The organism is Nocardia sichangensis (assembly GCF_047200615.1).
Classification (GTDB): domain Bacteria; phylum Actinomycetota; class Actinomycetes; order Mycobacteriales; family Mycobacteriaceae; genus Nocardia; species Nocardia sichangensis.
Genome location: NZ_JBJZOK010000015.1, coordinates 1 through 114,540, shown reverse-complemented (window position 1 = coordinate 114,540; position 114,540 = coordinate 1). Strand labels below are relative to the sequence as shown.

Genomic DNA, 114,540 nt, shown 5'->3' with positions numbered 1-114,540 from the left:
CGGTCTCACTCGCGCCGGTCGGCATGACCGAGGTCGCGCTCGGGTGCGACCCGGTCGCGCACCCGCTGCTTCAGCACCGTGATGTCGGGAAATCCGCCGTCGGCCTTGCGCTCCCAGATCTGTTCGCCGTCCACGGTGATCCGGAAGACCCCGCCCGAACCAGGCAGCAGCGCGACTTCGTCCAAGTCGGTGGCGAAGGTGCTGAGCAATTCCTGCGCCATCCAGCTCGCCCGCAGCAGCCAGCGGCATTGGGTGCAGTACTCGATCGCGACGCGTGCCATGCCCGCTGACGCTACCGCTCAGTCGTCGTGCGTGCCGTCCAGGTAGACCCAGGCGCCGCCGGATCGGGCGAACCGGCTGGTCTCGTGCAGTGCGCCGCGACCGCCCGCGTCGCGGTAGTGCGCGACGAACTCCACCGTGCCGGTGTCGTCGAACAGTCCACCTCGATCGGTCCGGGTGATTTCCAGGAACAACCAGCGCTGGGCGGGATCGAGGGTCAAGGCGGCCGGGCAAGTGCGCGGATGCCACGAACGCAGCAGATAGTCGACATCGCCCACCGCGAACGCGGTGTAGCGCGACCGCATCAGGGCTTCGGCGGTGGGAGCGGGACGCTCGCCGCTCAACACCGGACCGCAGCAGTCCTCGAATGCCTCGCCACGCCCACACGGGCAGCGCCGTGCCTTGTTCATTCCGCGCCCTTCCGACCTGTGTCAGGAATCCCGGCGCGCCCGCACCGCCGCCAGGTCCTCGGCCAAGGCTACGGTCTGCTCCCGCCAGCGCCGCAGATCGGTGACGCTCGGCGCGAGTTCGTAGTCGTGATGGTGCGCGGCGCGCGACAACGCCGCCCAGAGCACGGCCACGCGCGCCGCCACGTCCGGTCCCGCGAAGGCGCGCAGCGCGATGAGCTGTGCCCGCATCGGACAGCGGACCAGCGGGGGCGCCAGCCGCAGCCACAGTTCGTCGACGGCCTGCTCCAGAGCGATCCGCAGAATCCAGGCCGTCGCGCGGGACCACAGCCCGCCCGCGGCGGTCACCGATCCGGCGAGCAACAGATCCACGGTTTCCAGCCGCTCGGCGACCGACGGCCGATTCGCGCGCGAGCGTTGCGCGCCGTTGTTCGGCCCACGCTGCCCGTGCCTGGCCGCGCGTCCGCCGCCCGCGGGTCCACGACGTGCGCCGACCGGCCGACGCCGACCGCTCATCGGCGCCTCACCTGGCCAGCCACGCGACGAACTTCTCGGTCTCACCGATCAGCTCACGCATATCGCGCCCGATCGGCACGTGCGCGCCCGCCGTGGCGTCGCGCAATGCGTCCACCACCCACCGTCCTTCGCGGGCGATGAGGTTCTTGTTCAAGTCGTCGACCTTGCTGCCGACCCCGAAGACCGCGAGCGCCACCTTCGCCCGGGTCGAATGCGCGGCATCGATGTGGCGTTCCACTTCCGCGTGATCCATGCCCGCGGCGAGCAGGGTGCGCCGCGCCCTGGCCAGACTGGCCGCCTCCACCGCGGAACGGCAGCACGTGGCCACCAGTTCGTCGGCGATCGCCGCGGGCAACTGCGGGGTGCGCACCAATGCGCGGGCGTCGTCCAGATAGCGGCGAATCGGGTCGCTGGACACCCGCACCTCGACCACCGAGCGGTCGCGGCGCTGCACTTCCAGCACGGTCGCGTCGAGCTGCATCCGCCGCACCGCCTCGGCGAGGCGCTCGTCGTGGGTGAAGACCACCACCTGCCTGGTCCAGGCGACCGTGGCGAGTACTTGGGCCAGGCCGTCCACCTTGGCCGGGTCCATCGCCTGCACCGGGTCGTCGATCATGACGAAGCGGAACGGGCTCTGCTCCACCGTGGCGCGCGGCAGGAACAGCGAGAGACCGAGCGCGTGCAGCTCACCCTGGCTCATCACGCCAAGCGCGGCGCCGTCCACCTCGTCGACGGTCACGTCGAGCAGCACGCGGCGCGCGGTGCCCGCGTTGCCCTGCAAACGGATAGCGCCCAGTTCGACGTTGCTCTGCTGCCGCAGCGTGCGCCACACCCACCGGGCCGTCGTCTCCAGCGGCGTCATGCGCTCGCCGCGCAGACCCGCGGTGGCCGACTTCAGCCAGTCCTCGGCCTTCTTCACGGTGCGCAGTTCCGCGGCGTGCGCGGCCACCTCGCGCGCGCCCTCCAGCCAGGCCACGATCCGTGGCACCAGCGGCGTCCACACCTCGTCCAAGCGGTCGAGTTCCTTGCGGGTGCCCTTCTGCAACAGGTCGAGTTCGTCGACCAGTCGCGCGTGGGCGGCGCGCAGCCGGGCGGGCAGGTCCGGGGCGTATTCGGTGTTGGTCAGCGCGGCCCATTCGGCCCAGGCCTCGCGCACCGCCGTGGTGTCGACCGACGGCGGGTTGCGCGGATCGAAATCCAATTCGGCGGGAACGAGGTCGGGAAGCGCCCGAGCGGCCCGCACCGCGTTGCCGAGTTCGATCCGCGCGGTCGTGAGCGCGTCGACTCGGGCGGTCAGCCGCTCGATGGCAGCATCGGTCTCGCGCGCCCACGCGTCGTCGAGTGCGCCTCGGCCGCACACAGGGCACGGACACGGCCCGCTCGCGGCATGGTGTTCCCGCGCCTTGCGCAGCAGTTCCAGCAGGCGCAGATCGGCTTCGGCGTCGGCGGTGGCTCCCGCGGCCAGCGCCGCGCCCCATTCCTCGAGCCGGGTGGCCACCGCCTCTACTTCGGCGTCTTCGGGCAGCGCCAGCCGCACGATGGCGCGCAGGCCGTCCGGTCCGGTCGGGTCGTCCACCGCGCCGAGCACTTCCCGGCCCACCGCGGCGAGATCCGGTTGGGCGGGCCGCAGTAGCCCGGCGACCCGGACCGCGCGGTCGTCGGCCACCGACGCGAGCAGCTCCAGCAGTTCCAGGCGTTCCTGACGCGAATCCCGCACGGCGCGTTCCAGCTCCAGGCGGCGCATCCTGATCCGTTCCTGCGCCAGGGTGAGTTCGTCGAGACCGAGCAGCTGGTGCAGCGCGTCGAACAGGTCGCTCGGTTTCCCGTCCACCAGCGCGCCGAGTTCGCTGTAGGACAGGAAGGGGCGGTAGAGCTCGAGCTGGGCCGCCCACCGGTCGGTGTCGAATCCCGTCGGCGGCGCGGGCGGATACCGCTGGGTCCAGTGCGCGTCCGGCAGGTCCGCGTCGGCCGCCCATTCCTTGGCGATGGTGAGGCGCGGCGCGGCGCCGGCGGTGAGCAACTCCAGCTCGATGCGGGCGGCCGTGCCGTCGTGCAGGTTGCGCCAGCCCTCCCGCCACGCCGCCGAGCGACCGTCCCACCGGCGGTTCCCTCCGGTCATCGCCAACTCCGCGGCCTCGGCGAAACTGGATTTGCCGCTGCCGTTGCGGCCGACCACGAGCGTGAGGCCGGGCCCGGGCGGCAGTTGCAGCGTCGTCTCGGGGCCGATACCCCGGAAACCGCACACCCGGATGGCGCTGAGGAAGATCCCGGAGTGATCGAATGCCGTTGACGCGTCCTCTGTTTCGGCGGCGCCGATGGCGCGCAACACGGTCCGCGCTACCGACGGCGTGACCGCGGGATCCTCGGCCAGGCGTCTCGTCACCACCTCCGACAGCCGGGGCGGCGCGTCCGTGGAACCGGCGGCGTCGACAGCGTCGGGATCCAGGCGCATGCGAAAAACCCCTCCACCATCGAGCCGCAACACGTCCTCCGACCCCGTGCACGGCGCCTTGTCGAAGCTGTGCGGAACGCTACCCGATCACGCCGGAATCGCCCACCGCGCCCGAGCGAATCTGCCCGCGGGGATGGATATATGGTCATCGAAACGCCTGCGCCATGTCTCGATGTCCACCCCTCGCGCCAACCCCGGCGGGCAGCCTCGATGGTGTCTACACCCGGTCCGGGTGGCTCGGTCGAGCCGAACAGGACAGAATGCCAGAGCGCACCGATCGGCGCAAGATTCGTTCGAAAGACGAATACGGCACCGGGACAAGCGGTTCCGAGGGCAGCGCGGCGCCGGCGGCGGTACTTGTCGGTGCGCTGGGGTAGAAATCCGGTCAACCGAGCAATGAAGGAAGGCGATGAGGCAGCAGCGAGCCGGAGCGAGCCGATGACGACGCAGTGGACCGAAGCCCAGGTCACGGCGTTGGCGCCGGATGCGAATTCGCTCTCGGCGGCCCGCAAGCTGGTGGGTCGCTGGCGCGAGTGCGGGCAGCACGGCCCGGCGCTGTGGGGCCGGTGCCAGGGCAGCGGCGCCACGCCCTATCAGACGATCGTCGACCTGTCCGGTCCGGCGTACCGGTGCTCGTGCCCGAGCCGCAAGTTTCCTTGTAAACACGCGCTGTCGTTGTTGCTGCGCTGGTCCGCGGGCGAGGTCGCCGTCGCACCGGAGACCGCGGACTACGCGACGGCGTGGATCGGCGGCCGTACGGCGCGGGCCGCCGCGACCGCGGAGCGGCCCCGCACCCCGAATCCGGCCACCGCCGAACAGCGCCGGGTGCGGGTGACGGCGGGGCTGGAGGAACTCGACGTCTGGCTCGGTGATCAGGTACGCACCGGGCTCGCGCAGGCCGATCGCTCGTATCGCGCCTTCGAGGCCGTGGCCGCCAGGATGGTCGACGCGCAGGCCCCCGGCCTCGCCTCCGCTCTGCGCAGGCTCCCGGCCGCCGTGGCCACCAGAACCGACTGGCCCGACGTGGTGCTGCGCGAGTACGCGCGGATGCACCTGTTGATCGCCGCGCACCGGCAGCTCGACGCGGTATCACCCGCGCTGCGCGCCAGCATCCGCACCCATGTCGGCTACCCCAATCCGGCCGAGGCGGTGCGCGCCGAAGCTCCGGTGCGTGATCGGTGGATGGTGTTCGGCTCGCGGATCACCGAGGACGAGCGCCTCTACACCCGGCGCACCTGGCTGTACGGGCGGCAGAGCAGGCGCTGGGCGCTGGTGGTCGACCATTCCTTCGGCTCCCCCGGCTTCCCCGCCGACGTTCCCGCGCTGGGTCGACTGGCCGACGCGGAGTTGCATTTCTACCCGGGCGCCGCGCCGCTGCGCGCGCTGTGGGGCGAGCGGCACGGCACGGTCGAACCGTTCACCACGTTGCCCGCCGACGCGAACCACCCCGCCACCATCGCCGCCGCGCTCGCCGCGCACGCGTCCGCGCTCGGCGCCGATCCGTGGCTGCGCTCGTGGCCGATGCTGCTGGCCGATGTGATACCCACCCGCACCGAAGAGGGCTGGTACCTCACCGAATCCGGCGGCAGCGCGCTGCCGATCCGGCCGGGCGAACAACCGTGGACGCTGCTGGCCGTCTCGGGCGGTCATCCGGTGACGGTGGCCGGCGAGTGGAGCGCCGACGGATGGGAGCCGATTTCGGTGTTCACCGCGGGGGAGGTGATCGATCTGGCACCCACGGAGACCTTCGTGCCCGACGCGACTCCGCCCGCGGGGCCGACCGGGAGTGCCGACCTCACCTCCGTCGCGCTGCTCGGCACCGCGCGCCGCGCCCCGGATCTCGCCGCACTCGCGCCCGCGATCGCACGCGCGGCCGACCGGTTGCCCCATGATCCCGCGTTGCGACTGCTCGAAACAGCCGCGCTACAAGACCTTTTCACTCGGGGTGGGGTCGTGCCCGCCACTGCCGCGGCACCGGAACCCGCGGCGGACGATCCCCGTCCGTCGCTGCCGCGCCCTGCTGCCGTGCGCCTGGCACGCATGCTGCGGGAACGCTCGGCATTCCTGCCCGAATGGTTCGACGCGGCGCGGCCGCACGATTACCGGGCGCCGGTCGTGCTGTGCGAGCAACTGCTCGAGCACGCGAAGATCAATGCCGGTTTGCGCGAGCCGCTGCTACGCCTCGCGGGCACACGCGGCAGCTGGCTGGCGGCCCGGCATCCGGATCGGCGCGACTTGGTGCGGCTGCCCGTCGAACGGTCCACCGACACTTGGCTGTTCGGTCGACCACCCGAGCGGCGCGACTGGCTCGCCGACCTCCGGCGCGGCGACGCGGGCGCCGCCAGGGCGGAGCTCACCGCGGCGTGGCCGAAGGAATCCGGGCCGCTGAAGGCCGAACTGCTGGCCGTGCTCGCCGACGGGCTCGGCCCGGACGACGAGCCCCTGCTGGAAACGGCGCTGGACGACCGGCGCGCCGACGTGCGCCGCACCGCCGCCGGACTGCTCGCACTACTGCCGGAATCGGCGTTCTCGCAGCGGATGCGCGCCCGAGCGAGCGCGTGGATCCGCGCCGAGCACCGAATGCTGCACACGAACGTGGTTCTCACGCTGCCCGACCGGCCCGACGCCGCCGCGCAGCGCGACGGGATCACCGACCGCACCATCGAATTCGCCTACCGCTGGAACGGCGCCCCCGACGTGTCCGCGGCCCGGCTCCGGCAGGTGGTCGCCGCGACGCCGCTGGCGCACTGGACCGGTGTGCTCGGCACACCGCAACAGGCGGTGCGCGCCACGATCGAAGACCGGTTCCGGCAGCCCATCTTCGACGGCTGGGTGGACGCCGCACTGGCTCAACACGATTCGACGTGGGCGCGGGCATTGTTCGAGGCGGGCGTGCCCACCGATCTGGCGATGCTGCGCAGACGGGAGCTGTTCGCGCTGCTACCGCTGCCGGATCGGACCGCGCACCTGGTGCGGCTGGACGGCTCCTGGCTGTCGGAGATCGAGGCGCTGCTGCCCGCGATGGGCCATCCGTGGCCGGAAGCGCTGGCCCAACACGTGGTGCTGCTGCTGTTCGAGCGGGCGCGGGCGGCGGCGCGGCGCCCCGAGACGCACGGCGCGTCACCGAACGCGCACCGCTCGCTGCTCGCCGCGGCCTCGGTCCACCTCCCCGTCGCCGCCGCCGCCGCACTGTCCGCCGTGGCCCGCAAATGCGACGATCCCGCCTGGCAGCGGGCCTTCGACCAGCTCGCCCATGACCTCAACAACCGCTCGATGATGCTCGAGGAGTTGCGATGACCACCACCGACCCGACGCCGGATCTGCTGCGCCCCCATGCCGAACAGGCGTACGCCGACGAGCTGCGCGCCCTCGCCGCCGCCGACGACCGGCCCCGCCCGCCGTCGTGGCGGCTGTCGCCCTGGGCGGTGGTCACCTACCTGCTCGGCGGCACCCTGCCCGACGGCACCGTGATCACCCCGAAGTACGTCGGCCCGCGCAGGCTCATGGAGGTCGCGGTCGCGACGCTGGCCACCGACCGCGCACTGCTGCTGCTCGGGGTGCCGGGCACCGCCAAGACCTGGGTGTCCGAGCATCTCTCCGCCGCCATCAGCGGTGCGTCGACGCTGTTGGTGCAGGGCACCTCGGGCACCGCCGAGGAGGTGATCCGCTACGGCTGGAACTACGCGCGGTTGCTCGCCGAGGGACCGAGCGATGCGGCGCTGGTGCCGTCGCCGGTGCTCACGGCCATGCGGACGGGCTCCATCGCCCGCATAGAAGAGCTCACCCGCATCCCGTCGGACGTGCAGGACGCGCTGATCACCGTCTTGTCCGAGAAGACGCTGCCGGTGCCCGAACTGCGCACGGAAGTGCAGGCCGCGAAGGGCTTCAACGTGATCGCCACCGCCAACGATCGCGACCGCGGGGTGAACGAGTTGTCCTCCGCGTTGCGCCGCCGGTTCAACACAGTCGTGCTGCCGCTGCCCGCGAGCGAGGACGAGGAGGTCGCCATCGTCAGCAGGCGGGTCGAGCAGCTCGGCTCCGCGCTGGAACTGCCGACCGTGCCCGCGGCGGCCGAAGAGGTGCGGCGGGTGGTGCGGGTCTTCCGCGAGCTGCGCTCCGGCAGTACGGCCGACGGCCGGACCAAGCTCAAGTCGCCGTCCGGAACACTGTCCACGGCCGAGGCGATCTCGGTGATCACCAACGGAATCGCGCTCTCGGCGCACTTCGGCGACGGCGTGCTGCGCGCCTCCGACATCGCGGGCGCGGTGCTCGGGTCGGTGATCAAGGACCCGGTGGCCGACGCGGTGGTGTGGACGGAGTACTTGGAGGCCGTGGTCCGCGAGCGACCGGATTGGGCGGATTTCTACCGCGCCTGCCGCGAGGTCACCGGGTGACCTCCGGTGTCGAAACCGCCCCTGTGACCAGGGTATTCGGCATCCGCCACCATGGTCCCGGCTCGGCGCGCTCGCTGCGGATGGCCCTGGCGGATTTCCGGCCCGACATGATCCTCATCGAGGGGCCCGCGGACGCCGATCCGCTGGTGGGCTTCGTCGCCGCCGAAGGGATGGCCCCTCCGGTCGCGCTGCTGGCGTACGTGCCCGACGCCCCCGCCACGGCCGCGTTCTGGCCGTACGCTGTGTTCTCCCCCGAGTGGCAGGCGCTGCGGTACGCCACGGACAACGCGGTGCCCGTACGGTTTTGCGATCTGCCCGCGAGCGTCACGCTCGCGACCGAGGACGAGCCCGGCGACCGGTTCGATCCGCTCGCCGCGCTCGCCGAAGCGGGCGGCTACGACGACGCCGAACGCTGGTGGGACGCCGTCGTCGAAACCGTGCCGGACGCGGACGCGTTCGACGCGATCACCGAGGCGATGGGCGCGCTGCGGGAAGGCGCCGAGCGCGACGCCACGCATGGCGACCCGACGTCGGCCGCGCAAGACGACCCGGCGCGCCAGGGGCCTGCGGGCACCGAACCGGCTGATGACCGACCGACCGCCGAATCGGGACGCGATCGAATGGCCTCCACGTCGGAGTTGGATTCGGTCGCGGAGGCAGTAGCCGAATCGGCCCTCGTGCCGGAACCACCGCCCGAACCACTCGTGGTCGACGCCCACACCCTCCGGCGCGAGGCTTATATGCGCCAGACGATGCGCAAGGCCCTCAAAGACGGTGCGATGCGGCTGGCGGTGGTGTGCGGGGCGTGGCACGCGCCCGCGCTCGCAGGCGCGCTCGGTCCCGCCGCGCCGGACGCACGGATGCTCAAGGGCCTTCCGAAGATCAAAACCAGGCTCACCTGGGTGCCGTGGACGCATTCGCGGCTGTCCACGACCTCCGGCTACGGCGCGGGCGTCACCTCGCCGGGCTGGTACCACCACCTGTTCACCGCCACCGAGCGGCCGATCGCCCGCTGGCTGACCAAGGTCGCCGGTGTGCTGCGCGCCCACGATCTGCCCGTCTCCAGCGCCCACGTCATCGAGGCCGTCCGGCTCGCCGACACCCTCGCCGCGCTGCGCGGTCGCCCGCTCCCCGGTCTGTCGGAGGTGACCGAGGCCACCCGGTCGGTGCTGTGCGGCGGCGACGAGACGATGCTGCGGTTGGTGATCGGCGAACTCGTCGTCGGCGAGGCGCTCGGGGCCGTTCCGGAGCAGACGCCGACCGTGCCGCTGGACGCGGACCTGCGCGCCACCATCCGGTCGCTGCGGATGAAGCAGGAGCCCTCGATCCGCACCGTCGACCTGGATCTGCGTAAGGATCGCGAGGTGCGGCGGTCGCGCCTGCTACACCGGCTGCGGGTGCTCGACATCGAGTGGGGCACGCTCACCACCAGCGACGTGCGCAGCACGGGCACCTTCCGGGAAACCTGGATGCTGCGATGGCAGCCCGAGTACGCGATCTCCATCATCGAGGCCTCTCGCTGGGGCACCACCATCCGCGCCGCGGCGGAGGCGAAGATTCTCGACACCGCCAGCCGCGCCGACCGCTCGGTCGGCGAATTGACCGCCGCGCTGGAAGTCGCGCTGCTGGCCGACCTGGGCGGCGCCACCGACGGATTGATCGCCCGGCTGGAATCCACCGCGGCGCTCGACCACGACGTCACCCACCTGCTGGCCGCGCTGCCCGGCCTGATCCGCACACTGCGTTACGGCGACGTGCGCGGCACCGACACCAAAGCGCTGGCCCACGTGGCCGATGGGTTGCTGGTGCGTATCTGCGCCGGCCTGCCTGCGGCGGTCACCGGATTGGACACTGACGCCGCCACCGATCTGCGCGGTCTGCTGGACGCGGCGCACACCGCCATCCATACCAGGGACGACGGCTGGGCCACCGGTGAGTGGCTCGCCGCATTGCGCCGGGTCGCCGACCGCGACGACGTACACGGCGCGCTGGTCGGTCGTGCGGTCCGTTTGCTCGCCGACGCGGGTCGCATCGATGACGCCGAATCCGCGCGCAGACTGTCCGCCGCCCTCTCGGTGGGCGCCACCGCCGCGGCCAAGGCGGCGTGGATAGACGGATTCCTCGGCGGTCGCGGCCTGCTGCTGGTGCACGATCGGGAGTTGTTGCGGCTCATCGACGACTGGCTGCGCGGACTCGGCGACGACACGTTCGTCGAGACGCTGCCGCTGCTGCGCCGTACCTTCGGCGCGTTCGAATCGGGTGAACGCCGCGCGATCGGGCAGGCGGTCCGCGACGGCGGAGCGGTATCACCGGCGGCGGCCGTCGCGGGCATCGACGCCGATCGAGCCACGACCGCGGTGCGCACCGCGGCGGAGATCCTGGGGGTTACGGTATGAGCGGTCGGACCCGGAGACGGCAGCGGCGCGTAACCACACCGGGCCCCGCTCACGCCGCAATCGGACACCGCGAGCGGTGCGGCCGGAAACGACACGCCATGACCACGCAGCGCCCCGCTGATGCCGAAAACCGGCACAGCATGAGCGGCCGGACCCGAAAGCGGCAACGCACCACGCGCAGAACTCCACTGATGCCGAAATCGGGCACAGCACGAGGCTCCGTAGCGGAAGCACAGCGCAATCACGCAGGATCACGGCCCCTGCCGAAAACCCACACAGCATCAGCGGCCGGACCCGAAAGCAGCAACGCACCACGACCACACAGGCCCACTGACGCCGGAACCGGACGCAGTATGAGTGACAAGGCAGCGGGGCGAGGCCGCACCGGCGCTCTCGCCCGTACCGAGGAGGACAAGCCGTGACCGACGAAGCACAGTCTCGGCGTTGGCGATTGGTGCTCGGCGCGGCCGCGGAGGAAGGACTGGGCGGGCTGGGCTCCGGCGCCGACGCGGCGATGGACCGGGCGCTGTCGGCGCTGTACAACACCGATGAGGAGACCTCGCCCGGCAAGCGCACCGGTGGTTTGCAGGGCTCGGCGCCGCGCGTGGCCCGCTGGCTCGGCGATATCCGCAGCTACTTCCCGGCCTCCGTCGTCGAGGTCATGCAACGCGACGCCGTGGAGCGGCTCGATCTCACCCAATTGCTGCTGGAGCCGGAACTGCTCGATGCGGTGGAACCGGACGTGCACCTGGTCGGCACCCTGCTGAGCTTGAACCGGGTGATGCCCGAGACCACCAAGGCCACCGCGCGCATGGTGGTGGAGAAGGTGGTGCGGGAGATCGAGCAGCGCATCGCGGCGCAGACCGTCGCCGCGGTGTCCGGTGCGCTGAACCGCGCCGCCCGGGTCACCCGGCCGAAATTGCGGGATATCGACTGGGACCGCACCATTCGCAAGAACCTAGCCACCTACCTGCCCGAGCATCGCACCGTGGTGCCCGAACGCCTGGTCGGCTACGGCCGCAAGGCTCAGGCGGTCCGGCGGGACGTGGTGCTGGCCATCGACCAGTCCGGTTCGATGGCCGCCAGCGTCGTGTACGCGTCGGTGTTCGGCGCGGTGCTCGCCTCGATGCGGTCGCTGCGCACCTCGCTGGTGGTCTTCGACACCGAGATCGTCGACCTCACCGACAAACTCGACGACCCGGTAGAGGTGCTGTTCGGCACCCAACTGGGCGGCGGCACCGACATCAACCGGGCCCTCGCCTACTGCCAGTCCCTGGTCACCCGCCCGGCCGATACGTTGTTCGTCCTGATCTCCGACCTCTATGAGGGCGGCATCCGCGACGAGATGCTGCGCCGCGTCCGCTCGCTACAGGATTCCGGCGTACAGGTCGTCGTGCTGCTCGCCCTCTCCGACGACGGCGCCCCCGCCTTCGACCACGACAACGCCGCAGCCCTCGCCGCACTGGGCATCCCGGCCTTCGCCTGCACCCCCGACAAATTCCCGGAACTCTTGGCACTGGCCCTCGACCGCGGCGACGTCCAGTCCTGGGCCCACGCCAACGCCGCCCAGCACTGACGCGAGTCCCTCCGGGTCTGCCACGCGGGACTACTTGTGGTCCCCAAAGTGGTTGTCCCGCAGGGGCAAGCAGGTCAACTCAGTGGGGCCATCCATGGGACTGCGTTGTGGGCAAAGCTCTGCTTGACCGGCACCAGGTCGGAGTGATCGTCCAAGGCGGTGATCGTGACCCCCACCAAGCCTGCTTCATCACCTTTGGAGGCGACCGACGAACCACACTTCGGGCAGAATCCTCGGCAGATCTGCGGGAACGTCTCGAACCAGGTCGGTTCCCCGCCCGGTCCGGTCCACGCGAATCCCTCCTCCGGGAAAGACACCCAGGACATCACCGGGGCGCCTGAAAGCCGCTGGCAGTGCTCACATGAGCACAGGTGAGGGAAGTCCGGGTCGCCGGCCGCGGAGAACCGGATATTGCCGCAGAGACAGCCGCCGTTCACATCGCTCCTTCCTTTTGACACCATGTCGTTTCATCCGATGCCGCGCGTTGTCGGCCAACGGCGCCCGGCGCTCGGCGAGGCCTTCACCGTCGCATCGAGCGGGCACGCCCACTGTGTCACACAATCGACTGCGAGTCCGCTTGCATGGTGCGGAGAAGCTCCGTGAGGTACGGCAGGTTGAGAGGTTGGAGCATGGGGGTGGAGGCGGCCGGGTCGGCGCAACGACGCGCGGTCGAACATGTTGCGGCGTCGGCTTCGGGGCGCCCATTGGATCCGCGTTTGCGGATGACGATGAACTTCCACCCCGACCGCATGGTGGCTGGGCGTCTGATTCTGGACAAGATGGCTGACGACGGCGTCTATCTGTCGCAGTTCGCGACCGGAACCAGCAATGGAGGCCTGACCGCCCACCCCGGCGGCGACCGATGGCGCTGGGAAAGCCGTATCTTCGCCGGCGCCTACGACCACGCTCCGGCCACCGAGCGTCCGGTCTATGGTGCCTTGAACTTCCGTGACGATCCGCGCGGCGGTGCGGCGCGGTTCGGTTCGTCGTTTTTCCGGCTGACCGCCGACACGCTAGCACGGGCGACGTTCTGCTATCCCGACAGCTCCACCGAACCCACCGATTTCGCTGTCGCTGATCGGTTTTCGCTCATCGCGCTGGCCAAGACCGACGACCTCGACGCTCTCGACGGCCACATCGAGGCACACATCCATGGCCCGGTCCGGTTCGACCGGGATGTGGAGGCATTGGTGCTGGATCCCAGCTATCGCGGTACGCCGGTGCACGAGGCCGCAAACCGGCTCGGATGCCGGGTCGAGTGGCATCCCGGCTTCCTGCTCGGTGTGGACCGATTGCGCTGTCACCCCAATTTCCGCGGGGCACGGTACGTCGAGCTGGGAACCGAGATCGCGGTCGGCGGCCGGCTCGATCCCCGGATCATCGGTGACGCCGCCCGCACCGGTCGTTACGATCCGCAAGACCTCAAGAAGGTGTGGCACTATCTGGCCCGATTCGGCGCGACTGAACCAAGCCCGCCACGGTAGCCCCGAATTGGTGCCGAGAACACCACCGACCGTGGCGGACGGCCAGGCGCGATGGCTCTTGGCGGTGCCGTTTCCGCCCGAAGTCACCCAACGGATGGTCAGTGCCCCTGAGCAAAATGCCACCGCGTGGGTCGACGGTTCGCCGTCAGAGCTCGAGCCGATCGTTACGTCGCCGACCCACGTCGCCTGGCCGGGAAGCGCGAGGCCTGGGAAGGTGCGGCGCCGCGCCCCCTTCAGCGGCTCGGTCAGTTGGTCTCGGTGAGTAGACGGCGTAGCGCCGTGGGGGTGTGGCCGAGGTGTTCGCGGACGGTGCGGGTCAGGTGTGCCTGGTCGGCGAAACCGAGGTGCGCGGCGAGGTCGGCGAGGCCGGTTTCTCCGTCGGTGAGCCGGTCGATGGTCCGGCCGACCCGTACTCGGTTGCGGTAGCGGGTCAGCGACAGCCCCATGTGCCGCGAGAACACCCGGCTCAGCCGGTACGGCGAGACCTTCAGCGATGCGGCCAGAGATTGCAGGCCCACCGATTCCGGTGCGTCGTCGATGATCGCCTCGCGGGCCGCAGTAACCAGCGCCCGGTCGGTCGGCCGCGATCGAGGGATCGGCCATCCGGCGGCGAGTGCGACGAGCCGGACAAGCTCCTCGGTCAACGCGTAGTCGATGTCGCCGCCTCGGACGGCAGCGAGAACACGGTGGTGCGCGAGATCGATACGGGCATCGATGTACACCGCGCGCGGATCGACGGCCCCTTCCCAGCGGCCGGGCGCGACGGTCACCACGGTGCAGACGTCGCCGCCGACGGGATGGGCGAACCGTTCCTCTTCGCCCGGTACGCCCAGGTAGCCGACTGTCGGGTCCAGGTCGGCCCGGTCGCCGTCGGACTGTCGCTGGAACCGGCCACGGCGCACGAGCACGAGGCGATGGTCGTCGCGGACCTCCGGGGCCGAGAAGTGGGTGTGGTCGGAGCGGCAGGTCACCGTGGTCACGGTGAACTCGGGCCGGGCGGCAACGGTTGTCGTGGACAGCACCTGCGGACCGTACGCCGAGGGTACGACGAAAAACGCCGCGCAAGGATCTTCAAGACCCGCGGGTGGGCCGGCGGGAATGCTGAGACGGCAACCGAATCACCGCGGCCGACCAGGAGGACCCCATGGCATCCGTTCACAAAGAATTCGACATCCACGCCACGCCCGAGCAGGTATGGGACGCTGTCAGCGATTTCGGCGCGGTGCACGAGCGGCTCGGCCCGGGTCTCGTCACCGACGCACGGCTCGACGCGGACACCCGTACCGTCACCTTCGCCAACGGCACCGTGGTCGTGGAACGGCTCATCGACCTCGACCCGGTGAGCCGGCGTATCGCGTACTCCATCGTCGGAGGCAGTCTGCATTCCTCCCATCACCACGCCTCGATGCAGGCGCTGCCCGGCAATGACGGCGGGACCCTGGTCGTGTGGCACACCGATGTCCTGCCCGAGGCTCTCACTGTGCCGATAGCCGAGTTCGTCGAACAGGCGTCGGCTGTCATGCGCCGGACCCTGGAGGCAGGGGGATCCCAGGAGCCGGGTGGCAGCGAACTCGCACCGTAGGGCGCTCATCGGGCAGGCTGCGTGGCCGCGTGCCGCCGCGGCCGGTCGGCCAGGGTGACCCCGCCCGCCGCGGCCGTGGCGACCGCGGCGAGGGCGACCAGACCGGGCCAGCCGAACCAGCCGACGGCGGCCGCGCCGAATGCGGTTCCCAGGCTGCCCCCGACGAAGTACACAGACATGTAGGCACTGTTGAAGCGGGCAGGCGCGGACGGGTCGATGGCCAGGACCGTGCTCTGGTTGGCCACCTGGGCCGCGAACAGTCCGGCATCGAAGAGCCCGAGGCAGGCCAGGGTCACCACAGTGTTCGAGAGGGCAACGCCCAGGACAACCGTCGCGACAAGGGCGAGCGCGAGCCCCACCAGGATCACGTTTCGCGGGCCGACCCGGTCGGTCCATCCGCCGGCGATCCGGGTCGCGAGGACACCGGCGAGTCCGGCGCAGGCGTACAGGCCGATCCGTTCGGGTGAATATGAGGACGGAGGCTGCGACAGCGCCACCGCGAGACCTGCCCAGATCGCACAGAACGCGAAGAACCACAGCGCTCCCCGTGCCGCCGCCCGGCGCAGTGCGGCGAAGCGGGCGAAGAGCCCGGGAATCCCGCGCACCGTATCCAGATATCCGGCATACGTGCGACCCCACGCGGTCGGCAGGGTGGACAAGGACACCGCCGCGACCACGACACACGGCACAGCGAATACGAAAAGCATTGCTCGCCAACCGATCACGTCGGCGAGCCAGCCGCCGATGATGCGCCCGGCGAGGATTCCGGCAGATATGCCCGCGGTCACGATACCCAAGACCGTGGCCCGCCGACGACGCTGCGCGAAACGCCCCGCCACCGAACTCAGCTGGGCCCCGACCGCCGACCCCGCCCCGACCAGGCCCATGACGAATCCAAGGGCCCAAGGTGATCCCGCTACCGCACCAGCGGCGGAGGCAACCGCCAGCGCCACGAACTGGGCCGCCACCACGGCCCGTGGCGCGAACCGGTCGACCAGCGGCACGAGCAGAACCAACCCCACCAGATAGCCGACCGGCCCGCACGCCAAAGCGGTGCCGGTCGCCGCCGTAGAGGCGTGCAGTGAACCGGCAACCTCCGCGACGGCCGGTTGCAGTAGGTAGACACTCGCCGTCCCGAGCGCGGCCGCCAGCGCCATGAACCACACGACAGGCGCCCGCAACTCAGCATTCCCGGCATCCGGGATCCGTTCGCTTTCCATTGCATCGACGGTAGGAATCCCGGCATCAGGGTTCCGGCGAGAAATAGACAACACCGTCCCGTTCCCGGCCGCGCATGTATTCGCGACAGCAAGTCGGCGAGGAACGTCCCATGACGGCGCTTTCGCGTTCCGCGATCAAGACGGACGGACCGCGGTGACCTGGACCTATTCGTTCCAGCCCACCGCGGTCCCGTTGCGACCACTGGTATCGGCCCTCGTCGGCCGGACCATGCCCGCGCTCATGCGGGAGACACTCGCCGCGATGAAGAGCGGCGCGGAAGCAGCGGCAACGGATCAGCCGGGGTAACCCCCGGGGAATCCGCCCAACAGGGCGAACACCTGGATGGCAAGCGAAGACAGCAGATCCGCGATGGTCATCGGTTCCATGGCAACTCCTTGTCCGGATGGGCGAACAGGACGGCTCTGCGATCGTACGCGCGACGGAGCGCTTTTCCGGTCAGCGCCGCCGGGTGCGTGATGGACTGTCAGGAGCTGGTCAGCATGGGTTTCGACGAAACGGGACCCATCACGCCCCACGCCGTGGCCGCCGCGGGCACCACGAGGGGATGCAGTACGGCGGCCACCGCGAGCAACATGACAGCGGCAATGGTGTCCAGCCAGTAGTGATTGGCGGTACCCACCACCACGAGCGTGGTCAGCGCCGGATGGGCCAAGGCGAGCCAGCGCCACGGTGTGCGAGTCGCGGCGACGACGGCAACACCGAGCAGCAACGCCCAACCGACGTGCAGCGAGGGCATGGCCGCGAACTGATTGGACAGACCGCCGGAATCCGCCGCGCCGTAGACGGATTGGCCGTATCGCACGGCCAGATCGACGAAACCCTGGTCGGGCAGCATGCGCGGCGGCGCGAGCGGGATCAGGATGTGCACCGCGAGCGCGGCTCCCGTCAGCGCCGCCATGAGGTTCCTGGTCCAGCGATAGTGCTCCGGCCGGAACGTCCACAGCCACAGCAGGACTCCGACGGCCACGGTGAAATGCGCGCTGGCGTAGTAGAAGTTGGCCGGAACCGCGAGGAATTCGCGGTTCAGGAACAACGACTGCACCGTCTGCTCGTCCAGCAGGCCGAGCCGGTCTTCGAGTCCGAGCAAGCGGTGCGCGTTGACCAGGGCACGCCCCGTGTCGTCGGCGGTGATCAGACGGCCCGCGCGATAGCCGAGGTAGAGCACCGTGATGAGAAGAAGCTGCCCGACCGCCTCGCCCCCGCGACCGCGCACGGCCGCGCGCACCCGTTCGACGACTCCGCCCGACGCGAGCTCGAGCCCGGCGCCCGGACCCCCGAAGTCCACAGCGACCATCGCGCGGCCTCCTTCCCCGTTGAATCAGGCCGTTTACCGAGAATTAAGTGGAGTGGTAACCTCCGTTTAAACTAGCACTACCGAACGGACAACTTCAGCAAGATGTGACGGGGCATACAGCCGCCTGTCTCCAATTCGAGTTTGCTTGCAAGACAGGCGATCTCGCGTTTTTCGCTACCCATCGACCGCACCGCCGAGCACGCCAGACGCATGGCTGACGACCTGGTGCGGCCACCGGCTCCAGCCGTTCCACGCGCGATCCGCGCTTGCCTCAACCGGTGGGCGAATGTGGCCGCAGAGGGCTGAGCTTTCGCCGACATCGATCCGGCCCGATTCACGGCCTCTCACTCCGCCGGTGTGAATCCGGCACAACCCGCCCTGCGGCCACCAGCACACCCCAGGCGGCGCGTTTGCGGGCACACCCGTGTTCGCGATGCCGCTGCATGGCGACATGGGCTTCGGCGACCGTGAAGGGCTCCGGCGGTGCCGTGCATGTCCATTCCGCAGGCCACCGGAACGCCACCCGCTTCGCGGCGTCCGGGAGGCGGCGACGCCCATCGGAGCGTCCTGGCGAACCGGTCGGCCACAGACAGGCCAACGCGAGCGCGACACACGATCCGCCGCCGACAGTCGCGGCGGCACTGCACACCAGATCCCACACACTCAAGGCATCACGCCCCTTCGAGCGGCGGCACGACCTCCCGTCCTGGCGGTAGCAAGGACTGATTCAGCATGTCCAACACGTGCCGCAACGTTCGCGGCGCCACACCGACCTCGGTCGAGGCGCGAACATCGTCCATCGGAGGGAACGGGATGTTCCTCTCGGCGGCACGCTCACGCGGACTGAGCGTTTGCGGCACGATCCGGCCACGCACGACAAGCGTGTAATACGCCAGACGTTTCCATGCGCACCGGTCGATGCGGCATGCCCGATGCCGCCGCATGATCCGATGAGCGATTTCCACGTCCACGTCACCGCAGATCAGCGGTGGCTCGACAACGGTCTCGACCCCCATCACGCCCCCTCGCCGGACACGAGCCTGGACGAGCGCGTCCATGCGCCCTGCGGGCTGACGGTCTCGAGATCGAATCCCCTGTCGCAGATCAAGGCCGGTCGATCATCCACATGCCCCAGCTCGAACACGACGATCACATCGACACCGAGCCCTGCCGCGACGCCGAGCACGTACTCGATCGGACTGTCCACATCGACCGGTGGACGAACGGTGTACACGTAATGGTGCCCCAGTCCGAGAGCATGCCGCCACACCTCGGCGGCATGACGTGGGGCATGGATGCCGGACAGGTCATTCCGAATGAATCCCAATGATTTCGGCCTGCCCGCGATGGGCGGCTCGATTGCGTTCGCGTAGGTCATTGATTCCCCTCGAAGCTGGTCGGAGTACTGGAAGCACACCACCGCCTGAGCAGGCTGCCGCTGTCTAACAGAAAATTTCAGCAATTCGGCCCAAATCCCCTGGATCACCGCCAAACTGAGAGTGAAAGGCGATCGAACTGATAATGCCTACCAGGGGGTCGGAATGGGGAAGCAAGGCACAAGCGCGTCACTGCCGCGCCGGCAGATGGGTCGCTACCTGCGTGAATCGCGCGAGGAGCAGAACCTGACGCAGGGACAGGTAGCCACCATCATGGATTGGAGTGTGAGTACCCAGTCCAGGCTGGAGCGGGGAGATGTCGGCCGGCTGCGCGCACGTGACATCGAATTGCTCTGCCAGAATTTAGGTCTGGATCACGAGAAGAGCGCCGCGATGGTCGGCCTGTTCAAGCAGGGAGCCGAGAAGAGCTGGTGGCACAGCTTCGGCGATCTCATTCCTGAGACGTTCAATGTGTACATCGGTTTGGAAGCCAGCGCTCGGCAGATCGAGATCTTTCGACCCGACATCATTCCCGGGCTGTTGCAGACCAACGACTACGCGGCGACGCTCGACCGGATCTACTTTCCGAAAGACTCCGAGGAAGAACGCCGACGCCGCATCGAACTGAAGACCAAGCGTCAAGCGATCATCACGCGCAAGGCGAACCCGGCGACAATCGACGTCATTCTCGGCGAAGCCGTCCTGCACGCGGTCGTCGGCAATCCCAAGATCATGTCCGCGCAACATCGTCACCTTGCGGAGCTGAGCACGTGCCCGAACGTCACGATTCGAGTTCTTCCGTTCGGTGCGGGCTTTCCGGTCGGCGGACCCGTCGGACCATTTTCGATCCTCGACTACGGCCTCGACGCCGCAGGTGGCGTCGCGGAACCGACAGTTGTCTACGTTGAGGGCTTCACTGGTGCGATGTACTTTGAGGGAGAGTCGGATCTTCGGCGGTATCGCGAGGCCCTCACGATCATTCGACATACCGCGCTGGACGCAGTCGCGAGCAGGAGACTGCTTCGGCAAAGAATGAAGGAGTACTTGGCGTGAACATCGACCTATCCGGAGCCGAGTGGTTCAAGAGCACCCGTAGCTCGATGGGCCAAGATTGCGTTGAGGTCGCCTTCTTGGAGCAGGGCATGGTGGGGGTTCGCGACAGCAAGAACCCCAACGGTCCCGCCCTGGTGTTCGCTCCGGGCCAGTGGGATACGTTCACCAATGCCGTTCGACTCGACGGTTCCACCGGCGCAGCCTGAGCCACACCAGTTCCCGCGAGGACACGCCGCAGTCACGTGCGGCGCACAATGATTGTGCGCCGGTTGTCGCAGCACGGGATATTCGAGTCGTTCGCCGACCAGTTCGAACAGATCTGGGGCACCATCACCCCGTACTCAACGACGCAAGGATTCGCCAATGGGCTCACGGCGTGACTACTACCGAGATCCGAACGCACCACGGTCGAACTCACTGAAGCCGGGGGCTTCAGCGTTGGTGACCGACGAGAACGGGCGCGTGCTGATGCAACGCCGTGGCGACTCGGGTAACTGGTCTCTACCCGGCGGAATCATGGAAGTAGGCGAGACTCTTGAGGATTGCGCGGTTCGGGAGACCCGCGAAGAGACCGGGTTGGACATAGAGATCACTGGTTTGCTCGGTATATACACCGACCCTGAGCACGTAATCGAACACGCGGACGGAGAGGTCCGGCAAGAGTTCGCAGTGGTCTACTTCGGCAGGGTGACCGGTGGGGAAATCTCCGTATCCGATGAATCGACTTCTGTCGAGTTCCTACGACTCGAAGAACTCGAGACGCTGCCCATACACGAGACTGTCCGGCTCCGGTTGCAACACCACGCCGAACAGCGCACGAGTCCGTATCTTGGTTGAGAAAGATAGCTTTCTACGGCCGAGCGTTCGACGTCCTGGCGAAACAAGCCGCAACCCGGGATGCGGCGTGGATGATGATCCGGACGCGATCGAATCGCGGTCTAGTGCCTCGTCCAGGTAGGTTGCCTCGGTAACCGGGTGTCGGGTTGATCGTGGACCTGCTGCCGGTGGTGGCCCGGAAGCCGGAAGTGTTTGTGCGAGCGGTGACCCCAGAGGAGGGGCGGCGGTTGAACAGTTCCCGCGAGGACACGCAGCAGTCCCGTGCGGCGCACAATCATTGTGCGCCGCACGGCTTTTCAGAGATCGGCGATCGCGGCCAGTGGTGGCGTGCGCGCCGCCCGCACCGCAGGCCACAGCGCGGCCAGTACTCCGACCACCGCCGAGCTGACCAGGACCAGGACCAGCTGGCTCCAGGGGATGGCGATCTGGTCGAGACCCAAATCCCTTAGCGTGCGCAGGAATCCGACGCCGAGTCCCAGGCCGAGCACCATGCCGACGATCGCGCCGAACACCGCTATCAGCATCGACTCCAGATAGATCGTCCGGCGCACCTGGGCGCGCTGCATGCCGACCGCGCGGAGCATGCCGATCTCCCGGCGGCGCTCCACCACCGACAGCGCCAAAGTATTGACGATGCCCAGGATCGCGATCACCACCGCCAAGGCGAGCAGGCCGTAGAGAATGGCCAGCAGGGTGTTGATCTGCTTGCCCTGCGCTCCCTTGAATTCCTCCCGGTCCTGCACCTGCACCACGACGAATTGCTCGGTGGCCTTCTCCAGGTCGGCGCGCATCGCGCTGGTATTCGCGCCCGGTTGCGCCTTGATCAGCACGAGGAAGTTGGTCCGGAAGTTGAGCGGGACGACCTCGTCGTAGACCGTCTGCGACACCACCATCGGGCCGAGCAGCGGGTTCTTCTTGTACACACCGGTGACGGTGAGCGGCACCTTCTTGCCGTCGACGCTGGTCGGGGTCACCTCTTCGCCGACTTTCCAGCCGCGGTCGTTCGCTTCGTCCTCGGACACGAGCACGTCCCTGGCGCCGAGAGTGTCGCTGCCGCGCACGATCTCGTAGTTCAGCACACCGGTCAGCGGACCGTCTGGTGAGGACGCGAACACCTGATCGCCGCCGAGCTTGAACGCGGCCCCCCGCATTCCGACCACCTGCGCCACGTTCGGCACCTTCGTCCGGGCGGCGTCGGCGGCACCGAACGGCACCCCGAGCAATTGCGGGCCCGCCAGCACGTAGTCGGCCCGCACGCCCTTGTCGACCAGCACGCCGACGCTCTCCTTCGCCGAAGCGCCCAGCATGCCGATCGCCGAGACGAGCATCAGACCCAGCGTGAGCGCGAAGGCCGTCGCGGCGGTGCGGCGCGGATTGCGCGACGCGTTGTTGCGCGCCATGCGACCGATCGGCCCGAACGGGCGCACCAGCACGCCGAGCCCGCCGACCAGCGGTCGCGACAACGCGGGCGCGGCCAGCAGCACCGCGAAGATCAACCCGAGCGCGCCGACGCCGACCGTGGCGGCCGCCGTGCCACCGGTGCGCTGCGCGCCCAGCACGACGAGGACCGCGCCGAGCGCCGCGAGCACCGCGCCGAAGATCGTGCGCAGGCGCAGCGACTCCCCGATGGACGCGAATTCCTCGCGCATGGCCTGCACGGGCGGGATGCGCGAGGCGCGGCGCGCGGGCGCGTAGGCGCTGACCATCGTCACCGCGAGGCCGACCAGCAGCCCGACCACGACGGTGCGCGGCCGCACCGCCATCGATCCGGTCGGCAAGCCGAGATCGAAGGCGTTGAGCACCGCCGACAATCCGAACGCCAGGGCGACGCCGCCCACGAGGCCGACCACGCTGCCGATCAACCCGATGACGAACGCCTCCGCCACCACCGACGTGCCGACCTGCTGCCTGCTCGCGCCGACCGCGCGCAGCAGCGCGAGCTCCCGCAGGCGTTGCGCGACGATCATCGAGAACGTGTTGTAGATGATGAACGTGCCGACGATCAGCGCGATCGCGCCGAAGGCGAGCAGGAAGTAGTTGATGAAGTTGAGCGCGTTGGAGATTTCCTTCTTCAGGTCGGCACGCACCTGATCGCTGTTCTGCACTTTGTAGCCGGGCAGTGCCTTGGCGAGGTTGTCGCGCAACTCGTCGCCGGGAATGCCGGTGGCCGCCAAGTCGACGTAGGCGACGTGCAGGGCGTCGGTGAACAGCTTGCGCGCCTGCGTGTCGTCGAACAGCACGCCGATGAACCCACCCGTGTCGGAGGGAACCTCGTAGATGCCGGTCAGGGTCACGTCGATCGGATCGGCCTGGGAGGGGATGAGGATCTTGGTGCGGTCACCGATCTTCAGTCCGGCCCGGTCGGCCCCGCCGGTGTTGAGCGCGATCTCGCCGGGCCGGGCGGGCGGGACGCCTTGCAGGAACTTCTCCGGCTCCGCGACGGCCTTCTCCGGCGGCAGGTACGACTTGCCGAACGTCGGCGCCCCGCCGGTCTGCACGGCCTTCTTTCCGGTCGGATCGAGCAGCACCACCGGTCCGTTCACGCTCGGCGCGACCGTGCGGACGCCGGGGTACTTCCCCAGCTCGTCCACCACATTGTTCGGAACGCCTTGCGCCTGACGTTCTTTCGGGCTGACCCGAACGTCGACGCCCTTCGCCTCGTTGGCGAAGATTCCGTCGAATGTGCTCTGCAGGGTGTCGGTGAACACGAACGAACCCGCGATGAACGCGGTGCCGAGCACCACCGACAAGAGGGTCAGCGCGAGCCGCACCTTGTGCGCCGCTAGATTGCGCAGCGCGACCTTGCGCATCGGACTTCCAGCCATTACGCCCGCCCCCGAATCTTCCGCGAACGCCCGGTCACGCCTGCTCCAACGCTTTCATCCGGTCGAGCACGGTGTCGGCGGTCGGATCGCGCATCTCGTCGACGATGCGTCCGTCGGCGAGGAACACCACCCGGTCGGCGAACCCGGCCGCGTGCGGTTCGTGGGTGACGATGACGACCGTCTGCCCGAACTCGTCCACCGCCGCGCGCAGGATCGACAACACCTCCTCCGAGGAGCGCGAGTCCAGGTTGCCGGTCGGTTCGTCGCCGAAGATTATGTCCGGCTTACCCACGAGCGCGCGGGCGCAGGCCACCCGCTGCTGCTGTCCGCCGGACAACTCGCTGGGGCGGTGGGTCAGCCGACCGACCAACCCGAGCCGCCGCACCACCGTCTCCAGCCATTCGCGATCGGGTGTTCGCCCCGCGATGTCCAGCGGCAATGTGATGTTCTCCAGCGCCGTCAACGTCGGCACCAGGTTGAACGCCTGGAAGACGAAACCGATGCGGTCGCGGCGCAAGCGCGTCATCTGCTTGTCGGACAGCGAGGTCAGGTCGGTGTCACCGATGCGGACGGCGCCCGAGCTGGCACTGTCCAGTCCGGCCAGACAGTGCATGAGCGTCGACTTGCCCGACCCGGAGGGACCCATGATCGCGGTGAACTCGCCCTTCGCGAACTCGGCCGACACCCCGTCCAATGCCCTGACCTGGGTGTCGCCCGATCCGTAGACCTTGGTCAGTTCGATAGCGTGGGCCGCGACATCGGTCGATGCCGCCAGGTCGGCGGTGTCGGCGCCCAAGGCTTGCGAAGTCATGTCGTCCAGTCTTACCGGCATCGCCGCCGCACGCCATCAGGGAACACCCTGTGTTTCAGGCCTCACCTACGACCCACTCGAAGGCGGACGCTTTGGATCGGGCGCCTTCGAGGGTGCGGGAGCGGTTGGGTTCGCCGAGTTCGGACAGCAGGTCCTCCGACAGGTTGACCAGAGCGGCCAGGGCGGTTGGGGTGAACCAGTCCGGCCTGGTGGCGAACAGGATGTCCTCGGAGGCGGTGTTTCCGCTGGCACCCGGCGCGAAGGGGCAGCCGCCGAGGCCGCCGAGCGCGCCGTCGACCATGTCCGCGCCGGCCGCGACCGCGGCGAGGGTGTTGGCCACGCCCATGCCCCAGGTGTCGTGACCGTGGAAGACGACGCGCCGGGGAGTCGTCCGGTCCCGCACCGCCGCGACCAGCGCGGACACCTCACCGGGGTGGGCCTGTCCGAGCGTGTCGGCCAGGACGATGTCGTCCGCGCCCTCGGTGCGCGGGTCGCGGGCGATGGCCAGTACCCGTTCCGGGTCGACCGGGCCGTCGAACGGGCAGGTGAACGCCGTCGCCAGGCAGAGCTGGATCGACCCGTCCACCTCACGGGCCAGGCGCACCGCGTCCGGCATGGCGGCGACGCTGGCCTCGGTGTCGCGTCCGATGTTCGCCCGATTGTGCGCGTCGGAGACCGAGAAGCAGTACTGGAAATTCCGCACTCCCGCCGCGGCGGCCTTCTCCACATGGCGCGGCGTCGCCACCCATACCCAGCAGCGGCGCAGTTCCTCCGGCGTCAACGCGGCGACCAGCTCCATGGTGTTCGCCATCGGCGCGACCAGGTCCGGGCGCGCCATCGAGCCGATCTCCAGCGCGGGCACCCCCAGCGCGAGCAGGCGGCGCACGATGTCCACCTTGCGCTGCACCGGCAGCAGCTTGCCGGTCAGCTGCAGTCCGTCGCGCAACGTGACATCGCGCAGCACCGGCGCGGTCATCGCTGCTCCCGCGCCCGGTGGTGGCCGCACATCACGCCGCCCCATGGTTTCTCGCCCGCCCCGGTCGGATTCGGCTGCACCGTGGGCCTGCTGGTGCCCGGCGAGCGCGGTTCCCTCGCGTCGCGCCCCTTCGGACGCCTCCGGTCGTGTGGCCGCGTGCTCATCGCGCCTCCAACGCATCGATCTCGGCTTCGCTCATGCCGAGCAGGCCGGACAGCACCTCTCGGGTGTGCTCACCCAAGTCGGGTCCGACGCTGCGGATGGGCAAGGACTCTTCGCCGATCACCGGGACGATGCCGGGGAAGCCGACAGCCTTGGGCTCCGGCGCGCCGACGTCCACGGTGAACGACTGGATCATGTTGCGCGCCCGGTACTGCTCGTCGGCCACGATGTCGGCCGCGGTGTAGATCGGGCCACACGGAATAGCGGCGGCGTCCAGCAGCTTCAGCGCCTCGTCGCGGGTATGCCGAACCGTCCACTCCCCGATCGCCGCGTCCAGCCGCTCGCGATTGCGCCAACGGCCCGCGTTGTCCTGCAGGTCCGGGTCGGCGGCCAGGTCGGGCCGATCGATGACCGCCATGTAGCGCTGGAAGATGGCGTCGCCGTTGCCGCCGATGATAATGCTGGTGCCGTCCGCGCACGGGTAGGCGTTGCTCGGCGCGATGCCCTCCATCCGGCCGCCGACGCGTTCGCGCTGGATGCCGTAGGCGAGATAGTCCGGCACCAGCGATTCCATCACCGACAGGATCGCCTCGTTCAGCGCCACGTCGATCACGCGCTCCCGCAACGGGACCGGCGTGTCCGACTCGGCGCGGCGCTCGCGCTGGAACAGCGCCATCACGGTGCCGAACGCGGCGTAGATACCCGCGATGGAGTCGCCGATCGAGACGCCGGTGCGCACGGGTGGACGGTCCGGATCGCCCACCAGTTCGCGCAGTCCGCCGACCGCCTCGGCCACCGCCGCGAACCCGGGACGCTCCGACAGCGGGCCGGTCTGCCCGTAAGCGGAGATCCGGGTGATCACCAGGTCCGGATTCGCCTCGTTCAGCACCTCCGGCCCGAGACCCCACTTCTCCAGCATGCCGGGCCGGAAATTCTCCAGCAGCACGTCACAGCGCCGGATCAGGTCGAGGACGATCCCGCGCCCCGCCTCGGTGCGCAGATCCAGCGTGATCGACTTCTTGTTCCGGTTGATCGTCCGGTAGAGCATCGAGGTGTCGCCGCCGTAGAGCCGCCAGTTGCGCAGCTCGTCGCCCGCTTTCGGGCGTTCCACCTTGATCACCTCGGCACCGAAGTCGCCGAGGATGCGCCCGGCGGTCGGCGCGGCGATGTAATTGCCGAGCTCCAGGACGCGCACCCCGTCCAGCGGCCGAATACTCATGGCAACCAGTATGGGCTGTGTTGGTTTTTGCAGCGCCTGCGGCGCTGCGTGTTCACGGCCCCGAGAAGTCTCGCGACCGAGCGACCGAGACTCGCGACTGCGTCGCATGCGCTTCGGTCACTCGGCCGCGAGACGGGCCGCGAACGGCTCGTAAGACTCGCACCCGGCGGGGCTGGGTCGGTTTCGGGCGTCCCGCGATTGTCGAGGCAACCTCCGGTGCCGGGGGCAATACCCGTGATAACCCTGCGACCGCCGGGCCAGTCGACCGAATCCGCGGTTCGCGGTCAGGTCACTTACGGCATTTCGTAGTCCGACCTGCATATATGGCAGGCCGGGCTCCTCGGCGACGGCTCACAGCGACCCGAAGACACCGCATGGCCCCTCAACAGCCGGAGGCCCGGCAACCATGCGGGGTCCACGTTCAGGACGCGAGCAGCTGGGTGTCCTCGACGATCGAGTAGTGCTCGGCGTTGCCCGCGATGATGGTGCTCGTCGAGCCGTCGACGCCGACCGGAACATCGCCGGCCAGGGTGATGCGGGTCAGTTTGCGCGGCTGGTCGTCGTAGTCGTCGATGGCGTAGTGCTGGGTGGCGCGGTTGTCCCAGATGGCGACGTCGCCCGGCTCCCAGTTCCAGCGGGCGGTGTTCTCCAGGCGGGTCACCCGGTCCTGGAACAGCCGGAACAGCGCGTGGGACTCCGTGCTGGACAGCCCGACGAAATGCTTGACGAAATGGCCGAGCAGCAACGCCCGCTCCCCGGTCTCGGGGTGCACGCGCACCACCGGGTGCTCGGTCTCGTAGTAGGTGGACTCGAACTCGGCGCGGTAGGCGGCCGTGTTGGGACGCGGCGTCTCCTCGGCGCGGGCGTAGTCGTAGACGTTGGTGTGCACGGCGCGCAGGGATTCGGCGAGCCGCTTGAGCGGCTCCGGCAGCGACTCGTAGGCCGCGACGGTGGACGCCCAGGTGGTCGCCCCGCCGTAGGACGGCAGGTGCACCGCGCGCAGGATGGACGCCTTCGGGACGCGGTCGACGAAGGTGACGTCGGTGTGCCAGCTGTTGGCGCGGCCGTGCTCGGAATCGATCGCCAAGCTCTTCACACCATGCGAGGTGACCGTCGGGTGCGGGGTGGTCGGCGAGCCGAGCAGCTGGGCGAACTCGTACTGCCCGTCCTCGGTGAGGTGATCCTGACCGCGGAAGAAGATGACCTTGTGCTCCAGCAGCGCGCGACGGATCACGTCGATGGTGGCCGGATCCAGGTCTCCGCCGAGCCGGACGTTGTCGATCCGCGCGCCGATACGAGCGCCGAGCCTGGTCACCGAGGCTGTGGATGGGGTGGCGGGTGCGACCGTCATGAGATCACCTTCGCTGTCGAGATCGGTTACTGCTCCGGAGAGCAGACCACCCAAACGACCCCCCTGACCAGGGTTTTCGTCGCACTGATCGCAAACGGCGCGCAAGCACCACCACTTCGGCCCACCGAGCGCGAGCCCGAACCGGACACCGCCCAGCTCCATTCCGTTCTGCCGGGCGCTCCCCAAACATCGTCGGGACGACCGAGCTGACCCAGCCCCGCCGGGTGCGAGTCTTACGAGCGCCGCAGGCGCTGCAAATCAGACACAGTGCTCGCGCAAGTACGCCAAGTCCTCCGCGAGGCCGTCCCCTGGAGTCTCCAGCACGACCGGCGCGTCCGCCGTGCGGCACACCTCGGCGAGCAATTGCGGGTCGATGGTGCCGTCGGCGAAGTTGGCGTGCCGGTCGGCGCCGGAGTCGAATTCGTCGCGCGAGGAGTTCAAGTGGACCAGGTCGATCCGGCCGGTGATCGCCTTGATCCGATCGACGACGCCGATCAGCTCCTCGCCGCCCGCCCAGGCGTGGCAGGTGTCCAGGCAGAATCCGGCGCCGTACTCGCCGACCGCGTCCCACAGCCGGGCGATGGAATCGAAATGCCTGGCCATGGCGTGATTGCCGCCCGCGGTGTTCTCGATCAGGATCGGCACCGCGAAGCCGCCTTTGTCCTGCTGACGCTCGAACAGTTTGCGCCAATTGTCGATTCCGGTCTCCAACTCGGCGTCGGAACGCACATGCCCGCCGTGCACCACCAGACCGAACGCGCCGAGTTCGGCGGCCGCCTTCGCCTGCTGGGCCACCGCGTTGCGCGAGGGCATGCGCAGGCGGTTGTTCAGGCTGGCGACGTTGATCTGATAAGAGGAGTGGACCACGACCTCGATCGGGCTGGCGAGAATCTCCTCGGTCCGCGGATGCGGGGTGGGTTTGTCCCAGCTCTGCGGATCGACCACGAACATCTGGATGACGTCGGCGCCGAGTTTCTCCCCGAAGCCGATCGGGTCGCTGTCGAGCCGGACGTGTGCTCCAATGCGCATGCGGGTCACAGTACTGGCTGCTACCGACGACAATCGAGGTTGCGCCGCGAGGTGTTGCATCCCGATGGCTCATCGAGATACATGGGTAGTGTCCGCGCGCTCGACTCGACAAGGGGGTGTACAGGTGTTGCAGACCGGCGAGATCTTCGCGGGCTACGTCATCAAACGCGTCCTCGGCCATGGCGGCATGGGCACGGTGTACCTGGCCCAGCATCCTCGGCTGCCCCGCCTGACGGCGTTGAAGCTGCTCAAACGCGAACTGTACGCCGACACCGACATCCGCCGCCGCTTCGAACGCGAGGCCGATCTGGTGGCACGGCTCGATCACCCGAACATCGTCACGGTGTTCGATCGAGGCGCCGAGGACCGGCAGCTGTGGATCTCGATGCAGTACGTGCCCGGCGCGGACGCCTCCTGCGCGGACGTCGACGTGCTCGCTCCGTGGCGCGCGGTGCAGATCGCGGCCGACACCGCCGCGGCGCTGGATTTCGCGCACGCGAACCAGGTGCTGCACCGCGATGTGAAACCGGCCAACATCCTGCTGGCCAAGGCACCGATCGGTCAACCGGAGCGGGTGCTGCTCACCGATTTCGGGATCGCGGGCATCCGCGGCGCGGAGAGCACGATCGGCTCGTCCGGCACGATCACCGCGACACTCGCCTTCGGCGCCCCGGAACAGCTGATCGGCAGGCCGCTGGACGACCGCGCCGATCAGTATTCGCTGGCGTGCACACTGTTCTGGATGCTCACGGGGGCGCCGCCGTATCCCGGCGCCAACCCGGCGGCGGTGGTGAACAGCCATCTGTACGCACCGATCCCGGTGCTCAGCCGCGCACGTCCCGGTTTGCCGCCCGCGCTGGATCCGGTGCTGGCTCGTGCGATGGCCAAGCGGCCAGAGGATCGTTTCAACAGTTGCGCCGAGTTCGCCGCCGCCGCGAAATCCGCGCTGGCCGAACAGCGGGCCGGGCATCGGACGGCGCCGCACGGCATTCATCCCGACGGGTATCCGACCGCGCCGACGTACCACGCGGCCGCGCCGCAGCACCGACCGAGGCCGCGGGAAACCCCTCGACCGTCCCCGAGTTTCCTGCCGCCGCGCCGCCCGGCGCATCCCGGCCTGATCGAGTTGCCGAACTTGCCCATGCGCCCGGGCTCGGCGGTGCGACCGCACCAGCAACCTCCGGACGCTCGGCCTCCGCCGGGCGGTCCGACGCATGTCGATCGCCCGCGCCGCACCACGCTCGACGAGCGATAGGTGAGGCGCGATTACTGCTATGGTTTCGATGTTTTCCGTGGTCGGGCCCATCTCCGGCCACGCGTTCTTTTGCTGTACGCCTGTTCGCCGGTGGGTCCCGGCGGGCGGCGGGAAGTGGAGCAGTCATGCTGGCCAGCGGTGACGTTTTCGCCGGCTATGTCATCGAGCGGCAACTCGGCCGCGGTGGCATGGGCTCGGTATATCTGGCGAAACATCCGCGGCTGCCGCGGATGACCGCGCTGAAGCTGCTGAATCGGGAGATGTTCTTCGACAAGGAGGTGCGGGCGCGGTTCGAACGGGAGGCGGATCTGGTCGCCCAGCTCGATCACCCGAACATCGTCACGGTCTACGACCGCGGGCTCGAGGACGAGCAGCTGTGGATTTCGATGCAGTACGTCGACGGCATCGACGCCGCATCGGTGGAGCCGAAGTCGCTGCCGCCCGTACGCGCGGTGCAGATCATCAAGGAGACCGCCGACGCGCTGGACTACGCGCACGGCAACGGAGTGCTGCACCGCGACGTGAAACCAGCCAACATCCTGCTGGCCCGCTCCGGCGCCGGTCGCGGTGAGCGGGTGTATCTCACCGACTTCGGCATCGCGCGGCTGCGCGACGACACCGGCCACCTCACCCAGACCGGCACCTTCACGGCAACGCTGGCCTACGCCTCGCCCGAGCAGCTCACCGGCGCGTCGCTCGACCACCGTTCCGATCAGTATTCGCTGGCCTGCTCGCTGTTCTGGTTGTTCACCGGCACCGGCCCGTTCTCCGCGACGAACCCCGCCGCGGTCATCCAAGGGCATCTGCAGGGCACGCCGCCCGCGCTGAGCGGCGTCCGGCCGGGCCTGCCCTTCGCGCTGGACGGCGTGCTGGCCAAGGCGATGGCCAAGCGACCCGACGACAGGTACGGCAGTTGCGCGGAATTCGCCGCGGCCGCCAAGCAGGCGCTGACCGGTTCCAGCGCGCCGTCGATGCCGGTGGTGGGCGGTCCCCGCCCGGTCACCGGGCCGCAGCACCCCACCGCGGGCCCGCGCCCGGCCACCGGGCCGCAGATCCCCACCACGGGATCGCCGTATCCGGCTGCGCAAGGTCACTACGTCAGCGGCCCTGGCCACCAGGTGCACACCCCGCAAACCAGCGGGCCGAACGCGCTCGCCTCGGCGTCGCCCGCGACTCCGCCGCCCGCGCCGGTGGTGAACTCGCGGCCGCACACCGGTCCCGCGCCCCAGCCGACGGCCGCCAACCCATATCCCCAGCAGCAGGCCGGGTTTTCCACCTTCGCCCCGCCGCACGGCGCGCACGTGCACCACTCGGCCGCGCCGCCGCCCAAGAAGAACACCGGCCTGATCATCGGCCTGGCGGTGGGCGTGGTCGTGTTGATCGTGGTGGTGCTCGGCATCATCGGCGCCGTCTCCGATTCGGGCTCGAGCAACGCGGGCACGACGACCACATCGGCGGTGAAGCCGAATCTCGTCGACGCGACCCCGGAGTCGGTCAGCGCGGAGTTCCCGCGGATGGTGCCCGCCTCCAAGTCCGAGGAGGTCGGATACAACGGCGCCGAATGCTGGCTGGCCTCGCCGAGCTCGCCGCCTTCGCCGTCCAAGGGCGAACCGGACTTCGGTGACTGGGCCGCGCAGTGGCGCTGCTTCAAGGGCGGCAACAACGAGGATCCGTACTACCGGATCTACGTCTACAAGGCCCCCGCCGATGTGCAGGCGGTGCTGAAGGGCCTGCCCTCGTCGGCCGCCAAGTCCACCGACACCAACGGCGGAAAGTCCTACACCAATTACAAGTACGTCGACGACGGCGCCAAGATGGTCACCGCGTTCACCGGCGATCCCGATCGGACCCAGTACCTCATGTACACCGACGGCTTCTCCCACACCACCGTCGACGAGCTGCTGCGCTGGTGGCGCTCGGCTCCGCTGAACTGACCGATGCACCACACCGGCGAAGTCTTCGCGGGGTACACCATCGAACGCGTGCTCGGCCGCGGCGGGATGGGATCGGTGTACCTGGCCCGGCATCCGCGGCTGCCCCGGTTGACGGCGATGAAGCTGTTGAACCCGGACCTGTTCGACGACACCGAGTCCCGCACCCGCTTCGAGCGGGAGGCGGACCTCGTCGCACGGCTGGATCACCCGAACATCGTCACGGTGTTCGATCGCGGCGTCGAGGGCGACCAGCCGTGGATCTGCATGCGCTACATCGACGGCACCGACGCCGCGGCGCTGGACGCGTGGACGCTGCCGCCGCCACGGGCGGTGCAGATCATCGCCGAAACGGCCAAAGCGCTGGACTTCGCGCACAGCCGCGGCGTGCTGCACCGCGACGTGAAACCGGCGAACATTCTGCTGGAGCGCGTCGAGGGAGACCAGGAACGGGTCTTCCTCTCCGACTTCGGCATCGCCCGATTCCGGGACGACACCGGACGGCTCACCCAGACCGGCACCTTCACCGCCACCCTCGCCTACGCCGCGCCGGAGCAATTGTCCGGTGCGCCGCTGGATCACCGCGCCGACCAGTATTCGCTGGCCTGCACGCTGTTCCGGTTGCTTACCGGCACGGTGCCGTTCGACGCCACCAATCCGGTCGCGGTGATCCAGGGGCATCTCAACGCACCGCCGCCCGCGATCAGCAGGCTGCGGCCCGGATTGCCGGTGGCGCTGGACGGCGTGCTCGCCAAGGCGATGGCCAAGCACGCGGCCGATCGCTTCGACTCGTGCGGCGAATTCGCCGCCGCCGCGTGGCAAGCGCTGACCGCGCCCGCGGCGTGGCCCGCACCGAGTCATCCTCCGCTGCACGCGGAACCACCGCTCCCGAGCGCGGGCGGGGGCCTTCGTCCGCAGCGGCGTCCCGGACGGAGAGCGCGACTGGAGGCCGTGATAGGTCTGGTGCTGGCGCTGGGCCTGGCCGCTGCGCTCGCCGCGCCATCGTTCCACGACACCTCATCCGGCTCCGCCGCATCGACCACCACGGTGGCCACGCGGAACACCGACGCCACCACGCCGCCGACCGCCCAGCGCCCGACGACGAGCGTCTCGGCCACCGCGGACCGTGCCACCATCGGCGCCCGCGCGGCCGAGCTGAGCGCCGCGTTCCCGGACATGCTTCCGGAGACCTCCGCCCAGCGCCTGGTCCACTCCGGAACCGGGTACAACAAGGCGGGCTGTTTCGCCCACGCACCGGATTCCGCGACGACGCGCGACCACGAGGATCCGGATTTCGGCCCCTGGCTGGTGATGTGGAGCTGCTTCGGCGGGCCGAACAAGGCGTCTTTCGACTTCTACCTCTATGGCTCCCCGGCCGACGCGCAGGCCGCGCTAGCGGCGTTACCGGCCAACGACCGCGCGACCGCCACCAACAACGGCGGGCACAGCTACACGAATTACACCCTGCGCGACAGCCGGAACCTGCGGCCGCGAATGGTCACCGCCTTTTCCGCGGACCCGGGACGGGCCGCCATGCTGATGTACAGCGCCGGATTCATCGCCACCGAAGCCGAGTTCATGAATTGGTGGAAATCCGCGCCGCTGAATTGAGTTTCCCCCAGGGGGAGACGCGAGGGTAGGCACATGGACGACACCCGCTTCACCATCGGCGCCGTTGCCGAACGCACCGGCCTCAGCGTCAAGACGATCCGGTTCTACGCCGACAAGGGCGTCGTCCTGCCCACCGAAATCAGCCCCTCCGGCTACCGCCTCTACGACGTCCACGCGCTGGCGGAACTGGATCTGGTGCGGACGCTACGCGTTCTCGGACTCGACCTGGCCACCGTCCGGCGCGTGCTCACCCACGAGCTCGCGCTGTCCGAGGTCGCCGCGGCGCACGCCGACGCACTCGACACCCAGATCCGGATCCTGCGTCAGCGACGAGCGGTTCTGCGCGCGGTGGCCGGGCAGGGCTCGACCCCACAGGAGTTGGATCTCATGCACAAGCTCGTCACCTTGTCGGCTGCCGAACGTCATCGACTGATCGAGGATTTCGTTGAGGCGACCTTCGGCGGACTGGACGCCGACCCGGAACTCACCGAGTTGCTGCGCACCGCACTGCCGGACCTGCCCGACGATCCCGCACCCGGGCAGGTGGCCGCGTGGGTGGAACTGGCGGAACTTACCGCCGACACGGACTTTCGGGCGGCGATCCGGCGGATGGCCGAGTACCAGGCGCGCGAACGCGCCGAGGGCGATGCGACGGGTCTGCACCACGCACTCACCGAGGCCGTGCGCGACCGGGTCGAGGCGGCCATGGCGGCGGGTGTCACGCCCGGCTCTCCCGCGGCGGCCGAGGTGGTGGCCGACCTCGCCGCGCGTTACGCGGCCACGTTCGGCAGGCCCGACGATCGCGCGCTGCGCGAGTGGATGCTGGAACGCCTCGCGGTGGCCGATGACGAACGCGTGGAGCGGTACTGGCGGTTGCTCGCGGTGGTCAACGGCTGGGCCGCGCCGCCGAGCCTGACGCCGGTGTTCGCCTGGTTCACCGCCGCCCTGCGGGGCGTCCTGGCGGGCTACTCGAAGACGTAGTGCGCGAATTCGTGGGTCGGGTGGAAGCCGATCGCGCGGTAGATCCGGTTGGCCGTGGTGTTGTCGGTGTCGGCGAAGAGGCAGACCTCCAGGTTCTGGGCTCGCAGCTGCTTCGCGACGTGCGCGGTCACCGCGCTGGCGTACCCGTGTCCGCGGGCGTCCGGCGGGGTGTAGACCGGCCCGATCCGCGACCAGCCCTGGATCGGGATCTGATGCGCGGCAAGACTGACCGGTTGCCCGTCGCGTTCCCACAGCCACCACCGGCCCGCTTCGACGCGGCGCCGGATCGCGGCCTCGTCCAGTCCGGCCGCCATGCCGGACTCCGCGCGCATGGCCGCGAGCCAGTCGCCGCACAGGGCGACATCGGATTCCAGGGCGCGGCGTGGCGCTCCGGCTACGTCCGGGATCCGCAGCGCGCCGAGCCGGTGCAGCCGGGTGCGGTACGACTGCTGAAAATCTCTCCCCAGCAGTCCACACCAGTGCTGGGCGAAATCGGTCGCGTCCGCGACGACGCCCTCCACGCCCGCGCTTTCGGGGACGACCTCGGCCAGCGCGCGAGCCACCGCGGGAATGCCGTCGGGCGGTAGCGCGCCGAGGTACACGTCGCGACCGGACACGCGCATGGCGGCGCCTACCACCGCGGCATCCTCGCCGTGGACGGTAAGAAATCGCGATGGCTCAGCCGGGGCATCCATGCCCGTGACATGGTTGGCGACGCTCGTGGTGAGCACGGTGTGCCGCAGCGGATCGCGGAGCAGGAACGCCCCCGCGACCGAGCGGAACTCGGCGGCGTCGGTGGTGATCTCGATCCTCATACAGATCACGGTAGGCGCCTGAGATCTTGCGCGCCTTCGTTTCTCACGCCCGTCGCCGGGCCTGCGGGCGGCCGACCGGCCGGTTTCCGGTCAGTCCGCTTCGCCGCCACCCGCGCGGAGTTTGAGCAGAACCAGTCCCGCGGTGCAGGCGAGAATGAGTCCGGCGACGGTGATTTCGACGTGCAGTCCGGCGATGCCGAGCACCGCCCCGACGAGTCCGCCGATGAAGATCAGCCAGGCGAGCGTCCGCGACACGATCGTGGACAGCGAGCGGCCCTGCTGGTTCGACGCGGGATGCTGTGCCGTTGCCGACACGGCATCTTCTGCGGCGCGGGACGAACCACGCCGCGACGCTGTCGAGTAAGCTCCCATCATCTACTCCTCGATGACGCCGGTCAGAGAACCACAATCACGTTCTCACACAACGTGTCTCTCATCCTTAAACCGGCGTCTCACGCGTAACTTTGCTCACACACGCTACGACTCCGGGACGCCGGAAGATAGCGACACGTGCCCACGACACGCCGAAGAGACCAATTCGATATCTGAATCAGAACTGTTTTAAATGCGCCGTCCGGCGCATACCCAGCGACCACTCGCCTCGCCGGACCGACCGGCCTCGAGTAAGGTGAGTCCACTCGATACACACCGAGGAGCGTCACCGTTGGAAAGCAGCAGGGCCAAGATCGCCGGTCCGGCGATCGCCGTAGGAGCGGTTTCCATCGGGCTCGTCCTGATCGGCGCCTGTGGCGTCGGTAAGCACGACACCTACGTGCCGCCCCCGCCGCTCAAGGCAGGCGAGTACGCCGAACCCGTTGTCCACGAGAACACCACCGGCTCGACGACCCCCAAGGTCGTCATCCCGCCGTCGCCCAGCTGGCGGATCGCACCGGCCGACCAGCGGCACCCCACCCCATTTTCGGGCTTCATGAGCAGCACCACCGCTGAGCCGTCCCCGGGAAATCCGCACGACGACCCCACGCAGGCGGCGCCTCCCGAGGAGCCGAGGCCGACGGCCGCGCGAGCGCCGGCGAGCGACTCGACGGACGAAGCGCCCACCCAACTGCGGACGACGCCGCGAGACGACGAATGACGCGGTGGTGCGCGAAACGCACCACCGCGGCACTCCTTACAGTTCGGGCAACTCGTAGTCGCCGACCCGCGAGCTGAGCACCCGCAGATGCTCGAGGCCGCTACCGAGGGTGCGCTCGATCGCGGTCAGCCGGGCCACGTAATGGCTCACCGGGTACTCCGCGGTGACGCCGATGCCACCGTGCATCTGGATCGCCTCCTGCCCGATGTGACGTGCCGCGCGGCCGACCTGCAGCCGTGCGCGCGACGCGATCACCGGATCGTCGGCCCCGTCCGCCAGCGACGCCGTGGCGTACAGGCTCATGCTGCGCGCCAGTTCCAGCGAGACGTACATGTTGGCCGCTCGCTGTGTGAGCGTCTGGAACTTCGACAGCGTGACACCGAACTGCTTGCGCTGCTTGAGGTAGTCGGTGGTCAGTCGCAGCGCCTCTTCCATCGCGCCGACCGACTCCGCGCACAGGCTCGCCTGCGCGTGGGTCAGCACCGACTCGATGGCCTCGGTCGCGTCCGCCGCGCCGAGCCGCTCGGCGGGCGCGTCGGTCAGCTCGACCTGCGCGCCGCGCTGGCCGTCCACCGTGCGGTAGGACTTGCGGACCACACCCGTCGCGTCCGGCGCAACCAGGAACAGACCGACGCCACCCTCGGGCAGCGCGGCGCTGACCACGAGTTCGTCGGCGCTGTCGCCGTGCGCGACGGGGTTCTTCACGCCGGTCAGCGTGTACGAATCGCCCTGCGCCGTGGCGGTGGTCGCCAGTTCCGCGGCCGGCCAGCGCACCCCGGGCTCGGCATGGGCGAAGGCCAGCAGCTTCGCACCCGAGGCCACCTCGGGCAGGATCCGCTGCCGCTGTTCGGCGCTGCCCGCCGCGGCGACCAGGCCACCGGGCACCAGCACCGCGTCCAGGATCGGTTCCGGCGCGAGCCTGCGGCCCACCTCCTCGAGCACGACCATGGTCTCCACCGGACCGGCGCCGACGCCGCCGTCCTCCTCGGTGAAACTCAGGCCGAGCACGCCCAGTTCGGCGAGCTGACGCCACACGTCGCGGCTCCAGCCCAGTTCGGAGTCCACCACCTTCAGCCGTGATTCGGCGTCGTAGTTGCGCGCGAGCAGGTCACGGACCGTGTCGCGGAGCATGACCTGTTCATCGGTGAGATCGAAATCCATGGTTGCGCCTCACAATCCGAGGATCGTGGAGGCGATGATGGTGCGCTGCACCTCGCTGGAGCCTCCGTAGATGGTTGTCTTGCGGTAGTTCAGGTAGGAGGGGCCGCTGCGCTGCGCCCAGCCGGGCGAGGCGATGTCGTCCGCGCCCACCGGGATGGCGTCCGGTCCGGCGATGTCCAGCAGCAGCTCGGTGGCGGCCTGCTGGAGTTCCGAACCGCGCAGCTTCAGCACCGAAGAGGCCGGATTCGGCTTGCCGTCGGAGGAATTGGAGACCACCCGCAACTGGGTGAGTTCCAGCGCGAGCAGCTCGTTCTCCAGTTCGGCGATCCGCGCCGCGAACACCGGGTCCTCCAGCAGCGTGCCGTTGCCCGACTTGATCTTCGCCGCGTACTGCTTCGCCACGCCGATCTTGACCTTGGTGCGGCCGACGCCGGTGATTCCGGTGCGCTCGTTGCCGAGCAGGAACTTCGCGTAGGTCCAGCCCATGTTCTCCGCGCCGACCAGCTGATCGGCGGGTACCCGGACGTTCTCGAAGAAGACCTCGTTCACTTCGTACCCGCCGTCGATCAGCTTGATCGGGCGGATGGTGACACCGGGCGACTTCACGTCGAACAGCAGGAAGGAGATGCCCGCCTGCTTCTTCGCCGCGCTCGGGTCGGTGCGCACCAGGCAGAAGATCCAGTCCGCGTACTGGGCCAGCGTGGTCCAGATCTTCTGGCCGTTGACGATGTAGGAATCACCGTCGCGAACCGCCGTCGTGCGCAGCGACGCCAGGTCGGAGCCCGCGTCCGGCTCGGAGAAGCCCTGGCACCACCAGATGTCCAGTGCCGCGGTGGGCGGCAGGAAACGCTCCTTCAGCTCCTGCGAGCCGAAGTGGGCGATCACCGGGCCGACCATCTGCGCGTTGAACGTCAGCGGCTCCGGCACCGAGGCCAGCTGCATCTCGTCCTGCCAGATGTGGCGCTGCATCGGCGTCCAATCCTTGCCGCCCCACTCCACGGGCCAATTGGGCACCGCGAGGCCGTGGTCATTGAGGATCTTGTGCGCGGTGACGATGTCATCTCGGGTCAGCTCACGGCCGTCCCGGACGCGCTCGCGAATGTCGGCCGGGATCTCGGTCCGATAGAACTTGCGCAGTTCGTCGCGGAAGGCGACGTCGTCTGGGGACAAGGATAGTTTCATACGCATCTCCCTGCGTGTCTCGTACGTCCGAGTCCAAACTACCCCCCGGTAATCCTGCCCTGTCGACTGGATCACAGGTGCGGGACACACTCGCCGTTCGCGGCATCGGATTCCGCGCCGCTCCCCGGGACGGCGACCGGCGCGAGCTGGTACGTTGCTGCAGGTGGGCCGGGGGCCCACAGGGTTCGGTATCGAGGAGAACGAGTGAACGGCAGGACCATCGCACGCGCCGCGGCCGCCGCGGCATCCCTCGGCATCGGCGCGGTTCTCACCTTCTCCGCGCCCGCCACCGCCGAGCAGACCCAGGCGCCGGTGGACACCGGCCTGGCGCATCTGACCGACATCGCGGGGGCCGACCCGTCCGCACAGGAGGGCATCGCCGCGCTCACGCGCTACGCGGGCTTGATCGACGCCGCGCACCTGCGCGAGGTCTCCAGTGTGTTCACCCCGTTCTCCTACGCCGCGCCCACCTTCGGCTGCGGCAGCAACGGCCCGATCACCACGATCATCGCCGCCGCGACGACCGAGGGGACCGGCAACGGCCGTGACCTGAACGTGGAGCCCGGCGAGCTGCGGTTCAGCGCGACTCCTTCGCACTCCGGCGCTCCCCTGGCCTCCGGGCTCGTGGTCGCCTGGGTGAACGTGAACACCGGCGCCAGCGGCATCGACCCGCTCGACGACGTGACCGAGTACCGCCAGCCCACGCTGTCCAAGACGGTCCGCAGCGGTCCCGGCACGGTGCTCGCTTCGATGTGGGGCATCATCGACTACCCGTTCGCCCACTGTGTGATGACTCCCACCGTGGGACTTTTCACGGTGCCGGACAACCCGCCCCCGCCGCCTTCGGCTCCTGCGCCCAACCCCGCCCCTGCTCAGCCCGCGCCGAGCGGCTCCGGCGGCGAACCCACCCCGTAGCAACGTTTCGTCGCTGACGTCGGCCGACCGTCGTGCCCGGCCCCGACCGTCCGAGGCCCGGCCGCTCGATGCGACCGCGCCGTCGCGTCGGTAATCGAACGGCCAGGATGGCCCGATGCGCCGCATGGACTCCCGCCACCCGTCGAGCAACCGGGCACCGGCTGCTCCACGCATCGCCGAACCGACCGCGTGCCGGGCAGGTGCCTCTCCCTATCGGACGGCGGCGAAGAACGCGCGGATGTCGGCGACGTGCGCGTCCGGGCGTTCCATCGCGATGAAGTGGTTGCCCGTGTTGCCCTCCGGCCAGTGCACGATGGTGTTGTCGCGCTCGGCGAGCCGCCGCATCAGCGCGGAGCCGCCGCCGTACGTGCCGGTCGGCACCGCTTTCTGTCCCTTCGGCCAGGTGAACCCGCCGTCGCCGAGGCCGTTGTACATCGGCCAGGACGACGAGGCCGCCGTGCCGGTGAACCAGTACAGGCTGACGTTGGTCAGCAGCTGATCGCGGCTGATCACGTCCTCCACCCGGTCGGCGAGCGGGGCAAACTCGGTGAACTTCTGCATCAGCCAGGCGAGCAGGCCCACCGGTGAATCGGTCCACGCGTGGGCGAAGGTCTGCGGGGCGGGGCGCAGCAGGACGTGATGGTCCACGCCGCCGGTCATCCACTGCTGCATGAGGTCCCACTCGGCACGTTCGTCCGGCGTCATGGTGGGCACGTCCGCTTCGGTGGGCATCCCGATCCCGCCGTCGAGGTGCACGCCGATCACCCGGTCCGGCGCGGCGATGGCGAGTTCCGGCGCGACGTAGGCGCCGAGATCGCCACCCTGTGCGCCGAAGCGCCGGTAGCCGAGCCGATCCAGCAGGGTCAGCCACATACCGGCCACTTTCGCCGGTGTCATGCCTGGCTCGCGCGGCCCGTCGGAGAAGCCGAAGCCCGGCACCGAGGGCACCACGACGTGGAAGGCCTGCGCGGGATCGAGTCCGTGCGCACGCGGATCGGCGAGCGGGCCGATGGTCCCCGCGAATTCGGCGAACGAGTTCGGCCAGCCATGGGTGAGGATCAGCGGCGTCGCGTCCGGTTCCGGCGAACGCACATGCAGGAAGTGCACGTCCAGCCCCTCGATGCGCGTCTTGAACTGCGGGAACTCGTTCAGCGCCGCTTCCTGTGCCCGCCAGTCGAATCCGGTCCGCCAGTACTCGGCCAGCTCGCGCAGATAGTCGACCGGCACGCCGCGATCCCAGCCCGTGCCCGGCAGCTGGGCGGCCCAACGGGTGCGAGCGAGCCGATCGTGCAGGTCGTCCAGGTCGGACTGCGGAATCTCGATGCGGAACGGGCGAATGGCGGTGGTCATCGGTACGCCTCCTCGGCGGTCGGTGCTGCGGTACAGCGATGACGTTAAGCAGCATCTAGGACCGAACATGTCCTAGATTTCCGGCATCATCTGATTCGTGAACGACACTCCCGCCCGACTGCTTCGCCTGCTGTCGCTGCTCCAGACGCCACGGGAATGGCCGGGCAGCGAATTGGCCGAACGCCTCGGTGTCACCGACCGCACGGTGCGCCGCGACATCGATCGGCTGCGCGAACTCGGCTATCCGGTGACCGCGACGCTCGGCGCTGCGGGCGGATACCGCCTCGCGGCGGGCACGGCGATGCCGCCGCTGCTGGTCGAGGACGACGAGGCCGTCGCCATCGCGGTCGGGTTGCGGGCCGCCGCCGGGTCCGCGGTGGCCGGGATCGAGGAGGCGTCGGTCCGGGCGCTGGCCAAGGTGGAGCAGGTGCTGCCCGCGAAGTTGCGACGCAGGGTGCGGGTACTCGCCGTCGCGCTGACCCCGCACACCGCCGACGGGCCCACGGCCGACCCCGAGGTGCTCGCCACGCTCGCGGCGACCGTGACCAACCGGGAGCGGGTGCGTTTCGCCTACCGCGACGAGGCGGGCGGCGAGACCAGGCGCAACACCGAGCCGGTCGGCCTCGTACCCGCCCGGCGGCGCTGGTATCTGGTCGGCTACGACCTCGATCGGGCCGGCTGGCGGGTCTACCGCGTCGACCGGATCGACCGTCCGCAGCCCACCGCCGCCCGCTTCTCGCCGCGTGCGCTACCCGCCGCCGATGCCGCCGCCTACGTCGCGGGCCGCCGCACCGACTGGGGCACACCGTCCTTCCGGCTCCGAGTGACCGTCCACACCTCCGCCGACCGTGTCACGGGGCGGCTGAGTGAAAGCCCCGGCGATGTCGTCGCGATCGACCCGGACACCTGCCGGATCGACGCCCGGCGCGACGACGCGCCGGAATGGTTGGCTCACCGGCTGCTCGCGCTGGGAGCGGACTTCGAAGTCCACGAGCCTCCGGAACTCATCGCCCATCTGCGGGCCATCGCTGACCGCGCCGAGCGCGCGATCAACCCACGGCAGGGACCTATGATCTGAGCTCGCCGGTCCCGCTTGCCGATGACAGCATCACCGGCCGCTTGCACAAGCAAGGCGTAATCAAAACCTCTGCCGGACAGCATATTCACCTCGCTGCGGTGTGTGGACCGCGCGTTCGGTGCCGGCTCGTGGACACGCGGTCCTCCTGGCCCTGCGGCGCGATACCCGCGCGGCCGGATTGCCGGGCGCGCCGACACGGTGCCGCCGATCGATGTGGAGATGGACGCCGCTTCGCTCCCTCTTCGCGCGGATACCGCGACGGCGCTGAAGCCTGTGATCCCGACGACGGCGGCTCGACCTCAGCGAGAGAGCTGGATTCGGAGGAGAGCGCCGGATTCCGTGCTCGCCGTCAATTCGTCTGGACGGCCGGGGACGGCGGCGACCGCGGTGAGCGGCTGCCCGTTGAGCACGGCGCAGGTAGCGCCGGAGGTCGGATCGACGCGGATCAATTGGCCGGTGAGGGTGGTGACGTAGAGGATGCCGCTCGGATCGGCCAGAAGATCGTCGGCGAAATCCGGGAGACCGGCCAGTTGCGAGGACAGGTCGGCGACGGTGCTGCGGGACGCGGGCGCGTCGAGCGGGACGCTAACGATCCGGCCGAGCGGGCCGCCGTTGGCGGTCACGTAGAGCACGCCGTCGTGCACGACCGCGCCGTTGGCGGCCAGTCCGGCCAGCGGCGCCGCCCACTCGGTGTCGAGGGAGTCGTCGGGACGGACCTTGATCACGCCGGAGAGGGTCGCGACGTACAGGTTGCCGCTCGGGTCGAACGCCGCGCCGTTGGGCATCGGGAAGCCGGAGACGAAGACCTCCGGCTTCGGCACGGCCGCCGCCGGATCGAATCGGAGCACGCCGCCGGGACGGACGACGCTGACCGGCGCGTCACCGTAGACCACGTACAGCAGTCCGTCGGGACCGAGCCGCACCGCGCCGGGGAACTCCACCGGAACAGTCGCCGTGAGATTGCCGGCGGTGTCGTAACGCTGCACCTCATTGCGGTAGAGCCGCGATACCCACAGATTGCCCTGCGCGTCGTAGCCCAGGTTCTCCGCCCAGTCGAGCACCGGCACTCGCGCCGCGACGGCCGTGACCGCCACCGCGGGGTCGCAGGCGGCGATGGATGGCGCGGCGCCCGCGCCCGGCGCGAGCACTCCGGTGAGGGCCAGCGCCACGGCGGACAAGAGGAAGGCGCCTCGACGGCGGAGAGTTCGCAACGCGGGCACCTCGGGCTCCGGTAGGTATGAGTCGCCGCGGATCTTAACCGTTTCCGGCGCGGAATCGCGCGGTCCCACCCGCGACACGATCTTTGGCACTATCGGTGGATGCCATTCTTCGACGGCGCGCGCGGCCGGATGCACTATCGGCGGTGGCCGATCGAACACCCGCGTTACACCGTGGTCCTGCTGCCCGGAATCGGCCAGCACAGCGGCCACTACCACCGCTTCGCGCGCGGTCTGCGCCCCGCCGGTGAGGTATGGGCGCTGGACACCGCCGGGCACGGGTTGAGCGAGGGCGATCCGGAACGGCCCGGCACGCTCGCCGAGCTGGTGGCGGACGCGGTGCGGCTGGTCGAGCTGGCTCGTGGCGACCGGCCGCTGATCCTGATGGGCCACTCGCTCGGCGCGGTGACCGCGCTGGGCATGCTCGGGGCCGCCGGGCCGGAGTCGACCGATGCCGCAACGGGTTCGACGGTGCTGGACCGGAACTATCCACTGCGGCCCGCCCTGCCCTCGGACGCGCTGGCGGGCCTGGTGCTGTCGGGCGTCCCGAAACGCGCGCTGGGCGGCGGGGCGCCGGGCGCGCCGGGAACGCCCCTGCCGCAGCGTCTTCCGGTGCTCGCGGTGCACGGCGTGGACGACCGGCGCGCGCCGATCGATGCGATCAGGGTCTGGACTAGCCGCCACGAATCGGTAGATTTACGGGAGTACATCGACGCCGGGCACGACCTGCTGCACGAGCCGGTGCACGCGCGGGTCACTGCCGACATCGCGGATTGGATGCAGGGTGTCGTCGTGGGGTTGGCACGACATCCGTAACCGCACTTCGGACGAGGAAGGGGGACGGCGCAGATGCCATCGCAAGAGAACGGGTTCGGCGGAGAGCCGCTCGCGGAAGTCACCGCACCCGGCGTCGACATCGCCGCGCTGAACCGAGCGGTCGACGACGGCTCGCTGTGGATCGACGGCCTCCTGGTCGCCGACGGCGCGCACGAACGGTGCGCGCGCCAGTACGAGTTGCTCGCCGATCGGGTCGACGAGCAGATCCGCATCCTGAGCGCCGCCACCGCGTTGCCCGGCTTCGGCGGATTCGCCTCCGGCGACGCGCTGCGCGCCGGTTTCGAGCGCAAGGCCGACGGCGCGATCACCCGACTGAACGAATACGCCGCCGCCGCGCGAGAACTCGCCCAGACCTTCCGCGCCGCGGCCGCCGTTTACCAGCAGGCCGACGAGGCGCTCGCGCAGGCGGTCGAACGGGTCGACGTGACGGGAGCCGCGCATGCGTGAGATGCCACGCGCCGGGCAGCGGGCCACCCACCGGCGCACCGATCCCGCCTACGCGCCGAACGTCGAAGTGTTCGACAACCTCGCCCACGACGAGATCCACGCAAAGGTCCAGTTGCTGAACCCGGCCGTCCTCGCGGGCGGCGAGCAGGCGTGGAGCGACGCGGCAGCGCACCTGGCCGACGCGGTCTTCCAGGCGCACACCGAGATCCGCGCGGCCATCGCCGACGGCTGGCGCGGCTCCGCCGCCAAGAGCGCGGACGCGGTGGTGCGCGTATTCGAACAGAGCGGCCAAGACCTGGCCGACGTGTTCGCGGTCGTCTCGCAGCGCCTCGGACAGGCGAGCGACGCGGCGGAGGCGCTGCGCGCCGCGGTGACCGAGCCGTCCACCGGCGCACCGGATCTGGGGGCGGCACTGCTCGATCCGTCCCGGGCGACCAGCAATGTCGATGGGCAGAAGGCGAGCGAGCACGCCCGTCAGGACGTCGTGCGCGCGATGAACGACATCTACGCGGGGGTTTTCGTGCGCACCGGCACCGACGTGCCCGCGTTCCCCGACGAATCGGATCAATCGGCCGCCCCGGCTCCCACCGCCACGCCGACGAGCAAGATCGTCGGGACAACCCAGGTCGCACCCGACGCGCAGCCCACTTCGCTCGGGACGCACGCGCCGAAGCCGATCCACACGGTGGAGCAGAGCGTCTCGGCGACGTCCACTGATTCGACACCCGCCGACGAGACGCCCGCCACGTCCGCCGCCGCTGCCGCCGTGCCGACGACCGGCGCCGCGGTCGCGGACGAGACACCGGCCCCGGCCGCGCCACGAGTCGCACCCGCCGCCACGGCGGCGCTCTCGACGGTTGCGGCCGCCTCGGTTCTCCGCACCGCGCCCCCCACCGGATCGCCGGGTCCGGCGACCGCGCCCGCCTCGGCGACGAGCGAGCCGACGACGCTGCCCGCCGTGCCCGGCGTCGGCGGCCAGGTTCCGTCCGAAGAGCAGCGCAAGCGCGACGAGCGGCGAAAGCACGACGACAGCTCCGACGCGGCGGTCACCGGTCTAGGCGCCGGAGCGATGGGTGGCCTGATGGGTGGTGCGGTGGCCGCCGTCGACACCCCGCGCGGCGGTTCGAGTGTGGCCGCGAACGCCGCGAGCGCACGCTTGGCGCCGATCGATGACGAGGACGACGAGTTCGACCTCGATGATCTCCCCACGTTCCTCGAGCCCTCCGACGACGGCGGCGAACTCATCGGGTCGCTCGATCCGACCACACCGCCTGTGCTCGGCGAATGGACCGAGTACGAGTGAACTGGACGCTGACCCCGGATCAGTTCGCGCTGGCCTGGTCACGCACCGATGGGGATCGCATTCCCTATCCACTCGCCGTGCGCCTTTCGGCGCGCGACACCGCGGAACGCACCGCGCAGCTTCCCGCGCTCGACCGCTGGTGCGCTCAGGTGCTGGACGCGGATCTGGAAGCGGCGCTGCGCATCCTCGCCCAGCCGGACCTGCGCGTCGAGGTGTTCGGTCAACGTGACGCGGCGTCAGAACCGCCGTCGCGCGAGAACGGTGGACCACGCCCACCGGCAATCGACACCGGGCGGCAATCCGAGGCGCGACCGATCCGTATCCTCGGCGCCGCCGCCGGGAACATCGCGGTGGTCGCCGCGCAACGCCCCGGTGCGACGCCCGATCGCGGCGGCGACGTGCGATTGTTCGCGGGCAGCTCGAAAACCCTGTGCCCGCGGATCGTCTCGATGCTCCCGGAGAACAATCCCGGCATGCTGCCGCGCCTGACCGCTCCCCTGTCCCAGGTCGGCGAGGACAGCCGCAACCTGGTCACCGTTCCGGTCGCGGGCCCGTCTATTCCGTCCCGGATCCGCAAGCTGCTCCGGCAGCCGCGTGAAGGTATCGGCCAGATGGTCGTCTCCGCGCGCCGCGGCGTGGGCGAACCGCGCCCGTTCGGCGTGCTGTGCTGGATCGACGTTGTCGCCGACGGCCGATACGCGGTGCGCACCGGCACGGACGTCGACATCGTCGCGGTGTCCGCCGAGCGTTTGGCCGCCCAGCTGCGACCGCTCGTCGCCGCGGCCGCGCGCACCTCGACGGCCTACGCCGGGCGCTGAGCGGCGCGCAGACCCGACGCGAGTCCGACCCCGGCCCGGCACACCGACCGGCCGCGACGAGCGGGGGCGCGCCACCCTGTCCGCATCGGATCCGTCGCTGAGCCACGCGGCGGATGCCTGACACCGCTCCGGTTGGCGCCACGGGACCATTTACGGTGTTCGAGTGCCACTCTACGAATTCGAAGGCAAACGTCCGCAGGTCGACCCGACCGCGTTCGTCGCGCCGACGGCGACCCTGATCGGCGACGTCCGGGTCGAGGCGGGCGCCTCGATCTGGTACGGCGCGGTGCTGCGCGCGGATCTGGCGCCGATCGTCATCCGGGAACGCGCCAACATCCAGGACAACGCGGTGCTGCACGTGCCGCCGGATGTGCCGATGGAGATCGGGCCCGGCGCGACGATCGCGCACAGCGTGGTGTTCCACGGCGCCGCGGTCGGCGCCGAGGCCATCGTCGGCAACGGGACCACGGTGCTGGACCTGGCCAAGATCGGGGCGGGCAGCATGATCGCCGCCCACTCGCTGGTGCCACCGGGGGCGGAGATCCCCGACGGCGTGCTCGCCGCTGGTTCCCCCGCCGAGGTGAAACGGCCGATCGAAGGCACCCAGGCGCAGATGTGGGTGCGGCTCAACCCGGGCTTCTACGCGGACCTGGCGCAGCGCCACCGCACGGGTATCACCGAGGTCTGATCAGCACAGCAGCGCGGTGACCTCCGCGTCCTCGAGCTGGTGGAAATCGCGGTAGGCGCCGCCGACGCCGCCGAGCGAGCGCGGCACCCACGGGCAGACCGCCTCGTCGGCCTCGTCGGTGACCCGGCGCATCGCCTCGGTCGAGGAGACGGGGACGGCGGCGACGACGCGCGCGGGCCGGTGCAGGCGCGCGACCCGGCAGGCGGCCACGACCGTGGCGCCGGTCGCCATACCGTCGTCGACGATCACCACCGTGCGACCTGTCAGCGGGATCGGCCGCGACGCACCGCGCAGCACCTGCCTGCGCCGCTCCAGCTCGGCCCGCTCCCGCGCCTCGATCGAGTCGACCTTCTTGGGCGTTATCCCGGTGTGCGCCAATACATCCTGATTGAGCACCCGGACCCCGTCCTCCCCGATGGCGCCCAGCGCCAGCTCGGGCTGCCACGGCACACCCAGCTTGCGGACCAGCAGGATGTCGAGGTCACCGCCGATCACCGCACGGACCGCGGCGGCCACCGGAACTCCACCGCGCGGCAGCCCGAGCACCAACGGGTCCGACGCGCGTAGGTGTTCCAGATGCGCACCCAGCGCGTGACCCGCCGAGGTCCGATCGGTGTAGACCATCGATTCCGAACGCTACTCCGGTCCACGCTCGGTGATCGCGAATCGACGCAAGGCAAGACTCGGGTTGGTCGTGCGCACCTTGCTCACGTACGCCAGGTCGATTCCGGCGGTCAGCACGCCCGGTTCGTCGCCGAGTTCGGCGAGCACCGCGCCGGCCGGGTCCACGATCATGGACGCGCCCGCGCCCCGGGGAGCGGCCTGGTCGGCGGCCGCGACGTAGACGGTGTTCTCGATCGCCCGCGCCCGCACCAGCGTGGTCCACTGGTCGACCTTGCCCGGTCCCGGGATCCACTGGGCAGGCAGCAGCAGCACCTGCGCGCCCGCCGCGGCGACCCGGCGCACGCCCTCCGGGAAGCGCAGATCGAAACAGGTCTGCATGCCGAATGTGATATCGCCGACGGTGAAGGTGGCGGGCGCCTCGATCGCGCCCGGCTCGACCACATCGGATTCGAGGTGGCCGAAGGCGTCGTAGAGGTGCACCTTCCGGTACCTGGTGACGAGGGAACCGTCGGGGCCGAGCACGACGAGGGTGTTGCGAATCCGGTCGCCGCCTGGCGCGACCTGTTCCACCGTTCCGGCGACCAGGAACACGCCGAACTCGCGGGCGATCGCGCCGAGGCCGGTGACGAACGGGCCGGTCAGCGGCTCGGCGACGGCGACGACCCGCTCATCGAGCCGGGTCACGGCGAACATCGAGTATTCCGGTGCGACGACCACGCGCGCGCCCCGTTCGCGCGCCGTGCGCACGTGTTCGCGCACCGCGGCGAGGTTCTCCGCGGGGGCGGTCGAAGGGGCGAACTGGACGACCGCCACGTCCAGCTGATCCGGCGTCGCATCCCGATGCGCGGGCGAGTTGTCCAGTTGCATAGATCTCACCGTATTGGGGCGGTGGCCGGGACGACCAGCAGGAGGCAGTAAACTGCTGCTCAATGAGCACCAATCAGGTCGACAGCGTTCCTGGCGACGACGACAGGGACATTGACGGCCCGTCCTTCGCCGATCTGGGTATCGATGACCGCATTCTGGCGGCCATCGCCGATGTCGGTTACGAATCGCCCTCGCCGATCCAATCCGCGACGATTCCCCCGTTGCTCTCCGGCGCCGACGTCGTCGGCCTCGCGCAGACCGGCACCGGCAAGACCGCCGCGTTCGCCATCCCGATCTTGATGGGGCTCGAGGCCACCGGTCGCAGCCCCCGCGCCCTCGTGCTCGCGCCGACCCGTGAACTCGCGATCCAGGTCGCCGAGGCGTTCGGCCGCTACGCCGCGCACATTCCCGGCCTGCACGTGCTGCCCATCTACGGCGGGCAGAGCTACGGCGTGCAGCTGTCGGGATTGCGCCGCGGCGCGCACGTCGTGGTCGGCACGCCGGGCCGGGTGATCGATCACCTGGAGAAGGGCACGCTCGACCTGTCGCAGCTGCAGTATCTGGTGCTCGACGAGGCCGACGAGATGCTGAAGATGGGCTTCCAGGAGGACGTCGAGCGCATCCTCGCCGACACGCCCTCCGACAAGCAGGTGGCGCTGTTCTCCGCGACCATGCCCGCCGCGATCCGCAAGATCTCCAAGCAGTACCTGCACGATCCGGTGGAGATCACGGTCAAGGCGAAGACCTCGACGGCCACCAACATCACCCAGCGCTGGGTGCTGGTGTCGCACCAGCGCAAACTGGACGCGCTCACCCGGGTGCTCGAGGTCGAGTCGTTCGAGGCGATGATCATCTTCGTCCGCACCAAGCAGGCCACCGAGGAACTCGCCGAGAAGCTGCGCGCGAGAGGGTTCTCCGCGGCGGCGATCAACGGCGACATCGCGCAGAACCAGCGCGAGCGCACCATCGGCCAGCTCAAGTCCGGCGCGCTGGACATCCTGGTCGCCACCGACGTGGCCGCGCGCGGGCTGGACGTGGACCGCATCTCGCACGTGGTCAACTACGACATCCCGCACGACACCGAGTCCTACGTGCACCGTATCGGCCGCACCGGACGGGCCGGGCGCAGCGGCGAGGCGCTGCTGTTCGTCGCGCCGCGCGAGCGGCATCTGCTCAAGGCGATCGAGCGGGCCACCCGCCACCCGCTCACCGAGATGCAGCTGCCGAGCGTGGAGGACGTCAACGCCCAGCGCGTCGCCAAGTTCGGCGACGCCATCACCGAGAACCTCACCTCGTCGAATCTCCCGCTGTTCCGCAAGCTGATCGAGGATTACGAGCGCGAGCACAATATCCCGCTGGCCGACATCGCCGCGGCGCTGGCGGTGGGCTCCTACGACGGCGACAACTTCTTCATGGAGCCCGAGCCGGAGCCGGTGGAGCGCCCGCAACGCGACCGGACTCCGCGCGAACGTCCCGCTCGCCGCTTCGACGAGGACCGGCAGAGCGCCTCGCACCACCGTGCCACCGGAACCGAGCTGGCGACCTACCGGATCAGTGTGGGCAAGCGGCATCGCGTGGTGCCCGGCGCCATCGTCGGCGCCATCGCCAACGAAGGCGGCCTGCGCCGCAGCGACTTCGGGCACATCAGCATCCGCCCCGACCACAGCCTGGTGGAACTGCCCGCGCAGCTGCCGGATGAAACGCTGGAAGCGTTGCGGCGCACACGGATCAGTGGTGTGCTCATTCAGCTGCAACTGGATCAGGGTGCGCCGCAGCATCGCACGTTCAGCCGCGGCCAGCGCCGGGAGCGCGAGGGCGGCAAGCGGCCGGAGCGCCGTAAGCCGCGTTCCTGAGCCGGGCAGGGTACGTCGAGGTCAGACGCGCTAGCTACAGTGTTGCGGTCCGTGTGTAATTCGGCGCACGCCTGCAGCGGGTGTCCCGCGAAGACACAGGAGGGCCGCGTTTGTTCGTGTTCGGTGATCGTGTCGTCTGCACCGCCGTCGATCTCGTCCGCGCGGCGCACTGCGAGTTCGCCCTGCTGCGCGCCCTCGACGCCGAACTCGGCACCATCCCGGCCGACCCCGGCAGCGCCGTATCGGGGTACGAACCCGCTCCGGGAACCGATGACGTCCGTCGACGCCTGCTCGACGACTACCGCGCGCGGTTCGGCGGCGCAATGGTCGAGATCGACCGCCCCCCGGACGAACCGGGCGAACCCGGCCGCCATGTCGCGGCGTTGACCGCCGCGCACGCCGACACGGTCGCCGCGCTGCGCTCCGGCGCGCACGTGGTGCACGGCGCGACCTTCTTCGACGGCCGATTCCATTGCTCCGCCGACTTTCTGGTGCGAGCCGAACATCGGGTCCGCTACACCGTGCACGGCATCGCGTCCACGACCGCCGATCGGGTGGCCGCCGCGCTCGAACTGGCCGCCTGCGCCGAGGCACTCGACCATTCGGGCGCGCTCACCGCGCCGCTGGTCCGGCTGCATCTCGGCACGGAGAGCAGCGCCGGAGCGCTGAGCGAGCTGCTTCCGCTGTATCGGGCGCGCAGGAGCCGGGTGGAGCGCATCGTGGACGAGAAGCTCGGCGAACTGCTGCCCGTGCAGTGGGGCGATCCTCGTTATCTCGCCTGCGGCCGCTGCCGCACCTGTGTCGATGCCCTCTCCGCCGCGCGCGACCTGCTGCTCGTGGCCGGCATGCCGCCCGCCGCCCGCGCCCGGCTGCGCGAAGCGGGGGTGAACACCATCGATCGGCTGGCCACCACCGAGAGCTCGGTGCCCGGCGTGCCGCCGCGCACCGTTTCCGCGCTGCGCCGCCAGGCGCAAACCCAGCTGCGCCGCGAAGTTTCGGGCGAGCCGACCTACGCGGTGCTCGACGCGACCGTGCTCGGGGCGCTGCCCGCGCCTTCCCCCGGCGATCTCTCGCTCACCGTCTCGGGCGGCGGACGGACTCCGCTCGTCGTCGAGGTCGGCGGCCCGGACACGGTGCACCTCTCGTTGCGCGGACCGAGCGGTTCGAGCGAGCCCGGCCGCGCCGCGGCCGCCGAACGCCGCGTGCTCGAGCAGGCGCTCGATTACCTGACCCAGCGCCGCCGGATCGATCCGGATCTGCACGTCTACCACTACTCCGCGGCGGTGCGGACGGCACTGCTGCGCTGCACCGGACGGCACGGGGTCAACGAGGAACTGGTCGACGAACTGCTGCGCGAGGGCGTTCTGGTCGATCTGTATCCGATCGTCCGCGGCGCGCTGCTCATCGGCGAGTCCTCCTACCGGCTGAGCGGCCTGCGCCGACTGCTTCCCGGTGCGACCGATCCGGCTGCCGCGGAACACGATTGCCACACGGTGCTGCGGTTGCGCGACTGGCTGCTCGATCGCGCGGCCGAGCAACGCATCGCCACCCGGACCCGGACTCCGGACGCGCGGTCCACCTCAGCGGTCGCCGGAGAGCCCGCACCGCCGTCGTCCCGGCCGTCGTCGCTGGAGGCCGCGCTCGCGGAATACGCCGCCGCGCAGGGCGATCCGCTGCATCCGGCCGCGTTGATGGCCGCGACGCTCGGCTACCACCGGCGCGAGCGGCAGCCGCTGTGGTGGGCGCACGCCGACCGGCTCAGTCATCCGGTGGAGGAATGGGCGCAGGCCCCGGGAGTGCTGGTCGCCGACTGGGGCACCGTCGACACCAAGTGGCATCGCCGCCCCGACCGCCCGGGGATGCGGCGTTATCTCACCTTGACCGGACGGATCGGCACCGGTTCCAGCGGCGCCCCCGGCCCGAGCGCGCTGACCCCGGGTACCGCCGTCTACACCTTCTACGATCAACCGATGCCGGCCGGCATGGTGACCGATGCGGGGCAGCGGGCGACCGCTACCGCGACGGTGCTCGGCTGCTCGGTGGACGCCGAATTCGACGACACCGTCCGGCTGGAGGAATCGCTGCCGGAGGGCTGCGAACCCTACGACGAACTGCCCTCGGCGATCGCGCCGGGCCTGCCGGACTGGGATGAGAACGCCGAACTGGCGATCGAACTCGCGGCGCAGCAATTGCTGATGATCTTGCCGGAAACGCCGCGTACGGCCGTGTTCGACATCCTCGCGCGCCGCCCGCCCCGGCTGCACGGCGACGTCCGGTTGCCCGAGGTGCACGGCGACTACGCCGCGGCGATCACCGCCGCGCTGTGCGCTCTGGATCACTCCTACGTCGCGGTGCAGGGTCCGTCGGGCACCGGGAAGACCGCGACCGCGGCCCGGGTGCTGGAGCGGCTGATCACTCGGAACAAGTGGCGGATCGGCATCCTCGCGCAAACACCCGCCACCGTGGAGAACCTGCTCGACGCGGTGGTGCGGGCGGGTGTGCTGCCGGAACTGGTCGCCAAGAAGGACGCGGCGACCGTCGCACCTGAGTGGGTGGTGATCGACGCCGCCCGCTACCCGCGATTCCTGGACAATGCGATCAGCGGCTGCGTCCTCGGCGGCGAACCGGCCGATTTCGCGAACGAGGATCTGGTGCCCCGCGCGGGCCTCGACCTGCTCGTGATCGCCGACGCGGGCCGCTTCCCGCTGGCCGAGACGGTGTCCGTCGCGGAGTGTGCGCGCAATCTGTTGCTGCTCGGCGATCCGGTGGCGTCCACCGCGCGCGGCGCGCATCCGGCCCCGGTCGGCGAATCGGTGCTCGGCTGGCTGGCGGACGGACGCCAGACCTTGCCCACCGAGCGCGGCTACTTCCTGGACCGCACCTGGCGGATGCACCCGGCGGTGTGCGAACCCGTCTCCCGCCTGTACTACGACGGCCGCCTGCGCGCCAGCGAGACGGTCACCCTGGCCCGGAAACTGCACGGCGAGGACCCCGGGGTGGACACCGTCCTGGTGGACCACTACGGCAACGCCACCGAGTCGCCCGCGGAAGCGCGCGAAGTGGTGCGCCGGGTCCGCGCGCTGCTCGGCATGTCATGGACCAGCGGCGCGACCACGCGCAGGCTGCACCCCCACGACATCTTCGTGGTCGCTCCGTACGCCGCTCAGGTGGGACGCATCCGGACGCTGCTGGCCCGCGCGAAGATCGAGGACGTCCTGGTGGGCACGCCGGATCGCTTCCGCGGCCGGGAGGCGGCGGTGGTGCTGCTGTCCATGACCACCTCCTCCCCCGCCGACGCGCCCTACGGCATGCCGTCGCTGCTGTCGCGCGGGCTGATCCACGCGCTGTGCCGGGCCATGTGGAAGGCGATCGTCATCCGCTCACCGCTGCTCACCGAATACCTGCCCGCGAACCCGGACGAACTCGCCGATCTGGGCGCGTTCCTGCGGCTGACCGGCGCGGGTCAGCCGAAGCAGGCGCCCTCGCCTCGATAGGTCGGCGCGCTGACGCGGGAGCCGTCCTCGTCGACCAGATGCACGGTGTCGAATCGCTCGCACAGTTCACCGGCCTTCGCGTGCCGGAACCACACCCGGTCGCCGATCCGCAGTTCCGCGGCGCCGGACAGCGGGGTCTGCACTTCGCCAGCGCCCTCGGTGCCGATCAACTTCAACCCGCGCGGCCACACCGGTTTGGGCACCCGCGACCGCCCTGCGGGGCCGGAGGCGATGTACCCGCCCGCGAAGACGGTGGCGATGTCGGTGGCGGGACGCCGTAGCACGGGCATCGCGAAATACAGCGACGGTCTGGGCGTGAAGGACCGGTAGCCGTCGAACAACGTCGGCACGTACAGCCCGGACCCGGCGGTCACCTCGGTGACGTCCGGATCGGCGACGCTGACCTCGATGGATCCGCTGCCGCCGCTGTTGACGATCTCGAGTTCGCCGGTCACCGACCGGACCGCGGCGAGCACCTCGGCCCTGCGCTTGCGGATCTCCGCCGCGGACGCCCGCTTCACAAGGCGCACAGCGAGATTGGCGTCCGGGAGCCCCGCGATCTGCGCCTCGTACGTCATCACGCCCACCACGTCGAAGCCTCGCCGCCGGGCCTCGCCCGCGAGCGTGGCCGCTTGCTGCGGCGTGCGAACAGGGGAACGCCGCACGCCCAGGTGCAGCGGGCCGATCCGCAGGGAGGCGTCCACGTCGAGGCAGACACGTGGCCGCACGCGATCGGAGCCGACGGCGGCGCGGATCAGGTCGAGTTGCGCGGCGTCGTCGATCATCAGCGTGATGGAGCGCAGCGCGATGTCGTCGGCCGCCAGTTCGGCCAGCGCGGCGCGGTCCACGCTCGGATAGCCGAGCAGGACATCGCGCGCCCCGTGGCGCACGAGCCAGAGCGCCTCGCGCAAGGAATAGGACATGATGCCCGCGAAGCCGCCCGCCGCGGTGAGATCGGCGCCGAGGACTTCGGCGAGCACGGCACGGCAGCGCACGGATTTGCTGGCCACCCGCACCGGTGTGCCACCGGCTCGCCGCACCAGATCGGCGGCGTTCGCGCGCAGGGTGGACAGGTCGAGGGCGGCCAGCGGCGGGTCGAGTTCGGCGGTGGCCGCATGCAGCCCCGCGATCGGCGACGTCTCGGTCACCCGGACAACTCAACCACCAAGTTGGTCAAACGTCCAGTATTTGTCAGAGCTCCGCGGCCTTGGCGGCCAGACCGCTGACCATCTCGTCGAGCACCACCAGCATGGTCTCGTCGTTGCAGTCGGCCAGCCAGCGCAGCACCGTGCCCTGCACGATCGACACGACATTGCAGGCGATCGCCTCCACCGGCTCCAGCCACTGGGTTCCGGACAACTCGGCACACATCTGCAGGAACGCGGTGACTTCCGCGTCCTTCTCCTGGTAGAACTCCGTGGCGATCGGATCGGGGAAGCAGTCGGCCTTGACCGCCCAGCGGGCGCGCAGCGCCTGCAGGGTCATCTCATACGACCTGATCTGCCTCTCCGGCGTGGCCTTGACCAGCGGCCAGTAGGCGCTGACTCCCGCGTGCAGCAGCACGCGCAGCGCACGGAGGCCTTTGTAGTCGACCGTGGCCGCCGCCGCTTCGACCGCCTCGATGACGGCGGGTCGTAGCCGGATTTCTGTTATCACTTCTCCACGTGCGCTCAACGACGACTCCCTCTCGGCGAAAGAACTCACGCACCTGCGTCGGCGCGACTCGCTGAACAGGGCGGACAACATCGGGAAACACCTGAGCTGCCCGGTCCAACATTCACCAATGGTAGAGCGTTTCCGGGGTTTGAGAACGGGTTCGAGGGGTAATTTCAGACTGAAAGAATGTTTTGTTACCCAACCGCGATCGGTATGCGATCGGGCCGTGTCACCCGGAAATCGCGCTATGACGGTGGATCTCGGCGGCGCTCGACCACTCGGCAGACCGTTGACAACGGTACGGTCCTGGTGCCGAGCAGCCCAAATCCTGTGGCGAATCCCACAGTGGAACCTCTCAAAACGGTCAGCTTATCGTGGGAGGTTCGATCCGCTACCGACACCTGTTCGTTCCGCGCTGCGGATAGCCTGGATCGGTGACTCTCTCGCCCCCCGCCGACCAGTACTTCCTCTCCGGCACGTTCAATTTCCGCGACACCGGCGGGCTGCGCACCGACGACGGCGCCAAGGTCCGTCCCGGCGTCCTGCTGCGCTCGGCGCAACTGAGCGGACTCGACCACGCGGGCCACGCCGCGCTGCGCGACCTGGGCGTCAGCGCCGTCCACGACCTGCGCGGACAGCGTGAGATCGACCACATCGGCGCCGACCGGCTGCCCGCGGACGTCCGGCTGAGCATCACCCCGTTCGACTCGCGCATGGCCGAGGCGCCGCCACACGAGGCGACCGCGCAGACCGCCTACACGCACATGCTCGAGGTCTACCGGATGTTCCCGGCACTTCCCGAGGCGCATGCCGCCATCGCGTCCCTCGCCGCGTCCGTCCTGCGCGGCGACGGCGCCGTGCTGGTGCACTGCGCGGCGGGCAAGGATCGCACCGGGTGGGCCGTCGCCACGCTGCTGCGCGCGGTCGGCGTCACAGAGACCGACGTGCAGGCCGACTACCTGCTCAGCAACGGCGCGGTCCCGGCGCTGCGCGCGCTCATGACGGCGAAGCTGCTCGGCGGTGAGGAACTCTCCATCGACCTGCTCGGCGTGCGGGAGGAATACCTGGACATCGCCACCGCCTCGATGCGCGAGTTGCACGGCGGCCTGGACGGCTATCTCGCGACGATCGGACTGACGCCCGACCTGCTCGGGCGGCTGCGCGAGCGAATGCTGGAGTGAGACAGGGTCACTCGACGGGCACCGGTTCCCTGCGCACCAAGCCGTCTTCGTCGATCGTCACCTGATCGCCGGTGTGGAACCAGGTTCCGGTGAACCGCGCCGCGGTCGTGGTCGGGTCGTCCCAGTAGCGCGGGGTGACATTCGGCCCGCGGCACAGCAGTTCGCCGTGCCCCGCCGTCGCCCGCGGGCCCCACAGCGCCAATTCCGTTCCGCCGAACGGGAAACCGAGTACCGCGGCGGCTTCGGACGAGTCCGCTCGCTCGGCGTCGTCCACCGCGAGGCCGATACCGCTGGTCTCGGTCGCGCCCCACACCGACCACTGCCTGGCGGCGGGGAACACGCCGCGCAGTTCGGCCGCGAGGGCGGCCGGAGACGCGGCGCGATGACCGGCTTTACTGATCCGCGCGATGCCCTCGGTGCGCAATCCGTCGGAGCGCAGTTCCGCGAGCCGGGGCAGCAGGCCCGCGAAGATCCGCGGCGTCGCGGAGACCATGTCGACGCGCTCGGCGGTGACGGCTTCGGCCATGCCTCGGGTGTCCCGGGTGAGCACCACGGTGCCGCCGACGGCGAAGGTCGGCAACAGCTGATCGACACAGCCGCCCGCGTGCGCCAACGGCAACAGCACCAGGTTGCGCAGGCCGTCGGTCGGCAGGTCCAGCGCCGCGACCACCGAACGCACAGCCGACAGCAGGTTCTCGTTGGTCAGTTCCACACCCTTGGGCGTGCACGTTCCGCTCGTGTAGCACAGCAGCGCCAGGTCGCCCAGTGCCGCGCCGTCATCGATGTAGGCGGCGCCGTCGGGCAGCTCGGTCTCGGCGCCCTTGCCGCCGAGCACGAAATCGGCACGGCTGTCGGCGATCACGCGCTCGGCCACCGACTCCGGGAGCCCGTCGTGCACCAGTACCGGTACCGCTCCGCTGAGCAGTGCGCCGAGGAATGCCTGCACCCATCGAGCGCCGGTGGGCAGGTGGACGGCGACTCGGTCCCCGTATCCGATGCCGTGCTCCTGCAAGCCGCCCGCGATGCGGGAAGCGGAGTGCCACAGCTCCCGGTAGGTCAGGCGCGGGCCGCCGACCTCCACCACGGCTTCGCGGCTCCCGAACGCGTGCACCTGAAGATCGAGTAGTTCGGTGAGCGCGGGTGTGAGGTTTCCGTAGCGCAGCACCCCGTCGGCGCCCCGAGCTAGCGGGTTGTCCCAGACGTGCGGGCCGGTGAGGGGATATTCGACGAGCAACTGCGACATTCGTCCTCCGCGTGCCTCGAGTTATCAGGCACTGCGACTATATGACGCATGTCACAACTTCGCTGGAATAGGCGATGAACGTGTCCTAGCTGTCACCGGCCCGCGTAGCGCGCCTTCCCCGGACCCTGCTCGAGGAAACTGCGCACGCCGCCCTGCAGATCCTCGGTGCCGAACAGCTCGCCGGACACCTCCGGCGTCACCGAATCCGCATGTGCCACACCGCCGGAACGCCAGGCCTCGATGATCTTCTTGGTCGCCGCGTTGGCCTTCGTCGGGCCATCGGCCAGCCGGTGGGTCAGCGCTCGCGCCGCGGTGTCGAGGTCTTCGTGCACGGCGTTGACCACGCCCCACTCGGCCATGGTCGCCGCGTCGTAGAGGTCGCCGGTCATCACGAACTCGCGGGCCCGCCCCGAGCCCGCGCGCTCGGCGAGACGCTGCGGGCCGCCCATCGAGGGGGTAAGCCCGACCACGATCTCCACCAGTCCGAACTTCGCCTTCGGCGCCGCGAGCAGGATGTCGCAGGCGAGGGCGATCTCGAAGGCGGCGGTCAGGGTCAACCCGTGCGCGGCGAACACCACCGGGCACGGCAGCGCCTCCAGCGGATGGATGATCTGCGCGAACAGGGTGCGCCACAACTCGGCGCCCTGCTCGGGCGTCAGGCCGTCGAAGACGTGCACGTCGACGCCGCCGGAGACCACTTTGCCCTCGGCGCGCAGCAGCACCGCGCGCGGCGGCCGCGCCGACAGCTCGGCGATGTCCTCGACCAGCGCATCCAGCATCGACCGGTCGAAGAGGTTGAGCGGCGGATGGGCGAGCGTGAGGGTCGCCACCTCCGCTCCGCCGTCGGTGACGTCTCGTTCCAGACGGGTGGCCTTCGTTTCACTCATCCGGTCAGCGTACGAGGTCGATCTGGAAGACTGTCGATGTGACCAAGTCGGCCAGCAAAACCGGTTCCTACGTCGAGCCCGGCGAGTTCAAACGCGACACGAACTACATCACCACCCGGATCACGGCCGACGGCCGCGACGGTTACCCGGTCGAGCCGGGGCGCTACCGGCTCGTCGCGGCGCGAGCCTGCCCGTGGGCCAATCGAACGCTGATCGTGCGCCGCCTGCTCGGACTGGAGCCGGTGCTCTCGCTCGGCTTGTGCGGACCCACGCACGACAAGCTGAGCTGGACCTTCGATCTGGATCCAGGTGGTGTCGATCCGGTGCTCGGCATCCCGCGGCTGCGCGACGCCTACCTGGCCAGGTTCCCGGACTACCCGCGTGGCATCACGGTGCCCGCCATCGTGGACGTGCCGACCGGCCAGGTGGTCACCAACGACTACGCGCAGATCACCCTCGACTTCTCCACCGAGTGGACCGCGCACCACCGGCCCGGCGCGCCGCAGCTGTACCCGGAGCCGCTGCGCGCGGAGATCGACGAGGTGAACCTCGCCGTTTTCCGCGACGTCAACAACGGCGTCTACCGCTGCGGGTTCGCCGGTACGCAGGACGCCTACGACGCCGCCTACGACCGGCTCTTCGCGCGGCTGGACTGGCTCTCCGAACGCCTTGCCGCACAACGGTATCTGGTCGGCGACACGATCACCGAGGCCGACGTCCGGCTGTTCACCACGCTGGCCCGCTTCGACGCGGTCTACCACGGGCACTTCAAGTGCAACCGGACCAAGCTCGCCGAGATGCCGGTGCTGTGGGCGTACACGCGCGACCTGTTCCAGACCCCGGGCTTCGGCGACACGATCGACTTCGGGCAGATCAAGCGGCATTACTACGTGGTGCACCGGGACATCAACCCGACCGGGATCATCCCCAAGGGCCCCGACCTGGCGAACTGGCTGACCCCGCACGGCCGAGAGGCTCTCGGCGGCAGGCCGTTCGGCGACGGAACCCCACCTCCCCCTCCGGCATCGGGCGAACGCGTGCCCGCGATCCACACTTCCGCGTAAGGACGCACCCGCCCGGGTCGAAAGCGAGGCAGCCGCCGGTGGAACCGATGCGGCTGGGTACTTCGTTGTCATGACGAGCTGACGGCAACCGGTGCCATACAGTTCTACCCAGCAGACCGGAAGAGGAGGATGCCGCCGATGCTCAAAGGCGCGTTCGAGAAGACGGTGGTCGAACTGCTCGACACCGGGTCCCGCCTGCAGGCCCCCGCGGTCGCCAAGTACGTGGACCGCATTCGCCGCTCCCACCCTGGTGAGAGCCCAGCACAGATCGTCGACCGACTGGAGAAGCAGTACCTGCTCGCGGTGACCGGCAGCGGCAGCGCGGTCGGCGCGACCGCAGCCTTCCCCGGCGTCGGCACCGTCGCGGCCATCGCCGCGGTGAGCGCGGAGACCACCTTCTTCATGGAGGCGTCGGCGGTGTTCACCCTCGCGGTGGCCTCGGTGCACGGCATCACGCCGGAAGACCAGGAGCAACGCAGGGCGCTCGTGCTGGCGGTCGTGCTGGGTGAGAGCGGCATGCAGATCGTGCAGAAGAGCGTCGGCACCTCCGCGAAGAACTGGGGCTCGGCCTTCGCCAACCGCATCCCCGGATTGTCGAGCATGAACGATTCGCTGCTGAAGCGGTTCATCATCCGGTTCATCACCAAGCGCGCGGCGCTGATGGCGGGCAAGGTACTGCCCGCAGGCATCGGCGCGGTGATCGGCGGCGCGGGCAACCGCGCCCTCGGCAAGGCCACGATCACCAACGCGCGCAAGGCATTCGGGCCGCCGCCCACCACCTGGCCGGTCGACCGCCATTTGGTTATCGAGGCCGATCCGCTCACCGCGATCGACCCGGCGAAGCCGCGACCTCCGGCCACTCCGCGATGAGCGGGACGCGGCCGATCGCGTTCGCGGTCCGGGGACTGACCAAGCAGTACGAGCTGGCGACCGCCGTGACGGACGTCAGCTTCACCGTGCCCTCCGGCACCATCGCCGCACTGGTGGGCCCGCGCGGCGCGGGCAAGACCACTATCTTGCGGGTGCTGCTCGGCCTGCTCGCTCCCACCTCGGGAACGGCGTCCGTCGGCGGGCCCGGTTCCCGGGGAAACACCGCGGGCTCCGCGAACGTGATCGGCGGCGTCCTCGCGCCGCGCGGACTGCATCCGGCCCGCACCGCGCGCGAACACCTGTGGGTCTACGCGGCCGCGGCGAACGTCGTCGACAGCCGGGTGACCGAAGTGCTCGAGCTGGTCGGACTGGACGAACACGCCAGGACGAAGATCGGCGCCCTGTCGATCGGGCAGCAGACCAGGCTGGCCCTGGCCACCGCGCTGCTCGGTGACCCCCCGCTGCTGGTGCTGGACGAGCCGATGGACGGACTCGACCCCGCCGAACGCGGCTGGCTGCACGACTTCCTGCGCAAGCACGCCCGGCGCGGCGGCAGTGTCCTGCTGACCAGCGAGAGTCTCGGCGCGGCGCTGCCCGCCGCGGACCAACTGGTCGTGCTGAGCGAGGGCACGGTGGTGTACCAGGGCACTCCGGCGCGCTTGCGGCGCGGGCATCCGGACCGGCTGGTCGTCGCCGCGTCCACCCCCATCGCGCTGGCCACCACGCTTGCGGCACAAGGATTCACGGACGCGGTGATCCGGCCGGACGGCCGCCTCGCCGTCGCCGAGGCGAGCGAAGCGCAGATCAGGACGGCGGCCACCGCGGCGCAGGTGCGGATCGATAGCATCGTGCCCGACCCGATCCACCCCGACCGCGTGCTCGCGTCGCTGACCAGACCCACCGCCACGCCCGCGCCGCACTACCCGGGCCTCTCCGCGCCCGCCCAGCCACCCTCGCCGACGCCCTACGGGATCCCACGATGATCGCCATCCTGCCCACGGACCTGGTGCCGAACGTCAACTCCGAGGTGCGCAAGGTCGTCACCATGCCGCGCGGCCGGACGCTCGCCGCAGCGCCGATCGTCGTGGCGCTGCTGGCGAGCGTCGCGTCGGCGAGCCTGGCCGGGCCGCCGGATCCGCGCGGCCAGCCCGCCACCGGCGCCGCGACGATCGGGCTCTACTTCGGCCTCGCCTTCGTCGTGCTGGCGGCGGCGGTCTTCGGCGCGCTGGCGACCGGCGCGGAGTACCAGTACCGCAGCATGGCCGTGACCACGCTGTTCAGCCCTGACCGCGACCGGCTCGCCGCCGCGAAGTTCCTGGTCATCGGAGGCTGCGCGCTGGCCGCGGCGGTCGCGGTGGAACTGGTGTCGGCCGGCGCGCTGTTCGGCGTGGGGCGCGGCAAGGTCCCGGTCACCGGGGAGTTCTTCGCGGTGCTCGGCGGCGGGCTGCTCGCCGCGGTCTGCTGGTCGTTGATCGGCGCGAGCGCGGGCATCCTGCTGCGGTCCTCGACCAAGGCGGCGGCGCTGCTGCTCGGCTGGAGTGTCGTCGCCGAGCCTTTGATCTGGTTGATCGCGCGCGGTCTCGGTATTCCGGGCGTGGTCACCCTGCTGCCCGTCTCCGCCACCGTCGGCACTGTGGCGGTCGGTTCCTATCCCGACAGCGACTTCCTCGCCCCTACTCCGGCCGCCGTGGTGGTCCTGCTGCTGTGGACCATCGGCCTGGGCGCCGCGAGCTGGTGGAATCTGCGCACCCGCGATCTGTGATCCGAGGACCCGCCGGGAACAACGACTTGTCGGCCGGTGTCGGTACCGTCGATGACGAACGCGGTACGACGAAGGGGACGGGCGAACGACGTGGACGGGGGATGCAGTCCGGGCTGGACACGGAGGCTGTGGGCCGAATGCCTACCGCACCGCGCGGTGCTGGGCGGCCTCGCCGCCGCGGTGCTCGGCGGGGCGATCGTCGAGACAGCGGGTCCGCTGCTGACCAAGCGGGCCGTCGATGCGGCCGGGATCGGTGACACGGCGGCGATCAGCGTGGTCGCCGGGCTGATCCTGGTAGTGGCCGTGAGCCGGTCCGGGGCCGGATTCGGACGGCGCTGGCTGGCCGGGCGGCTGTCGCTGGACGTGCAGCACACCCTGCGGGTGCAGCTGCTCGGCGCACTGCAGCGGCTCGACGGCGTCGGTCAGGACACCCTGCGCACCGGCCAAGTGGTGTCGCGATCGATCACCGATCTGCAGCTCGTCCAAGGACTGCTGGCCATGGTGCCGCTGTCGGGCATGGCGCTGCTGGAATTCGGGCTCGCCGCCGGGGTCATGCTCTGGCTCTCCCCGCCGCTGGCCGCCGTCGCGTTGCTCGTGGTGCCCGCGGTCGGCCTGGTGGTCTACCGCATGCGGCCGCGCCTGCACGCGGCGACCTGGTCCGCGCAGCAGCGTGCCGCCGATCTGGCCCAGCACGTCGAGGAGACGGTCACCGGGGTACGGGTGGTCAAAGGCTTCGGCCAGGAAGCGCGGATGGTCGACCTGCTGGAGCGGCACGGTCGCAAGCTGTTCGCGGAGCGGATGCGCGCCGCACGGATCGACGCGCGCTTCGCGCCGACCGTCGCGGCGATCCCGCAGCTCGGGATGGTCGCGGTCATCGCGCTCGGCGGACTGCTCGCGCTGCACGGCAGCATCGGCATCGGCACCTTCGTCGCGTTCGCCGCCTACGTCGCCGTCATGACCGGCACCGCGCGCATTCTCTCCTCGGTGATCGTCATGGCGCAGCTCACCAGGGCGGCGGCCGAGCGGGTCTTCCAAGTGATCGACACCGCCCCGGTCATCGCCGATCCCGAACGCCCGGTCGAGCTGCCGGACGGCCCACTCGGCATCGAGCTCGATGCGCTGAGTTTCGGCTTCGATCCCGAGCGGCCGGTGCTGCGCGAACTGGATCTGCGCGTGCGGCCCGGCGAGACGGTGGCGGTCATCGGTCCGGCGGGCTCGGGCAAGTCGACACTCGCTCTGCTGCTTCCGCGCTTCTACGCGCCGGACGCGGGCCGTATCCGGCTGTTCACCGACCCCACCGCGCCGCATGCGGGCGCGGTCGACGCGATCAAAGCCCCGACTTCGCGAGCCGGGACCCGAATCGGCGAGGCCGTCGACATCGCCGACGTGCGCGCCGCCGACCTGCGCGCCGCCATCGGCGTCGTCTTCGACGATCCGTTCCTGTTCTCCGACACCATCGCGGCCAATATCGCGCTCGGGCGACCGGACGCCACCGACGAGGAGATCAGGCAGGCGGCCGTCCAGGCCGCGGCGGACGAATTCATCGCCGAGCTACCCGACGGCTATGACACGGTGGTCGGCGAGCGCGGCCTCACCCTCTCCGGCGGCCAGCGTCAGCGGATCGCGCTGGCCAGGACGCTGCTGGCCCGTCCACGCATCCTGGTGCTCGACGACGCCACTTCCGCGGTGGACGCGGTGACCGAGGCGGCGATCTTCGACGCACTGCCCGACCAGGGCGGACGGACCACGCTCATCCTCGCGCACCGGGAGTCGACGCTCGCCCACGCCGATCGCGTGATCCGGCTGCCCGCGCCCGCCGGGCACCCCGCTCCCGAGCCGGACGCGAGTTCGGCCACAGGCAGTCGAGTCGGCGACGGATCCGCCGGCCGTCGCTTCGGTGCGGCGGCGGCCGACATCAGCGAGACGCCCGAGCTGCGCCGGACCATCGAGCGACTGCCGCCTGCCACCGAGCAGCCGGACACGGACAGCGAACGCATTCGCGAGCCGGATCCAGGTTTCCGGCTCACCCGCCTGCTGCGTCCCGTCCGCGGGCTGGTGCTGACCGTGATGGCGCTGCTGGCCGTGGACGCGGCGATCGCCATCGCGTTCCCGCCGCTGGTGCGCTACGCGATCGACGGCGGCGTGCTCGGCGACGACGCCGGAGCACTCGTCCGAGCGACACTGCTCGGCGCGGTACTGGCCGCGGCGGGGTTGGCGGTCGGCGCGGCCACCACGCTGCTCACCGCGCGCACCGGGGAACGCGTGCTGTTCGCCCTGCGGGTGCGCAGCTTCGCACACCTGCAACGACTCGGCCTGGACTACTACGAGCGCGAACTGTCCGGGCGGATCATGACGCGGATGACCACCGACGTCGACGCGCTGTCGACCTTCCTGCAGACCGGCGTGGCCACCAGTCTGGTCGGGCTCCTGACACTGGTCGGCATCACGGTCGCGCTGCTGGTCATCGACGTATCGCTGGCTCTGGTCGTGCTGGCGACGGTGCCCGCCCTCGCGATAGCGACGGTGCTGTTCCGGCGGGTGTCCTCCGCCGCCTACACCGTGTCGCGCGAGCACGTGTCGGCGGTCAACGCCGACTTCCAGGAGAACGTCACGGGCTTGCGCGCGGTGCAGGCGAACCGGCACGAGCCGCGCGCCGCCCGCCGCTTCGCCGAGTACTCGCAGCGCTACCGCAACAGCCGGTTGCGAGCGCAGCGGGCGATCGCGCTGTACTTCGCGTTCGTCGTCGGATGGGCGGACGTGGCGCTGGCTGCGGTGGTGTTCTTCGGTGCGCGCGAGGTCGCCACCGGTGCGACCAGCGCCGGCACGCTGGTCGCGTTCGTGCTGTATCTGGAGCTGCTGTTCGTGCCGATCCTGCAGCTGTCCCAGGTGTTCGACAATTACCAGCAGGCCAGGGTCGGGCTGCGCCGGATCGGTGACCTGCTGCGCACCCCCTCCTCGATCGCCGCCGACCCGGCCGACCCGGTGACCATCGGACCCGCGCTGCGGGGTGACGTGGCGTTCGACGACGTCCGTTTCCACTACCCGGGAAGTCGTGTTCCCGCACTGGACGGTGTGTCGCTGCGCATTCCGGCGGGTTCCAGCCTTGCTCTCGTCGGCCCGACCGGCGCGGGCAAGTCGACCGTCGTCAAGTTGCTCGCGCGGCTGTACGACCTGCGCCCGGATTCCGGCGAGCGCACGCGAGTGCCCGCCGCAGCAGCCGAAGGACACGCTCCCGACGCGATCAGGGTGGACGGCGTCGACGTGCGCGACTATCGCCTCGCCGACTACCGCTCGCGGCTGGGCATCGTCCCCCAAGAAGCTCACCTGTTCACCGGCGACGTGGCGAGCAACATTGCATTCGGGAAACCATTCGCGACCCCCGACGAGATCGCCGCGGCGGCTGCGGCGGTGGGCGCGACGGAGATGATCGCCGGCCTCCCGCTCGGCATGCAACAACCCGTCGGCGAGCGCGGCCGGGGCCTGTCGGCCGGGCAGCGGCAGCTGATCGCGCTGGCCCGTGCCGAACTGGTCGCTCCGGACTTGCTGCTGCTCGACGAGGCCACCGCGACGCTCGACCCGGACGCCGAGGCATCGGTGCTGGCAGCGAGCAGATCGCTGAGCCGGGACCGCACCACGGTGATCGTCGCGCACCGGCTCGGCACCGCCGCGCGCGCCGACCGGATCGCGGTCGTCGACCACGGGCGGATCGTGGAATTCGGCGAGCATACGGAGCTGCTCGCCGCAGGTGGGCCATATGCCCGGCTCTGGGCAGCGGCACAGGCGTCGGAGGGAATATTCTCGGGTGACGCCGGGTCATCACCAATAGGGTCGGGGGTGTCGGGTGGTCAGTGAATCGGCCGATTTGCTGCTGGGCCTATCCTCAGATAGGGCGCATCGGCGCGCAATCCGCTGATCCCCGTGCCGGGCACGTCACAAACGTCGCAGCGCGAAGAACGAAATGAGGCGAACACCTGCTGTGAGCAGCTCAACATCCCAGTTCGGACAGAACCAGTGGCTAGTCGACGAGATGTATCAGAAGTTCAAACAAGATCCATCATCGGTCGACGAGAGCTGGCACGAGTTCCTGGCCGACTACACGCCTGACGCGAGTGGCGACACCGGCAACAGCCAGCCCGCCCCCGCGACCGCGCAAGCTGCCGCTCCCGCACCGGCTCCGGCGGCCACCAAGCCCGCCGCCGCCACGCGCAACGACGCCAAGCCTGCCGCCGCCCCCGCGGCCCCGAAAGCACCCGCCCCGGCCGCCGCCAAGCCCGCACCGGCTGCCGCCAAGCCCGCACCGGCCGCTGCCAAGCCCGCCGCTGTGACGACACGCACACCGCAGACCACCCCGGCGCCGACTTCGAACGCCGCGCCGACCTCCGGCCCGAAGCAGGCCGACACCGCCGCCGACGAGTCCAAGGTGCTGCGCGGCGCCGCCGCCGCGGTGGCGAAGAACATGTCCGCCTCGCTGAGCATCCCCACCGCGACGAGCGTGCGCGCCATCCCGGCCAAGTTGATGATCGACAACCGCTTGGTCATCAACAACCACCTCGCCCGCACCAGGGGCGGCAAGATCTCCTTCACCCACCTGCTCGGTTACGCCATCGTGCAGGCGGTCAAAGCGTTCCCGAACATGAACCGGCACTACGCCGAGATCGACGGCAAGCCGAACGCGGTCACCCCCGCGCACACCAACCTCGGCCTCGCCATCGACCTGCCCGGCAAGGACGGCAGCCGATCGCTGGTCGTCGCGGCCATCAAGGGCTGCGAGGCGATGACCTTCGGGCAGTTCCACACCGCCTACGAGGACATCGTCCGCCGCGCCCGCGACGGCAAGCTCACCGCGGAGGATTTCTCCGGCGTCACCATCTCGCTGACCAACCCGGGCACCATCGGCACCGTGCACTCGGTGCCCCGCCTGATGAACGGCCAGGGCGCGATCATCGGCGCGGGCGCGATGGAGTACCCCGCCGAGTTCCAGGGCATGAGCGACGAGCGCATCGCCGATCTGGGCGTCGGCAAGCTGATGACGCTCACCTCCACCTACGACCACCGCATCATCCAGGGCGCGGAGTCCGGTGATTTCCTGCGCACCATCCACCAACTGCTGATCGCCGACGAGTTCTACGACGAGATCTTCCACGGTCTCGGCGTGCCGTACGAGCCGATCCGCTGGCGCAAGGACATCCGCGAGCGCGCTGTCGACAAGAGCGCCCGCGTGCTGGAGATGATCGCCGCCTACCGCAACCGCGGCCACCTGATGGCCGACACCGATCCCCTGCGGCTGGTGAAGGACAAGTTCCGCAGCCACCCGGACCTGGACGTCACCCAGCACGGCCTGACCCTGTGGGACCTGGACCGCACGTTCAACGTGGCGGGCTTCCACGGCCAGGACCAGATGAAGCTGCGCGACGTGCTGTCCGTCCTGCGCGACGCCTACGTCCGCCACGTCGGCGTGGAGTACACCCACATCCTCGAGCCCGAGCAGTTGCAGTGGATCCAGGATCGGGTCGAGCAGAAGCACGCGAAACCGACGGTCGCGCAGCAGAAGTACATCCTGAACCGGCTGAACGCGGCCGAGGCGTTCGAGACCTTCCTGCAGACCAAGTACGTCGGGCAGAAGCGCTTCTCGCTGGAGGGCGCCGAGGCCGTCATCCCGATGATGGACGCGGTGATCGACCAGTGCGCCGAGCACAGCCTCGACGAGGTCATCATCGGCATGCCGCACCGCGGCAGGCTCAACGTGCTGGCCAACATCGTGGGCAAGCCCTACTCGAAGATCTTCACCGAGTTCGAGGGCAACATGAACCCGGCCGCCACCCACGGCTCCGGCGACGTGAAGTACCACCTCGGCGCGCAGGGCACCTACCTGCAGATGTTCGGCGACAACGAGATCGAGGTCTCGCTCACCGCGAACCCCTCGCACCTGGAGGCGGTCGACCCGGTCCTCGAGGGCCTGGCGCGCGCCAAGCAGGACCTGCTGGACAAGGGCGACGGCCCGGAGGGCTTCTCGGTCGTGCCGCTGATGCTGCACGGTGACGCCGCGTTCGCCGGTCAGGGCGTGGTCGCCGAGACGCTGAACCTGTCGGGTCTGCGCGGCTACCGGGTCGGCGGCACCATCCACATCGTGGTGAACAACCAGATCGGCTTCACCACCGCTCCGGAGAACAGCCGCTCCACCGAGTACTCCACCGACATCGCGAAGTTCATCGGCGCGCCGATCTTCCACGTCAACGGCGACGACCCGGAGGCGTGCGACTGGGTGGCCCGCCTTGCGGTCGACTTCCGGCAGAAGTTCCGCAAGGACGTCGTCATCGACATGATCTGCTACCGCCGTCGCGGCCACAACGAGGGCGACGACCCGTCGATGACCCAGCCGTACATGTACGACGTCATCGACACCAAGCGCTCGGTCCGCAAGGCGTACACCGAGAGCCTGATCGGCCGCGGCGACATCTCGCTGAAAGAGGCCGAGGACGCCCTGCGCGACTACCAGGGCCAGCTGGAGCGGGTGTTCAACGAGGTCCGCGAGCTGGAGAAGTACTCGCCGGAGCCGAGCGAGTCGGTCGAGGGCGACCAGCCGGTGCCCGCGTCCGTCGTGACGGCCGTGGACAAGTCGATCCTGCAGCGCATCGGCGACGCGTTCATCAACGTGCCCGACGGCTTCAACGTGCACCCGCGCGTCAAGCCGGTGCTGGAGAAGCGCCGCGAGATGGCCTACGAGGGCAAGGTCGACTGGGCCTTCGCCGAGCTGCTCGCCTTCGGCACGCTGATCGACGAGGGTCGTGCGGTGCGCCTGACCGGTCAGGACTCCCGCCGCGGCACGTTCACCCAGCGCCACGCGGTGATCATCGACCGCAAGACCGCCGAGGAGTACACCCCGCTGCACAACATCGGCAGCGAGAACCCGGGCTGGTTCGCCGTGCACGACTCGGCGCTGAGCGAATACGCCGCCGTCGGTTTCGAATACGGCTACTCGCTGGGCAACCCCAACGCGCTGGTGTTGTGGGAAGCGCAGTTCGGTGACTTCGTCAACGGCGCGCAGTCGATCATCGACGAGTTCATCTCCTCCGGTGAGGCCAAGTGGGGCCAGCTCTCCGACGTCGTGCTGCTGCTGCCGCACGGCCACGAGGGCCAGGGCCCGGACCACACCTCCGGCCGCATCGAACGCTTCCTGCAACTGTGCGCGGAAGGCTCGATGACTGTCGCGGTGCCGTCCACCCCGGCCAACTACTTCCACCTGCTGCGCCGCCACGCACTCGACGGCATCCGCCGCCCGCTGATCGTCTTCACCCCGAAGTCGATGCTGCGCAACAAGGCCGTGGTCTCCGACCTCAAGGACTTCACCGAGAGCAAGTTCCGCTCGGTCTTCGACGAACCGGGCTACGAGCAAGGCATCGGCGACCGCAGCAAGGTCAAGCGCGTCCTGATGACCAGCGGCAAGCTCTACTACGAACTCGCCGCCGAAAAGGCCAAGCAGAAGCGCGAAGACGTCGCCATCGTCCGGATCGAGCAGCTCTACCCGCTGCCCGTCCGCCGCCTCAACGAGGCCCTCGAGGGCTACCCCAACGCCACCGACCTGGCCTGGGTCCAGGAAGAACCGGCCAACCAGGGCGCCTGGCCCTTCTTCGGCCTCAACCTCCCCGAAACCCTCCCACCCCGCTTCGCCAACACCCGACTGCGCCGCATCTCCCGCCGCGCGATGTCGGCCCCGTCCTCGGGGTCGAGCAAGGTGCACGCGGTGGAGCAGGCGGAGATCATCGCGGAGGCGTTCGAGCCGACTAGTTAGTTCTTGACCTGACGCCGGGCCGGCTCGCTCAATCCATTGAGCGAGCCGGCCCTGTTTCATATATGCGGGTGGTCGACGAACAAGGTTTCAGGGCAGCGGGACAGGCCGTCGGTTCTCCCGATCGCTGCTCACGGCTCGAACAAGCTCACACCTTGACGATCTCGATCTCCGGACCACACAGCAACGCCATGTCCTCGGGGTCCGACGTCACCACCGTCGCCAGCCCACGAACCGAGCGAGCCGACGCAGCCAGAACGGCGTCGATCGCGTACTTGTGTCCACCAAGGCCATGCTCGCGCAACAACGCAGCGGCCTGCGCGGTCAACTCTCCGGTCACCGTGTGAACGTCGATCTGTGACAGCGTCCATGCGATCCGGGCGGCACGCACTTTGCTGTAGTCGGCTTCCACAGTCGTCATAGCCGTAGTCGCGACTCGCACGCCGTCCTCTTTGGCCGCCTGTATCCACGCAAGCATGCGACGATCCTTCCGATACAGCATGGACAGCCCCTCGCAATCGAGGAAAAGCACATCCGGCATCAGGCGGCCGATCCGCGCGAACCCCAACGTCGCCGCTCGAAACCCAATTCCGCCCTCGCCTGATCAATCTCCGCACGAGTCAACGGCTCGTCGTCCTTCTCGAAATCGGCCACCAGCTCCCCCAGCTTGTCCATCGCTACACGCTGCTCCAACGCCTCGGCAACATAGGCGGAGAAGCCGCCGGGGCCAACATAGGCTCGAGCCTGCTCGGCGAGATCCTCCGGGAGGCTGATCGAGTATTTCTTACTACCACCCATACTCCCGATGCTACCAAGGGTAGCAATCGCGGTGCCATGCAGGCCGCCTTCAAATGCGTGCCGCAGCGCAGCTCGGCATCGTCTCGATAATGTCGGCGCACTCGTCACCCAGCTCGATCGCGTCGCCCAGAGGTCGCCACTTTCTCGCCGTGCTCTTCGCGATGCCGGCACGGGCGGCGAATCGACGCTGGGTGAGTCCCAACGCGTCCGCAAAGCTGTGGCCCACCAGGATGATCGGCGTCGACACCCTCCGATAGGCACAATGGGTCCCTCGACAGGTCGGGCGGACATTCAGTACGCTGCCGGTCATGAGCAACGGGGGGACGCCGTCGACCGATAATCTCTCGGTGGTTCCGGAGAAGGTTCGTGAGGTCGGCGAGCAGGTCTATGAGCTATCGATGGCATTGCGGACGGCACTCGACTCTGCGGCCAAGGATGTCGAATCACTGGTCAATGGAACGTGGAGGGGCAATCTGGCGAGCCAGTTCGCTGACGGCTGGACCGATATCCGTGACGGCGGCGCCCAGATCATCACCGCTCTGTCCGGGATGGCCGAAAAGCTCGGTATCACAGCCTCGACCTATGAAGACCTCGACGGGAGCAACGCCGCCGTACTATACAACACGAGCAGCTCGAGTTTGGACCTGCCATGAGTTCCGAGGAGTTCCAGGTCGACTTGGACCACCTCGATGAGGTCGTGATCCGCCTGTCCGCACTCGCGAGCGTTATCGCCGAGCACCTCGACACGATTGACGACAAGGTTGCCGCGCTGGCGGGTACCGGCTGGGAAGGTGTTGCCGCTCAGGCCTATTCCGACGCCCACCTCGAGTGGTCGGTCGGCGCGCGGGAATTCGCCGAAGGTGTCCGCGATATCAGCGAAGCAGCCCGCAAAGCGCACACCGGCTACACCAGCGCGATCGAGGAAAACCTGAAAATGCTCCGAGGGGCATAACTAGTGCGCGTCAATTGGCAGACGTACTTCGACGCCGGCAAACAATGCCATGACCTCGCCGCCGAACTGCGTCGCACCGACAAACCGCTACACGACGCCGCCAAGGGTGAATGTGCAGGCATGGCCGGGGACGCCCCCGGATGCAAGCAATGGGGCGAAGCGTACGACCAGTACGCACGCGACACTATGCAAACGTGTACACACCTGGCCGACGCCCTTACCAACTTCGGCAACGTCCTATACGCCAATGGTTACAAATACGCGATCGCAGACAACGCCAAACCCCAGCGACCGACTCTCCACCAGGTCTCCGAGTACCAGGTAACCATCCCGACCTCCGTCCACGACAACGGCGACGGCGTCAAACACAACGGTGGCGTAGAGGAGTTCTTCAACGAACTCACTGCGAAGATCGTCAGTACCTTCGGGAAACTTCCCAACGGTGACGTCGACAAACTCTCCAAGGCCGCCGACACGTGGAAAACCTTCGCCAACCACGCGACCATCACTGGAGCTGCGGCTAAGATCAGCGGGATCTCCGCGTTGTTCGACGATATGGATGCGGCAGAGAATCGCGCCAAGATCCAGGAACACTTCGGGACACTGAAGTCCAGCGCCGATCTTCTGGCCACCGCGTCCCTCAATGTCGCCGCCCCTGTTGCGGACTATCACAGCTCGACAGTCGAAGTCGGCGAAGGCATCAAGACGGCAATGACCACCTTCGCATGGGCCGTCGGACTGCTGGTCACCGGCGCCATCGTAGGAGCGATCTTCAGCTTCGGCGGCAGTCTCGCGGTCGCCGGCGGCGGTGTCGCGCTCGCTGTTGAGGACACGATCGCCACCATTCGCGGCCTCTACACGACAAAGCGGCTATTCCAAATCCTCAAGATCACCCTGGCTGCGAGCGTCGCCGTCGGCGTTATCGACGCCTTCGGCCAGGTCCCCGACCTCACCGCCACACTCACCAAACTGGCCGCCATCATCGCCATGAAGGCACTCATCGACGACAACGGCCCTACAGCGACGCCAGCCCTGGGCGGGGACGATCCGATTACACAAGAGATTGCGAAGAAGATCGCCGAACACGCGAATGGACGTGCCGCACAGGGAGATGGCTCACACTACGTATCCGGCGTAGGCGCCGCAGAACTTCCCGAGTACGTTCGCAAGGTCCTCGACGGCGAGGTACCGACGGAGGTAAAGCATCTACCCAGGGGCCGAACGGCATATTGGGATCCGGAGAAAGGTGCTGTAGTCATCGAGGACGGAGATGGAGGAACCGTGTTCACGCCAAAGGACGGACGCGAGTACTTCGACGGCCTGTAGCGATGACTTGGATTGACAGGAAGGACCCGGAGAAGATGCCAGAACCGAACCTCGGACGCTATCGAGAGCATCTCGTCAGCGCAGAAAATTTCCAGGTCATTCGACAGCTGACGTTCGAGCTGGCTAATGTACCCAGAGAACCGATGGTCAAGTTGGGATGGAATCCGAAGAACGGCGATTATCTGAAACAACTCGCGCGATCTGTGCCGTCGCAGATCACAGCTCCTACTCGGGTGAAATTGGTTGTCCTCGATGAGGAAATCAACGACCCGACCTTGCCGGGCCGCTTATATGCAGCCGAGGAAGAACCCGAACCACCGAGCGATATCGTGAGATACTTACCCAAGTCGATCGCGGCCGTGTATCCGAATCTGTTGAGAGCAGCTTTTGAAGCCCTGGGAGAGCTTGAAACACGTTATCGAACAGGATTCTACGAAGACGAAGTAATAAAGGCCCTGAATGCAATCGATGGCGTCAGCGAAAATTGAATGGATTAAATAGCCGAAAGCAACGGCAGACTCGCCGGAGCAGGACCGGCGACGCTACATGAGCGTCTGCTCGCCAAATACGATGCCACACCCGATCCGGGCGGCACGGTCATGCGCCCTGCCGATCCGGACAGCGCACTCGGCAAAGCTCCGGCAGCGTCCTTCTCGTCGCTGTGCCGGTGTTGGGAGTGGTCGGATTTCTGGCATATATGGGCGGCGGCCCGTTCGAGCCGCCACCTGAGTGATGGCAAGGCGCTGTCCGCGCAGTTGAACAACTTGTGACGGAAGGGCGGCTCCGCGCCGCTACTCGACCTTGCCGGCGGAAGCTGGGACCGCGTCTATGTCTATCAACAGGAATACTTCGGCCGGGAGCAGGTGACTGCCCCGAGTCGAAATCACATCGACAGCGAGAACATATACGCAAGATTGCGATTCGACTGTTCGCTAAGGTTGCGTGTTCGGGATCCAATTGTGGGGTCAGAACCACTGTGCGGTCGGTGATCTCCGCGTCGATCGGGAAGACGAAATCGTCTACACGAGCGGCGAGTTCGGCTGCGGCGAGCACACGGCCGTCGTCGGCCGCGATCCGGAGGACGCCGTCATCGACGATCAGCGATCCCGCGTCGATCTCGATGATGGCCGAGGTAGACGTAGCGTGGGCGTTGAAACCTACTGAGCGCGAATCGGATTCCGCGCCTGCGGGTCCCGCAGCGAGGATGGCAGACGACGCGAGCGCCAACACTGCCCCGGCGACGATCCCGCCATCGCGACGACGCGCGATCGCCGACACAACGGTTTCCACGACCACAGCACGACGACGACCTGCGCGGGTCCTCGCGACTCCGCCATCGCGGCGACGCGCGACTGCCGCCGCCACGGATTTCTCGATTGCGCCATCACCGCGACTCCGGAACGACGAAACCCGCGTCCTGCACGATCCCACCGCGATCCACGGACCCCACCGCACCCCTCACAATTCCGCCAACGCGGCGACGAACGAGGCGGCTACGGCCTGCTGACCGGCCAACGTGGCGTGGACGCCGTCATCGAGCAGCAGCGGGTCCTCGCCGTTTGGCAGCGTGTCGTTCTCCACGTCGACGGTCAGGTCGGCCAGGTCGTGCAACACGGTCGAGGTGTCGGCGATGTCGGCTCGGGTCCAGGCGATGCCGATTCGCTGGAAAGGCTCGAACGCGGCGATGCGGGCTTCGTCGACCGTGGTCGGGGTGAGCCAGATCCACTGCGCCGGTTCGGGGGCGCGGGATCGGAGTATGCGCAAGTTGCGTTCGGTCTCGGCCAGGCCGACCAGACGCTGACCGCCGGGGCCGCCGATGCGCTGGGCGTCGTTGGCGCCGAGCTGGCAGAACACCCAGTCGGGGCGCTGGAAACCCAGAGCGGGAGCGAGCGTCAGCGTCTGCGTTGTGGTCGCCCCCGAGACGGCGAGATTGGTCAGCCGAATGGCATCGTCGGGTCTGCGCAGGTCGAGCAGATAGCGCAGGATTTCGAACCACGACAGCCGGTCGGCGGTCGAACTTTCGCCCAAGGCGATCACGTGCTGTCCGGGTCGAAGCGGCAGCCGATCCACCGCGGCGGCCACCGCGGCGTCGTCCAGAAGGGCAGCGGCCGCCCAGCGCGCCTGCTCATCGAAATCGGCACAGAGCTTTTCGTATTCGACGGGGGTGAGGCCGAACAGCGGTGCGACGCGGTCGGCGCCGAGGCCGGGGAGGTACGGCAGCGAGCGTTCGGGACGCTGGAATCGGACGAGCTTCTCAATGTGCGGATTCATCGGTCATTCCGCTTCTGCGGCAGATGATTTCGAGACGAGGAAGCCAGCGGCGATCAACCACGCCATGCCGGTGAAACGGGCCAGCGGCAGCAGGACGGCGGCCTCCGTGCGCATCAGCGTTGCCGTGGTAGCCAGTCCGGCGACGGCGATGACGAGACCGAGCCTGGCCAGCCAGGTACGGAAGGCAACTACCGGCAACGCGATGCCCGCGATGAGCAACCCGGTCGAGACGACATTGCCTGGGCCGCCCGCGAGGAAGGCCAGCGTGTGCAAAGCGCGCACCAAGTGCGGAGATTCGACGACTTCGGGCACCGTCACCACCCAGGTCACCACCGCCGACAGCATCAGGAATCCGGTGGCGAGCGCGCCTCCGGTTAGGGCGAGCGCGCCCCGCGTCCGCAGCCGCGCGGTGATCGCGGCGACGAACAGCGCACCGGGGATCGCGGCGGCGAACTGCAACGTCGCTCCCAGCCGGACCGTGTCGCGGTGGTCGGTGAAGTAGAACAGCGCGTCGTCCGGCGCGGCGAACGGGGAAGGAAACACATCGCCACCGGCCGCGACGGTGCTCGCGGCCAACCCGGCGACGAACAGCGCCGCCGAGGCGGTGGCGAAGACCCCCGGCGACGGGCCCAGCCTGGGTATATCCAGCCGCGGTGGAGTGGAAGCGATTGCGGGAGCGCTCATTACACGAGTCCGTTCTTCTAGGTGAATCGTTCACTGCAGTGAACGATTGAGGCGTGTGTACGATAACCCGGTGACAGCAGGAGAGCAAGCGGGTGACAACCCGATTCCCCGACAGGCCCTTACGCGGCAGGTCTCGTTCCTGCTCGCCCAGCTCGGCGCACACGCCACCCAGCGGTTCACCGACCGCATCGCCCCGCTCGGCCTGACTCCCCCCGATATCGGCGTGCTGCGCATGATCGCCATGTCCCCCGGCCGCAGCCAGCGCGCTCTGGCGGAAGAACTCGGCGTGGTTCCCAGCCGCGTCGTCGCCCTACTCGACAACCTCGACCGCAAAGGCCTCGTCGAACGCCGCCGCAGCGCCACCGACCGCCGCAACCACGAACTGCACCCGACCCCGGCGGCCTACCAGCTGATGGGCGAACTTTGGCCGGTGCTCCAGACCCACGAAGCCGACCTCACCGCGGCGTTGTCCCCCGCCGAACGCGATCAATTGGCGTCACTGCTGGCGCGGATCGCCGATCAACAAGGCCTGGACGTGGGCGTCCACCCGGGATACCAGCGCGCGAACTCGCCCACCACCGATCAGACGAAGGGATAGATCGCGACCCGACACCAGGCCACTTCCAGGTGGAGCAGTTCAGCCCACGGCTTCACGCGGGTGGCAGTACCTGGTGAGATCACTGCCCCGTCGCCCCCATACGTGGCCGTGTAGGCCCACAGCGCCGCTCGCCGTACAACATGCGGGTGAAGGTTGTTGCCGGTTGAATAGCGTTCCCCACGTCACAGACGGTCCTGGCGTGAACTCCGTAATCGTCACCACGCAGATGCTGACGCGGCGTCCACTGCCGATATCGCCGTTGCGCCCACCTGCGCGAGTAGAGTCGCCGACCTGACGACGGCTCTCGGCAGTCCGCTCGAACGGCTCGGCCGGGCACGCCACCGGGCGGTCCGGTAGGACGGCCGTGGAAGCAGTGGCCGTCAGAGACAAGCGTGAACCGCGCCTGTTCACCCGAAACCGCTCGCTCACCGTCTGCATCAGGGCGGCGCGGTTCGAGGCGGCCGCCCAACTCTCCGCTCGACACCACTATCGAAAGGCTGTGTCAGCAGGAGTGGGATTGCTTCAGCTGGCACGGTGAACGCCCGATCGACAGTTCTACGAATCGGACGTCTTCATCCTGTCCAATATCCTGGGCTGCCATTGGTAGAACCAACTGAACTTGTACGACTCCCCCTCGGGTGACGAGGTAGCGGCATAGGTGAATCGACGGTCGGTCGTGCTGATCGGAACTTTGTCGACGAGTTGCTCGAAGCGCGGTTCGATTCGAACCGGGAGCGTTGTCGGGTCCGGTGTGATCACCGGAAAACAGAGGCGCTCGATTCGGCGCGATTCCCAGCTGATGGTGGCGTATATATCGAATGCTTTCTCGGTGAGTGAGAGAAAGTCATCGCTCGGGTCCGGGAGTCCGGCATCCCGGTGCAGCGACACGATGGCGCGGGGTTCGAAATAGTCGGCCGACAGTCCGGGGAAGTACACGTTCATCGTCTTGTCGTGGTAGTCGATACCGAGCAAGCCGACTTTGTCCTCCAAGCCGTGACGTGCGAACATGCCGGCGTGGTCGGCGAGACTGGGCGGCATGGACGGTAGTTCGGCGAGCTCCGATACTTTCTGCATGCCGTCGGCGGGAAAGAACGGCCAGATTTTCTTGAAGCCGCCGACTACACCGATGTCGATCCCGTAGCTGTGGATCGGGCACCGTTCCCGGACCTCGTCCAGCAGAGCGCCGACCGGATGATCGGTCTCGGAAATGAGTTCGTTGGAAAGGGCGATGTCATAGGGGTCGATGTCGCTCGGCAGCGTCAAGAAGCGGTAGTCGAGGTCTCCTGAGCGGCGGGCGTCGGTGACCACTCGGAGGGAGATCACGGAACGCGTGAGCATCGCGCCGTACGCGGTCAGAGTGGGCCGGACAGCTTCTCGAGTGCAGGGCACGTTCCATAGCCGCGCGGATTCCTCGATGGCCGCGTAGAGATCTTCCAGCTCGGATTCGGTAGTGGTGAACACGCGTCCTTCCAGAGATCGGTGCTACGAGCAACATCACGGTTGCGCCAATTCCATTCAACCAGAATGCAACTCAGCGCCGGATGCCACGTGTGGGAATGCAGGCACCGCATCCATCCATGGTCACGCGGTCGATGAACGGAGGTGGCGGGTGAGGGCATGACCCAGATGCGGGCCGAGGGGACCGGTGTGGTCGATGCCGAGCTGGGTGGCGAGGGTGGTGGTGTGCAGGCGTGTGGCGTTTTCCAGCAGGGTGGCGTAGGCATCGGTGGTAGCGCGGATTCGGTGATGAGCGGTCGCGGCGATGACGACGGCGAGAGGTGCGGCGGGCCACCACCAGACGGTCAGAACGAGGTAGAGAACGGACCAGGCCGCAAGCGTGGTCGCTCGCGAGAGAGCGGTGCGGGCGGTGGTGATCTGCTCGCGCACGGGGTCCGGCAGGACCAGCCACAGCGACGGCCATACGGTCGCCAGGTCGAGATGGTGATCGCGATCGAGTCGAATCGCCGTTGCTTGGATTCGGTCGCCGCTCCAGGTCGGGCGCTCGGGCCGCTCGACCGAAATCCTTGCTCGCGCGCGTGCCGCACGGTGCCTGAGCGCCGGGTCGGGCCGGGACGCCGGATCGGGAGTCAAGGCATTCTGGTATTCACGGAGGTAGTCGGCGTTGGCGCTGTCCCACCGACGCTGACGGCGGGCGAGCGACCACCGAGCGGCGAACCGGACGGGAATCGGCCAAGCCTGCCATTCCGCCGCCAGCACAGCCCGCTCCACAAACGTTCCGATCGATTGTGCGACGAAACCGACCGCCGCGGCGGCTGCGAGAATCGCGGCCAAGACGACGACCTGCCCGCCCGTGCTGGTCACCCCGGGATTTCTGGCGTAGTCGGTGATATGTCGGGTGAGCAGGCCGATGTCCAACGCATGCGCGTGGCCGAGAGTGAGCGCAGTGGCGGTGACCGTCAGATAGAACGCGCCGGGCAACACGAGAAGCGAAAACCATTTCTCGGCCAGCTTTTTGGCGAGTTCACTCCACAACCCGTTCATCAGGAGAGCCGTTCGCGCCGTAATTCCCGTCCGCTGACGGCGCATCGGGGCGGCTCGGCATCGACATCGTCGCGGCCGTCGCAGCGTTCGAGCGGGCAGCGATAGACGACTTCGATGCTGTGCACGCCGACCGGGACCGGACCGCGGTGGTGTCCATACACACCGCGCGCATCGCCGGCCGCCCGCAGAGCGGTGTGCACCCCGTCCAGCGCGGCGGCGATGCCCGCACCGTCCCCCGATCGGACCGAGCTGAGCAGCTTGTGCAGCGGGGTCGAAATGTCCGTCCCGTCATCGCCGAGAGTGCCGCGGATCTCCTGCAGATGACCGCACAGATACGCCAGCCCGGCGGTGACCCGAGTTGCATCTTGCGACGGTGGCAACCGAACCCCCAGGTGCACAGGTGAATACGATGGACACTGCCGCCGAGGCCACGATCCGGCGAGCGTGTCGTGTGATCATATCGCCGTAAACCGTTGTGCCAGGGGTGGCCGTGTGATTAGCGTGGCTCGATAGGGCAGGGGGATGGATGGATGCGGTATGACGATCAACGCCACCATCATCACGGCCGAAATCAAACTGTGGCAACGCAAGCTGACCACGCTGCCGACCGGCCACCCCACGCGGGTGCTGTGCCTTTTCCGCCTCGGTGACGCTTTTTATCGCCGGTTCAAGGCGACAGGGGCCATCGCCGACCTGGACGAAGCCATCGTCTCCCTCCGGAAAGCCGTGGAGGCCACTCCCGCCGGTCACCCGAACCTCGCCGTCATACTGACCGAACTCGGCGGCGGACTCTGGATCCGTTTCCAGCGGACCGGGATGTCGCCCGACTTGGACGAGGCGATCCGGACAGCTCGACGCGCGGTGGACGCCACGCCACCCGATCGCCCCGTGGACGGCCTGCTGGGTTTCATCGCTGCAGCCCTGAAGATCCGGTTCGAGCGGACGGGCGCGATGGCCGATCTGGACGAGATGGCCCGGACAATGCGGCTGACGATCGCGGCCACGCCCACCGATCACCCCGAGCGGGCCCAAAGGATCAGCGCGCTGAGTCGCGCCCTGCGGCATCAGTTCACGTTGACGATGGCGCTGCCCGATCTTGACGAGGCGATCCGAGTCGGCCGACAGGCGGTGGCCGCGGCGGCCCCGTACCACCCCGAGCGTTCCAGCATTCTGTCCGATCTCGGGATCTCCTTACGGGTGAGGGCCGAGCGGACGGGCGGGCAGGCCGACCTGGAGGAAGCGATCCGAGTAGGTCGGCAGGCGGTAGCCGAAACATCGCCCGACCACCCCGAGCGTGCCGACCACATGACCAGCCTCTGCCGGGCTCTGGTGCACCGGTTCGCACGCGCGGGTCTACCGGACGATCTAGATGAGGCGATCGAAATCGGTCGACGAGCGGTAATGGTCACAGCCCCAGAGCATCCCGACCGTGCCGAAAGTATGTCCGTCCTCGGATCAGCGCTACGGCTCCGGTCCGAGCGAACAGGCTCGACAGCCGATCTGGACGAGGCCGTCGCCACCCTGCGGAAGGCCGCGAACGTGGACCTCGTCGACCGAACAGTCCGCCCGGTGTCGCTGTCCGATCTCGGTATCGCCCTTTTGAACCGTTTCGAAAGGACCGGGGCCCAGGCCGACCTGGACGAGGCGATTCAGGTCGGCCGACAGGCGGTGGAAACCGGCTTCGGCCGCTTCGACTTCGGCAACATCCTGTCCAGTCAGGGGGTCGCGGTACTGCGGCGGTTCGAGCGAAACGGCGAAATGAGCGATCTGAACGAGGCCGTCATCACCTTCCGGAAAGCCGTGGACGTCACGTCTCCCGATCATCCCGATCTGGCGAGCATACTGACCAATTCCGCCGTCACCCTGCTGAAGCGGTTCGAGCGGACCGGCGAGCTGCCCGATCTGGACGAGGCGATCGAGCTCGGCCGACAGGCGGTGACAGCCCTGCCGGTCGGCCACCCTGACCTGGCCAAAACACTGTCCAATCTCGTCACCTGCCTGGTGAGCCGGTTTCAGCGGACAGGCGAAATGGCCGACTTGGACGAGGCGATCCGGATCGGACGGGAGTCGGTCGATGCCACACCCACCGGCCATCCCGGCTCGGCCGCCACCGGGTCCAATCTCGCGATCTGCCTGGTGAGCCGATTTCACCGCACGGGGCAGACGCCGGACCTCGACGAGGCGATCGTCATTCTCAGGAGAGCCGCGGACGTTCTTGCCCCCGACCATCCCGATCTTGTCACGCTGCTGTCCAATCTAGGTGTCGCATTGTGGAAGCGGTTCGATCGAACCGGAGCCCCGGTCGACCTGGACGAGGCGATATACGCGAACCGACGAGCGGTGGCGGCCATACCGGACGACCACCCCCTCCGAGCTCGCCATCTGTCCAATCTAGCCATCCCTTTGCGGATTCGATTCCAGCGAACCGGCGCGATGGCCGATCTGGACGAAGCGATCCGAATGGGTCGGCAGTCGGTCGCGGCCACACCCGAAGACCATCCTGATCTTCCCATCATCTCGACCGAACTCGCGGCCTTCCTGCTCAGCCGGTTCGAGCGGACGGGGATGATCGCCGACGCGGACGAAGCCATAGCCACGCTCCGGAAAGCCGTGGACATCACCCCGGTCGACCACCCCGCTCGCGCCGGGATACTGGCCGACCTCGGAGTAGTGCTTTGGAAGCGCTCCGAACGAACGGAAACGGCGGATGACTTGGGCGAGGCGATCCGGATGGGCCGGCTGGCAGTCGCGGCCACGCCGACCGACCACCCCGAACGCGCCAACCGACTGTCGAACCTCGCCGTGCCCCTGACGATTCGGTATGAATCGACGGGCACGACACACGATCTGGACGACGCGATCCGTCTCGCCCGGCAGGCGGTCGCGGCCATCCCGACCGGGCACCCTGGCCACGCCGTCATGCAGGTCAACCTCGCCGAAGCTTTGCGGGCCCGATACTCGCGGACAGGCACGGCGTCTGATCGGGAGGAGGCGACGACCGCCTTGCAGGAGGCTGCGGAACTGGCCACAGCGGCTCCGTCCCTGCGCATCCGGGCTGCTCGCGGCGCCGCCGAGCTCACCGCGACGGCGCAGCCGGGCCGGGCGGCGGAACTGCTGCGGCGGGCGGTCCGCTTGTTGCCCGAAGTCGCGCCACGTGAGTTGGCGCGGTCGGATCAACAACATGCTCTGGGCGAGTACGCCGGAATCGCCTCCGACGCGGCGGCACTGGCGCTGGACGATCCGTCCACACCGCCGGACCAGCGGCCCGTCCTGGCATTGCAGCTGCTGGAGGCGGGGCGGGCGGTGCTGTTGAGCCAAGCGTTGCAAGTGCGCGGCGACATAGCCGACCTCGCAGACCAGCATCCAGATCTGGCCGCCGATTTCGTCCGGCTTCGGAAACTTCTCGACCGAACTCCCCATGCCGCCGCCGCGTCGGACGCGGCAGCCGACCCCATAGCGGACCGGGCGCGCTCGGCGCGGGAGTTGAACGACGTGCTGGCGCGGATCCGGGCGCAGCGCGGATTCGAGTACTTCGCCCTGCCGCCGTCGGCGGCGGAACTCATCGCTCAGGCCGGCCGAGGCCCGGTGGTGGTGTTCAACATCAGCGGTCACCGCAGCGACGCGCTGCTGCTCACCGCCGGCGGAGCGACCTGTCTGCCGCTGCCCGGCCTGCCGCTCGAGACCGTGATCGACCAGGTTCTCGCCTTCCACGAAGCCTTGCGGGCCGCTGGTCACGGCGGTACCGGGCCGGAGCGGCAAACCGCCCAACGACAGCTCAGCCGGATCCTGGAATGGCTGTGGGACAACGCCGCAGGCCCGGTTCTGGACGCCTTGGGCTACCGCGATCGGTTCCCTGCGGACCGGACCGGCCCGCGGGTGTGGTGGATACCCGGGGGTCTGCTGGGTCTACTGCCCATCCACGCCGCGGGCTATCACACCGCACCACCTGATCCCGCGGGCCGGGCGGTGCTGGACCGGGTTGTCTCCTCCTACACCCCCACCATCGCCGCCCTCCGCCATGCGCGGCGGCGCTCACCGAGCACCGAGCCGTCTGCACGCAGGCCCGCACTCATCGTCGCGATGCCTACCACCCCCGGCGTAGCGGGGCGCCTGCACCACGTGCCCGAGGAAGTCCGCACGGTCGCCGCCCACCTGTCGTCGTCGATCACGCTCACCGAGCCGGACTCCGGTATCCAGGTCGATCTCGCTGGAGCGGACTCCGCCACAACCCTTCCGACCAAGGCCAATGTCTTGAATCGCCTGGCCGACTGCGCCGTCGCGCACTTCGCCTGCCACGGCACCACCGATCCGGCCGACCCATCCCGCAGCCACCTGCTGCTGCACGACCACGACGCGGACCCGCTCACCGTCGCCGAACTCGCCCCGGTCCACCTCGACCACGCGCGTCTGGCCTACCTTTCGGCCTGCGAAACCGCCCTCACCACCAACACCCGGCTCCTCGACGAAGCCATTCACCTTGCCTCGGCGTTCCAACTCGCCGGATACCCACACGTCATCGGCACACTGTGGCCCATCGACGACGAAATCGCCGTGCAGGTGGCCGACGCCTTCTACGCCGCTCTGGTCACCGACCCGGACGTGACCGATGCCGCATACGCGCTGCATCGCGCCATCCAGGCTGTGCGCGACGCGCTTCCCGCCACCCCCTCGCTCTGGGCCGCCTACCTTCACGCCGGGGCATGAGAGCCGACCCCGATCGGCCCCGCATGCCCGCCTGCGTCGTCAGCACTTCGGCGTGAGCGGAGTGCACAGAGGCAGCAGGTTCATGCGGGCCGGGGTCTCCGTGACGGGCGGCGGTGGGGGAACCACCTCGGTCGTGAGCACAGGCGCTTGGGTGGGTTGCACAGCGCCGCCGGTGGGGGTCGAGCAGGAGGCGGCCAGTATCCATATCGTGCCGATGACCAGCACGATCAGCGCCACCGCGGCGATCTGTTGCGAGCGGTGGCCGCGTGACTTCGATTTCTCGGAGGTGCGACCGGGGATCCGCGCGGACAGGGCGGTTAGCTGCTCGCGAACCGGGACCCGTGGACGGCGCTCGAGCACAGCCGTCGGCGTGGGTCGGCGCAGCGGCTCGGGCGCGGGGGTGGGCGTTGACCACGATGCGGGCCGGCTCGGCGGAGGCGCCTGCACCGGACGTGGGCGCCGAGGCCGGTCGGCGGCGGGCTCGATCCACGACGACCAGTTGTCCGTGAAGGACGACGGTGCGGGCGCAGATCGCGCGTCAGGAGCGAATTCCTCATCGTCGGGCGGGAACTCGGAGTCGGTTCGTTCCATCGTGTCGGACTCGGCAGTGGCGGGCCGTGTCGACGGCCCGAATCCGGTGGTGAAAGGTCCCGTCGCATCGGCGTACGGCTCGGCGAGTTCCTCCCGCGCGGGCTTCGCCGCGAGTCGGCCTTCGAACCGAGGCGGCTCCGCGTGCTCGGCATCAGTTGTCGGGCCCGACGGCGCGGGATGTGATTCGGGCTCCGGCGCGAGGTATTCCGGCGCGAAGGGATCCGCCTGGGCGGGTTGCGCCTGCGCAGCTACGGCGACAAGTGCCTGCGGGGAATGCGACTCCGACGCGGACGCCTTCTGGCCGCCGCCTGGCACATCCGTGTACTCGAGCGACTGCCGAGCCGTCGACGACGCCCCTTGGGCTCGCTGTGCGCTTTCGGCACTGGGCCGCGTCGACGGCTCGAACGCCGAGCCCTCGCGCTCGTCGACATCCTGGGCGGGGCGCGCCTGCGCGGCCACGGTTCCCGAGGCGTCGGTCTGCTCCAGCGCAGGCATCGCGGACTGCGACGCGGGCGACTGATCTACCTGCGGGACCTGCTGATAACCCTCATCTGCCTCGTCACCGTTTTCGACGGTTCGCGTCGAGCCGGATTCGCTGAGTCGCGCAGCATCCGGATCGAGGTCGTGCGGCTCGGGCACGGCGTCGACCGGTGGCGCGTCCGAACCAGCCGACACGTCGTCGGTGTCCGAATCCTCGCTGGACGTCCTACCCTCGAGCTCGGGAGCCTTCCGCGTCACGCTCTCCAACGCCGCCAGCGTCCCGGCCCGTAACTTCCGCTCCGCCGGAAAACCATCCGCCACCAGGTCGTCGATGGTGATCTGGTCGCCCAGGTTCAAGTCCGTCAGGAGGGCGTGGGTGCGTTCGGCGGTCCAGATGAGCTTGCGGCTCGCGGTGCGGTGGAACCACGCGCGCAGGTCGGCCTGCCCGGCTCCGAGCACCACCGCGCATCCGCGCCTGCGCGACTCGATGTTGAGCGTGAGGTTCGAATCCTTGGGCGGCACCACGACGATCAGTCCGTCGACGAAGGCCTCGGCATTGTGCTTGCGCACCAGCGTCTTCAAGTTGAAGACGTTGTTCGTCACCTGGTCGAACGGGCTGCTGTCGTGGTCGCGCACGTGGATCGGGTCGCCCGCGTAGCCGGACAGCCGCCAGCGTCCGTTGGCCTGCACCGACAGGACACCGCTCGTCGCCTCCGGGACGGTGCCCTTGACCTCGACGACGACCGCCGCCCTGGGTGTGATCACCACCAGATCGGCTTCTTGCGTTTCGTCCTTGCGCTCGCGGTCGGGTAGGTAACACCCCGAGATCGCGAGTCCCACAATGACGTACTGGCCGGTCCAGCTCCGCATCCAGTCGAGCACGCGCTGTTCGGATCGCGGCGCCGTCGTTCGTTCATTGATGACCAACATCGGCGGCCTCCATCGCCGTCCACACCATCGACCACACAACGGTATGCGCCGGGATTTCCGCCACAAAATCGAAAGGCACTGGAGCAGCAGGATATTGGCAGCACAAGGGCGTGCGAAGGACGGCGTGTGGGCAGCGCCACACTCGGGTGCGTCAGACCCCGACCGCTTCTTCGATCTCTTCCTCGGCCGCATGTTCCGTGACGCCGACCGTCTCGGTGCGCGCGGCCGTGCGCAGCCTGCGCTCGTAGCCGCCCGCCACCAGGACCAGTCCCGCACCAGCCGCCAGCCACAGCACCAAGCTCAACACCCGGTTGCCGAATCCCGCACCGCCGTCGAAGTACAACAGGGTGCGCGCGCCCTCGACGAAACCCGCTCCGTTCCAGAACGAATGCAGCGCGCCGAAGAAATCGTTCTGCAGCCACGGCCCGTACACGCCGCCCGATGTCGTGAAGTTGAGCATCACGAACAGCACCATCATCGTCAGCGTGGTCCAGCGCCGTAAGAAGGTGTGCAGCCCGATGCCCACCGCGAGAATCCCAGCCGAATACAGCCACGACATCGCCCAGACGGCGGCGTAGTCGTGGTCGACCACATGGAATACCGGCCCCGCGACGCCGAGTCCGATGACGCTCACCGCCAGCGACGTGACCAGGCCCAGCAGTGCGCGAACGCCCATGCTCAGTCCCGCCCCGGCCGCGCCGATCGCCGCGACGCTGCCGTAGGAGCCGATGCTCAATGCCACCAGCAGGAAGAACAAGCCCTGCGCGGTCGGATCGCCGGTGCTCGGCGGAGCGATATCGGTGACCTCGACCGGTGCGCCCTGCTGGGCGGCGATCCGGTCGAAGACGGCCTCGGCCGCCATCGCCGTGGTGTCGGAACCAGCCTTGGCGACCAGCGCTTCGTGCGATTCCGGCACGTAGGCGCCGGCCAGTGTCCGCTCCCGCAACTGCCGCACCGCCTCCTCCCGACCTGGCAGAGTGACAACCTCCAGCGCGTCTCCGGCCCGGTCCTTCAGCGTCTGAGCCAGCACCTTGACCTGCGGTGCGTCACCCACGATCGCCACCTTCAGGTGGTTCGGCTCGGGCTGATGGAACGCGCCCAGATACGCCAGTGCCATGCCGAGGCACATCAGCAGTGGGGTGAGCAGATGCGCGGCGACATGCCGTAGTTGGTGCATGAGACGACTCCCCAAAAAGTTGGTAAATACAACTATCTTCGTTGTACTATACAACCATGCGGCAATCTCCGGCATTCCCCACTCGCTCGACCGCGATCCACACCATTCAGCGCGAGCTCACCGCATTCGCCCGCCGAGCCCGTGGCCGAGCCGCCGAACTGCATCCGGAACTGCCGCTGGTCGCGTCGAGCATCCTGGACCTGGTCATCGAACGCGACGGCTGCCTGGCCACCGAACTGGCCGAACACTTCCTGCTGGACAAATCCACGGTGAGCAGGCAGGTGGCGGCGCTGGAACGGCTCGGGTATCTCACCCGGGAGGTCGATCCCGCCAATCGCCGCAACCACATCCTGCGCGCCACCCCCGCCGGGCAGCGGATCGCACGGGAGGCCGAGCAGCGCCGCCGGGAGGCGTTCGCGGAACGGTTCCGCGACTGGGACGACGAGGACCTCGCCGAACTCGCCGGGTACCTGGTCCGCTACAACGCGGCGGATGGCTGATCGGCCAACGGCCGGCGCGGCGGACGCGAGCGAGCCCCCTCAACCTCGCAGCGCCGCGGCCAGCTCCGGGTCCACGGAGAACGCGATGGCGATCAACGATTCGACCAGCAGATCGATCAGCTCCGTACGCGAGATGGGCTCCGAGCGCAGCCAGGTGAGCGTGGATTCCTCGACGAAGGCGATCCAGCCGCGCATGGCGAGCATGAGGCGGGGGTGGTCGGATTCCACAATGGGAGTGGGAGTCTCCGCGAGGATGATCCCGATGATCGCGTCGCGGGTCTGGTCGACCAGCGGGGCCAGGTCGGGGCTGACGCTGGTGGGGCCGCGTAGCAGCGCCAGATAGGAGGTCCGGTTCTCCGTGACGTACTCGATGTAGCGCTCGATCGAGTCGCGCAGCATCTCGAACAGGCCCAGCGAGCGGTCCGGGGCGACACGCTCGAGCAGTTCGGCGTTGGCGTGGTGCACGATCGCGAGCTGGAAGTCCTGCTTGGTCGGGAAGTAATGGAACAGCAGGCCGCGGGAGATGCCCGCCTCGGCGGCGATCTCGCTGACGGAGATGTCCTCGATGGAACGCTCGCCGAGCATCTTCGCACCCAGAGTGATCAGCTGCTCGCGGCGCTCGTCGGGACTCAGCCGCGTGCGCTTGGGGGCGTCTCCCTGGGTTCTCGTCACGCGCCCAATCCTACTGAACGTCAGTCAATACACTGTTGACTCGCGCTCAATAGGACCGTAGGCTCCATTACATGAGTCGCAAGGTTACAGACAAAGCTGTCGCCGGCCGACCCGCGCGCCACGCCAAGACGATCATCATCGGCAGCGGGTTCGCGGGCCTGGGTCTGGCCATCCGGCTGACCCAGCAGGGGCGCAACGACTTTCTCGTGCTGGAGCGCGGCAGCGACGTCGGGGGCACCTGGCGGGACAACACCTACCCCGGCGCGGCCTGCGACGTGCCTTCGCACCTGTACTCGTACTCGTTCGCGCTGAACCCGAACTGGTCGCGGTCGTTCTCCCGGCAGGGCGAGATCCAGCAATACATCCAGGACGTGTCGAAGCGCTACGACGTGCGTGACAAGCACATCTTCGACTGCGACGTGACCAGCGCCTGCTGGAACGACGAGACCGCGCTCTGGGAGATCGAGTCGACCAAAGGCAGCTTCACCGCGAACACGGTGGTCTCCGCGGTCGGCGCGCTGTGCGAGCCCGCGCTGCCGGACATCAAAGGCATCGGCGAATTCGAAGGCGAGATCTTCCACTCCGCCCGCTGGAACCACGACGCCGACCTCACCGGCAAGCGGGTCGCCATCATCGGCACCGGCGCCTCGGCGATCCAGATCGTGCCTGCCATCGCCCCGAAGGTCGGCCACCTGGACGTCTACCAGCGCACGGCGCCGTGGCTGCTGCCGCGCCTGGACCGCCCGTACACGAAGGCCGAGCGAATGGCCTTCAAGTACGTGCCGGGTCTGCAGCGACTATCCCGCGCGGCCATCTACGCCGCGCGCGAGACCCAGGTGGTCGGCCTGGCCAAGGTGCCTGCCCTGATGCAGTTGTTCGAGGCGATCGCGAAGGCCAAACTCCGCCACGAGATCCGCGATCCGCAGCTGCGCGCCAAGGTCACGCCGAATTTCCGGATCGGCTGCAAGCGCATGCTGATCTCCAACGACTACTACCCCGCGCTGTCGCGCCCCAACGTCGACGTGGTCACCGACGGCATCGCCGAGGTGCGCGCGAACTCGATCGTCACCGAGGACGGCACCGAGCGCGAGATCGACGCGTTGATCGTGGCGACCGGCTTCCACGTCACCGACTCCCCCACTTACAACACCATCGCGGGCCGTGACGGTCGCACTTTGGCAGAGGTATTCGACGAGATCGGCCAGCAGGGCTACAAGGGCTCCGCGATCGCCAATTACCCCAATTTGTTCTTCCTGCTCGGCCCGAACGTCGGCCTCGGGCACACCTCGATGGTGTACATGATCGAATCTCAGATCAATTACATCGCCGACGCACTGGCTACCATCGACCGCCTCGACCTGCGTACCGTGGAGGTGCGCCGCGACGTGCAGGATGCCTACAACGCCGACCTGCAGGCGAAGCTGGCGGGCAGCGTCTGGCTGACCGGCGGGTGCTCGAGCTGGTACCTGGACAAGCACGGCAACAACACCACGCTGTGGCCGGACTTCACTTTCGAATTCCGTAGGCTGACCAAGACATTCGACGTGGCGGCGTACGACATCTCCATTTCCCGGGCCGATTTGAAAGCAGTGGCATCGTGAGCAGTGACGCTTACTTCGAGAACAAGGTATGTGTGATCACCGGAGCGGGTTCCGGGATCGGCCGTGCGCTGGCAATGAATCTGGCCCGGCGCGGCGCCAAACTGGCACTGTCGGACATCGACGTCGACGGTTTGAACGAGACCGTACGCCGCTGCGAACAGCTCGGCGCCGAGGTCAAGTCCGACCGGCTGAACGTGGTCGAACGCGAAGCGGTGATCCTCTACGCCGACGCGGTGAAAGCGCACTTCGGCACGGTGCACCAGATCTACAACAACGCGGGCATCGCCCACCACGGCGAGGTCATCCGCTCGGAGTACAAGGACTTCGAACGCGTGATGGACGTCGATTTCTGGGGCGTCGTCAACGGCACCAAGGCGTTCCTGCCGATGGTCATCGAGTCCGGCGACGGCCACGTCGTCAATGTGTCCAGCCTTTTCGGCCTGATCGCGATTCCCGGGCAGAGCGCCTACAACGCGGCGAAGTTCGCGGTGCGCGGCTTCACCGAGTCGCTGCGCCAGGAGATGCTGGTCGCGCGGCACCCGGTCAAGGTCACCTGCGTGCACCCCGGCGGCATCAAGACCGCGGTCGCGCGCAACGCCACCTACGCCGAGGGCATCGACGCCAAGTCGGCCGCGACGATGTTCGACCGGAAGCTGGCCATCCACACCCCGGAGATGGCGGCGCAGACCATCGTCGAGGGCGTGCGCAAGGGGCACGGCCGCGTGCTGATCGGCTGGGAGGCCAAACTGCTGGATCTGTTCGTCCGGGTCACCGCGTCGGGCTACCAGCGGATCGCGGCCAACGTCGAACGCCGCTTCCTGCCCTGACCCGGATTCGAGGAACGACGAATGCGGGACATCGACCTGCCACTGCCCCTCGCGCGGGCGATACTGAATCCGATCTTCCGGGTCACACTGAACAAGCGATTGCCGTTCACGGTGCAGCGCAGGCTGCTCGACGTGACTTCGCGGGCGCAGTTGCTGCCCGCGGGCGCTGTCGTGCGGCCCGTGCGCCTCGGCGGCAGGCCCGCCGAGCGGATCGATTTCGCGGACACCTCCGAGCACGGTGCCGTGCTCTATCTCCACGGAGGCGGATACGCGGTCGGCTCGGTCGCGACACATCGCTCGCTGGCGGCCCGGCTGGCACGAGACATCGGTTGCGCGGTCTACGTGCTGGACTACCGGCTCGCGCCGGAGCACCCCTTCCCCGCGGCACTGGACGACGCCGAGGCGGCGTTCCTGGAGCTGGTGGCGACCTCGGGACTGCGGCCGGACCAGATCGCCGTCTCCGGTGACTCCGCGGGCGGCGGTCTGTCGCTCGCGCTGGCGCAGCGACTGATCGCCCGGCACGGGCAGACCCCGGCCGCGCTCGGTCTGATCGCGCCGTGGGCGGACCCGAACGAGATCCCGGAGCGGGAACGCGATCTGGTTATCAACAGGCCCTGGTCACGCGCCTGCGCCGCCGCTTACCTGGGCGACAGCGATTCCGCCGACCCGGCTTACGCACCCCTGACCGGCGAACTGCGCGGCCTGCCGCCGACCTACGTGCAGGTGGACGTCAGCGAACTGCTGCACCGGCAGTGCGTCGCGCTGGTCGCCGCGCTGCGCGAGGCGGGCGTACACGTGCGCTTCACCGAGAGCAAGGGCTTGTGGCACGTCGCTCAATTGCAGGCCGCGCTGGCGGCGCCCGCAGCGGCCGCGCTGTGCGAACTCGCCGAGTTCCTGCGCGAAGCGATTCAACCGGCGGACCTGCGCGAACTAGGATGAAATTCGAGCGGGTCCCCAGCCTGCGGTGATGTACGGAGGCGATTGGCGGTGGTCGACCTCACGGGCCCGGCGCAGGTGTCGTAGATTACTGGCGAGTAAACCCACGTGGAAGGGCACTGATGCGAGAGTTCGAAGTCCCGGCTTCTTACACCATTCCGGATGACGCGAACAATTCCGACAACGTCTTCCGCCACGCCGAGCAGTCGCCGAATACGGTGCTGTTCAACGTGCCTAACGGCAGTGGCGGCTGGCGGGACGTCACCGCCGCCGAGTTCGCGAAAACCGTTACCGGGGTGGCGAAAGGCCTGATCGCTTCGGGTCTCGAACTCGGCGATCGCGTCGCCATCATGGCCCCCACCCGCTACGAGTGGGCCGTCCTCGACTTCGCCATCTGGGCCGCGGGCGGCTGCACCGTCGCGATCTACGACAGCTCCGCCGCCGAGCAGGCCAAGTGGATTCTGCAGGACTCGGCCACCAAGCTGCTGGTCGTGGACAGCGACAAGCACCGGAAGGTGATCGACGAGATCGAAACCGGGGCGCTGCCCGAGCTGCGGGAGATCCTGCAGATCGACAAGGGCGCGGTGGACGAGTTGCTCGGCCGCGGCGCCGACCTGGACGACCAGGCCGTGCACGAGCGCCGCGCACAGGTCGGCGCGCAGTCGCCCGCCACTCTGATCTACACCTCGGGCACCACGGGCCGCCCGAAGGGCGTCATGCTGACCCACGCGAACCTGTACGCGGAGTCCAAGTCCGACCGGATCGCGCTGAACAAGTACGTCACCGAGGGCAAGAAGACCCTCATGTTCCTGCCGCTGGCGCACGTCTTCGCCCGCGCCGTGGCGCTGGCCGCGTTCGACGCGAAGGTGGTCGTCGCGCACACCGCCGACTGGTCCACCCTGGTCGAGCAGTTCGGCAGCTACCGGCCGCACTTCATCCTCTCGGTGCCCCGGGTGTTCGAGAAGGTGTTCAACAGCGCCAAGCAGAAGGCGCACGACGGCGGCAAGGGCAAGATCTTCGACGCCGCCGCCGATACCGCGATCGCATGGAGCGAGGCGCTCGACAACGGCGGACCGGGCCTGGCGCTGAAGCTGAAGCACGCGCTGTTCGACAGGCTGGTGTACGCCAAGCTGCGCGCCGCGCTCGGCGGCCAGTGCGAGGCCGCCGTTTCCGGCGGCGGACCGCTCGGCGCGCGGCTGGGCCACTTCTTCCGCGGCGTCGGCGTGACCATCTACGAGGGCTACGGCCTCACCGAGACCACCGCGGCCATCGCGGTCAACACCCCGGAGCACATCCGGGTCGGCTCGGTCGGGCGGCCGATCGAGGGCCACGCCGCCAAGATCGCCGAGGACGGCGAGCTGCTGCTGCGCGGCTCGGTCGTGTTCAGCGGCTACTGGGGCAACGCGGAGGCCACCGACGACGCGTTCGAGGACGGCTGGTTCAAGACCGGTGACCTCGGCGCCATCGACGGGGACGGCTTCATCACCATCACCGGCCGCAAGAAGGAGATCATCGTCACCGCCGGTGGCAAGAACGTCTCCCCCGCGCTGCTGGAGGACTCGCTGCGGGCGCACCCGCTGATCAGCCAGGTGATGGTGGTCGGTGACGGCCAGCCCTTCATCGGCGCGCTGATCACGCTGGACCCGGAGTCGCTGCCCGGCTGGAAGGAACGCAACAGCCTGCCCGCCGACACCCCCATCGAGAAGCTGATCGAGAACCCGGATCTGCTCGCCGAGGTGAACGCGGCGGTGGCCGAGACGAACAAGAAGGTGTCGAAAGCCGAGCAGATCAAGAAGATCCGCCTGCTGACCATCGACTGGACCCAGGAAACCGGCGAACTCACCCCGAAGATGTCGCTCAAGCGCGCCGTCGTGATGAAGCAGCACGCCGACGACGTGGCGAACATCTACAACTGAACCGATCGCGGAAAGGCGCTGTCCGTTCGCGGGCAGCGCCTTTCGCGTGTCCGGGTCCGTCCACGACGATCCGTGCGCTGTCGCGGATGCCGGACCGATCCGGTCGGCGGCCGACCGGCAGTAGTCTCGATGCCATGGCCGATCTGCGACTGCGTGTGGTGGCCGGGATCGTCTCGGCGGGCCTCACGCTGGGTGTCGCCGAATTGCTCGCGGCCTTCCTCGGCCCCGACAGCGCGCCGCTGCACCTTCTCGGTTCGGCCGTGGTCGACCACACGCCCGACGGTGTGCGGGAATGGGCCATCACCACCTTCGGCACCAACGACAAGGCCGCGCTGTACCTGATCATGAGCGTGATCGCCGTCCTGGTCGCCGGCGTGGCCGGAGCGATCGAGCGGACCACCCGTGCCGCCGGGTCGTGGTTGTTCGCCGTGTTCGGAGTGATCACCGCTTGGGTGGCGGTGGCGCGCACCGGTCTCACCGCCGCGTTGCCGACCGTCGTCGGCGTCGCCGTCGGCATCTACTCGCTGCGAGCGCTGACCCGTCGCATCGACGCGGCGGTCGACAAGTCGTCCGGTGCGAGGCACGCGGGAACGGCATCGTCGACCGACCCTGCTCGAACCGTGGCCGAGGCTTCCGCCGACCGAGATCACTCAGAGCACGCCGATGTCGCCGACGGGCAGAACCGGGCGATCACCGACGTGGACTCGCGTCCGGACTCATCGGTGCACCGGCCAGGCACCGAACGCCCTGGTGCAGGCGAGAACCTCGCCGCCGCGGACGAACCGGGAAGGGTCGAGGCCAGACCGGCGGGTGAGGCCTCGCCCGCATCGGCCGCCGGGGCTTCGGAGCTCAGCTCGGCGGCTCCGGAGCGGAGGCAAGTCTTGCGGGGACTACTGGTGGCCGGTGGGCTGGCCGCGGTGACCGGAATCGGCGGACGGGTGCTCGGCGCCCGCCGCAGCGACGTTTCCGGCGAGCGAGCCGCCGTGCAGTTGCCGGAGCCGTCGGCACCCGCCGAGCCGGTCGCGCCCGGCGTGGACCTTCGTGTCCCCGGACTGACGCCGTACCTGACCGCGAACGACGATTTCTACCGGATCGACACCGCGCTGATCGTGCCGCAGGTGTCCAAGGACGGCTGGTCGCTGCGGATCCACGGCATGGTCGACCGCGAGATCCGGCTCACCTGGGCGGATCTGGCGCTTCGCCCGGTGGAGGAACACCTGGTCACGCTGGCCTGCGTGTCCAATCCGGTGGGCGGCGACCTGATCGGCAACGCGCGCTGGCTCGGTTACCGCGTGGATCAGCTGCTCGGCGAGGCGGGACCGCACCCCGACGCGGACATGGTCCTCTCGCACAGCGCCGACGGCTGGACCGCGGGCACGCCGCTGGCGGTGCTCACCGACGGACGCGACGCGCTGCTCGCGGTCGGCATGAACGGCGAACCGCTGCCGGTGCGGCACGGGTATCCAGCCCGGCTGGTCGTGCCCGGTCTCTACGGCTACGTCTCGGCCACCAAATGGGTGACCGAACTGGAAGTCACCCGCTTCGACCGCGCCACCGCGTACTGGACCCGCCGCGGCTGGTCGGCACTCGGCCCGATCAAGACCGGCATCCGCATCGACACTCCCCGTGCCCGCGGCCGCCTCCAGCCGGGCCGCATCCCCATCGCCGGAGTCGCGTGGGCGCAACATCGCGGCATCCGCGCCGTGGAAGTGCAAGTCGACAACGGCCCCTGGCAGCAGGCCCGCCTCTCCGAAGAGCAGTCCATCGATACCTGGCGCCAGTGGGTCTTCGACTGGGACGCCACCTCCGGCCCGCACACCCTCCGCGCCCGCGCCACCGACGGCACCGGCGAAACCCAAACAGCCGAACGCCGCGACGTCATCCCCGACGGCGCCACCGGCCTTCCCTCGGTCACAGTCAGCGTGGGTTGACGCGCACCGCGGATGGTCGCGTAATGGCAGGCAGTGAACTCGTGTCGACGGGATAGGATCGGGCGAGTCCGGTAGTCGTCGGCCGTTCGAGGAGGGGGCCATGTCCGAGATTTTGGATTGGGCGCGAGAAGAGAACTTGCAGCCGGCGCCGATCACGTTGGAGATCTGGAAAAAGCTTCCCGAAGATTTCTGCCGCTTGGTGGAGGTGGTGAACGGGGAGGCCGTTCGGGCGGAGTCGCCTACCAGGCCGCATCAGAAGTCCGCCCGCAGAATAGCGGACTTTGTCGAGACCGCTGCCGAAGCTCACGTTGGTCGATACCGTAGCGGCTGCTTGGACGTCGATATGGATTTCGATGTGCTGCTGTGGGAGCTGCCGCGGGTGACGATTCGGCGGCCCGACATCGCACTGTTCGAATGCGCCCCGCCCGAACTTCGGCCGTTGCCCGCTTCCATGGTCAAACTGGTGGTAGAAGTCGTCTCACCGGGCACCGAGCGTGTAGACACGGCCGACAAGCTCGCGGAGTATGCGTTGGCCGGGATCCCGTGGTACTGGATCGTCTGGGTTTCCGGCAATTGCGTCGATTCGATCGAGGTCTATGTACTCGACCATGTACTAGGCCAGTACCGACTACATGTGAAGCTGCCGCCGACCGATTCCCAGACCGTGATCGATGTGCCGATCGAGATCACCATCGACTGGACCAAGCTCGGCGTGCTGGCGCGCTGACGAACATGCCCCGCAGAAGGACTTCTTCTGCGGGGCATGGGATTTCGGCGGTCAGCTCGCTACGGCGTCGGCCTCGACCCGTTCTTTCTCGAGCCGCGGCGGGGCCGACTCGCCGTGGCGGATGAACAGTACCGAGGCGGCGACGCCGATCAGCAGGACGGCCGCGGGGAGCAGCGCGGACTGGCCGAGCGCGGTGCTGAAGGCATCCTTGACGAACTCCGGGAGCGGGCCCCGGCCCGCGCCTCCTTCGGCGACCGGGCCGCCGCCCAGGCCGTTCGCCGTCATCCTGGCCGCCACCAGCGCGCTGATCGCCGCGCTGCCGAGCACCGAGCCCACCTGGCGGGTGGTGTTGTAGACACCGGCGCCCGCGCCGGCCAGTTGGACCGGCAGGTTGTGCGTGGCGGTGGACGCCAGCGGCGCCCAGATACAGGCGTTGGCGAAACCGGCCAGCGCCGCGGCCACCAGGAACCAGACCAGCGACGAGTCCGGCTTCATCAGCGCCGCGAAGCAGAACACCGACAGCGCGAACAAGCCGAAGCCGATGGTGGGCACGATCCGCGGGTGCAGCTTGTCGGCGAACTTGCCGACCAGCGGGGCGGAGAAACCGGTCACGATCGCCATGGGCGCGAAGACCAGCGCGGACTTGGTCGGCGACAGCTCCCGCACGGCCTGCAGGTAGAAGTACGTCGGCACCATCAGGGAGGTCACCGCCGCACCCATCGCGGCGATCGCGGCGTTGGACAGCGCGAAGTTGCGATCGCGGAACAGGCTCAGCGGCAGCAACGGCTCGCCCTTGTTCCTGGCCTGGTTGACCAGGAACACCGCGAGCACCACCAAGCCAGCGCCGATCAGCAGCCAGATGCGCAACGACCAGTCGTAGGTGTTGCCCTCCTGGATGCCGAACACCAGCAGGAACATCCCGACGCCGCTGAGCAGCACGCCGGGGATGTCGAACTTGTGCTCGTGCGTCGGCAGCGCGGGCACCAGCCAGACGGCCAACGCGAAGGCGACGACGCCGACCGGAACGTTCACGATGAAGATCCATTCCCAGCCGAGACCGTCCACCAGCACACCGCCGAGGATCGGGCCCACCAGCGTCGCCAGGCCCGCGACGCCACCCCACAGGCCCATGGCAGCGCCGCGCCGGTCGGGCGGGAAGGTCCTGGTGATCACGGCCATGGTCTGCGGCGTCATCAGCGCGGCGCCGATGCCCTGGGCGGCGCGTGCCGCGATCAGCATGCCGATGGTGCCGGACAGACCGCACCACAGCGACGCGGCGGTGAACACCGCCAAGCCGATCAGATAGATGTTCTTGGGGCCGAATCGATCACCCAGCCGTCCGGTGACCAGCAGCGGCACCGCGTAGGTGAGCAGGTAGGCGCTGGTCACCCAGATCACCTGGGAGATGTCGGCGTGCAAGCTGGTCATGATCGCGGGATTGGCGACCGCCACGATCGTCATGTCCAGCAGGATCATGAAGAAGCCGACGACCAGCGCGAGCAGCGCCAGCCACGGATTGCGTTGTGTGGACATCTGTTTCGATTCCTAACTCGGATGATCCGAAAATCTCGGGTCGGCGGCCGCCACAGCGCCGGGCGGCACCGGCAGCGACACCGGGGTGTCGGCGGCCGGTTCGGCCGCGGAGCGTTCGCCGGTCACGGGGTCGAAGTCCTCCCACTCGAGTGCGCCGCCGGCCAATTCGGCGGTGAACTCCTTGACCCAGGTGAGTTCGGCGGCGAGGATCGCCCGCAGATACGGCAGGGAGATCCAGTAGCGGCGGGGAACGACGTGCTCCTCGGCCCAGGCGCTCAGCATGTCGGCATCGGCCAGTTCGGTCTCCAGCACGCCGATTCGTTCGCGCAGCAGCGTGAGCGCCTCCGTTTTCGGCAGATTGTGCAACTCGCCCAGCGCCACCGGGAAGATCGGATACTCCGGAACGGGTCGCCGCACGATCTCGGCGATCCGGTTGCGCAACGCCTCCCTGCCGCGCCCGGTGATCCGGTAGGTGGTGCGTTCGGGCCGGTTGCCCGCCCGGTCGACGCCCTCGGCGTGCACCAACTCTTGGTCGGCCAGGCGGGACACGGTGTGGTACAGCGAGCCCGGCCGCACCTTGACCAGCTTGTCCTCCCGCCGCGCGATCAGCGTCTGGAACATCTCGTACGGATGCATGGGCCGCTCCTCCAGCAGTGCGAGCACGGCGATGGCCAACGGCGTCACCGACGGATGCGCCTGCCCTTGCCCCATGCTTGTTCACCTCCGTCACTCGGTCGTCTCGGCCTTCGGCCGCCGACGCTGCGAGCCTGCCGCCGACCGGCACGCTATCGCCCGGTTCCGACATGCTCCACTCTAAATATTCCACGTGGAATATACGGCGCGGAACAGCCTGCGAACAAGACGCTGCGACCCGTGACGACCCCCACAATCCACAGCCTCGCGTATCGCGCTCCCCATGTCCCGGCTCATACACGACGAGAGGCCATCGAGATGTCAGTTCTCGATGGCCTCTCGATTTCGGCTCCCGCCGAGGCCGACGACGTCGGCGACCCTCTCCAGCGCCATTGCTGTGCGGGATGGTGTAGTGGCTGCTCAGCCAGCCTATGCCGCGACTCACAGCCGGCGGCAGTGTCGGATGCGACATCTATCGCTCGATTCCCGACAGGAAAAACGCGAGCTGACGACTCAGCGGCGTCGACCGACTGTGGCAAGCGCCGTGCGGGTCACGCCTACAACGAGTGCTTGTCCAGCCAGGCGCGCGCGACATCACTCGGTGCGGCACCGTCGTCCCGGACATTCCGGATCATGGCCGCCAGCTCGTCGGTCGTCAGTTCGCCCGCGACGTAGTCGAGTTTCTTGATCTGCCGCCGGTCGAGCAGTCCTTTGCGGAACAGCGGCAGCACGTTCTCGGCTCGCACGGCGTACTCGTCATCGGACAGCACGGCCAATCCGTCGGTCGCACCGGGCGTCAGTTCGGCGGGACCGCCGAGCAGGCCGACCTGAACCCGGCCTTCCAGCAGCGCTTTCCGCAGTGCGGCGGGATCCGGGAAGGCCACGGTGGCGGCGAAGTCGCACCCGGCGACGCGATCGCTCCCGGCCTGCGGCAGCAGGCCGGGCGTGGCCGCTACGCCGACGGTCAGTCCACCGCAGCGGGGCGCGAGATCACGCACCGAACGCACTCGGTCCTGCGCCGCCGCCTGTGCGGTGAGCAGCACCCGCGGCCGCAGATCGGTGCCGTCGGCGCGATCGGAGACGACCAGCCCCTCGGGCAATGCGGCGCTCACCGCATCTTTCACCTGCTCAGGCAGCCGCGCCGTCGTGTGTTCGTCGAGATGGGCCAGCAGCGCGCCGGTGTGCTCGCCGACCACTTGGACCCGGTCCGCATCGAGCGCGGCGAGGTAGTCCGCGCGGCTGCCCAGTCGCGGGTCCACCGCGGTCCGCACACCGGCGCGCGCGAGCGCGTCCGCATAGATTTCGGCGAGCACGGAGGACTCGATCGAATCACCCGCGCCGACCGTGATCGACGGCTGCGGCTCGTCGTTTCCGCAGGACACGACCAGCGCGACGGAAGCGACGACCAGCAACCGAGCCAGCACCCGCTGTGACGCGGCCAACACCATCCGGCGACACCAACTCTCCGACGACTCGACACGGCCAACAGAAAAACCCGGAAGCGGGCAGTATGGACACCCAGAATGTACCGGCGGCCGCTCGGTGCCGAGACCGCGCCCGCCGTCATGTCGGAAGGACTCTCGTGAAATCCACCCGCACCCCCGGTGCCGCCGCGCACCGGCACCCCGCCGCGCGCGTCGCACTGCGCGGCGCCCGTATCCTCGCCGCCGCGACCGCCCTCGCCGTCGCGATGGCCCTGTCGGCTTGTGGCGATTCCGATCCACTCGCCACAAGCGGCAGCTGTTCGGGAGACGGATTGACCGTCGGTTCGGCGAACTTCCCCGAGTCCGAGACCATCGCCGAGGTGTACGCGGAAGTGTTGCGCGCCAACGGCTTCAGCGTGGATACCAAGCTGGGCATCGGCAGCCGGGAAGCCTACCTTCCCGCCCTGCGGAAGTGCGCCATTTCGGTGATCCCCGAGTACACCGGCAATCTGCTGCAGTACCTGGACAAGAACGCCACCGCCACCAGCGCGGCCGACGTGAACAGCGCGCTCGGCAAGGCGCTCGGTTCCGATCTCGCGATCGGCACGCCCGCGCCCGGCGAGGACTCGGACGCCGTCGTCGTCACCCGCGCCACCGCCCAGCGCTGGAACCTGAGCACGATCGCCGACCTGGCCGCGCACTCGGCCGAGGTGAAATTCGGCGCGCCCGCCGAATTCCAGGAGCGTGCGGGCGGTCTGCCCGGCCTGAAGAAGAACTACAACCTGGATGTCGCGGCGGGCAATTTCGTGCCGATCGCCGACGGGGGCGGTCCCGCGACGGTTCGCGCGCTGGTCGAGGGCCAGGTGACCGCGGCCGATATCTTCACCACCTCGCCCGCCATCCCGCAGAACGACCTCGTGGTGCTGAACGACCCGAAGCACAACTTCCCCCCGCAAAACGTGGTGCCGCTGCTCAACGCGAGCAAGAAGTCGGACAAGGCGCTCGCGGCGCTGAACGCGGTATCCGCGCAGCTGACCACCGCCGAACTGATCAAGCTCAACGAGGCGGTCTCCGGCACCGGCAAGACCGAGCCCAAGGCCGCCGCCGCGGCCTGGGTCGCCGCCAAGGGGCTGAACAAGCCGGTCGGCTAGGGAGGGAGATTCGGTGTCCGATATCGAATTCTCCGGTATCAGCAAGACCTATCCGGACGGCACGCACGCCGTCACCGACCTGGATCTGCGCATCGAGTCCGGGTCGTTCACCGTGTTCGTCGGGCCTTCCGGCTGCGGTAAGACGACCTCGATGCGAATGATCAACCGCATGATCGTGCCCAGCTCGGGGACGATCACCATTGCCGGGCAGGATGTCTCGACCGTCGATCCGGTCCGGCTGCGCCTCGGGATCGGGTACGTCATCCAGAGCGGCGGACTGCTGCCGCACCGGACGGTCGTCGACAATGTCGCGACCGTTCCGGTCCTGCGCGGCGACTCGCGCCGGGCCGCCCGTGCCGCGGCGCTCGAGGTACTCGACCGGGTCGGCTTGGATCGCTCGCTGGCGCAGCGGTATCCGGCGCAACTGTCGGGTGGTCAGCAGCAGCGCGTTGGCGTGGCCCGCGCGCTGGCCGCCGACCCGCCGGTCCTGCTGATGGACGAGCCGTTCAGCGCCGTCGACCCGGTGGTGCGCGCCGAATTGCAGGTCGAAATGCAAAGGTTGCAGGCGGAATTGCACAAGACCATCGTGTTCGTTACACACGACATCGATGAGGCGATCACGCTCGGCGATCGCGTGGCGGTGTTCGGACGCGGCGGAGTGCTCCAGCAGTACGACGCGCCGCAACGCGTGCTCGCCCAGCCCGCCACCGATTTCGTCGCCGACTTCGTCGGCCGCGACCGCGGTTACCGCGGATTGTCCTTCCGGTCCGCGAATGAGATTCCGCTGCACGAGATCCGGACGGCTGTCACGGACGAGGTGCGCGAACTGCGACTCGACGCGGGCGAGTGGGTGCTGGTGGTCGACACCGACCGCAAGCCGGTGGGCTGGATGGACGTCACCGGCGTCGAGGGATTCCGCGCGGGCCGCGCCCTGTCGGACAGCATGTCGGCGGGCGGTTCGCTGTTCACCCCGTCCGGCGACCTGCGCCAAGCGCTGGACGCCGCGATCTCCTCGCCATCCGGAATCGGTGTCGCCGTCGACGGCGCCGGTGCGGTACGCGGCGGAGTGCTGGCCACCGAGGTGCTCGAGCAGTTGGCCGGGCAGCGCGCCCACGAAGACGCCGAACGCAACCGGCACTTCTTCGAAGAACGAGTGCCGTGAACGGACGTGAGCGAGACGGCGTCGTGCACGCCGGAATCCGGAGAGCGGCATGAGATACCTCGTCGAGAACTTCTCGGAGATCATGGGAATCACCGCGACCCACCTCTATCTCGCCCTGGTGCCGCTACTGCTGGGCCTGGTGATCGCGGTCCCGGTCGGCGCGCTGGTGCGGCGAGCGGCGTGGCTGCGCCGGGTCACGGTGACCGCCGCGAGCCTGGCCTACACCGTTCCGTCGCTGGCGCTGTTCGTGATCATTCCTCCGCTCGTCGGCATCTCGGCCATCGACCCGCTGAACGTGATCATCGCGCTCACCATCTATTCCACGGCGCTGCTGGTGATCGCGGTCCCGGCGGCTCTGGACTCGGTGCCCGGCACGGTGCTCGACGCGGCCGACGCGGTGGGCCACGGCCCGCTGCGCCGCACGCTCACCGTGGATATGCCACTTGCCGTGCCGGTCTTCGTATCCAGTCTGCGGGTGGTGGTGGTGACCAATATCGCGATGGTGTCGGTCGGCGCGCTGATCGGCGTCGGCGGGCTCGGCAAACTGTTCACCCAGGGCTACCAGCGCGATTATCCGGACGAGATCATGGCGGGCATCATCGTGACGCTCGCGCTCGCGCTGGTCGCCGACCGGGTGGTGTACGCGCTGGGCCGCTGGTCGACGCCCTGGGTGCGCGCGGACGCCAGGACCGTCAGGGCGAAAGGCACTGCGGCATGAACCTTTTCCTCGACGCCTGGCACTACTTCACCGACGGCGCCAACTGGAGCGGTCCGTCGGGCATCGGGAGCCGCATCGTTCAGCACCTCTGGTACAGCTTCCTGACCGTCGCCGTCTCCGCGGTGATCGCCGTACCGCTCGGCCTGATCATCGGCCACACCCGGCGTGGGGCGGCGGTGCTGGTCGGCTTCGCCAACGCCATGCGCGCGCTGCCCACCCTCGGCCTGTTGACCTTCCTGGTGCTGCTGCTCGGCCTCGGCTTGATACCGCCGCTGCTGGCACTGATCACGGTCGGCATCCCCCCGCTGCTCGCGGGCGCGTACGCGGGAATCGCGAACGTTCCCGCCGACGTCGTGGACGCCTCGCGCGCCATGGGCATGACCGAACGGCAGATCCTGTTCCGAGTGGAGGTGCCCAACGCGCTGCCCATCCTGCTCACCGGGCTGCGCGGCGCGACCCTCCAGGTGGTGGCCACCGCGACGATCGCCGCCTACGTCAACCTCGGCGGCTTGGGCCGCTACATCTTCGACGGCATCAGCCTCTACCGCTACGACCGCGTGCTGGTCGGCGCGCTGCTGGTGGCGGTGCTGGCGATGCTGCTGGACGGGCTGCTGGCCTTCGCGGCGTGGGCCAGCGCGCCGGGAACCGGCCGGTTGCGTCGCCCGACCCCGGCCGCGCAATCTGCTCCGCTATCGACCCAGGACCGAGCCACCGTGCCCAACTAGCTCTCCACGTGTCCGCTCAGTCGTCGGTGACGCGAGGCGCTTACTCGGCCGCGACACGCAAAAGGCGCCCATTCGCGGTCGAATGGGCGCCCTTCGGCTGGCGTGCGGTGGCGTTACGCGACGCCCTCGGCGCGAGCGGCGGCGGCGACCGCTTCGGCGACGGCCGGAGCGACCCGCGGGTCCAGCGGGCTCGGCACGATCTTGTCCGGGCCGAGTTCGTCGGCGACGACGCTGAGGATGGCGTCGGCGGCGGCGATCTTCATGCCCTCGGTGATCCGCCGGGCGCCCGCGTCCAGCGCGCCCTTGAAGACGCCGGGGAACGCGAGCACATTGTTGATCTGGTTCGGGAAATCGCTGCGGCCGGTGGCCACGATCGCGGCGTACTTGCGCGCCACCTCGGGGTGGATCTCCGGGTCCGGGTTGGACATGGCGAACACGATCGCCTCCGGAGCCATCGACGCGATGAGCTCCTCGGCGATCAGACCGGCCGACAGGCCGAGGAACACGTCGGCGCCTGCCAGCGCCTCCGCCGCGCCGCCGGTGAGGCCGCGCGGGTTGGTGCGGGTGGCCAGCTCGGCCTTCACCTCGTTGAGGTCGCCGCGGTCGGCGCCGACGATGCCCTTCGAATCGAGCACGGTCACGTCGCGGACACCGGCGGCCAGCAGGATGTTCGTGCACGCGACACCCGCGGCGCCCGCGCCGGACACCACGACCTTGAGGCCCTCGATGCCGCGGCCCTGCACCTTGGCGGCGCCGTTGAGCGCGGCGAGCACCACGATGGCGGTGCCGTGCTGGTCGTCGTGCATCACGGGGCAGTCGAGCGCCTCGATGACGCGCTTCTCGATCTCGAAGCAGCGCGGCGCGGAGATGTCCTCCAGGTTCACCGCGCCGAAGCTCGGCCGCAGGCGGATCAGCGTCTCGACGATCTCGTCGACGTCCTTGGTGTCCAACACGATCGGGATCGAATTCAGCCCGGCGAACTTCTTGAACAGCGCCGCCTTGCCCTCCATCACCGGAAGCGAGGCGCGCGGGCCGATGTCACCGAGGCCGAGCACGGCGGTGCCGTCGCTGACCACGACCACGAGCCGATCGGTCCAGGTGTAGCGCTTGGCCAGCGCCTCGTCCTCCGCGATCGCGCGGCTGACCTGGGCGACGCCCGGGGTGTAGGCGATCGACAGATCGCGCTGGGTCTCCAGGGGCGCACTGAGTTCGACCGAGAGCTTGCCGCCGAGATGTCCCGCGAAAATTTCGTCGTTTGTGATTTCGGACAAGCTTGCCGTGGAATTCGGTGCATCAGTCACAGGTGACACGATTTCACTCCTGCTCGGGTCGGGCTAAACCGGGGGACGGTTACCACCGGGTAATGGGTATAAGGGGTTTCACGACGCTCATCGGGTGCGCTGACCGGTGCGTTTCGAGCTGGCTGCGAGCGGCGAACGCGACTTGCCGAGTTCTCGATGGCGGGCGCGGCACTGATCCGCGAAGCAGAACCGAGCGGGTGCGCCCGGACAGAACGTGCGGTGCGATCTCGCGGGTCGCGACGGTACGTCGGCGAGGCGGAGACCTCCGTGATTCCCTCACCCGGCGGTGGCGGAGGCAAGGAATCCGACACATTCTGCCAGTCCGGTAGGCAAGTTGCCAAACCGGTTACCCCCTGGGCCGTGTCGCGCTCCATCACCCAACGTTATGGGGCGGGAATTACCCTCAGGTAAGCGGAAACTCCCCGTTCAGCAGTCGCGCGCGGTGAGCGATCGCACCGCTCGGGGCGGCGGCGGTGTGAGTACCAGCGGGCCGAGCGCCGCCCGGCGGCGCTCTGTCAAGCGACGATATCGCGGGGCTGCTCCGGCATCGTCCTCTGCGCGTCCGGGCGCACCCACACGCTGCGCACACCACCGGACATCAGTCGCGTCCGCCAGGTGTCGGACGCGCCGGGATGATCGGTCCTGCGGTGCATGCCGCGGCTCTCCGTGCGCGTCAGCGCGCTGTATTTGGTCCAGCGCGCCACCGCGAGCAGCGCGGCGGCCTGCCGGGCCCGCAGCAGGTCGGCGCCGCTGCCGCCGAGGTCGAATTCCGCCCCGGGCCACATGCCGTCGAGTTCGCCGATGCTGTCGCGCAGGCTGCCCGCGCTGCGCCAGTAGCTGCGCCGCAACGGCAGAGTGTGCTCTTGGACGAGGCCGACCACCGCCCTCGGATCGATCCGCGCCACGGCGTTGAGCCCGGCTCCGGTCACCTCGCGCGCCGGGGCACGCCGGTCCGTCGTCCGGGCGAATTTCGCCGCGCCCGCGCCCGCCCAGACGCCGGAAGCGATCGCCCACGCCGCGCTCAGTCCGCCGAATCCGCTCACCGCGCCGGTGAGCGGCTCGCGACTGACCACGTCGCCCGCGGCGAACAGGCCCGCGACGGTGGTCGCGCATTCCGGTCCGGTGACGCGCAGTCCGCCGGTGCCGCGCACGGTGCCCTCCAGCACGGCGCGCAGCGGCACCCGTTCGGCACGGTCGACGAAGCCATGGCGCGCCAGCCGGGACCGGAGGGCCACCGGTACGTCGTCCAGGGCGGCGAAAACGCGCTGACCATCGGCGATGGCCGCGAGCGCCGCCGAGCGATGCCCGGGCAGCTCGACGCCGGATTCGTCGTAGAGCGGGGCGTACCGCAAGGCGAGATTCCGCAGCGCGGTCGGCTCGGCCTTGCCTGGCGGAATCAGGCTGTAGGCGCAGGAGAACTCCATCCCGGACAGCTCGGCGCCCGCTTCCACGGCGAACAACAGACCGTCGCCGGTGTCCACGTCGGTGCCCGCCGCCCCGGACAGGAACGCGCAGCCACCGGTGGCCACCACGACCGCACCCGCGCGCACGGTCCAGCGCCCGAACCCGTCGTGGGGGCGCAGTCCGGTGGCGCCGCGCACTACGCCGTCGCGGTCGACCAGCAGTTGCAACGCCGGGTGATGATCGAGTACCCGGACCCCAGCTTCCCGCACCGCGCGGCGCATTCGCCGCAGGTAGCGAGCACCGTCGAGATAGCTGCGCCGCCTGGCCGGACCCGCGGGGTCACCGGCGATGTGATAGCCCCAGCGGGCCAATTGCTCGACCCGCTGATGACTTTCCTCGAGCACGCGGTGCATCCAGTCCGGATCACCCAGCGCGCCGCCGTGCGCGTGCCCGCGCCGGACCGCCTCGTCCCGCGCCGGGCCGGGCGGAAGGTGCCACAGCGAGATCGCGCCGTACGCCGTCGGCCCGCTCGACCCGCAGCGCGCCTTGTCGACGAGCACCACGGTGGCGCCGGCCGCGGCGGCCGAGACGGCCGCCCAGGTACCGGCGGGACCACCGCCGAGTACCAGTACATCCGTCTCGAGTTCGGTCATAAAGAAAAATGTTCGGGCACAATTCATCGGCCCGCAACCAAAACTCGGGAGTCAGCTCCACCATTGCGTCCACAGCAATAGTCCAGCAGCCAGAAAAACGATCATCGAACCGGTAAAGGCGGCCGAACCACGATGCCGGTCCGAATATATCTGCGCCGCCAGGGCGACCACCGCGGCCGCCACGTGCCAGGCCACCGATTCGGCACCGGGACCAGGGAAGCCGCGCCGCTGCGCGATGACCGCGGCGCCGACCACGACCAGCATGCCCACCACGACGCCACCGGCGACGACGCCGCTGAGGCCGCGCACGAATCTCACGCGGCGATCACCGGCACGCCGGAGGCCTTGCCCACCAGCTTCTCGAATTGCGTTGCGTCGGTGGTGAACTCGCCGAGCCGAATGGTCTTGTTTGTGCCGTGATAGTCCGATGAACCGGTGGTGAGCAGGCCGAGTTCCGCGGCGAGATCGGTGAGCAGCTCGCGGTCGGCCGCGGAGTGGTCCGGGTGCGCGATCTCCAGGCCGCCGAGCCCGAGCGCGGCCAGCTCCCGGATGTCGTCGACGGCGAGCAGCCTGCCCCGCTTGCGCGCCCTGGTGTGCGCCAGCACGCTGACTCCGCCCGCGGTGGCGATCATCTGCACCGCGCGACGCAGCGGGGTGTCGGCCTTCTCGGCGTAGTAGGGACCGTGCGGGGCGAGCAATTCGTCGAACGCCGCGTCCACGCTGGGCACCACGCCCGCGGCGACCAGCGCCCGGGCCAGATGCGGGCGCCCGGCCGACGGCCCAGCCGAGGCCAGCACGGCGTCCGGATCGATCGGCAGTCCGTCGGCCGCCATCCGCTCGGCCATGGCGCGCAGCCGTTCCACCCGTTCGGCGCGCAGCCGCTCACGTTCCTCGGCGAAGCCGCGATGGGTCGGGTCGAACAGGTAAGCCAGCAAATGTACGGGCACCGGCCAGCCATCCTCCCCCAGGCCGACGCAGGACATCTCCATGCCGCGGACCAGCGTCAGCCCCTTCGGCAGCGCGTCGACCGCTTCCGACCATCCGGCCGTGGTGTCGTGATCGGTGATCGCGACGACGTCCAGGCCCGCGGCGGCCGCGTTCCGTACGAGTTCCGCCGGAGTATCGGTGCCGTCGGACGCGGTCGAATGGGTATGCAGGTCGATGCGCACGCCTTCAAGTCTTACAGTGCTGCGCCGTCCCCCCGCACGCGCAGGCGACGTTCCGCCGGCCTGCGGCGACGTAGCATCGTCAGCGTGCCGTCCTTTTCTCCGCTTTCCTCGCTTCGTGGATCCGGCCGGACGCCGTCGCAGTCCGAGCAGCGGTTCATCCCGGTTCCGACGGCGCAGGCGATCGTCGACTGCGCCGTGTACGTGGACGGAAAGCGTCTGCCCGGACGGTTCACCCACAAGGCCGCACTCGCGCGAGCCCGCGAGGAGCCGAACGGGTTCGTCTGGGTGGGCCTGCACGATCCCGACCAGACGCAGATGGAAGACATCGCCGCGACGTTCGGCCTGCACCAGCTCGCCACCGACGACGCCCTGCAACGGCACCAGCGGCCGAAACTGGAGCGCTACGACGATTCGCTGCTGCTGGTGTTGCGCACGGTCAGCTACGTCCCGCACGAGATGAACAGTGTCAGCGAGATCGTGGAGACCGGCGAGATCATCGTGTTCACCGGTCCCGACTTCGTGGTCGCCGTCCGGCACGGTGAGCACTCCGGACTGGCCGAGGTACGCAAGGCGCTGGAGGAGGACTCCGCGCAGCTGGCCCTCGGACCGGGCGCGGTGCTGCACGCGATCGCCGACCGGATCGTGGACTCCTACATCGACGTGGCCCAGTCGGTCGAGAACGACATCGACGAGATGGAAGAGGAGATCTTCACCCCGCGCAGCAAGGTCACGGTGGAATCCATCTACCAGCTCAAGCGCGAGGTGGTCGAGCTGCGGCGCGCGGTGAATCCGCTCGCCGCGCCGCTGGAACAGCTCAGCCGCAAAACCGATCTGCCGGTGCCGAAGGAGGTCCGGCGCTACCTGCGCGATGTCGCCGAGCATCACGCCGCCGTGGCCGAGCGGATCAACGACTTCGACGAGGCGCTCAGCGCGCTGATCAGCGCCGCGCTGGCCCGGATCGGCGTGCAGCAGAACACGGATATGCGCAAGATATCGGCCTGGGTGGCGATCGCTGCCGTGCCGACGATGATCGCGGGCATCTACGGAATGAACTTCGACCACATGCCCGAACTGCACCAGGTCTGGGGTTATCCGATGGTGTGGGTGCTCATCCTCGCCATCTGCACCGGCTTGTTCTTCACCTTCCGCCGCAACAAGTGGCTGTAGCCGGGCTGGGCATCACAAGCTGGCGGCGCCGCGCCTCGGGTCGCGCACATCGATGCCCGCCTCCTGCCAGGCCTCCCGCAACGCCTGCGCGCCCCGCACCCGGACCCAGGCCGCCTCGGTCGCGGTCACCGGCGTCACCGCGAAGTACCGCACCGGCTCGGCCGGCTCGGGCAGCGGCACCTCGGGAATGTCGCTCTCACCGAGCAGAACCGCGGTGAACGGCGCGTCGCGCCACATCGGCTCACCCAGATCCATCAGCGCGTCCGCTTGCAGCACAACACCTTCCACGACCGGCGCCGCGGCGAGCACGCCGAGCGACTTGGCCAGGCCCGAGCTGGCTCCCACACCGGACCGCAACGTCAGCACGAGTTCCGCGCGCGGGCCGCGCACCGGGTCGGCGTGCACCGCGGTGGGATCGCCCATGGGATGCCTGCTGCCGCCCAGCGTCACGTAGTGCACCAGATCGTCCTCGACGATGCGCAGGATCTCGATCGGCTCCAAGCCCAGAAAAGTAACCGACGCGGCGTCGACGTTCGCGGCGTCCACACCGAAATGGCCCAGCACCTCGGTGCGGACCGTCTCCAGCACTTCCATACGTCAGATCGCCAGCCGCGCGAGCATGTCCCGTGCCTGCTCGGCCGACTTCGGATCGCACAGCACGTCGTAGCGGCCAGCCACCAATTGCATGGTGGACGCGAAGTCGCGCTGACCCCTGGTCGCCGCGTACGGGATCGAGGTCGAGATCAGGCCGAAGATGATGCCGCCGACCAAGCCGACGATCAGCGGGCCCAGCGCGCCGCTGGTGGTGAACAGGCTCAGCAGCAGACCGAGGAACAGGCCGAGCCAGGCGCCAGACACCACGCCGCCGCCGATCACCTTGCCCCAGGTCAGCCGGTAGAGAACCCGCTCGACCTGCATCAAGTCGACACCGACGATGGTCACGTCCTGCACCGGGAACTGGTTGTCGGCCAGATAGTCGACCGCCTTCTGCGCCTCGGCGTAGGTCGGGTAGGAGCCGACCGGCCAGCCCGACGGAGGCGTCGGGAGGGCCTGCCGCGCACGGCTCGAGTTCCCCAAGGGATTCGTCATAGTTCCATTCTGCTATTCCGACGCATCCCGCGGTGGTGTGAAACGCGTGGTGCGCGTCATTCCGGCGGCGCGGCCCTTTTCCGCGATCACCTGGGCCATCTTGGCGCTGGCCTCGTCGATCATCTCCTCGCCGAGCATCACCGCGCCGCGGGCGCCGCCCGCCGCCGAGGTGTGGAAGGCATAGGCGTCCAGGATCTCCTCGGCGCGGTCGTAGTCCGATTGCCGCGGGCTGAAGATCTCGTTGGCCGCCTCGATCTGACCGGGGTGCAGCACCCACTTGCCGTCGAACCCGAGCGCGGCTGTGCGCGCGGCGGCTCGGCGGAAGCCGTCCACATCCCGGATCTGCAGGTACGGGCCGTCGATCGCCTGGAGGCCGTGGGCGCGGGCGGCGAGCAGGATGGTCATCAGGATGTGGTGGTAGGCGTCGCCGGTGTCGTAGCCCTCCGGCTGTTCGCCGACCACCAACGTGCGCATGTTGATGCTGGCCATGAGGTCCGCCGGGCCGAAGACCAGGGTCTGCACCCGGGGACTCGCGGTGGCGATCGCGTCGATGTCGCGCAGTCCCACAGCGTTCTCGATCTGCGGCTCGATGCCGATCCGTCCGACGTCCAAGCCGCAGGTCTTCTCCAGCTGGGTCAGCAGCAGGTCCAGCGCGCGCACCTGGCCCGCGTCGGTCACCTTGGGCAGCAGGATCGCGTCCAGCCGCGCGCCCGCGCCCTCGACCACGGAAATGACGTCGGCGTAGGTCCATTCGGTGGTCCAGTCATTCACCCGGACCACCCGCAGTTGCGTTCCCCACCCGGAGTCGTTCAGCGCCGCGACGATGTTCGCCCGCGCCTCGGCCTTCGCGACCGGCGCGACCGCGTCCTCCAGATCGAGGAACACCTCGTCGACGGGCAACGTCTTGGCCTTCTCGATCATCTTCGGGTTGCTGCCCGGGCACGCGAGCACCGAACGGCGTGGCTTCATGATCACTCCCGTCGATCGTGGCGGGATGCGAACACCCGCGCGCGAACATCTAGCCTTGGCAGCATGGCAGCTACCAGGGTGTACGTCGCCAGGCTGGCCGGTTTGGCGGTACTGGGACCGGACGGGGAGTCTATCGGCCGGATTCGTGACGTCGTCGTGGCCGTGCGGTCCGACCGCCAGCAGCCCCGCGTGCACGGCCTGGTCGTCGAACTGCCCACCCGGCGGCGCATTTTCGTGCCGATCCTGCGGATCACCGCGATCGAGCCCGGCGTGGTCACGCTGAACACCGGAACGGTCAGCCTGCGCCGTTTCACCCAGCGACCGGGCGAGATGCTCGCCTTGGCGCAGATCGTCGACTCGATGGTGCGGGTCGATGACCCCGACCTGCCCGACCTGGCCGGCGTGGACGTCCACGTGGCCGATCTCGGCATCGAACAGGCGCGTTCCAGGGATTGGCTGGTCAGCAGGGTGGCCGTGCGCGGGCACCGCAGGCTTGGCCGCAGGCGCACGGTGCACGTGGTGGACTGGACCAGGGTGTCCGGCCTGACGCCCCACGAGATCGGCAGGCCGGGACAGGACGTGACGCAACTGCTCGAACGGTTCGAGGGCATGCGCGCGGCCGACGTGGCGCAGCAACTGCGCGAGCTGCCGGAGAAACGGCGGATCGAGGTGGCCGTCGCGCTGGACGACGAACGTCTGGCCGACGTGGTGCAGGAACTGCCCGACGACGAGCAGGTCGAGTTGCTCAGCCACCTGGAGGTGCGCCGGGCCGCCGACGTACTGGAGGCGATGGACCCCGACGACGCCGCCGACCTGCTGGGCGAACTGCCCGAGGGCGAAGCCGAATCGCTGCTCGCCCTGATGGACCCGCAAGAGTCCGAGCCGGTGCGCAGGCTGCTCGAGCACTCCCCTTACAGCGCGGGCGGCTTGATGACGCCCAAGCCGGTCATTCTCACCCCCTCCACGACGGTGGCCGAAGCTCTGGCGCGCGTGCGCAACCCGGACCTCACTCCCGCGCTGGCCTCCATGGTGTTCGTGGTCCGTCCGCCCACCGCTACGCCGACCGGCCGCTACCTCGGTTCGGTGCACATCCAGCAGTTGCTGCGCGAACCACCTGCCCACCTGGTGGGCGGGATCCTCGACACCGATCTGTCGACGTTGCGTCCCGAACTGCCTCTGGCCGCGGTGACCCGGTACTTCGCGACCTACAACCTGGTCTGCGGACCGGTGGTGGACGAGGAGAATCACCTGCTCGGCGCGGTCAGCGTCGACGACGTCCTCGACCACCTGCTGCCCGAGGACTGGCGCGACCAGGAAGAGACCGACGAACGGGGCGGAGCGTGAGCCCGCACGACCCCGCGCACGCCCGAAAGGACACACCGTGAGCGAGAACGACCCGGGCGTGCGGCTCGGTCACAGCAGGGCCCGCCAACGGCTGGAGACGCCGGTGGAAAGCCGGTTCCGATTGGAATGGGACGCCGAGGCTTTGGCCCGCAGCAGCGAGCGGGTGGCACGATTCCTGGGGACCGGTCGGTATTTAGCGGTCCAGACGATCGTGGTGGTGGTCTGGATCCTGGTGAACATCTTCGTGGTCACGCTGCGCTGGGACCCGTATCCGTTCATCCTGCTGAACTTGGCGTTCTCCACTCAGGCCGCCTACGCGGCGCCGCTGATCCTGTTGGCGCAGAACAGGCAGGACAACCGGGACCGGGTCGCCCTGGAGGAGGACCGGGTGCGGGCCGCTCAGACCAAGGCGGACACCGAGTTCCTGGCCCGGGAACTCGCATCGCTGCGCATCGCGGTCGGCGAAGTGGCCACGCGCGATTACCTGCGCCGGGAATTGGAAGAGCTGAAAGAAATTCTGGACCGCATGGAGTACGCGGAATCCCCGGATCCGGAGAGCCGGACGGACAGCGCCGGAAAGGGCGGCCGCAAGAAAAGCTTCGGCCGAAAGCCCGCTCCGGCATCGGTTTCACCGTCGGTAACCAGTGATCAACCGGAAATACCGAATAAGGACCTGACTGGTGGGTAACCTGGACAACGTTGTCCAGAGCGGCCTGGGCAGGGGATGTCCCGGACGGCCGCTCCC

Annotated in this window: 101 protein-coding genes; 52 read left to right on the top strand and 49 right to left on the bottom strand. The window is 68.9% G+C overall.

What is annotated here, in order from left to right:
* Positions 1–5: 5 nt before the first annotated feature.
* The 4 genes from ACL03I_RS21480 to ACL03I_RS21465 are packed head-to-tail and all read right to left on the bottom strand — an operon-like array spanning position 6 to position 3,654.
* Positions 6–281 carry an Rdx family protein gene (locus tag ACL03I_RS21480; RefSeq protein ID WP_355077196.1) on the bottom strand — a complete coding sequence of 92 codons (276 nt, stop codon included), beginning with the start codon at positions 279–281 and terminating at the stop codon, positions 6–8.
* 18 nt (positions 282–299) lie between these two features.
* The gene (locus tag ACL03I_RS21475; protein ID WP_412806828.1) at positions 300–689 is read right to left on the bottom strand and encodes a YchJ family protein; all 390 of its coding nucleotides are present in this window, start codon (positions 687–689) and stop codon (positions 300–302) included.
* A gap of 21 nt (positions 690–710) precedes the next feature.
* On the bottom strand, positions 711–1,202 hold the full coding sequence (locus ACL03I_RS21470; RefSeq protein ID WP_355077200.1) for a hypothetical protein: 492 nt from the start codon (positions 1,200–1,202) through the stop codon (positions 711–713).
* A gap of 7 nt (positions 1,203–1,209) precedes the next feature.
* Positions 1,210–3,654: an AAA family ATPase gene (locus ACL03I_RS21465; protein ID WP_379254889.1), complete on the bottom strand. Its 2,445-nt coding sequence runs from the start codon at positions 3,652–3,654 to the stop codon at positions 1,210–1,212.
* Between the two features lie 438 nt (positions 3,655–4,092).
* On the opposite strand from ACL03I_RS21465, the gene ACL03I_RS21460 reads away from it, so the two are divergent.
* From ACL03I_RS21460 to ACL03I_RS21445, 4 genes are all read left to right on the top strand, one after another.
* On the top strand, positions 4,093–6,951 hold the full coding sequence (locus ACL03I_RS21460) for an SWIM zinc finger family protein (RefSeq protein WP_412806827.1): 2,859 nt from the start codon (positions 4,093–4,095) through the stop codon (positions 6,949–6,951).
* Positions 6,948–8,048 (top strand): ATP-binding protein, encoded by a 1,101-nt coding sequence (locus ACL03I_RS21455; RefSeq protein WP_412806826.1) that lies wholly within the window; start codon positions 6,948–6,950, stop codon positions 8,046–8,048. The genes ACL03I_RS21460 and ACL03I_RS21455 overlap by 4 nt, the downstream gene beginning before the upstream one ends.
* Entirely contained in the window at positions 8,027–10,444 is a 2,418-nt protein-coding gene (locus ACL03I_RS21450; RefSeq protein WP_412806846.1) for a DUF5682 family protein, read from the top strand. Before ACL03I_RS21455 ends, ACL03I_RS21450 begins: the two co-directional genes overlap by 22 nt.
* A 418-nt stretch (positions 10,445–10,862) precedes the next feature.
* On the top strand, positions 10,863–12,020 hold the full coding sequence (locus ACL03I_RS21445; RefSeq protein WP_412806825.1) for a VWA domain-containing protein: 1,158 nt from the start codon (positions 10,863–10,865) through the stop codon (positions 12,018–12,020).
* A gap of 74 nt (positions 12,021–12,094) precedes the next feature.
* Here ACL03I_RS21445 and ACL03I_RS21440 read toward each other — a convergent pair whose 3' ends face one another.
* Positions 12,095–12,481, bottom strand: coding sequence for a GFA family protein (locus tag ACL03I_RS21440; protein WP_412806824.1), 387 nt, complete (start codon positions 12,479–12,481; stop codon positions 12,095–12,097).
* Between the two features lie 261 nt (positions 12,482–12,742).
* Here ACL03I_RS21440 and ACL03I_RS21435 point away from each other — a divergent pair, with 261 nt between their 5' ends.
* Positions 12,743–13,504, top strand: coding sequence for a DUF3626 domain-containing protein (locus ACL03I_RS21435; protein WP_412806823.1), 762 nt, complete (start codon positions 12,743–12,745; stop codon positions 13,502–13,504).
* 245 nt (positions 13,505–13,749) lie between these two features.
* On the opposite strand, the gene ACL03I_RS21430 is transcribed toward ACL03I_RS21435, so the two are convergent.
* Positions 13,750–14,526, bottom strand: a complete 777-nt coding sequence (locus tag ACL03I_RS21430; RefSeq protein ID WP_412806822.1) for a helix-turn-helix domain-containing protein — start codon at positions 14,524–14,526, stop codon at positions 13,750–13,752.
* Positions 14,527–14,648: 122 nt separating this feature from the next.
* Between ACL03I_RS21430 and ACL03I_RS21425 the strand changes: the two genes are divergently transcribed.
* Positions 14,649–15,086: an SRPBCC family protein gene (locus ACL03I_RS21425; protein ID WP_412806821.1), complete on the top strand. Its 438-nt coding sequence runs from the start codon at positions 14,649–14,651 to the stop codon at positions 15,084–15,086.
* A 5-nt stretch (positions 15,087–15,091) separates the two neighbouring features.
* Here ACL03I_RS21425 and ACL03I_RS21420 read toward each other — a convergent pair whose 3' ends face one another.
* Positions 15,092–16,306, bottom strand: a complete 1,215-nt coding sequence (locus ACL03I_RS21420) for an MFS transporter (RefSeq protein ID WP_412806820.1) — start codon at positions 16,304–16,306, stop codon at positions 15,092–15,094.
* A gap of 154 nt (positions 16,307–16,460) precedes the next feature.
* On the opposite strand from ACL03I_RS21420, the gene ACL03I_RS21415 reads away from it, so the two are divergent.
* On the top strand, positions 16,461–16,613 hold the full coding sequence (locus ACL03I_RS21415; RefSeq protein WP_412806819.1) for a hypothetical protein: 153 nt from the start codon (positions 16,461–16,463) through the stop codon (positions 16,611–16,613).
* A gap of 178 nt (positions 16,614–16,791) precedes the next feature.
* On the opposite strand, the gene ACL03I_RS21410 is transcribed toward ACL03I_RS21415, so the two are convergent.
* The 3 genes from ACL03I_RS21410 to ACL03I_RS21400 all read right to left on the bottom strand — a co-directional run bounded on the left by ACL03I_RS21410 (position 16,792) and on the right by ACL03I_RS21400 (position 19,114).
* Complete coding sequence (locus ACL03I_RS21410; protein WP_412806818.1) at positions 16,792–17,622, bottom strand: phosphatase PAP2 family protein; 831 nt, start codon at positions 17,620–17,622, stop codon at positions 16,792–16,794.
* A 671-nt stretch (positions 17,623–18,293) separates the two neighbouring features.
* Positions 18,294–18,638 carry a hypothetical protein gene (locus ACL03I_RS21405; RefSeq protein WP_364432578.1) on the bottom strand — a complete coding sequence of 115 codons (345 nt, stop codon included), beginning with the start codon at positions 18,636–18,638 and terminating at the stop codon, positions 18,294–18,296.
* The gene (locus ACL03I_RS21400; protein ID WP_412806817.1) at positions 18,638–19,114 is read right to left on the bottom strand and encodes a hypothetical protein; all 477 of its coding nucleotides are present in this window, start codon (positions 19,112–19,114) and stop codon (positions 18,638–18,640) included. The genes ACL03I_RS21405 and ACL03I_RS21400 overlap by 1 nt, the downstream gene beginning before the upstream one ends.
* A gap of 49 nt (positions 19,115–19,163) precedes the next feature.
* Here ACL03I_RS21400 and ACL03I_RS21395 point away from each other — a divergent pair, with 49 nt between their 5' ends.
* From ACL03I_RS21395 to ACL03I_RS21385, 3 genes are all read left to right on the top strand, one after another.
* Complete coding sequence (locus ACL03I_RS21395; protein WP_364432584.1) at positions 19,164–20,051, top strand: helix-turn-helix domain-containing protein; 888 nt, start codon at positions 19,164–19,166, stop codon at positions 20,049–20,051.
* Positions 20,048–20,257 (top strand): DUF397 domain-containing protein, encoded by a 210-nt coding sequence (locus ACL03I_RS21390; protein WP_364432587.1) that lies wholly within the window; start codon positions 20,048–20,050, stop codon positions 20,255–20,257. Before ACL03I_RS21395 ends, ACL03I_RS21390 begins: the two co-directional genes overlap by 4 nt.
* Before the next feature lie 157 nt (positions 20,258–20,414).
* Entirely contained in the window at positions 20,415–20,888 is a 474-nt protein-coding gene (locus ACL03I_RS21385) for an NUDIX domain-containing protein (protein WP_412806816.1), read from the top strand.
* 296 nt (positions 20,889–21,184) lie between these two features.
* Here ACL03I_RS21385 and ACL03I_RS21380 read toward each other — a convergent pair whose 3' ends face one another.
* From ACL03I_RS21380 to ACL03I_RS21355, 6 genes are all read right to left on the bottom strand, one after another.
* The gene (locus ACL03I_RS21380; protein ID WP_412806815.1) at positions 21,185–23,713 is read right to left on the bottom strand and encodes an ABC transporter permease; all 2,529 of its coding nucleotides are present in this window, start codon (positions 23,711–23,713) and stop codon (positions 21,185–21,187) included.
* Positions 23,714–23,747: 34 nt separating this feature from the next.
* Positions 23,748–24,524: an ABC transporter ATP-binding protein gene (locus ACL03I_RS21375; protein WP_355077231.1), complete on the bottom strand. Its 777-nt coding sequence runs from the start codon at positions 24,522–24,524 to the stop codon at positions 23,748–23,750.
* A gap of 55 nt (positions 24,525–24,579) precedes the next feature.
* Positions 24,580–25,500: a beta/alpha barrel domain-containing protein gene (locus ACL03I_RS21370; RefSeq protein WP_412806814.1), complete on the bottom strand. Its 921-nt coding sequence runs from the start codon at positions 25,498–25,500 to the stop codon at positions 24,580–24,582.
* Positions 25,501–25,660: 160 nt separating this feature from the next.
* Positions 25,661–26,881 (bottom strand): CaiB/BaiF CoA transferase family protein, encoded by a 1,221-nt coding sequence (locus ACL03I_RS21365; protein ID WP_412806813.1) that lies wholly within the window; start codon positions 26,879–26,881, stop codon positions 25,661–25,663.
* Positions 26,882–27,302: 421 nt separating this feature from the next.
* On the bottom strand, positions 27,303–28,232 hold the full coding sequence (locus ACL03I_RS21360; RefSeq protein ID WP_412806812.1) for a TauD/TfdA dioxygenase family protein: 930 nt from the start codon (positions 28,230–28,232) through the stop codon (positions 27,303–27,305).
* A 258-nt stretch (positions 28,233–28,490) separates the two neighbouring features.
* Entirely contained in the window at positions 28,491–29,261 is a 771-nt protein-coding gene (locus ACL03I_RS21355) for a deoxyribonuclease IV (protein ID WP_412806811.1), read from the bottom strand.
* 124 nt (positions 29,262–29,385) lie between these two features.
* Here ACL03I_RS21355 and ACL03I_RS21350 point away from each other — a divergent pair, with 124 nt between their 5' ends.
* The 4 genes from ACL03I_RS21350 (at position 29,386) to ACL03I_RS21335 (ending at position 35,039) form a co-directional block, all read left to right on the top strand.
* Complete coding sequence (locus ACL03I_RS21350; RefSeq protein ID WP_355077240.1) at positions 29,386–30,516, top strand: serine/threonine-protein kinase; 1,131 nt, start codon at positions 29,386–29,388, stop codon at positions 30,514–30,516.
* A 125-nt stretch (positions 30,517–30,641) separates the two neighbouring features.
* The gene (locus ACL03I_RS21345) at positions 30,642–32,450 is read left to right on the top strand and encodes a serine/threonine-protein kinase (protein ID WP_412806810.1); all 1,809 of its coding nucleotides are present in this window, start codon (positions 30,642–30,644) and stop codon (positions 32,448–32,450) included.
* Positions 32,451–32,453: 3 nt separating this feature from the next.
* Positions 32,454–34,058 carry a serine/threonine-protein kinase gene (locus ACL03I_RS21340; RefSeq protein WP_412806809.1) on the top strand — a complete coding sequence of 535 codons (1,605 nt, stop codon included), beginning with the start codon at positions 32,454–32,456 and terminating at the stop codon, positions 34,056–34,058.
* A gap of 33 nt (positions 34,059–34,091) precedes the next feature.
* Positions 34,092–35,039 carry a MerR family transcriptional regulator gene (locus tag ACL03I_RS21335; RefSeq protein WP_412806808.1) on the top strand — a complete coding sequence of 316 codons (948 nt, stop codon included), beginning with the start codon at positions 34,092–34,094 and terminating at the stop codon, positions 35,037–35,039.
* On the opposite strand, the gene ACL03I_RS21330 is transcribed toward ACL03I_RS21335, so the two are convergent.
* Together ACL03I_RS21330 and ACL03I_RS21325 are read right to left on the bottom strand one after the other, a co-directional pair.
* Positions 35,024–35,854, bottom strand: coding sequence for a GNAT family N-acetyltransferase (locus ACL03I_RS21330; protein ID WP_355077247.1), 831 nt, complete (start codon positions 35,852–35,854; stop codon positions 35,024–35,026). The two genes, ACL03I_RS21335 and ACL03I_RS21330, sit on opposite strands and share 16 nt — an antisense overlap.
* 90 nt (positions 35,855–35,944) lie before the next feature.
* Positions 35,945–36,169, bottom strand: coding sequence for a hypothetical protein (locus tag ACL03I_RS21325; protein WP_356967256.1), 225 nt, complete (start codon positions 36,167–36,169; stop codon positions 35,945–35,947).
* A gap of 349 nt (positions 36,170–36,518) precedes the next feature.
* On the opposite strand from ACL03I_RS21325, the gene ACL03I_RS21320 reads away from it, so the two are divergent.
* Positions 36,519–36,947, top strand: a complete 429-nt coding sequence (locus ACL03I_RS21320) for a hypothetical protein (RefSeq protein WP_355077250.1) — start codon at positions 36,519–36,521, stop codon at positions 36,945–36,947.
* Between the two features lie 36 nt (positions 36,948–36,983).
* On the opposite strand, the gene ACL03I_RS21315 is transcribed toward ACL03I_RS21320, so the two are convergent.
* A complete protein-coding gene (locus tag ACL03I_RS21315) occupies positions 36,984–38,108 on the bottom strand; it encodes an acyl-CoA dehydrogenase family protein (protein ID WP_355077252.1) in 1,125 nt (374 codons plus the stop codon).
* A gap of 9 nt (positions 38,109–38,117) precedes the next feature.
* Positions 38,118–39,290: an acyl-CoA dehydrogenase family protein gene (locus ACL03I_RS21310; protein WP_355077254.1), complete on the bottom strand. Its 1,173-nt coding sequence runs from the start codon at positions 39,288–39,290 to the stop codon at positions 38,118–38,120.
* Positions 39,291–39,494: 204 nt separating this feature from the next.
* Here ACL03I_RS21310 and ACL03I_RS21305 point away from each other — a divergent pair, with 204 nt between their 5' ends.
* Positions 39,495–40,205, top strand: coding sequence for a hypothetical protein (locus ACL03I_RS21305; RefSeq protein WP_355077256.1), 711 nt, complete (start codon positions 39,495–39,497; stop codon positions 40,203–40,205).
* Positions 40,206–40,415: 210 nt separating this feature from the next.
* On the opposite strand, the gene ACL03I_RS21300 is transcribed toward ACL03I_RS21305, so the two are convergent.
* Positions 40,416–41,555: an epoxide hydrolase family protein gene (locus tag ACL03I_RS21300; RefSeq protein ID WP_356967251.1), complete on the bottom strand. Its 1,140-nt coding sequence runs from the start codon at positions 41,553–41,555 to the stop codon at positions 40,416–40,418.
* 97 nt (positions 41,556–41,652) lie between these two features.
* Here ACL03I_RS21300 and ACL03I_RS21295 point away from each other — a divergent pair, with 97 nt between their 5' ends.
* Positions 41,653–42,633, top strand: a complete 981-nt coding sequence (locus tag ACL03I_RS21295) for a helix-turn-helix transcriptional regulator (RefSeq protein ID WP_412806807.1) — start codon at positions 41,653–41,655, stop codon at positions 42,631–42,633.
* Positions 42,634–42,932: 299 nt separating this feature from the next.
* On the opposite strand, the gene ACL03I_RS21290 is transcribed toward ACL03I_RS21295, so the two are convergent.
* A complete protein-coding gene (locus tag ACL03I_RS21290; protein ID WP_412806806.1) occupies positions 42,933–43,844 on the bottom strand; it encodes an SMP-30/gluconolactonase/LRE family protein in 912 nt (303 codons plus the stop codon).
* Between the two features lie 108 nt (positions 43,845–43,952).
* On the opposite strand from ACL03I_RS21290, the gene ACL03I_RS21285 reads away from it, so the two are divergent.
* The 5 genes from ACL03I_RS21285 (at position 43,953) to ACL03I_RS21265 (ending at position 47,943) form a co-directional block, all read left to right on the top strand.
* Positions 43,953–44,666 carry an alpha/beta hydrolase gene (locus ACL03I_RS21285; protein WP_412806805.1) on the top strand — a complete coding sequence of 238 codons (714 nt, stop codon included), beginning with the start codon at positions 43,953–43,955 and terminating at the stop codon, positions 44,664–44,666.
* 33 nt (positions 44,667–44,699) lie between these two features.
* Entirely contained in the window at positions 44,700–45,134 is a 435-nt protein-coding gene (locus ACL03I_RS21280; RefSeq protein WP_356967244.1) for a hypothetical protein, read from the top strand.
* Positions 45,127–46,437 carry a WXG100 family type VII secretion target gene (locus tag ACL03I_RS21275; protein ID WP_412806804.1) on the top strand — a complete coding sequence of 437 codons (1,311 nt, stop codon included), beginning with the start codon at positions 45,127–45,129 and terminating at the stop codon, positions 46,435–46,437. Before ACL03I_RS21280 ends, ACL03I_RS21275 begins: the two co-directional genes overlap by 8 nt.
* Entirely contained in the window at positions 46,419–47,255 is an 837-nt protein-coding gene (locus ACL03I_RS21270) for an ESX secretion-associated protein EspG (protein WP_412806803.1), read from the top strand. The genes ACL03I_RS21275 and ACL03I_RS21270 overlap by 19 nt, the downstream gene beginning before the upstream one ends.
* A 163-nt stretch (positions 47,256–47,418) precedes the next feature.
* Positions 47,419–47,943, top strand: coding sequence for a gamma carbonic anhydrase family protein (locus tag ACL03I_RS21265; RefSeq protein WP_356967238.1), 525 nt, complete (start codon positions 47,419–47,421; stop codon positions 47,941–47,943).
* Here the strand turns inward: ACL03I_RS21265 and ACL03I_RS21260 are convergent, their stop codons facing one another.
* Both ACL03I_RS21260 and ACL03I_RS21255 read right to left on the bottom strand, forming a co-directional pair.
* Complete coding sequence (locus ACL03I_RS21260) at positions 47,944–48,567, bottom strand: phosphoribosyltransferase (RefSeq protein ID WP_355077273.1); 624 nt, start codon at positions 48,565–48,567, stop codon at positions 47,944–47,946. It lies immediately after the preceding gene.
* A gap of 12 nt (positions 48,568–48,579) precedes the next feature.
* The gene (locus ACL03I_RS21255) at positions 48,580–49,434 is read right to left on the bottom strand and encodes a carbon-nitrogen hydrolase family protein (RefSeq protein ID WP_412806802.1); all 855 of its coding nucleotides are present in this window, start codon (positions 49,432–49,434) and stop codon (positions 48,580–48,582) included.
* A gap of 62 nt (positions 49,435–49,496) precedes the next feature.
* Between ACL03I_RS21255 and ACL03I_RS21250 the strand changes: the two genes are divergently transcribed.
* Complete coding sequence (locus ACL03I_RS21250) at positions 49,497–51,287, top strand: DEAD/DEAH box helicase (protein WP_355077277.1); 1,791 nt, start codon at positions 49,497–49,499, stop codon at positions 51,285–51,287.
* A 116-nt stretch (positions 51,288–51,403) separates the two neighbouring features.
* Positions 51,404–54,781: an AAA domain-containing protein gene (locus ACL03I_RS21245; RefSeq protein WP_412806801.1), complete on the top strand. Its 3,378-nt coding sequence runs from the start codon at positions 51,404–51,406 to the stop codon at positions 54,779–54,781.
* Here the strand turns inward: ACL03I_RS21245 and ACL03I_RS21240 are convergent.
* Together ACL03I_RS21240 and ACL03I_RS21235 are read right to left on the bottom strand one after the other, a co-directional pair.
* Positions 54,751–55,929: an amino acid deaminase/aldolase gene (locus tag ACL03I_RS21240; RefSeq protein WP_355077279.1), complete on the bottom strand. Its 1,179-nt coding sequence runs from the start codon at positions 55,927–55,929 to the stop codon at positions 54,751–54,753. The two genes, ACL03I_RS21245 and ACL03I_RS21240, sit on opposite strands and share 31 nt — an antisense overlap.
* A gap of 43 nt (positions 55,930–55,972) precedes the next feature.
* A complete protein-coding gene (locus tag ACL03I_RS21235) occupies positions 55,973–56,455 on the bottom strand; it encodes a TetR family transcriptional regulator (RefSeq protein ID WP_412806800.1) in 483 nt (160 codons plus the stop codon).
* A 416-nt stretch (positions 56,456–56,871) separates the two neighbouring features.
* On the opposite strand from ACL03I_RS21235, the gene ACL03I_RS21230 reads away from it, so the two are divergent.
* Positions 56,872–57,618 (top strand): tyrosine-protein phosphatase, encoded by a 747-nt coding sequence (locus tag ACL03I_RS21230; protein WP_412806799.1) that lies wholly within the window; start codon positions 56,872–56,874, stop codon positions 57,616–57,618.
* A gap of 7 nt (positions 57,619–57,625) precedes the next feature.
* Here the strand turns inward: ACL03I_RS21230 and ACL03I_RS21225 are convergent, their stop codons facing one another.
* Positions 57,626–58,861, bottom strand: a complete 1,236-nt coding sequence (locus tag ACL03I_RS21225) for a class I adenylate-forming enzyme family protein (RefSeq protein WP_379254837.1) — start codon at positions 58,859–58,861, stop codon at positions 57,626–57,628.
* 92 nt (positions 58,862–58,953) lie between these two features.
* Entirely contained in the window at positions 58,954–59,748 is a 795-nt protein-coding gene (locus tag ACL03I_RS21220) for an enoyl-CoA hydratase/isomerase family protein (RefSeq protein WP_355077286.1), read from the bottom strand.
* Between the two features lie 38 nt (positions 59,749–59,786).
* Here ACL03I_RS21220 and ACL03I_RS21215 point away from each other — a divergent pair, with 38 nt between their 5' ends.
* The 6 genes from ACL03I_RS21215 (at position 59,787) to ACL03I_RS21190 (ending at position 71,233) form a co-directional block, all read left to right on the top strand.
* Positions 59,787–60,812 carry a glutathione S-transferase family protein gene (locus tag ACL03I_RS21215; protein ID WP_355077288.1) on the top strand — a complete coding sequence of 342 codons (1,026 nt, stop codon included), beginning with the start codon at positions 59,787–59,789 and terminating at the stop codon, positions 60,810–60,812.
* A gap of 138 nt (positions 60,813–60,950) precedes the next feature.
* Complete coding sequence (locus ACL03I_RS21210; protein WP_355077290.1) at positions 60,951–61,682, top strand: hypothetical protein; 732 nt, start codon at positions 60,951–60,953, stop codon at positions 61,680–61,682.
* The gene (locus ACL03I_RS21205; RefSeq protein WP_412806798.1) at positions 61,679–62,665 is read left to right on the top strand and encodes an ABC transporter ATP-binding protein; all 987 of its coding nucleotides are present in this window, start codon (positions 61,679–61,681) and stop codon (positions 62,663–62,665) included. Before ACL03I_RS21210 ends, ACL03I_RS21205 begins: the two co-directional genes overlap by 4 nt.
* Positions 62,662–63,444 carry an ABC transporter permease gene (locus ACL03I_RS21200; protein WP_355077294.1) on the top strand — a complete coding sequence of 261 codons (783 nt, stop codon included), beginning with the start codon at positions 62,662–62,664 and terminating at the stop codon, positions 63,442–63,444. Before ACL03I_RS21205 ends, ACL03I_RS21200 begins: the two co-directional genes overlap by 4 nt.
* A 51-nt stretch (positions 63,445–63,495) precedes the next feature.
* Entirely contained in the window at positions 63,496–67,296 is a 3,801-nt protein-coding gene (locus tag ACL03I_RS21195; protein WP_412806797.1) for an ABC transporter ATP-binding protein, read from the top strand.
* A gap of 175 nt (positions 67,297–67,471) precedes the next feature.
* Positions 67,472–71,233, top strand: coding sequence for a multifunctional oxoglutarate decarboxylase/oxoglutarate dehydrogenase thiamine pyrophosphate-binding subunit/dihydrolipoyllysine-residue succinyltransferase subunit (locus ACL03I_RS21190; protein ID WP_412806845.1), 3,762 nt, complete (start codon positions 67,472–67,474; stop codon positions 71,231–71,233).
* A gap of 145 nt (positions 71,234–71,378) precedes the next feature.
* On the opposite strand, the gene ACL03I_RS21185 is transcribed toward ACL03I_RS21190, so the two are convergent.
* From ACL03I_RS21185 to ACL03I_RS21175, 3 genes are read right to left on the bottom strand one after another with little or no spacing between them, the layout of a single operon-like run.
* A complete protein-coding gene (locus tag ACL03I_RS21185) occupies positions 71,379–71,771 on the bottom strand; it encodes a PIN domain-containing protein (protein ID WP_412806796.1) in 393 nt (130 codons plus the stop codon).
* A complete protein-coding gene (locus ACL03I_RS21180; protein WP_379254829.1) occupies positions 71,771–72,028 on the bottom strand; it encodes a hypothetical protein in 258 nt (85 codons plus the stop codon). The genes ACL03I_RS21185 and ACL03I_RS21180 overlap by 1 nt, the downstream gene beginning before the upstream one ends.
* 49 nt (positions 72,029–72,077) lie before the next feature.
* A complete protein-coding gene (locus tag ACL03I_RS21175; protein ID WP_379254827.1) occupies positions 72,078–72,275 on the bottom strand; it encodes a helix-turn-helix domain-containing protein in 198 nt (65 codons plus the stop codon).
* A 61-nt stretch (positions 72,276–72,336) separates the two neighbouring features.
* Between ACL03I_RS21175 and ACL03I_RS21170 the strand changes: the two genes are divergently transcribed.
* The 5 genes from ACL03I_RS21170 (at position 72,337) to ACL03I_RS21150 (ending at position 75,470) form a co-directional block, all read left to right on the top strand.
* Entirely contained in the window at positions 72,337–72,681 is a 345-nt protein-coding gene (locus ACL03I_RS21170) for a type VII secretion target (RefSeq protein WP_379254826.1), read from the top strand.
* Complete coding sequence (locus ACL03I_RS21165) at positions 72,678–72,980, top strand: WXG100 family type VII secretion target (RefSeq protein WP_379254824.1); 303 nt, start codon at positions 72,678–72,680, stop codon at positions 72,978–72,980. The genes ACL03I_RS21170 and ACL03I_RS21165 overlap by 4 nt, the downstream gene beginning before the upstream one ends.
* 3 nt (positions 72,981–72,983) lie before the next feature.
* Positions 72,984–74,306 carry a hypothetical protein gene (locus ACL03I_RS21160; RefSeq protein ID WP_412806795.1) on the top strand — a complete coding sequence of 441 codons (1,323 nt, stop codon included), beginning with the start codon at positions 72,984–72,986 and terminating at the stop codon, positions 74,304–74,306.
* Positions 74,307–74,341: 35 nt separating this feature from the next.
* Positions 74,342–74,794 (top strand): hypothetical protein, encoded by a 453-nt coding sequence (locus tag ACL03I_RS21155; RefSeq protein ID WP_412806794.1) that lies wholly within the window; start codon positions 74,342–74,344, stop codon positions 74,792–74,794.
* A gap of 454 nt (positions 74,795–75,248) precedes the next feature.
* Positions 75,249–75,470 (top strand): hypothetical protein, encoded by a 222-nt coding sequence (locus tag ACL03I_RS21150; protein ID WP_412806793.1) that lies wholly within the window; start codon positions 75,249–75,251, stop codon positions 75,468–75,470.
* 294 nt (positions 75,471–75,764) lie between these two features.
* Here the strand turns inward: ACL03I_RS21150 and ACL03I_RS21145 are convergent, their stop codons facing one another.
* On the bottom strand, positions 75,765–76,577 hold the full coding sequence (locus tag ACL03I_RS21145; RefSeq protein ID WP_412806792.1) for an SGNH/GDSL hydrolase family protein: 813 nt from the start codon (positions 76,575–76,577) through the stop codon (positions 75,765–75,767).
* 3 nt (positions 76,578–76,580) lie between these two features.
* Positions 76,581–77,261 (bottom strand): hypothetical protein, encoded by a 681-nt coding sequence (locus ACL03I_RS21140; protein WP_412806791.1) that lies wholly within the window; start codon positions 77,259–77,261, stop codon positions 76,581–76,583.
* A 70-nt stretch (positions 77,262–77,331) separates the two neighbouring features.
* Between ACL03I_RS21140 and ACL03I_RS21135 the strand changes: the two genes are divergently transcribed.
* Positions 77,332–77,859: a MarR family winged helix-turn-helix transcriptional regulator gene (locus tag ACL03I_RS21135; protein WP_364438445.1), complete on the top strand. Its 528-nt coding sequence runs from the start codon at positions 77,332–77,334 to the stop codon at positions 77,857–77,859.
* A gap of 555 nt (positions 77,860–78,414) precedes the next feature.
* Here the strand turns inward: ACL03I_RS21135 and ACL03I_RS21130 are convergent.
* From ACL03I_RS21130 to ACL03I_RS21120, 3 genes are all read right to left on the bottom strand, one after another.
* A complete protein-coding gene (locus tag ACL03I_RS21130; protein WP_412806790.1) occupies positions 78,415–79,320 on the bottom strand; it encodes an aromatic prenyltransferase in 906 nt (301 codons plus the stop codon).
* 120 nt (positions 79,321–79,440) lie between these two features.
* Positions 79,441–80,361 carry a hypothetical protein gene (locus ACL03I_RS21125; RefSeq protein ID WP_412806789.1) on the bottom strand — a complete coding sequence of 307 codons (921 nt, stop codon included), beginning with the start codon at positions 80,359–80,361 and terminating at the stop codon, positions 79,441–79,443.
* A complete protein-coding gene (locus ACL03I_RS21120) occupies positions 80,361–80,741 on the bottom strand; it encodes a hypothetical protein (RefSeq protein WP_412806788.1) in 381 nt (126 codons plus the stop codon). Before ACL03I_RS21120 ends, ACL03I_RS21125 begins: the two co-directional genes overlap by 1 nt.
* 157 nt (positions 80,742–80,898) lie before the next feature.
* On the opposite strand from ACL03I_RS21120, the gene ACL03I_RS21115 reads away from it, so the two are divergent.
* Positions 80,899–85,065, top strand: a complete 4,167-nt coding sequence (locus tag ACL03I_RS21115) for a CHAT domain-containing protein (RefSeq protein WP_412806787.1) — start codon at positions 80,899–80,901, stop codon at positions 85,063–85,065.
* 39 nt (positions 85,066–85,104) lie between these two features.
* Here ACL03I_RS21115 and ACL03I_RS21110 read toward each other — a convergent pair whose 3' ends face one another.
* Both ACL03I_RS21110 and ACL03I_RS21105 read right to left on the bottom strand, forming a co-directional pair.
* Positions 85,105–87,066 (bottom strand): nuclease-related domain-containing protein, encoded by a 1,962-nt coding sequence (locus ACL03I_RS21110; RefSeq protein ID WP_412806786.1) that lies wholly within the window; start codon positions 87,064–87,066, stop codon positions 85,105–85,107.
* 151 nt (positions 87,067–87,217) lie between these two features.
* On the bottom strand, positions 87,218–88,243 hold the full coding sequence (locus ACL03I_RS21105; RefSeq protein WP_355077322.1) for a hypothetical protein: 1,026 nt from the start codon (positions 88,241–88,243) through the stop codon (positions 87,218–87,220).
* Between the two features lie 56 nt (positions 88,244–88,299).
* On the opposite strand from ACL03I_RS21105, the gene ACL03I_RS21100 reads away from it, so the two are divergent.
* A complete protein-coding gene (locus ACL03I_RS21100) occupies positions 88,300–88,743 on the top strand; it encodes a MarR family winged helix-turn-helix transcriptional regulator (protein WP_355077323.1) in 444 nt (147 codons plus the stop codon).
* Between the two features lie 39 nt (positions 88,744–88,782).
* On the opposite strand, the gene ACL03I_RS21095 is transcribed toward ACL03I_RS21100, so the two are convergent.
* Complete coding sequence (locus tag ACL03I_RS21095) at positions 88,783–89,415, bottom strand: TetR/AcrR family transcriptional regulator (protein WP_412806785.1); 633 nt, start codon at positions 89,413–89,415, stop codon at positions 88,783–88,785.
* A gap of 71 nt (positions 89,416–89,486) precedes the next feature.
* Between ACL03I_RS21095 and ACL03I_RS21090 the strand changes: the two genes are divergently transcribed.
* The 6 genes from ACL03I_RS21090 (at position 89,487) to ACL03I_RS21065 (ending at position 97,353) form a co-directional block, all read left to right on the top strand.
* Positions 89,487–91,016 (top strand): flavin-containing monooxygenase, encoded by a 1,530-nt coding sequence (locus tag ACL03I_RS21090; RefSeq protein WP_412806784.1) that lies wholly within the window; start codon positions 89,487–89,489, stop codon positions 91,014–91,016.
* On the top strand, positions 91,013–91,843 hold the full coding sequence (locus ACL03I_RS21085) for an SDR family NAD(P)-dependent oxidoreductase (RefSeq protein WP_355077329.1): 831 nt from the start codon (positions 91,013–91,015) through the stop codon (positions 91,841–91,843). Before ACL03I_RS21090 ends, ACL03I_RS21085 begins: the two co-directional genes overlap by 4 nt.
* Before the next feature lie 21 nt (positions 91,844–91,864).
* Entirely contained in the window at positions 91,865–92,782 is a 918-nt protein-coding gene (locus ACL03I_RS21080) for an alpha/beta hydrolase (protein WP_356969729.1), read from the top strand.
* Positions 92,783–92,901: 119 nt separating this feature from the next.
* A complete protein-coding gene (locus tag ACL03I_RS21075; RefSeq protein WP_355077333.1) occupies positions 92,902–94,695 on the top strand; it encodes an AMP-dependent synthetase/ligase in 1,794 nt (597 codons plus the stop codon).
* Between the two features lie 134 nt (positions 94,696–94,829).
* Positions 94,830–96,626 carry a molybdopterin-dependent oxidoreductase gene (locus ACL03I_RS21070; protein ID WP_412806783.1) on the top strand — a complete coding sequence of 599 codons (1,797 nt, stop codon included), beginning with the start codon at positions 94,830–94,832 and terminating at the stop codon, positions 96,624–96,626.
* A 100-nt stretch (positions 96,627–96,726) separates the two neighbouring features.
* Positions 96,727–97,353 (top strand): Uma2 family endonuclease, encoded by a 627-nt coding sequence (locus ACL03I_RS21065; protein WP_379254789.1) that lies wholly within the window; start codon positions 96,727–96,729, stop codon positions 97,351–97,353.
* 51 nt (positions 97,354–97,404) lie between these two features.
* Here the strand turns inward: ACL03I_RS21065 and ACL03I_RS21060 are convergent, their stop codons facing one another.
* From ACL03I_RS21060 to ACL03I_RS21050, 3 genes are all read right to left on the bottom strand, one after another.
* Positions 97,405–98,886: a DHA2 family efflux MFS transporter permease subunit gene (locus ACL03I_RS21060; protein ID WP_412806782.1), complete on the bottom strand. Its 1,482-nt coding sequence runs from the start codon at positions 98,884–98,886 to the stop codon at positions 97,405–97,407.
* Between the two features lie 12 nt (positions 98,887–98,898).
* Entirely contained in the window at positions 98,899–99,597 is a 699-nt protein-coding gene (locus tag ACL03I_RS21055; protein ID WP_412806781.1) for a PadR family transcriptional regulator, read from the bottom strand.
* Between the two features lie 479 nt (positions 99,598–100,076).
* Positions 100,077–100,967: a glycine betaine ABC transporter substrate-binding protein gene (locus ACL03I_RS21050; RefSeq protein ID WP_412806780.1), complete on the bottom strand. Its 891-nt coding sequence runs from the start codon at positions 100,965–100,967 to the stop codon at positions 100,077–100,079.
* A gap of 242 nt (positions 100,968–101,209) precedes the next feature.
* Here ACL03I_RS21050 and ACL03I_RS21045 point away from each other — a divergent pair, with 242 nt between their 5' ends.
* The 4 genes from ACL03I_RS21045 to ACL03I_RS21030 are packed head-to-tail and all read left to right on the top strand — an operon-like array spanning position 101,210 to position 104,699.
* The gene (locus tag ACL03I_RS21045) at positions 101,210–102,094 is read left to right on the top strand and encodes an ABC transporter substrate-binding protein (RefSeq protein ID WP_412806844.1); all 885 of its coding nucleotides are present in this window, start codon (positions 101,210–101,212) and stop codon (positions 102,092–102,094) included.
* A gap of 13 nt (positions 102,095–102,107) precedes the next feature.
* Complete coding sequence (locus ACL03I_RS21040; protein WP_356969741.1) at positions 102,108–103,256, top strand: ABC transporter ATP-binding protein; 1,149 nt, start codon at positions 102,108–102,110, stop codon at positions 103,254–103,256.
* A gap of 49 nt (positions 103,257–103,305) precedes the next feature.
* Entirely contained in the window at positions 103,306–103,974 is a 669-nt protein-coding gene (locus tag ACL03I_RS21035; protein ID WP_412806779.1) for an ABC transporter permease, read from the top strand.
* Positions 103,971–104,699, top strand: coding sequence for an ABC transporter permease (locus tag ACL03I_RS21030; protein WP_412806778.1), 729 nt, complete (start codon positions 103,971–103,973; stop codon positions 104,697–104,699). Before ACL03I_RS21035 ends, ACL03I_RS21030 begins: the two co-directional genes overlap by 4 nt.
* Positions 104,700–104,812: 113 nt before the next feature.
* On the opposite strand, the gene ACL03I_RS21025 is transcribed toward ACL03I_RS21030, so the two are convergent.
* The 4 genes from ACL03I_RS21025 to ACL03I_RS21010 form a co-directional block, all read right to left on the bottom strand.
* A complete protein-coding gene (locus ACL03I_RS21025; protein WP_397280326.1) occupies positions 104,813–106,009 on the bottom strand; it encodes an NAD(P)-dependent malic enzyme in 1,197 nt (398 codons plus the stop codon).
* A 506-nt stretch (positions 106,010–106,515) separates the two neighbouring features.
* A complete protein-coding gene (locus ACL03I_RS21020) occupies positions 106,516–108,057 on the bottom strand; it encodes an FAD-binding protein (RefSeq protein ID WP_355077347.1) in 1,542 nt (513 codons plus the stop codon).
* A 51-nt stretch (positions 108,058–108,108) separates the two neighbouring features.
* Positions 108,109–108,375, bottom strand: a complete 267-nt coding sequence (locus ACL03I_RS21015; protein WP_355077348.1) for a hypothetical protein — start codon at positions 108,373–108,375, stop codon at positions 108,109–108,111.
* Positions 108,372–109,226, bottom strand: coding sequence for a PHP domain-containing protein (locus ACL03I_RS21010; RefSeq protein WP_355077350.1), 855 nt, complete (start codon positions 109,224–109,226; stop codon positions 108,372–108,374). The genes ACL03I_RS21015 and ACL03I_RS21010 overlap by 4 nt, the downstream gene beginning before the upstream one ends.
* 75 nt (positions 109,227–109,301) lie before the next feature.
* Here ACL03I_RS21010 and ACL03I_RS21005 point away from each other — a divergent pair, with 75 nt between their 5' ends.
* Entirely contained in the window at positions 109,302–110,393 is a 1,092-nt protein-coding gene (locus ACL03I_RS21005) for a magnesium and cobalt transport protein CorA (RefSeq protein ID WP_355077388.1), read from the top strand.
* Positions 110,394–110,405: 12 nt separating this feature from the next.
* Here the strand turns inward: ACL03I_RS21005 and ACL03I_RS21000 are convergent, their stop codons facing one another.
* Genes ACL03I_RS21000 through ACL03I_RS20990 form a run of 3 tightly spaced genes read right to left on the bottom strand, consistent with a single transcriptional unit; the run spans position 110,406 to position 112,451 of the window.
* Entirely contained in the window at positions 110,406–110,987 is a 582-nt protein-coding gene (locus ACL03I_RS21000; protein WP_355077352.1) for a suppressor of fused domain protein, read from the bottom strand.
* 3 nt (positions 110,988–110,990) lie between these two features.
* Positions 110,991–111,482 carry a YflT domain-containing protein gene (locus ACL03I_RS20995; protein ID WP_039800517.1) on the bottom strand — a complete coding sequence of 164 codons (492 nt, stop codon included), beginning with the start codon at positions 111,480–111,482 and terminating at the stop codon, positions 110,991–110,993.
* Positions 111,483–111,494: 12 nt separating this feature from the next.
* Complete coding sequence (locus ACL03I_RS20990) at positions 111,495–112,451, bottom strand: HpcH/HpaI aldolase/citrate lyase family protein (protein WP_412806777.1); 957 nt, start codon at positions 112,449–112,451, stop codon at positions 111,495–111,497.
* A 63-nt stretch (positions 112,452–112,514) separates the two neighbouring features.
* Here ACL03I_RS20990 and ACL03I_RS20985 point away from each other — a divergent pair, with 63 nt between their 5' ends.
* Positions 112,515–113,795: a magnesium transporter MgtE N-terminal domain-containing protein gene (locus ACL03I_RS20985; RefSeq protein WP_355077356.1), complete on the top strand. Its 1,281-nt coding sequence runs from the start codon at positions 112,515–112,517 to the stop codon at positions 113,793–113,795.
* Between the two features lie 58 nt (positions 113,796–113,853).
* On the top strand, positions 113,854–114,483 hold the full coding sequence (locus ACL03I_RS20980) for a DUF1003 domain-containing protein (RefSeq protein WP_379254962.1): 630 nt from the start codon (positions 113,854–113,856) through the stop codon (positions 114,481–114,483).
* The last annotated feature ends 57 nt before the right edge of the window (positions 114,484–114,540 follow it).

Excerpts from the sequence above, each read along its gene's own strand:
- ACL03I_RS21465 (WP_379254889.1), bottom strand. The coding sequence starts at position 3,654 with ATGCGCCTGGATCCCGACGCTGTCGACGCCGCCGGTTCCACGGACGCG.
- ACL03I_RS21335 (WP_412806808.1), top strand. The coding sequence starts at position 34,092 with ATGGACGACACCCGCTTCACCATCGGCGCCGTTGCCGAACGCACCGGC.
- ACL03I_RS21275 (WP_412806804.1), top strand. The coding sequence starts at position 45,127 with ATGCGTGAGATGCCACGCGCCGGGCAGCGGGCCACCCACCGGCGCACC.
- ACL03I_RS21260 (WP_355077273.1), bottom strand. The coding sequence starts at position 48,567 with ATGGTCTACACCGATCGGACCTCGGCGGGTCACGCGCTGGGTGCGCAT.
- ACL03I_RS21370 (WP_412806814.1), bottom strand. The coding sequence starts at position 25,500 with ATGACCGCGCCGGTGCTGCGCGATGTCACGTTGCGCGACGGACTGCAG.
- ACL03I_RS21110 (WP_412806786.1), bottom strand. The coding sequence starts at position 87,066 with ATGTTGGTCATCAATGAACGAACGACGGCGCCGCGATCCGAACAGCGC.
- ACL03I_RS21470 (WP_355077200.1), bottom strand. The coding sequence starts at position 1,202 with ATGAGCGGTCGGCGTCGGCCGGTCGGCGCACGTCGTGGACCCGCGGGC.
- ACL03I_RS21145 (WP_412806792.1), bottom strand. The coding sequence starts at position 76,577 with ATGAATCCGCACATTGAGAAGCTCGTCCGATTCCAGCGTCCCGAACGC.
- ACL03I_RS21195 (WP_412806797.1), top strand. The coding sequence starts at position 63,496 with ATGACGAACGCGGTACGACGAAGGGGACGGGCGAACGACGTGGACGGG.
- ACL03I_RS21285 (WP_412806805.1), top strand. The coding sequence starts at position 43,953 with ATGCCATTCTTCGACGGCGCGCGCGGCCGGATGCACTATCGGCGGTGG.
- ACL03I_RS21105 (WP_355077322.1), bottom strand. The coding sequence starts at position 88,243 with ATGCACCAACTACGGCATGTCGCCGCGCATCTGCTCACCCCACTGCTG.
- ACL03I_RS21365 (WP_412806813.1), bottom strand. The coding sequence starts at position 26,881 with ATGAGTATTCGGCCGCTGGACGGGGTGCGCGTCCTGGAGCTCGGCAAT.
- ACL03I_RS21115 (WP_412806787.1), top strand. The coding sequence starts at position 80,899 with ATGACGATCAACGCCACCATCATCACGGCCGAAATCAAACTGTGGCAA.
- ACL03I_RS21345 (WP_412806810.1), top strand. The coding sequence starts at position 30,642 with ATGCTGGCCAGCGGTGACGTTTTCGCCGGCTATGTCATCGAGCGGCAA.
- ACL03I_RS21065 (WP_379254789.1), top strand. The coding sequence starts at position 96,727 with ATGTCCGAGATTTTGGATTGGGCGCGAGAAGAGAACTTGCAGCCGGCG.
- ACL03I_RS21255 (WP_412806802.1), bottom strand. The coding sequence starts at position 49,434 with ATGCAACTGGACAACTCGCCCGCGCATCGGGATGCGACGCCGGATCAG.
- ACL03I_RS21420 (WP_412806820.1), bottom strand. The coding sequence starts at position 16,306 with ATGGAAAGCGAACGGATCCCGGATGCCGGGAATGCTGAGTTGCGGGCG.
- ACL03I_RS21435 (WP_412806823.1), top strand. The coding sequence starts at position 12,743 with ATGACGATGAACTTCCACCCCGACCGCATGGTGGCTGGGCGTCTGATT.
- ACL03I_RS21455 (WP_412806826.1), top strand. The coding sequence starts at position 6,948 with ATGACCACCACCGACCCGACGCCGGATCTGCTGCGCCCCCATGCCGAA.
- ACL03I_RS21030 (WP_412806778.1), top strand. The coding sequence starts at position 103,971 with ATGAACCTTTTCCTCGACGCCTGGCACTACTTCACCGACGGCGCCAAC.
- ACL03I_RS21070 (WP_412806783.1), top strand. The coding sequence starts at position 94,830 with ATGGCCGATCTGCGACTGCGTGTGGTGGCCGGGATCGTCTCGGCGGGC.
- ACL03I_RS21425 (WP_412806821.1), top strand. The coding sequence starts at position 14,649 with ATGGCATCCGTTCACAAAGAATTCGACATCCACGCCACGCCCGAGCAG.
- ACL03I_RS21055 (WP_412806781.1), bottom strand. The coding sequence starts at position 99,597 with ATGGGGCAAGGGCAGGCGCATCCGTCGGTGACGCCGTTGGCCATCGCC.
- ACL03I_RS21220 (WP_355077286.1), bottom strand. The coding sequence starts at position 59,748 with ATGAGTGAAACGAAGGCCACCCGTCTGGAACGAGACGTCACCGACGGC.
- ACL03I_RS21395 (WP_364432584.1), top strand. The coding sequence starts at position 19,164 with ATGGGGAAGCAAGGCACAAGCGCGTCACTGCCGCGCCGGCAGATGGGT.
- ACL03I_RS21385 (WP_412806816.1), top strand. The coding sequence starts at position 20,415 with ATGGGCTCACGGCGTGACTACTACCGAGATCCGAACGCACCACGGTCG.
- ACL03I_RS21125 (WP_412806789.1), bottom strand. The coding sequence starts at position 80,361 with ATGAACGGGTTGTGGAGTGAACTCGCCAAAAAGCTGGCCGAGAAATGG.
- ACL03I_RS21315 (WP_355077252.1), bottom strand. The coding sequence starts at position 38,108 with ATGGATTTCGATCTCACCGATGAACAGGTCATGCTCCGCGACACGGTC.
- ACL03I_RS21355 (WP_412806811.1), bottom strand. The coding sequence starts at position 29,261 with ATGCGCATTGGAGCACACGTCCGGCTCGACAGCGACCCGATCGGCTTC.
- ACL03I_RS21140 (WP_412806791.1), bottom strand. The coding sequence starts at position 77,261 with ATGAGCGCTCCCGCAATCGCTTCCACTCCACCGCGGCTGGATATACCC.
- ACL03I_RS21205 (WP_412806798.1), top strand. The coding sequence starts at position 61,679 with ATGAGCGGGACGCGGCCGATCGCGTTCGCGGTCCGGGGACTGACCAAG.
- ACL03I_RS21035 (WP_412806779.1), top strand. The coding sequence starts at position 103,306 with ATGAGATACCTCGTCGAGAACTTCTCGGAGATCATGGGAATCACCGCG.
- ACL03I_RS21100 (WP_355077323.1), top strand. The coding sequence starts at position 88,300 with ATGCGGCAATCTCCGGCATTCCCCACTCGCTCGACCGCGATCCACACC.
- ACL03I_RS21340 (WP_412806809.1), top strand. The coding sequence starts at position 32,454 with ATGCACCACACCGGCGAAGTCTTCGCGGGGTACACCATCGAACGCGTG.
- ACL03I_RS21080 (WP_356969729.1), top strand. The coding sequence starts at position 91,865 with ATGCGGGACATCGACCTGCCACTGCCCCTCGCGCGGGCGATACTGAAT.
- ACL03I_RS21050 (WP_412806780.1), bottom strand. The coding sequence starts at position 100,967 with ATGGTGTTGGCCGCGTCACAGCGGGTGCTGGCTCGGTTGCTGGTCGTC.
- ACL03I_RS20985 (WP_355077356.1), top strand. The coding sequence starts at position 112,515 with ATGGCAGCTACCAGGGTGTACGTCGCCAGGCTGGCCGGTTTGGCGGTA.
- ACL03I_RS21060 (WP_412806782.1), bottom strand. The coding sequence starts at position 98,886 with ATGTCCACACAACGCAATCCGTGGCTGGCGCTGCTCGCGCTGGTCGTC.
- ACL03I_RS21225 (WP_379254837.1), bottom strand. The coding sequence starts at position 58,861 with ATGTCGCAGTTGCTCGTCGAATATCCCCTCACCGGCCCGCACGTCTGG.
- ACL03I_RS21375 (WP_355077231.1), bottom strand. The coding sequence starts at position 24,524 with ATGACTTCGCAAGCCTTGGGCGCCGACACCGCCGACCTGGCGGCATCG.
- ACL03I_RS21170 (WP_379254826.1), top strand. The coding sequence starts at position 72,337 with ATGAGCAACGGGGGGACGCCGTCGACCGATAATCTCTCGGTGGTTCCG.
- ACL03I_RS21250 (WP_355077277.1), top strand. The coding sequence starts at position 49,497 with ATGAGCACCAATCAGGTCGACAGCGTTCCTGGCGACGACGACAGGGAC.
- ACL03I_RS21190 (WP_412806845.1), top strand. The coding sequence starts at position 67,472 with ATGTATCAGAAGTTCAAACAAGATCCATCATCGGTCGACGAGAGCTGG.
- ACL03I_RS21165 (WP_379254824.1), top strand. The coding sequence starts at position 72,678 with ATGAGTTCCGAGGAGTTCCAGGTCGACTTGGACCACCTCGATGAGGTC.
- ACL03I_RS21280 (WP_356967244.1), top strand. The coding sequence starts at position 44,700 with ATGCCATCGCAAGAGAACGGGTTCGGCGGAGAGCCGCTCGCGGAAGTC.
- ACL03I_RS21090 (WP_412806784.1), top strand. The coding sequence starts at position 89,487 with ATGAGTCGCAAGGTTACAGACAAAGCTGTCGCCGGCCGACCCGCGCGC.
- ACL03I_RS21155 (WP_412806794.1), top strand. The coding sequence starts at position 74,342 with ATGCCAGAACCGAACCTCGGACGCTATCGAGAGCATCTCGTCAGCGCA.
- ACL03I_RS21270 (WP_412806803.1), top strand. The coding sequence starts at position 46,419 with ATGGACCGAGTACGAGTGAACTGGACGCTGACCCCGGATCAGTTCGCG.
- ACL03I_RS21310 (WP_355077254.1), bottom strand. The coding sequence starts at position 39,290 with ATGAAACTATCCTTGTCCCCAGACGACGTCGCCTTCCGCGACGAACTG.
- ACL03I_RS21405 (WP_364432578.1), bottom strand. The coding sequence starts at position 18,638 with ATGGGGGTCGAGACCGTTGTCGAGCCACCGCTGATCTGCGGTGACGTG.
- ACL03I_RS21210 (WP_355077290.1), top strand. The coding sequence starts at position 60,951 with ATGCTCAAAGGCGCGTTCGAGAAGACGGTGGTCGAACTGCTCGACACC.
- ACL03I_RS21020 (WP_355077347.1), bottom strand. The coding sequence starts at position 108,057 with ATGACCGAACTCGAGACGGATGTACTGGTACTCGGCGGTGGTCCCGCC.
- ACL03I_RS21000 (WP_355077352.1), bottom strand. The coding sequence starts at position 110,987 with ATGGAAGTGCTGGAGACGGTCCGCACCGAGGTGCTGGGCCATTTCGGT.
- ACL03I_RS21330 (WP_355077247.1), bottom strand. The coding sequence starts at position 35,854 with ATGAGGATCGAGATCACCACCGACGCCGCCGAGTTCCGCTCGGTCGCG.
- ACL03I_RS21075 (WP_355077333.1), top strand. The coding sequence starts at position 92,902 with ATGCGAGAGTTCGAAGTCCCGGCTTCTTACACCATTCCGGATGACGCG.
- ACL03I_RS20995 (WP_039800517.1), bottom strand. The coding sequence starts at position 111,482 with ATGACGAATCCCTTGGGGAACTCGAGCCGTGCGCGGCAGGCCCTCCCG.
- ACL03I_RS21410 (WP_412806818.1), bottom strand. The coding sequence starts at position 17,622 with ATGGTCGCTGTGGACTTCGGGGGTCCGGGCGCCGGGCTCGAGCTCGCG.
- ACL03I_RS20990 (WP_412806777.1), bottom strand. The coding sequence starts at position 112,451 with ATGAAGCCACGCCGTTCGGTGCTCGCGTGCCCGGGCAGCAACCCGAAG.
- ACL03I_RS21480 (WP_355077196.1), bottom strand. The coding sequence starts at position 281 with ATGGCACGCGTCGCGATCGAGTACTGCACCCAATGCCGCTGGCTGCTG.
- ACL03I_RS21380 (WP_412806815.1), bottom strand. The coding sequence starts at position 23,713 with ATGGCTGGAAGTCCGATGCGCAAGGTCGCGCTGCGCAATCTAGCGGCG.
- ACL03I_RS21475 (WP_412806828.1), bottom strand. The coding sequence starts at position 689 with ATGAACAAGGCACGGCGCTGCCCGTGTGGGCGTGGCGAGGCATTCGAG.
- ACL03I_RS21300 (WP_356967251.1), bottom strand. The coding sequence starts at position 41,555 with ATGACCACCGCCATTCGCCCGTTCCGCATCGAGATTCCGCAGTCCGAC.
- ACL03I_RS21200 (WP_355077294.1), top strand. The coding sequence starts at position 62,662 with ATGATCGCCATCCTGCCCACGGACCTGGTGCCGAACGTCAACTCCGAG.
- ACL03I_RS21360 (WP_412806812.1), bottom strand. The coding sequence starts at position 28,232 with ATGACGGTCGCACCCGCCACCCCATCCACAGCCTCGGTGACCAGGCTC.
- ACL03I_RS21440 (WP_412806824.1), bottom strand. The coding sequence starts at position 12,481 with ATGGTGTCAAAAGGAAGGAGCGATGTGAACGGCGGCTGTCTCTGCGGC.
- ACL03I_RS21180 (WP_379254829.1), bottom strand. The coding sequence starts at position 72,028 with ATGGGTGGTAGTAAGAAATACTCGATCAGCCTCCCGGAGGATCTCGCC.
- ACL03I_RS21185 (WP_412806796.1), bottom strand. The coding sequence starts at position 71,771 with ATGCCGGATGTGCTTTTCCTCGATTGCGAGGGGCTGTCCATGCTGTAT.
- ACL03I_RS21460 (WP_412806827.1), top strand. The coding sequence starts at position 4,093 with ATGACGACGCAGTGGACCGAAGCCCAGGTCACGGCGTTGGCGCCGGAT.
- ACL03I_RS21045 (WP_412806844.1), top strand. The coding sequence starts at position 101,210 with ATGGCCCTGTCGGCTTGTGGCGATTCCGATCCACTCGCCACAAGCGGC.